The organism is Streptomyces sp. A0592 (assembly GCF_004795115.1).
Lineage (GTDB): Bacteria > Actinomycetota > Actinomycetes > Streptomycetales > Streptomycetaceae > Streptomyces > Streptomyces erythrochromogenes.
The window spans coordinates 1-115,343 of sequence record NZ_SSBM01000006.1 but is presented as its reverse complement, the minus strand read 5'-3'; the positions used below and the strand labels follow the sequence as shown (position 1 = coordinate 115,343).

At 73.1% G+C, this 115,343-nt stretch carries 91 protein-coding genes and 1 riboswitch (1 of these 92 running past the window's edge); of the genes, 43 read left to right on the top strand and 48 right to left on the bottom strand.

Annotation, left to right across the window (positions count from 1 at the left end; translation table 11 throughout):
• The 4 genes from E6U81_RS11505 to E6U81_RS11490 all read right to left on the bottom strand — a co-directional run.
• A protein-coding gene (locus E6U81_RS11505) for a nickel-dependent hydrogenase large subunit (protein WP_136229981.1) crosses the window boundary here: on the bottom strand, positions 1 to 1,267 show its 5' portion. Its footprint begins 518 nt before the window's first position; 1,267 of the gene's 1,785 nt are visible here — the first part of the coding sequence; the start codon lies at positions 1,265 to 1,267; its stop codon lies off the left edge, out of view.
• Between the two features lie 71 nt (positions 1,268 to 1,338).
• Complete coding sequence (locus tag E6U81_RS11500) at positions 1,339 to 2,394, bottom strand: hydrogenase expression protein HypE (protein WP_136229980.1); 1,056 nt, start codon at positions 2,392 to 2,394, stop codon at positions 1,339 to 1,341.
• A gap of 79 nt (positions 2,395 to 2,473) precedes the next feature.
• A complete protein-coding gene (locus E6U81_RS11495; RefSeq protein ID WP_136229979.1) occupies positions 2,474 to 4,225 on the bottom strand; it encodes an enoyl-CoA hydratase-related protein in 1,752 nt (583 codons plus the stop codon).
• A 999-nt stretch (positions 4,226 to 5,224) separates the two neighbouring features.
• On the bottom strand, positions 5,225 to 5,596 hold the full coding sequence (locus E6U81_RS11490; RefSeq protein ID WP_136229978.1) for a low affinity iron permease family protein: 372 nt from the start codon (positions 5,594 to 5,596) through the stop codon (positions 5,225 to 5,227).
• Between the two features lie 119 nt (positions 5,597 to 5,715).
• Between E6U81_RS11490 and E6U81_RS11485 the strand changes: the two genes are divergently transcribed.
• Positions 5,716 to 6,579 (top strand): alpha/beta fold hydrolase, encoded by an 864-nt coding sequence (locus E6U81_RS11485; RefSeq protein WP_136229977.1) that lies wholly within the window; start codon positions 5,716 to 5,718, stop codon positions 6,577 to 6,579.
• An 11-nt stretch (positions 6,580 to 6,590) separates the two neighbouring features.
• Here the strand turns inward: E6U81_RS11485 and E6U81_RS11480 are convergent, their stop codons facing one another.
• The 3 genes from E6U81_RS11480 to E6U81_RS11470 form a co-directional block, all read right to left on the bottom strand.
• Entirely contained in the window at positions 6,591 to 7,607 is a 1,017-nt protein-coding gene (locus tag E6U81_RS11480; protein WP_136229976.1) for a PD40 domain-containing protein, read from the bottom strand.
• An 8-nt stretch (positions 7,608 to 7,615) separates the two neighbouring features.
• A complete protein-coding gene (locus tag E6U81_RS11475; protein ID WP_136229975.1) occupies positions 7,616 to 8,956 on the bottom strand; it encodes an MFS transporter in 1,341 nt (446 codons plus the stop codon).
• A gap of 125 nt (positions 8,957 to 9,081) precedes the next feature.
• Complete coding sequence (locus E6U81_RS11470) at positions 9,082 to 9,942, bottom strand: glycosyltransferase (RefSeq protein ID WP_136229974.1); 861 nt, start codon at positions 9,940 to 9,942, stop codon at positions 9,082 to 9,084.
• A gap of 372 nt (positions 9,943 to 10,314) precedes the next feature.
• Between E6U81_RS11470 and E6U81_RS11465 the strand changes: the two genes are divergently transcribed.
• The 7 genes from E6U81_RS11465 (at position 10,315) to E6U81_RS11435 (ending at position 20,010) form a co-directional block, all read left to right on the top strand.
• Positions 10,315 to 11,439 carry a Gfo/Idh/MocA family oxidoreductase gene (locus tag E6U81_RS11465; protein WP_240803763.1) on the top strand — a complete coding sequence of 375 codons (1,125 nt, stop codon included), beginning with the start codon at positions 10,315 to 10,317 and terminating at the stop codon, positions 11,437 to 11,439.
• Positions 11,440 to 11,526: 87 nt separating this feature from the next.
• Positions 11,527 to 12,522: an NAD-dependent epimerase/dehydratase family protein gene (locus E6U81_RS11460; RefSeq protein WP_136229972.1), complete on the top strand. Its 996-nt coding sequence runs from the start codon at positions 11,527 to 11,529 to the stop codon at positions 12,520 to 12,522.
• Positions 12,519 to 13,670: a DegT/DnrJ/EryC1/StrS family aminotransferase gene (locus tag E6U81_RS11455; RefSeq protein ID WP_206309905.1), complete on the top strand. Its 1,152-nt coding sequence runs from the start codon at positions 12,519 to 12,521 to the stop codon at positions 13,668 to 13,670. The genes E6U81_RS11460 and E6U81_RS11455 overlap by 4 nt, the downstream gene beginning before the upstream one ends.
• The gene (locus tag E6U81_RS11450; protein ID WP_206309904.1) at positions 13,667 to 14,518 is read left to right on the top strand and encodes a NeuD/PglB/VioB family sugar acetyltransferase; all 852 of its coding nucleotides are present in this window, start codon (positions 13,667 to 13,669) and stop codon (positions 14,516 to 14,518) included. The genes E6U81_RS11455 and E6U81_RS11450 overlap by 4 nt, the downstream gene beginning before the upstream one ends.
• Positions 14,515 to 15,630, top strand: coding sequence for a DegT/DnrJ/EryC1/StrS family aminotransferase (locus E6U81_RS11445; protein ID WP_136229971.1), 1,116 nt, complete (start codon positions 14,515 to 14,517; stop codon positions 15,628 to 15,630). The genes E6U81_RS11450 and E6U81_RS11445 overlap by 4 nt, the downstream gene beginning before the upstream one ends.
• A 31-nt stretch (positions 15,631 to 15,661) precedes the next feature.
• Entirely contained in the window at positions 15,662 to 18,964 is a 3,303-nt protein-coding gene (locus tag E6U81_RS11440) for a DUF4082 domain-containing protein (RefSeq protein ID WP_136229970.1), read from the top strand.
• A complete protein-coding gene (locus tag E6U81_RS11435) occupies positions 18,961 to 20,010 on the top strand; it encodes a glycosyltransferase (protein ID WP_136229969.1) in 1,050 nt (349 codons plus the stop codon). Before E6U81_RS11440 ends, E6U81_RS11435 begins: the two co-directional genes overlap by 4 nt.
• Here the strand turns inward: E6U81_RS11435 and E6U81_RS11430 are convergent.
• On the bottom strand, positions 19,929 to 20,687 hold the full coding sequence (locus E6U81_RS11430) for a hypothetical protein (RefSeq protein WP_206309903.1): 759 nt from the start codon (positions 20,685 to 20,687) through the stop codon (positions 19,929 to 19,931). The two genes, E6U81_RS11435 and E6U81_RS11430, sit on opposite strands and share 82 nt — an antisense overlap.
• Positions 20,688 to 20,767: 80 nt before the next feature.
• Here E6U81_RS11430 and E6U81_RS11425 point away from each other — a divergent pair, with 80 nt between their 5' ends.
• The 3 genes from E6U81_RS11425 (at position 20,768) to E6U81_RS11415 (ending at position 24,696) form a co-directional block, all read left to right on the top strand.
• Positions 20,768 to 22,813: an O-antigen ligase family protein gene (locus E6U81_RS11425; protein WP_136229968.1), complete on the top strand. Its 2,046-nt coding sequence runs from the start codon at positions 20,768 to 20,770 to the stop codon at positions 22,811 to 22,813.
• Positions 22,753 to 23,724 (top strand): glycosyltransferase family 2 protein, encoded by a 972-nt coding sequence (locus tag E6U81_RS11420; RefSeq protein ID WP_136229967.1) that lies wholly within the window; start codon positions 22,753 to 22,755, stop codon positions 23,722 to 23,724. Before E6U81_RS11425 ends, E6U81_RS11420 begins: the two co-directional genes overlap by 61 nt.
• Before the next feature lie 66 nt (positions 23,725 to 23,790).
• On the top strand, positions 23,791 to 24,696 hold the full coding sequence (locus E6U81_RS11415) for an RNA polymerase sigma-70 factor (RefSeq protein ID WP_136229966.1): 906 nt from the start codon (positions 23,791 to 23,793) through the stop codon (positions 24,694 to 24,696).
• 22 nt (positions 24,697 to 24,718) lie between these two features.
• On the opposite strand, the gene E6U81_RS11410 is transcribed toward E6U81_RS11415, so the two are convergent.
• From E6U81_RS11410 to E6U81_RS11370, 9 genes are all read right to left on the bottom strand, one after another.
• Positions 24,719 to 25,513, bottom strand: a complete 795-nt coding sequence (locus E6U81_RS11410; RefSeq protein ID WP_136229965.1) for a glycosyltransferase family 2 protein — start codon at positions 25,511 to 25,513, stop codon at positions 24,719 to 24,721.
• A 27-nt stretch (positions 25,514 to 25,540) separates the two neighbouring features.
• On the bottom strand, positions 25,541 to 26,605 hold the full coding sequence (locus E6U81_RS11405) for a hypothetical protein (RefSeq protein WP_206309902.1): 1,065 nt from the start codon (positions 26,603 to 26,605) through the stop codon (positions 25,541 to 25,543).
• A gap of 10 nt (positions 26,606 to 26,615) precedes the next feature.
• Positions 26,616 to 28,100 (bottom strand): oligosaccharide flippase family protein, encoded by a 1,485-nt coding sequence (locus tag E6U81_RS11400; RefSeq protein WP_240803762.1) that lies wholly within the window; start codon positions 28,098 to 28,100, stop codon positions 26,616 to 26,618.
• The gene (locus E6U81_RS11395) at positions 28,097 to 28,837 is read right to left on the bottom strand and encodes a chain length determinant protein (RefSeq protein ID WP_206309901.1); all 741 of its coding nucleotides are present in this window, start codon (positions 28,835 to 28,837) and stop codon (positions 28,097 to 28,099) included. The genes E6U81_RS11400 and E6U81_RS11395 overlap by 4 nt, the downstream gene beginning before the upstream one ends.
• A gap of 29 nt (positions 28,838 to 28,866) precedes the next feature.
• Positions 28,867 to 29,997 (bottom strand): UDP-N-acetylglucosamine 2-epimerase (non-hydrolyzing), encoded by a 1,131-nt coding sequence (gene wecB, locus E6U81_RS11390; protein WP_136229964.1) that lies wholly within the window; start codon positions 29,995 to 29,997, stop codon positions 28,867 to 28,869.
• A 4-nt stretch (positions 29,998 to 30,001) separates the two neighbouring features.
• Positions 30,002 to 31,258: a nucleotide sugar dehydrogenase gene (locus E6U81_RS11385; RefSeq protein ID WP_136229963.1), complete on the bottom strand. Its 1,257-nt coding sequence runs from the start codon at positions 31,256 to 31,258 to the stop codon at positions 30,002 to 30,004.
• Positions 31,258 to 32,028 carry a WecB/TagA/CpsF family glycosyltransferase gene (locus tag E6U81_RS11380; protein ID WP_136229962.1) on the bottom strand — a complete coding sequence of 257 codons (771 nt, stop codon included), beginning with the start codon at positions 32,026 to 32,028 and terminating at the stop codon, positions 31,258 to 31,260. The genes E6U81_RS11385 and E6U81_RS11380 overlap by 1 nt, the downstream gene beginning before the upstream one ends.
• Positions 32,025 to 33,194 (bottom strand): hypothetical protein, encoded by a 1,170-nt coding sequence (locus E6U81_RS11375; protein ID WP_136229961.1) that lies wholly within the window; start codon positions 33,192 to 33,194, stop codon positions 32,025 to 32,027. The genes E6U81_RS11380 and E6U81_RS11375 overlap by 4 nt, the downstream gene beginning before the upstream one ends.
• 430 nt (positions 33,195 to 33,624) lie before the next feature.
• Entirely contained in the window at positions 33,625 to 34,224 is a 600-nt protein-coding gene (locus E6U81_RS11370; RefSeq protein ID WP_136229960.1) for an acyltransferase, read from the bottom strand.
• Positions 34,225 to 34,631: 407 nt separating this feature from the next.
• Here E6U81_RS11370 and E6U81_RS11365 point away from each other — a divergent pair, with 407 nt between their 5' ends.
• A complete protein-coding gene (locus E6U81_RS11365) occupies positions 34,632 to 35,540 on the top strand; it encodes an ion transporter (RefSeq protein WP_136229959.1) in 909 nt (302 codons plus the stop codon).
• A gap of 17 nt (positions 35,541 to 35,557) precedes the next feature.
• Here the strand turns inward: E6U81_RS11365 and E6U81_RS11360 are convergent, their stop codons facing one another.
• From E6U81_RS11360 to E6U81_RS11340, 5 genes are all read right to left on the bottom strand, one after another.
• On the bottom strand, positions 35,558 to 39,178 hold the full coding sequence (locus E6U81_RS11360; protein ID WP_136229958.1) for an SAV_2336 N-terminal domain-related protein: 3,621 nt from the start codon (positions 39,176 to 39,178) through the stop codon (positions 35,558 to 35,560).
• Positions 39,175 to 40,290, bottom strand: coding sequence for a MoxR family ATPase (locus tag E6U81_RS11355; RefSeq protein WP_136229957.1), 1,116 nt, complete (start codon positions 40,288 to 40,290; stop codon positions 39,175 to 39,177). The genes E6U81_RS11360 and E6U81_RS11355 overlap by 4 nt, the downstream gene beginning before the upstream one ends.
• Before the next feature lie 30 nt (positions 40,291 to 40,320).
• Positions 40,321 to 42,396, bottom strand: a complete 2,076-nt coding sequence (locus E6U81_RS11350) for a caspase family protein (RefSeq protein ID WP_136229956.1) — start codon at positions 42,394 to 42,396, stop codon at positions 40,321 to 40,323.
• Positions 42,393 to 43,652: a hypothetical protein gene (locus tag E6U81_RS11345; protein ID WP_136229955.1), complete on the bottom strand. Its 1,260-nt coding sequence runs from the start codon at positions 43,650 to 43,652 to the stop codon at positions 42,393 to 42,395. The genes E6U81_RS11350 and E6U81_RS11345 overlap by 4 nt, the downstream gene beginning before the upstream one ends.
• 91 nt (positions 43,653 to 43,743) lie before the next feature.
• Positions 43,744 to 44,928, bottom strand: coding sequence for a GDSL-type esterase/lipase family protein (locus E6U81_RS11340; protein WP_136229954.1), 1,185 nt, complete (start codon positions 44,926 to 44,928; stop codon positions 43,744 to 43,746).
• A gap of 278 nt (positions 44,929 to 45,206) precedes the next feature.
• Here E6U81_RS11340 and E6U81_RS11335 point away from each other — a divergent pair, with 278 nt between their 5' ends.
• Positions 45,207 to 46,166 carry a serine protease gene (locus E6U81_RS11335; RefSeq protein WP_136229953.1) on the top strand — a complete coding sequence of 320 codons (960 nt, stop codon included), beginning with the start codon at positions 45,207 to 45,209 and terminating at the stop codon, positions 46,164 to 46,166.
• 70 nt (positions 46,167 to 46,236) lie between these two features.
• Positions 46,237 to 46,767, top strand: coding sequence for a proline dehydrogenase (locus E6U81_RS11330; protein WP_136229952.1), 531 nt, complete (start codon positions 46,237 to 46,239; stop codon positions 46,765 to 46,767).
• Between the two features lie 161 nt (positions 46,768 to 46,928).
• Here E6U81_RS11330 and E6U81_RS11325 read toward each other — a convergent pair whose 3' ends face one another.
• Positions 46,929 to 47,894: an oxidoreductase gene (locus E6U81_RS11325; protein ID WP_136229951.1), complete on the bottom strand. Its 966-nt coding sequence runs from the start codon at positions 47,892 to 47,894 to the stop codon at positions 46,929 to 46,931.
• Between the two features lie 146 nt (positions 47,895 to 48,040).
• Here E6U81_RS11325 and cbiE point away from each other — a divergent pair, with 146 nt between their 5' ends.
• The 3 genes from cbiE to E6U81_RS11310 are packed head-to-tail and all read left to right on the top strand — an operon-like array spanning position 48,041 to position 50,836.
• Complete coding sequence (cbiE, locus tag E6U81_RS11320; protein WP_136229950.1) at positions 48,041 to 49,318, top strand: precorrin-6y C5,15-methyltransferase (decarboxylating) subunit CbiE; 1,278 nt, start codon at positions 48,041 to 48,043, stop codon at positions 49,316 to 49,318.
• Positions 49,315 to 50,064, top strand: coding sequence for a precorrin-4 C(11)-methyltransferase (gene cobM, locus E6U81_RS11315; protein WP_136229949.1), 750 nt, complete (start codon positions 49,315 to 49,317; stop codon positions 50,062 to 50,064). Before cbiE ends, cobM begins: the two co-directional genes overlap by 4 nt.
• Positions 50,054 to 50,836 (top strand): cobalt-precorrin-6A reductase, encoded by a 783-nt coding sequence (locus E6U81_RS11310; protein WP_136229948.1) that lies wholly within the window; start codon positions 50,054 to 50,056, stop codon positions 50,834 to 50,836. Before cobM ends, E6U81_RS11310 begins: the two co-directional genes overlap by 11 nt.
• Before the next feature lie 42 nt (positions 50,837 to 50,878).
• Here the strand turns inward: E6U81_RS11310 and E6U81_RS11305 are convergent, their stop codons facing one another.
• Genes E6U81_RS11305 through E6U81_RS11295 form a run of 3 tightly spaced genes read right to left on the bottom strand, consistent with a single transcriptional unit; the run spans position 50,879 to position 54,310 of the window.
• Positions 50,879 to 52,378, bottom strand: coding sequence for a precorrin-2 C(20)-methyltransferase (locus E6U81_RS11305; RefSeq protein ID WP_136229947.1), 1,500 nt, complete (start codon positions 52,376 to 52,378; stop codon positions 50,879 to 50,881).
• Entirely contained in the window at positions 52,375 to 53,022 is a 648-nt protein-coding gene (locus E6U81_RS11300; protein WP_136229946.1) for a precorrin-8X methylmutase, read from the bottom strand. Before E6U81_RS11300 ends, E6U81_RS11305 begins: the two co-directional genes overlap by 4 nt.
• A 4-nt stretch (positions 53,023 to 53,026) precedes the next feature.
• Positions 53,027 to 54,310 carry a cobalamin biosynthesis protein CobG gene (locus E6U81_RS11295; protein WP_240803761.1) on the bottom strand — a complete coding sequence of 428 codons (1,284 nt, stop codon included), beginning with the start codon at positions 54,308 to 54,310 and terminating at the stop codon, positions 53,027 to 53,029.
• A gap of 299 nt (positions 54,311 to 54,609) precedes the next feature.
• Positions 54,610 to 54,689: riboswitch (cobalamin riboswitch) on the top strand.
• Positions 54,690 to 54,742: 53 nt separating this feature from the next.
• Here E6U81_RS11295 and cobN point away from each other — a divergent pair.
• Positions 54,743 to 58,360, top strand: coding sequence for a cobaltochelatase subunit CobN (gene cobN / locus E6U81_RS11290; RefSeq protein WP_136229945.1), 3,618 nt, complete (start codon positions 54,743 to 54,745; stop codon positions 58,358 to 58,360).
• A 118-nt stretch (positions 58,361 to 58,478) separates the two neighbouring features.
• Here cobN and E6U81_RS11285 read toward each other — a convergent pair whose 3' ends face one another.
• The 4 genes from E6U81_RS11285 to E6U81_RS11270 all read right to left on the bottom strand — a co-directional run bounded on the left by E6U81_RS11285 (position 58,479) and on the right by E6U81_RS11270 (position 62,527).
• The gene (locus E6U81_RS11285; protein ID WP_031152000.1) at positions 58,479 to 58,700 is read right to left on the bottom strand and encodes a hypothetical protein; all 222 of its coding nucleotides are present in this window, start codon (positions 58,698 to 58,700) and stop codon (positions 58,479 to 58,481) included.
• A gap of 91 nt (positions 58,701 to 58,791) precedes the next feature.
• Positions 58,792 to 60,300 (bottom strand): immunity 49 family protein, encoded by a 1,509-nt coding sequence (locus E6U81_RS11280; protein WP_136229944.1) that lies wholly within the window; start codon positions 60,298 to 60,300, stop codon positions 58,792 to 58,794.
• Between the two features lie 1,473 nt (positions 60,301 to 61,773).
• Positions 61,774 to 62,112: a hypothetical protein gene (locus E6U81_RS11275; RefSeq protein ID WP_136229943.1), complete on the bottom strand. Its 339-nt coding sequence runs from the start codon at positions 62,110 to 62,112 to the stop codon at positions 61,774 to 61,776.
• The gene (locus E6U81_RS11270; RefSeq protein ID WP_168714606.1) at positions 62,081 to 62,527 is read right to left on the bottom strand and encodes a polymorphic toxin-type HINT domain-containing protein; all 447 of its coding nucleotides are present in this window, start codon (positions 62,525 to 62,527) and stop codon (positions 62,081 to 62,083) included. The genes E6U81_RS11275 and E6U81_RS11270 overlap by 32 nt, the downstream gene beginning before the upstream one ends.
• Before the next feature lie 313 nt (positions 62,528 to 62,840).
• On the opposite strand from E6U81_RS11270, the gene E6U81_RS11265 reads away from it, so the two are divergent.
• The 3 genes from E6U81_RS11265 (at position 62,841) to E6U81_RS11255 (ending at position 68,406) form a co-directional block, all read left to right on the top strand.
• The gene (locus tag E6U81_RS11265) at positions 62,841 to 64,013 is read left to right on the top strand and encodes a ricin-type beta-trefoil lectin domain protein (protein WP_240803760.1); all 1,173 of its coding nucleotides are present in this window, start codon (positions 62,841 to 62,843) and stop codon (positions 64,011 to 64,013) included.
• On the top strand, positions 64,010 to 66,079 hold the full coding sequence (locus E6U81_RS11260; protein WP_136229941.1) for an ABC transporter ATP-binding protein: 2,070 nt from the start codon (positions 64,010 to 64,012) through the stop codon (positions 66,077 to 66,079). Before E6U81_RS11265 ends, E6U81_RS11260 begins: the two co-directional genes overlap by 4 nt.
• Before the next feature lie 110 nt (positions 66,080 to 66,189).
• The gene (locus tag E6U81_RS11255; protein WP_136229940.1) at positions 66,190 to 68,406 is read left to right on the top strand and encodes a germacradienol/geosmin synthase; all 2,217 of its coding nucleotides are present in this window, start codon (positions 66,190 to 66,192) and stop codon (positions 68,404 to 68,406) included.
• A gap of 58 nt (positions 68,407 to 68,464) precedes the next feature.
• Here E6U81_RS11255 and E6U81_RS11250 read toward each other — a convergent pair whose 3' ends face one another.
• The 7 genes from E6U81_RS11250 to E6U81_RS11220 all read right to left on the bottom strand — a co-directional run bounded on the left by E6U81_RS11250 (position 68,465) and on the right by E6U81_RS11220 (position 78,160).
• Positions 68,465 to 69,697 carry a GNAT family N-acetyltransferase gene (locus E6U81_RS11250; RefSeq protein ID WP_136229939.1) on the bottom strand — a complete coding sequence of 411 codons (1,233 nt, stop codon included), beginning with the start codon at positions 69,695 to 69,697 and terminating at the stop codon, positions 68,465 to 68,467.
• A 136-nt stretch (positions 69,698 to 69,833) separates the two neighbouring features.
• Positions 69,834 to 71,078, bottom strand: coding sequence for a YncE family protein (locus E6U81_RS11245; RefSeq protein ID WP_136229938.1), 1,245 nt, complete (start codon positions 71,076 to 71,078; stop codon positions 69,834 to 69,836).
• Positions 71,079 to 71,208: 130 nt separating this feature from the next.
• Positions 71,209 to 72,360 carry an XdhC/CoxI family protein gene (locus E6U81_RS11240; protein ID WP_136229937.1) on the bottom strand — a complete coding sequence of 384 codons (1,152 nt, stop codon included), beginning with the start codon at positions 72,358 to 72,360 and terminating at the stop codon, positions 71,209 to 71,211.
• A 108-nt stretch (positions 72,361 to 72,468) separates the two neighbouring features.
• The gene (locus tag E6U81_RS11235) at positions 72,469 to 73,932 is read right to left on the bottom strand and encodes an NCS2 family permease (RefSeq protein ID WP_136229936.1); all 1,464 of its coding nucleotides are present in this window, start codon (positions 73,930 to 73,932) and stop codon (positions 72,469 to 72,471) included.
• A 327-nt stretch (positions 73,933 to 74,259) separates the two neighbouring features.
• Positions 74,260 to 76,656 (bottom strand): xanthine dehydrogenase subunit D, encoded by a 2,397-nt coding sequence (pucD, locus tag E6U81_RS11230; protein WP_136229935.1) that lies wholly within the window; start codon positions 76,654 to 76,656, stop codon positions 74,260 to 74,262.
• Positions 76,657 to 76,658: 2 nt separating this feature from the next.
• Positions 76,659 to 77,264, bottom strand: coding sequence for a (2Fe-2S)-binding protein (locus tag E6U81_RS11225; RefSeq protein WP_031151977.1), 606 nt, complete (start codon positions 77,262 to 77,264; stop codon positions 76,659 to 76,661).
• 2 nt (positions 77,265 to 77,266) lie between these two features.
• Positions 77,267 to 78,160 (bottom strand): FAD binding domain-containing protein, encoded by an 894-nt coding sequence (locus E6U81_RS11220; RefSeq protein ID WP_030665373.1) that lies wholly within the window; start codon positions 78,158 to 78,160, stop codon positions 77,267 to 77,269.
• 253 nt (positions 78,161 to 78,413) lie between these two features.
• Here E6U81_RS11220 and E6U81_RS11215 point away from each other — a divergent pair, with 253 nt between their 5' ends.
• Together E6U81_RS11215 and E6U81_RS11210 are read left to right on the top strand one after the other, a co-directional pair.
• Entirely contained in the window at positions 78,414 to 80,093 is a 1,680-nt protein-coding gene (locus E6U81_RS11215; RefSeq protein ID WP_136229934.1) for a PucR family transcriptional regulator ligand-binding domain-containing protein, read from the top strand.
• Between the two features lie 165 nt (positions 80,094 to 80,258).
• On the top strand, positions 80,259 to 81,062 hold the full coding sequence (locus tag E6U81_RS11210; protein ID WP_136229933.1) for a hypothetical protein: 804 nt from the start codon (positions 80,259 to 80,261) through the stop codon (positions 81,060 to 81,062).
• A gap of 309 nt (positions 81,063 to 81,371) precedes the next feature.
• Here E6U81_RS11210 and E6U81_RS11205 read toward each other — a convergent pair whose 3' ends face one another.
• Positions 81,372 to 82,031 carry a GntR family transcriptional regulator gene (locus tag E6U81_RS11205; RefSeq protein ID WP_240803759.1) on the bottom strand — a complete coding sequence of 220 codons (660 nt, stop codon included), beginning with the start codon at positions 82,029 to 82,031 and terminating at the stop codon, positions 81,372 to 81,374.
• A 134-nt stretch (positions 82,032 to 82,165) separates the two neighbouring features.
• Between E6U81_RS11205 and E6U81_RS11200 the strand changes: the two genes are divergently transcribed.
• Together E6U81_RS11200 and E6U81_RS11195 are read left to right on the top strand one after the other, a co-directional pair.
• Complete coding sequence (locus tag E6U81_RS11200) at positions 82,166 to 83,026, top strand: (2Fe-2S)-binding protein (protein WP_136229931.1); 861 nt, start codon at positions 82,166 to 82,168, stop codon at positions 83,024 to 83,026.
• Positions 83,027 to 83,274: 248 nt separating this feature from the next.
• Positions 83,275 to 84,333, top strand: a complete 1,059-nt coding sequence (locus tag E6U81_RS11195; RefSeq protein ID WP_136229930.1) for a DUF2637 domain-containing protein — start codon at positions 83,275 to 83,277, stop codon at positions 84,331 to 84,333.
• 39 nt (positions 84,334 to 84,372) lie between these two features.
• Here the strand turns inward: E6U81_RS11195 and E6U81_RS11190 are convergent, their stop codons facing one another.
• From E6U81_RS11190 to E6U81_RS11175, 4 genes are all read right to left on the bottom strand, one after another.
• On the bottom strand, positions 84,373 to 84,783 hold the full coding sequence (locus tag E6U81_RS11190) for an ATP-binding protein (RefSeq protein WP_240803777.1): 411 nt from the start codon (positions 84,781 to 84,783) through the stop codon (positions 84,373 to 84,375).
• 178 nt (positions 84,784 to 84,961) lie between these two features.
• A complete protein-coding gene (locus E6U81_RS11185) occupies positions 84,962 to 86,704 on the bottom strand; it encodes a pyruvate dehydrogenase (protein ID WP_136229929.1) in 1,743 nt (580 codons plus the stop codon).
• Positions 86,705 to 86,732: 28 nt separating this feature from the next.
• Complete coding sequence (locus tag E6U81_RS41910) at positions 86,733 to 87,935, bottom strand: protein phosphatase 2C domain-containing protein (RefSeq protein WP_346766138.1); 1,203 nt, start codon at positions 87,933 to 87,935, stop codon at positions 86,733 to 86,735.
• Positions 87,936 to 88,973: 1,038 nt separating this feature from the next.
• Entirely contained in the window at positions 88,974 to 92,744 is a 3,771-nt protein-coding gene (locus E6U81_RS11175; RefSeq protein ID WP_136229927.1) for a S8 family serine peptidase, read from the bottom strand.
• 198 nt (positions 92,745 to 92,942) lie between these two features.
• Here E6U81_RS11175 and E6U81_RS11170 point away from each other — a divergent pair, with 198 nt between their 5' ends.
• From E6U81_RS11170 to E6U81_RS39760, 5 genes are all read left to right on the top strand, one after another.
• Complete coding sequence (locus E6U81_RS11170; protein ID WP_136229926.1) at positions 92,943 to 93,920, top strand: helix-turn-helix domain-containing protein; 978 nt, start codon at positions 92,943 to 92,945, stop codon at positions 93,918 to 93,920.
• Between the two features lie 24 nt (positions 93,921 to 93,944).
• Entirely contained in the window at positions 93,945 to 94,427 is a 483-nt protein-coding gene (locus E6U81_RS11165) for a DUF456 domain-containing protein (protein ID WP_136229925.1), read from the top strand.
• A 69-nt stretch (positions 94,428 to 94,496) separates the two neighbouring features.
• A complete protein-coding gene (locus tag E6U81_RS11160; protein WP_346766137.1) occupies positions 94,497 to 94,679 on the top strand; it encodes a DUF4345 family protein in 183 nt (60 codons plus the stop codon).
• Positions 94,676 to 95,293, top strand: coding sequence for a GNAT family N-acetyltransferase (locus E6U81_RS11155; protein ID WP_136229923.1), 618 nt, complete (start codon positions 94,676 to 94,678; stop codon positions 95,291 to 95,293). The genes E6U81_RS11160 and E6U81_RS11155 overlap by 4 nt, the downstream gene beginning before the upstream one ends.
• Positions 95,294 to 95,393: 100 nt before the next feature.
• The gene (locus E6U81_RS39760; protein WP_168714604.1) at positions 95,394 to 95,564 is read left to right on the top strand and encodes a hypothetical protein; all 171 of its coding nucleotides are present in this window, start codon (positions 95,394 to 95,396) and stop codon (positions 95,562 to 95,564) included.
• 87 nt (positions 95,565 to 95,651) lie between these two features.
• Here E6U81_RS39760 and E6U81_RS11150 read toward each other — a convergent pair whose 3' ends face one another.
• The 4 genes from E6U81_RS11150 to E6U81_RS11135 form a co-directional block, all read right to left on the bottom strand.
• Positions 95,652 to 97,304, bottom strand: coding sequence for a PKD domain-containing protein (locus tag E6U81_RS11150; RefSeq protein ID WP_136229922.1), 1,653 nt, complete (start codon positions 97,302 to 97,304; stop codon positions 95,652 to 95,654).
• A 175-nt stretch (positions 97,305 to 97,479) separates the two neighbouring features.
• Positions 97,480 to 98,586 carry a ribosome small subunit-dependent GTPase A gene (rsgA, locus tag E6U81_RS11145; protein ID WP_136229921.1) on the bottom strand — a complete coding sequence of 369 codons (1,107 nt, stop codon included), beginning with the start codon at positions 98,584 to 98,586 and terminating at the stop codon, positions 97,480 to 97,482.
• Between the two features lie 282 nt (positions 98,587 to 98,868).
• Positions 98,869 to 99,414, bottom strand: a complete 546-nt coding sequence (locus tag E6U81_RS11140; protein WP_136229920.1) for a GNAT family N-acetyltransferase — start codon at positions 99,412 to 99,414, stop codon at positions 98,869 to 98,871.
• Between the two features lie 36 nt (positions 99,415 to 99,450).
• Complete coding sequence (locus E6U81_RS11135; protein WP_206309899.1) at positions 99,451 to 100,701, bottom strand: cytochrome P450; 1,251 nt, start codon at positions 100,699 to 100,701, stop codon at positions 99,451 to 99,453.
• A 971-nt stretch (positions 100,702 to 101,672) separates the two neighbouring features.
• On the opposite strand from E6U81_RS11135, the gene E6U81_RS11130 reads away from it, so the two are divergent.
• Positions 101,673 to 102,074 carry a VOC family protein gene (locus E6U81_RS11130; protein ID WP_136229918.1) on the top strand — a complete coding sequence of 134 codons (402 nt, stop codon included), beginning with the start codon at positions 101,673 to 101,675 and terminating at the stop codon, positions 102,072 to 102,074.
• Here E6U81_RS11130 and E6U81_RS11125 read toward each other — a convergent pair.
• Together E6U81_RS11125 and E6U81_RS11120 are read right to left on the bottom strand one after the other, a co-directional pair.
• Positions 102,005 to 102,739 (bottom strand): helix-turn-helix domain-containing protein, encoded by a 735-nt coding sequence (locus tag E6U81_RS11125; protein ID WP_136229917.1) that lies wholly within the window; start codon positions 102,737 to 102,739, stop codon positions 102,005 to 102,007. The genes E6U81_RS11130 and E6U81_RS11125 overlap by 70 nt on opposite strands.
• Before the next feature lie 248 nt (positions 102,740 to 102,987).
• Entirely contained in the window at positions 102,988 to 104,103 is a 1,116-nt protein-coding gene (locus tag E6U81_RS11120; protein ID WP_136229916.1) for a YihY/virulence factor BrkB family protein, read from the bottom strand.
• 17 nt (positions 104,104 to 104,120) lie between these two features.
• On the opposite strand from E6U81_RS11120, the gene E6U81_RS11115 reads away from it, so the two are divergent.
• From E6U81_RS11115 to E6U81_RS11065, 12 genes are all read left to right on the top strand, one after another.
• A complete protein-coding gene (locus tag E6U81_RS11115) occupies positions 104,121 to 105,764 on the top strand; it encodes an acyl-CoA dehydrogenase family protein (RefSeq protein WP_136229915.1) in 1,644 nt (547 codons plus the stop codon).
• A gap of 337 nt (positions 105,765 to 106,101) precedes the next feature.
• Positions 106,102 to 107,394 carry a GAF domain-containing protein gene (locus E6U81_RS11110; RefSeq protein ID WP_136230161.1) on the top strand — a complete coding sequence of 431 codons (1,293 nt, stop codon included), beginning with the start codon at positions 106,102 to 106,104 and terminating at the stop codon, positions 107,392 to 107,394.
• 5 nt (positions 107,395 to 107,399) lie between these two features.
• The gene (locus tag E6U81_RS11105) at positions 107,400 to 107,963 is read left to right on the top strand and encodes a GNAT family N-acetyltransferase (RefSeq protein WP_136229914.1); all 564 of its coding nucleotides are present in this window, start codon (positions 107,400 to 107,402) and stop codon (positions 107,961 to 107,963) included.
• A gap of 182 nt (positions 107,964 to 108,145) precedes the next feature.
• On the top strand, positions 108,146 to 108,820 hold the full coding sequence (locus E6U81_RS11100) for a hypothetical protein (RefSeq protein ID WP_136229913.1): 675 nt from the start codon (positions 108,146 to 108,148) through the stop codon (positions 108,818 to 108,820).
• A gap of 142 nt (positions 108,821 to 108,962) precedes the next feature.
• A complete protein-coding gene (locus E6U81_RS41905) occupies positions 108,963 to 109,046 on the top strand; it encodes a putative leader peptide (RefSeq protein WP_310942095.1) in 84 nt (27 codons plus the stop codon).
• A 218-nt stretch (positions 109,047 to 109,264) separates the two neighbouring features.
• Positions 109,265 to 110,971 (top strand): nitrite/sulfite reductase, encoded by a 1,707-nt coding sequence (locus E6U81_RS11095; RefSeq protein WP_136229912.1) that lies wholly within the window; start codon positions 109,265 to 109,267, stop codon positions 110,969 to 110,971.
• Positions 110,968 to 111,156, top strand: coding sequence for a hypothetical protein (locus E6U81_RS11090; RefSeq protein ID WP_136229911.1), 189 nt, complete (start codon positions 110,968 to 110,970; stop codon positions 111,154 to 111,156). Before E6U81_RS11095 ends, E6U81_RS11090 begins: the two co-directional genes overlap by 4 nt.
• Positions 111,153 to 111,881: a phosphoadenylyl-sulfate reductase gene (locus tag E6U81_RS11085; protein ID WP_136229910.1), complete on the top strand. Its 729-nt coding sequence runs from the start codon at positions 111,153 to 111,155 to the stop codon at positions 111,879 to 111,881. The genes E6U81_RS11090 and E6U81_RS11085 overlap by 4 nt, the downstream gene beginning before the upstream one ends.
• A 35-nt stretch (positions 111,882 to 111,916) precedes the next feature.
• Entirely contained in the window at positions 111,917 to 112,462 is a 546-nt protein-coding gene (cysC, locus tag E6U81_RS11080; RefSeq protein ID WP_030826414.1) for an adenylyl-sulfate kinase, read from the top strand.
• Positions 112,459 to 113,397, top strand: a complete 939-nt coding sequence (gene cysD, locus E6U81_RS11075; RefSeq protein WP_136229909.1) for a sulfate adenylyltransferase subunit CysD — start codon at positions 112,459 to 112,461, stop codon at positions 113,395 to 113,397. Before cysC ends, cysD begins: the two co-directional genes overlap by 4 nt.
• Before the next feature lie 2 nt (positions 113,398 to 113,399).
• Positions 113,400 to 114,749, top strand: coding sequence for a GTP-binding protein (locus E6U81_RS11070; RefSeq protein WP_031151923.1), 1,350 nt, complete (start codon positions 113,400 to 113,402; stop codon positions 114,747 to 114,749).
• 196 nt (positions 114,750 to 114,945) lie between these two features.
• The coding region (locus E6U81_RS11065) for an ABC transporter substrate-binding protein (RefSeq protein ID WP_168714603.1) at positions 114,946 to 115,343 on the top strand (398 nt) is incomplete at its 3' end.

The window sequence follows — 115,343 nt, the reverse complement described above, 5'->3', positions numbered from 1 at the left end:
GCTTGGTCATCGTGCGGGGCAGGTTGATGACGACGCTGTGCCCGGTGGCCTTGACGTAGCCGACGTCGACGAGGCCGGACAGGGCCGTGGACCACAGGCGGGCGATGGGGCCGCCGCCGGTGTCGAGGGCGAGGTGGTCCTTGCCGTCGAACCAGCGGGGCGACATCACCCAGCTGTACTTGTCGTCGAAGTTGCGCTTCTGCGGGGCCGGGATGGTGTGCTGGTTCCACGGGTGGCGGGGGTCGACCGGGTTGCCGAGCGGGTCGTGTGTGACGAACTGCTCCTTGCCCTCCCAGTCGTCGTAGTACGAGCTGCCGAGCAGGATGCGGATGCCGAGGTTGATCTCGGTGAGGTCGTTGGTGACGAGTTTGCCGTCCACGACGACGCCCGGGGTGACGAACATCTTCCGTCCCCAGTCGGTCATGTTGGCGTAGGTGAAGTCGCAGTGCTCGGGGTCGTTGAGCGCACCCCAGCAGCCGAGCAGCACCCGGCGGCGGCCGACCTCCTCGTAGCCCGGCAGGGCCTCGTAGAAGAAGTCGAAGAGGTCGTCGTGGAGCGGGACGACGCGCTTCATGAACTCGACGTACCGCATGAGCCGGCTCATGTAGTCCGTGAAGAGCTGGACGGAGGCGACGGTGCCCACGCCGCCCGGGTAGAGCGTGGAGGGGTGCACGTGGCGCCCCTCCATCAGACAGAACATCTCGCGCGTGTAGCGGCTGACCTGGAGGGCCTCGCGGTAGAACTCGCCCTCGATGGGGTTGAGGGAGCGCATGATGTCGGCGATGGTGCGGTAGCCGTGGTCGCCGGCGTGCGGGGCCTCGGTGCGCTCGGCCAGTTCCAGGACCCCGGGGTTGGTCTCGCGGACCATCTTCTCGCAGTAGTCGACCCCGACCAGGTTCTCCTGGAAGATGTTGTGGTCGAACATGTACTCCGCGGACTCGCCCAGGTTGATGATCCACTCGCCGAGGTGCGGCGGCTTCACCCCGTAGGCCATGTTCTGCGCGTACACGGAGCACGTGGCGTGGTTGTCGCCGCAGATCCCGCAGATGCGGCTGGTGATGAAGTGCGCGTCGCGGGGGTCCTTGCCGCGCATGAAGACGCTGTAGCCGCGGAAGACCGACGAGGTGCTGTAGCACTCCGCGACGCGCTTCTGCTTGAAGTCGATCTTCGTGTGGATGCCGAGGCTGCCGACGATCCGGGTGATCGGATCCCAGGCCATCTCCACCAGGCCGCTGCCGTCACCGGCCGCCTTCGTGTTCGGTGCCATCGTTTCTGCCGTGACCCTTCTTCGGTACGTGCGGGGCGTTGTCTGCGGGAGGGGGCGGGAGGAGCGGTCCGTCACCAGGGCGGGCGGTAGCCCGTGGTCAGGCTCCGGCCGGCACGCCGCCACTTCGGCTCCTCGTCCACGGTGTGGGCGGTGACCGAGCGGAGCTTGCGGATCAGCGCCCCGTACGCGCCGCTCGCGGTCGCGGAGACCTTCGCGCCGGGGGGCTCGTCCATGAAGGGCATGAACTTGTCGGGGAAGCCGGGCATGGTGCAGGCGATGCAGATGCCGCCGACGTTGGGGCAGCCGCCGATGCCGTTCATCCAGCCGCGCTTGGGGACGTTGCACTTCACGACGGGACCCCAGCAGCCCAGCTTGACCAGGCACTTCGGGGAGTCGTAGGTGTGGGCGAACTGGCCCTGCTCGTAGTAGCCGGCGCGGTCGCAGCCCTCGTGCACGGTCGCGCCGAACAGCCAGGTGGGGCGCAGCTTGTCGTCGAGGGGGATCATCGGGGCCGAGCCGGCCGCCTGGTAGAGCAGGTACGTCAGGGTCTCCGAGAAGTTGTCCGGCTGGATCGGACAGCCGGGCACGCACACGATGGGGATGCCGGCCTGCGACTTCCAGTCCCAGCCCAGGTAGTCGGGCACGCCCATGGCGCCCGTCGGGTTGCCCTCCATCGCGTGGATGCCGCCGTACGTGGCGCAGGTGCCGATGGCGACGACGGCGAGGGCCTTGGGGGCCAGCCGGTCGATCCACTCACTGGTGGTGATGGGCTGGCCGGTCGCCGGGTCGTCGCCGAACCCGCACCAGTAGCCCTCGGGCTTGATCGACTCGTTGGGGATCGAACCCTCGACGACGAGGACGAACGGGTCGATCTCGCCGCGCTCACCCTTGAAGAACCACTCGATGAAGGTGTCCGCGCCGCCGACCGGGCCGCATTCGAAGTCGATCAGGGGCCAGTGCACGGCGATCTTGGGGAGACCGGGCAGGGTGCCGGTGACGATCTCCTCGATGCTCGGCTGCATCGCCGCCGTCAGGGACACGGAGTCGCCGTCGCAGCTCAGACCCGCGTTGATCCAGAGGATGTGGATCACGGGGTCTTCGACCGGGTCCTTCGTCACTGCGGCCATGCGCTGCCTCCTCGGGGAGGGGATCAGGGTGTGAGAGGGGTGGGAGGGGAGGCGGTCTGCCTCGGCTCCACATTTCTTGCTAACAGCTGCCGGGGCCGGACGCCGCGTCTGGTGCGGCCAGTCCAGTGACACCGCGCCGGTCCGCGGCGGCGCGGGTGAGGTGGGGCGGGGTCGCCGAGGGCCGCTCCTTGCGGACGAAGGCGCGGCGCAGGGCGTGGTAGGGGGCGTGCGGGTCGAAGAAGGTCCGCCGCATCAGCGCCAGCTCGGCCTCCCGGTGGGCGGCCAGCGGGCGCCGCGCCTCGTCGCGCTCGCGTGCGGCCTTCTTCGCGGCGATCCGGGAGGCGGTGCCGGGCAGGTCCGCGAGACGCACCGCGAGGCGCTGCGCCTCGCCGGGGAAGTCGCCGGGAGCGCAGGGCACCGTACGGTCGGTCAGCCCGATCCGCTGCGCGGCGGCGGCCCCCAGCGGCAGGGCCTCGGTGGTGAGGCGGTCCGCGAGGGCGGGGCCGACGCGTCGGGGCAGGGTGTACGTCCAGTACTCGGAGCCGTACAGCCCCATCAGGCGGTAGTGCGGGTTCAGGACGACGCCGGAACGGCACCAGACCTCGTCGGCGGCGAGGGCGAGCATGGCGCCGCCGGCGGCGGCGTTGCCGCCGAGGGCGCTGACCACGAGGCGGTCGGTGGTGGTCAGCACCGCCTCGACCAGGTCGTTCATGGCGTTGATGTTGGCCCAGGACTCCTCGGCGGGGTCCGCGGCGGCCTCGATGATGCCCAGGTGGATGCCGTTGGAGAAGAAGTCGCGGCCGCCGCCCAGGACCAGGACGGTGGTGGGGCGGGTGCAGGCGGTCCGGTACGCGTCCAGCAGGCGGCGGCAGTGCGCGGTGCTCATCGCGCCGCCGGGGAAGGAGAACGTCAGGAAGCCGGTGCGGCCCTCCTCGTGGTAGCCGATGTCGGACCAGGCCGGGCGGTACGGACCGGCGGCCGGCGGGGCGGGCAGTTCGGGCAGCGGGGGCAGGTCGCTCAGCCGGTCGGCGAGCGCGAGCGTGGCCGGGAGCCTGGGGGTGGGCGGGGCGCCCGCTGTGCGGGGGGCGCGCAGCTCGGGGATCCACACGGCCCCGTCGGCCGTGGCCCGGCAGACCGCACCGGCCCGGGTGGCGAGGAGCTCGCCGGGGCGGCCGCGCAGGCCGTCCTCGCGGTGGCCGCCGTGCAGGTACCAGTCGGCGCCGAGCAGGTGGTCGCGTACGCCGGGCTGCGAGTCGGCGGCGCGCAGGACGCGCAGGACGCGCTCGGTGCCGTCCGCCGCCCAGTCGATCCGGCGGTCGTCCTGGCGCACCGGCGGCCGGGCCCGGCCGCCGGTCTGGGGGCGCGGGACGTGACGACCGGAGGCGAAGCGCTCCACGGCGAGCAGAACGGCCTCCAGCGCGGCGTCGGCGATCTCACCGCGGTAGAGGTCGCTCTTGCCGACGGGGGGCACCGGGCAGTCGGCGGTGGCCCAGACGTCGCCGGCGTCCATCTCGGCGTTGGCCTGGAGGACCGTCACCCCCCAACGGGTCTCGCCGTCCTGGACGGCGTGGTCGAGGGAGGACGGGCCGCGGTCGCCGACCGGCCCCGGGTGGACGACGAGGCAGGTGTACGCGGCCCAGACGTCCTCGGGGATGGCGGTGCGCAGCATCGGCGCGAGGACGAGGTCGGGGCGGTGGCGGCGCACGGTGTCGCCCAGGGGGGCGTCGGGCAGAGCCAGTTCGACGGCCACCCGGTGGCCGTGGTCGCGCAGCTCGGCGTGGACCCGCTGGGTGAGGCTGTTGAACGCGCTCGCGACAAGCAGGACGTACACGTGGTCTCCCGGCGGCGGCCCGGAGCCGCCGCGTCGCGGGTGCCGGGCCTGTTCGGCGGCTGGTGACCGGAGCACGACCGGCCGCCTGCGATGCTCGTCCCCTCGGGGCGGGGGGCGGCCGAAGCGGAGCGGCGATGTCACCCGAAAGCGCCGGGGGGCACGGCCGCTCGGCCCACCCTTGACGTTGCCCTGGCCGGGCGATGCGGGATCCGACTCCGGGCCCGCGGCCCCTGCGGGCCCCCTCGCGGGGAGCCGGGCGGGATCCGGTCGCGATGCCGCACCCCTCGCGGGGAGCCGGGCCGGGGTTCGGGCTCGGTGCCGTACCCCTGGCGGGGCGGCGGGGCGGGGTTCGGGCTCGGTGCCGTACCCCTGGCGGGGAGCCGGGCCGGGGTTCGGGCTCGGTGCCGTACCCCTGGCGGGGCGGCGGGTCGGGATCCGGGCGCGGTGGGGGTCGGTCGCGGTGCCGCGCAGGGGTATCTCCTCGGCTCGCGCCAGGCGGGCACCTCTCGGCTGTGGGAGGTGGTTGCGCGCTCGTCCTGCGGGGACACCCCTCCCCGTCCCCGCTCCAGCTGTACGAGCCCGGTTCCGGGGGACACCGAAGCGCTGGCGTGGGGTGGGGACACGGCGGAGTGTCCCCGCAGGACGAGCGCGCACCGCCGGGTACAGCCGCGACATGCCGAACCGCGCGAGCCGAGGAGATACTCCGGCGGGGCACCGCCCCACCCGTTCCATCCCGCCCAGCGGAAACCCGGCCACCCCGGCGAAAGCCGAAGGGCCGAGGAGACACTCCGGCGGGGCACCGCCCCACCCATGGCATCCCGCCCAGCGGAAAACCGGCCACCCCGGCGAAAGCCCAACCGAGCCCTCCTGCCCCTCGGTATCCGGCCACCCCCGGGCGGGAGCCGCACCGTGCCATCCCGCCCCGCCGGTACTCGGTCGCCCCCGGCGGGAGCCGAACGGCCGGACCGGCCCGCGGAAACCTGCTGCCCCGCCGGGAGGCTACTGGCGGTTTTCCATGCCGATCGCCTTCTGGAGGTCCTTGTGGGCCTGGCCCCATTCGCCCTCCTGTTGCTCCAGCAGGGCGGCCGCGATGGCGTTGAGTTTGACCTGGATGGCGTGTTCCGCCCGGCGTTCGGAGTTCTTCAGCAGGGCCAGCAGGAGCAGGGCCACCGCGCCCATCGCGTCGCCGACCAGGTGCTGCCAGCTCGTGTCCAGATGGAGCAGGTGGACCACGATGAAGGCCGCCACGAGCAGGACGCAGAACACGGAGAAGCCGGCGGAGCTGGTGAAGTTGGAGGCAAGTTCCGCGAGCCTCGCGAATCGCCCGGGCTCGTCCGCCTCGCCCTCTTTCGCGGGATGCTCAAAGGTCATGCCCCCACGCCTGCCCGCTCCGGGTACCTCGAACCACCTGGTTCGCCCGCTCGGGCGAACGGCCGAGATCCCGCACACTGAGGTCGGCCCAAGGTTTTCCACCGGACATCGGGAGCCACGTGATTCCGCCCGTCGAGGTGACCACCGAGACCGTGCGCGCCGAGGACGGCGCCACGTCGGGCGTTCTGCTGCACCGCAGACCCGACGATCCGTCGGCGCCGGTCCTGGTGTGCCTGCCCGCCATGGGCACCAGGGCCGCCGCCTACGCCCCGCTCGCGGACGCCCTCGCGGGGGCCGGGTTCCAGGTGGCGGTCGGCGAGCTGCGCGGGCAGGGGACGAGCTCCGTGCGCGTGGGGCGGGGGGTGCGCTACGGCTATCACGAGATGGTGGCGTACGACTGCCCCGCGCTCTTCCGCGCCGTCGCGGCCGCCTTCCCGGCGGCTCCGCGCCACCTCCTGGGGCACAGCCTCGGCGGGCAGCTCGGCACCCTCTACCTCAGCCAGGAACCGCACATGGCTTCGGGCGCGGTCCTGGTGGGAGCCCCCTCGTGCCACTACCGCGGCTGGCCCTTCCCGCAGAGCCTGGGCATGCTCGCCGCCTTCCGGTTCGCGGCCGCGTTCTCCGCGGTGTACGGGTACTTCCCCGGCCGCCGCATCGGCGTGCTCGGCAACGACTCCGCGCAGGTCCTGAAGGACATGGCGACGCAGGTCAGGACGGGCTGCTACCACGTGCCGTCCTCCGAGGTGGACTTCGAGCCCGCGCTGGCGAAGCTGGACCTGCCGGTCCTGGCGGTCGCCATCAAGGGCGACGCCATGGCCCCGCCCGCCGGGGTGCGCGGGCTCGCGGACAAGCTGACGAGCGCGCGCGTGACGTACTGGGAGCTCGCGCTCGGCGAGGGCTCCCGGGGCAGCCGGCACTACGCGTGGATCCGGGACAGCGCCGCGCTCGTCGAGCGGGTACGGACCTTCGTGGACCGGGGCTGATCTGCCGCCCGTCAGCCCAGACGGGCCGGGGAGGAGGCTCCGGAGGTCAGCAGCCGGGGGGTCCCGGAGCCGTCGGCGGGCACGGTCCACAGGTCCGTGCGGTCGGCGGCGCCGTCGCCGGGCAGGCCGTAGGCCAGAGTGGCGTCGTCGAGCCAGGCGGCCTGGTCGTCCACGCTGCGCTTCTCGGCGAGCGGGTGGTCCCGCAACGTCCCCAGATCCATGACGTGTTCGCGCCACAGGGAGGCGCCGGCCCGCACCCGCTTCTTGTACGCGATGCGCGTCCCGTCAGGGGACAGGGACGGGCATTCGACGTTCTTGGTCAGGGTGGTGACGGTGCGTCGGGAGACCGATCCCTTGACCAGGTGCGTCTCGCCGGCCGTGGCGAGGGTGGCGTAGAAGGTGTCGTCGTCCTTGGCGAAGGTGACGCCCCAGAAGTTCACGTCCTGGGCGCGGTAGTCCCGTCCGTCCATGGTGATGGCGAACTCCTCCAGGTTGGGCTCCAGTTTCCAGGTCCTGGTGTCCAGGATCGCGGTGCGTGTGGAGAAGAACGCCGCACCGTAGGACTCGCCGGAGACGAAAACGGTCCAGGCGGCGAAGCGGCCGCTGGGCGAGACGCGGGCCCGGCTGGGCGTGCCCGCCAGGGGGAAGGTGCGCACCTGGCGAAGCTCGGCGTCGACGACGATCGCCTTGTTGTCCTGGGCGAGCGCGCCCGGGCTGGAGCGCAGGCAGACGCCGGTCCCCGCGGCGGCGTGGAAGCGCTGGCAGGTGAGGTCGGACACCGTGCGGGTGCCCTCGGGCGCATCGGCCGGGACGGAGGCCAGGGCCCCGCGGTGCGGGCCCTGTCCGCTGCCGAGGAAGGTCAGGGTGTCCCGTCCGGCCGTCAGCGTGACGGCCCCCGCGGTCGCCGCCGGGCCGCCGGTCTGCGGCCGGTCGGCGCGGGAGGCGGCGCGCAGCACCAGGGCGGCGCCGACGCCACCGAGCAGCAGCACCGCCACCGCGAGGACGAGCAGGCGGCGGGAGCGTGTCATCGGGTTCCTCACGGATGTCGGGGCGGAGCGGGTGCGGCGGGTGCGGCGGGTGTGGTGGGCACGGGCGGCGACGGTCGCAGGACGTAGCCGGCGACGGCCGCGCAGCAGAGCAGACCGGCCGCGGCGGCGGCGAGTGCCGGGCCGGTGCCCCAGAGGGTCCACGCCCCGCCGAAGGCGAGGGAGCAGGCGAACCGGGCCAGCGCCTGGCCGGTGCCGACCAGGGCCAGCCCGGTGGCGCGCAGGGACTCGGGGACGGTGGCGGCGACGGCGGCGGGCAGTACCCCGTCGGTGGCGGCGTAGAACATGCCGTGCAGGGCGAGTACGAGGTAGGGCAGAGCGGGCTGGTCGGGGGCCCACAGCAGCAGGGCGTAGGCGGCGAGGAGGAGGGCGTGCCCGGTCAGGAAGACGGTGCGGCGCCCGATCCGGTCGGCCAGGGCGCCGGCCGGGACGGCCAGCAGCAGGAACACGGCGGCGGTGCCGAGCGGCAGGAGCGGGAACCACTGGTCGTCGATGCCGGTCCGGCGCTGGAGCAGCAGGTAGACGAAGGCGTCGCTGACGGTGGTGAGGCCGAGCAGGACCGCGCAGAGCGCCAGGGCGCGCAGCCGCGGCAGGCGCAGCAGGGCCGCCGCGTCGCGCAGGCGTACGGGGTTCGGTCGGGCCGCGGCCGGAAGGGCGGCGGCCGGGGCCGCGGCCGGCCGGGGCGGGGTGTCGCCCGCGCCGGAGGGGACGAACAGCATGAGCACCACGACGCCGAGTACGGCGACGCAGGCACTGACGCCGAAGACGGCGTCGTAGCCGTCGACGGCCACGCCGAGGATGAGGAAGGCGGCGAGGGGGCCGAGCAGCGCGCCGGTGGTGTCCATGGCCCGGTGGACGCCGAAGGCCCGGCCCTGTAACCGGTCAGGTGTGGAAAGGGAGATGAGTGCGTCGCGCGGGGCGGTGCGCAGGCCCTTGCCGGTGCGTTCCAGCGCGAGGATCACGCTGATCGGGCCCAGGCTGTGGGCGAGCAGCAGCAGGGGCTTGCACAGGGCGGACAGGCCGTAGCCGATGCCGGCGACCAGTTTGTGGTTGCGGACCCGGTCGGCGAGGTGGCCGCCGGTGAGCTGCACCAGGGCGCTGACGCCGTTGTAGACCCCGTCGAGGGCGCCGAATCCGAGCGGGCTCAGGCCCAGCCCCGCGATCAGGTACAGGGGCAGGACGGCGGTGACCATCTCGGAGGAGACGTCGGTGATGAGGCTGACGGTGCCCAGCGCGAGGACGGTCGGGGCGACCGCCGCGGCCCTGCCGGATCCCCGGTCCGGCGGCGCGGTCTTCGCGCCCGAGGGCGCGGAGCGGTCCGCGAGGTACATGCTCTGGAGCTCCCCCGTGCAGACGGTCTGAGGTCGTTCGAACGTGCGGGTCGATCCCGAACCCTAGTACGTGTACGGGCCAACTGTGGCGCGTACGGCGCGATTCGGCCGTACGCACCGGTGTGTCACCGGCGGCTGCTCTCGTCCCGGAGCCAGGTGGAGAAGTCCTGCTCGCGGATGGCCCTGCGGGCGCCCCGGCGGGCGGCGAGCGCGGCCACCGCGAACACCAGGACCGAGGGCAGCAGTTCCGGATCGGCGCGCAGCAGGGCGCGCAGGTCGGACGCTCCGGTGCGCGCCGAGGGCGCGGCTCCCGCACAGGCCTCCCGTGCGGCCTGGAAGCGCTCGAACTCGGCGGAGGAGGTCGCCGCGCGAACCTTGCGCCGGATCAGGTCGGACCAGGTGCGCGGCGGGCGCACGACGACCCGGGCCTCCTCGACCACGCGCCGCTCCCCCGGCCCGAAGGCCAGGGACGCGGCCAGGTCGTCGGCCATCAGCGGGGGCAGTGCGGCGATCCGCTTGTGCCCCTCCTCGGTCACGGCGATGACGCCTCGGCCGAACAGGCCCTCGCGGACGGCCGGCAGCCGCTGCCACACCCGATAGTAGGCCCGGACCGGCCAGGCGCAGCCGGTCGGCGGGATGTCCCGGCCGGGGGCGGCGGCGAGCAGGTCCGGGTCCGCGGCGAGCGCGCCGGTCAGGGCCCGTACGTCGGCGGCCCCGAGGACGACGTCGGCGTCCACGTACAGCCGGGGGAAGCCGCGCGCGTGCTCGTCGCCGACCCGAAGTGCCGTGTGTTTGGAGGGGGTCGGGATCTCCACGACGCGTACGCGGTCGCCGCGCGCGCCCGCCGCCCGGGCGGTGTCGTCCGTACAGCCGTTGCACACCACGACGATGTCGGGCCCGGACGACGGGGAGTCGGCCAGGAGCGCGTCGAGGAGCCGGCCGATGACCCGGCCCTCGTTGTGGGCCGGTATCACGATGCTGGTCACCCGGGCAGTATGCACGCTCGAACACCAGCTCCCGGCGATTCCGCCAACTCTGCCCGGGGGTACGCCCGGTGGACTAGATTGAGCGGCGCCGACCGGATTTCGGCGCGCTGCGGCGCGGCCGGCGCGATCCGGAACCGGCAAGGGTGGTACGGGTTCGGCTGCTTGTGGGGAACAGGCGGTCGGGCCGGGGGGCGGCATATGCGATGCACGCAGAACATCGGTTGTGGGGGGCCATCACCGTTGAGCAGGTCACGCACGGGACGCGCAGGCGTCCGGCGTGCCCTCGACGACGGCGTTCCACCTCCACCCCACGCGTCCCCGGCCATGGGTTGTCGACACGCCAGCCGGCGTGCGCGGAAGGAAGGGAACGCTGTGAAGGACACCTCCAAGGACGGCGCGCAGAGCGCCGACCGGACCGTCGGGCAGGGTGCCGCAATCTCGGGCCGGGGGTCCGCGGCGCCGTTAGGCATCGCGGTGGTCGGGGCGGGCTACTGGGGCCCCAATCTCGTCCGCAACTTCCAGTCCAGCCCGCAGTACCGGCTGCGATACCTCTGCGACCTGGACCTCGACCGGGCGCGTCAGGTGCTCGGCCGGTACTCCACGGTGCAGCCGACCTCGGACTACGCCGCGGTCCTCGCCGACCCGTCCGTCCAGGCGGTCGCCGTGGCCACCCCGGCCGGGACGCACCTGGACGTCGCGCTGGCCGCCCTGCGCGCCGGCAAGCACGTCCTCGTGGAGAAGCCGCTCGCCGCCACGTACGAGGACGGGATGCGGCTGGTCGCGGAGGCCGAGAAGCGCGGTCTCACCCTGATGTGCGACCACACCTACTGCTACACGCCTGCGGTGCGCCGGATCCGCGAGATGGTCCGCTCCGGGGAACTGGGCGAGATCCACTTCGTCGACTCGGTCCGGATCAACCTGGGGCTCGTCCAGAAGGACGTCGACGTCCTGTGGGACCTGGCCCCCCACGACCTCTCGGTCCTCGACTTCATCCTCCCCGACCACGTGCAGCCGGTGGCCGTCGCGGCGACCGGCGCCGACCCGATCGGGGCCGGCCAGTCCTGCGTGGCCTACCTGACCCTCCAGCTGAACACCGGTGCCATCGCGCACGTGCACGTCAACTGGCTCTCCCCGACGAAGGTCCGCACCACCATGGTCGGCGGCTCCAAGCGCACCCTGGTCTGGGACGACCTCAACCCCACCCAGCGCGTCTCGGTGTTCGACCGGGGCGTGGAGCTGAGCGCCCCGCAGGAGATCGGCGCCGACGAGCGCCGCGACATGCTCGTCTCCTACCGGTCGGGCGACATGGTGGCGCCGGCCATCGGCGAGAAGGAAGCCCTGCGCAGCATGGTCGAGGAGTTCGCCGACGCCATCAGGACGGGCCGGGCGCCGCTGACCGACGGCCGGGCGGGCCTGAAGGTGCTGGACATCCTCGAAGCGGCCTCCAGGAGCCTGGAGTTCCGCGGCGCGGTCGTCGGGCTGCGCACCGGGCGCTGACCCCTCGCGGTCCGATCCAGGTCCCCATCGGGGCCTTTCGCATTCCGTCACACGCAGGACCACGACCGATCCAGTGGGAGCAGGGCGTTGAGCAGCAGCGTACGAGGCAAGAAGATTCTGGTCACCGGCGGAGCGGGCACCATCGGCTCGCACGTGGTGGACCAGCTGGTGGACAACGGGGCACGCGAGATCGTGGTGCTCGACAACTTCGTGCGGGGGCGGACCGCCAACCTGGCCCGCGCCCTGCCGAGCGGCGTCGTCGAGGTCGTCGAGGGCGACATCCGCGACGTGGCGGCGGTACGGAAGGTGACGGAGGGCGCCGACCTGGTCTTCCACCTGGCCGCCATCCGGATCACCCAGTGCGCGGAGGAGCCGCGGCTGGCGAACGAGGTGATGGTGGACGGCACGTTCAACGTGCTGGAGGCGGCGGCAGCCGCCGGGGTGGGCAAGGTGATCGCCTCGTCCTCGGCATCCGTCTACGGGCTGGCCGAGCAGTTCCCGACGTCCGAGCGCCACCACCCCTACAACAACGACACCTTCTACGGCGCGGCGAAGGCCTTCAACGAGGGGATGCTGCGCAGCTTCCACTCGATGTACGGGCTCGACTACGTCGCGCTGCGCTACTTCAACGTGTACGGGCCGCGGATGGACATCCACGGGCTCTACACCGAGGTGCTCATCCGCTGGATGGAGCGCATAGCCTCGGGCGAGCCGCCGCTGATCCTCGGTGACGGCCTGCAGACGATGGACTTCGTGGACGTGCGCGACATCGCGCGCGCCAACCTGCTGGCGGCCGAATCGGACCTGACCGACGAGGTGTTCAACGTCGCGAGCGGGACGGAGACCAGCCTGCTGGAGCTGGCGAACGGCCTGCTGGAGGCGATGGGCGCGGACGGCCTGGTGCCGGAGCACGGCCCGGCCCGCGCCGTGAACGGCGTGACCCGCCGCCTCGCGGACACCGCGCAGGCCTCCGAGCGCCTCGGCTTCACGGCCGGGATCGACCTGCGCACCGGTCTGCGGGACCTGGTGGACTGGTGGCGGGCCGAGCGCGCCGCCGACGCGGCGGCGGGGGCGGGCCGATGAGCGCCCCGGACGCGGGCGCCCGGATCCCCGTGATGGTGCCCTGGCTGGGCGAGGAGGAGGCGAAGGCCGCCGCGGACGCGGTGCTCTCGGGCTGGGTCGCCCAGGGGCCCCGGGTCGCCGAGTTCGAGCGGGCCTTCGCGGAGCGGGTGGGCGCCGAGCACGGCATCGCCGTGAGCTCGTGCACCACCGCCCTGCACCTGGCCCTCGTCGCGCTGGACCTCGGGCCGGGCGACGAGGTGATCGTCCCCTCCCTGTCATTCATCGCCACCGCCAACGCCGTGCGCTACGTGGGCGCGCGGCCGGTGTTCGCCGACGTCGAGGAGGCCACCGGGAACCTGACCCCGGCCACCGTGAACGCGGTCCGCACCCCCCGCACGAAGGCGGTGCTCGCCGTCCACCAGGGCGGGGTGCCCGCCGACGTGCACGCGCTGCGCGCGGCGTGCGCCGAGTGGGAGGTCGCCCTCGTGGAGGACGCCGCCTGCGGCATCGGCGCGACGGTCGGCGGGAAGTCCGTCGGCCACGGGGCGCTGCTCGCCGCCTGGTCCTTCCACCCCCGCAAGGTGATCACCACCGGCGAGGGCGGCATGGTGACCACGGACGACGCACAGTGGGCGCAGCGGCTGCGCCGGCTGCGCGAGCACGGTATGAACGTGTCGGCCGCCCAGCGTCACGCGAGCAGCAAGCCGATCGTCGAGAGCTACCTGGAGGTCGGCTACAACTACCGGATGACCGACATCCAGGCCGCGGTCGGCCTGGTGCAGCTCGGCAGGCTGGACGAGATCGTGGCCCGGCGGCGCTCGCTCGCCGCCCGGTACGCGGAGCTGCTGCGCGAGGTCCCGGGCGTGCGCCCGGTCCGCGATCCCGCCCACGGGCAGGGCAACTTCCAGTCGTACTGGGTGCTTCTGGCCGAGGACTTCCCCGTGGGCCGGGACGAGCTGCTCGCGGTGCTCTCCGAGGCCGGCATCTCGGCCCGGCGCGGGATCATGGCCTCGCACCTGGAGCCGGCGTACGAGGGCCACGGCGCTGCGGCGCTGCCGGTGACCGAGCGGATCAGCCGCGACTCCCTGATCCTCCCGCTGTTCCACACCATGACCGCGGCCCAGCAGGACCGGGTGGTGGCGGTGCTCCGGGAGCAGGCCGGCGGATGAGCGCTCCGGTGACCGAGGACCTGCTGATCGTCGGTGCGGGCGGGTTCGCGCGGGAGACCGCGCAGGCCGTGCGGGACGTGGCCGCGGCCGACGTGGCGCGCGGCCGCGCGCCGCGGTGGCGGCTCGCCGGGCACCTCGACGACGATCCGGCGCTGCACGGCCGGGAGGTCGACGGGGTGCCGGTGCCGGGCGGCTGCGAGCTGGTCCACGAGCTGCCGTCCGCCCGGGTGGTGGTCTGCGTGGGCAGTCCGCGGGACTACGCGGTGCGGGCCCGCCTGGTGCGGCGCCTGGGGCTGCCGGCGGACCGGTACGCGACCGTGGTGCATCCGGCGGCGGCGGTGTCGGGCTCCTCGGCCGTGGGCCCCGGCTCGGTGCTGCTCGCGCACTGCGTGCTGACGGCCGGCGTCCGGGTCGGGTCGCACGTGGCGGTGATGCCGCAGGTGGTGCTCACCCACGAGGACGAGGTCGGGGACTTCGCCACCCTCGCCTCGGGCGTCCGCCTGGGCGGCGGGGTGCGGGTGGGGCGCGGTGCGTACGTGGGGGCGGGGGCGCTGGTCCGGGAGTACGCCGCGATCGGCGCCTGGTCGCTGACCGGCATGGGCAGCACCGTCCTCGCGGATGTTCCGGCCGGGGAGGTGTGGGCCGGCAGCCCGGCCCGCCTCCTGCGGCCGGCGGGGCCCACCGCCCTCGCCGAACTGGCCCGCGATGCGAGCGGACCCGGCGGGGCCCTGTGCGGCCGCGCCGGGGACGCGCCGATGCCGGCCGGGGCGCCGGCGCACGGCACGGAGGACGGCACCGGCCCCAGCGGCCGGCGGCCGCAGACACGGATGGAGAGTCCCGTCGTATGAACCAGATACCGCTCGTCGACCTGAAGGCGGCGCACGCCGAGGTCGCCGAGGAGTTAAGGGCCGGATTCGACCGTGTGCTGGCCGGCACGGCCTTCATCGGCGGTGCGGAGGTCCAGGCCTTCGAGCGCGAGTACGCCGAGTTCGCCGGGGTCCGCCACTGCGTGGGGGTCGCCAACGGCACGGACGCCCTCGAACTGGCCCTGCGCGCCTCCGGGGTCGGCGTCGGCGACGAGGTGGTGCTGCCCGCCAACACCTTCATCGCCACCGCGGGCGCCGTCGCCCGGATCGGCGCCAGGCCGGTGCTGGTCGACTGCCTTCCCGACACCCTGCTGATGGACCCGCAGGCCGCGCTGGACGCGGTCGGCAGGGCCACCCGCGCGATGGTGCCCGTCCACCTGTACGGGCAGTGCGCGGCCGCCGCGGAACTGGCGGAGCGGGTCCCGTCGCACGTGAAGGTCGTCGAGGACGCGGCGCAGAGCCAGGGGGCGACCCGTGACGGCCGCTCCCCCGGCAGCGGGACGATCGCGGCCACCAGCTTCTACCCGGGCAAGAACCTGGGGGCCTACGGGGACGCCGGCGCGGTGGTGACCGACGACCAGGAGCGCGCCGACCTCGTGCGGGCGATCGCCAATCACGGCGGCGTAGCCAAGTACCGCCATGACGTGGCCGGTTTCAACAGCCGGCTGGACGGTCTGCAGGCCGTGGTCCTGCGGGCGAAGCTGGCCCGTCTGGCGGAGGGGAACGCGGCCCGGCGGGCCGCCGCCGCCCGCTACGACGAGCTGCTCGGCGATCTCGCCGCGGCGGGTCGCGTCGCACTGCCGGTCACGACGGAGGGCAACGTCCACGTCTGGCACCTGTACGTCGTCCGGATCTCCGGAGCGGACCGCGACACCGTCGTCGGCAAGCTGAACGCGGAGGGGATCGGCGCGGGCGTGCACTACCCGGCTCCGGTCCACCTCACCGGGGCCTTCGGCCACCTCGGTCACGGTCGCGGGGACTTCCCGCACGCGGAGCAGGCAGCGGACAGCATGCTCTCCCTCCCCCTCTTCCCGCAGATCACCGCTGCCCAGCAGCAGCGGGTCGTGGAAGCGTTCTCCGACGCCCTGCGCTGATACGTGCCGGCGCGAAATCAATGAGGTCCACATGAACAGACGGACAAAGCTGCTCCGTTATGGTCTCTTCACCGTGGTGGCGGCCCTGATGGCCACGGTCCTGCCCCCGGCCGCGGTGGCCGGGGCGGCCGATCCCTGCGGTCCCACCACGAATGCGATCGTCTGCGAGAACTCCAAGCCGGGCACCCCGATGGAGGAGTGGTTCGCGCCGAGCGCGTACGGCGACATCAAGGGCTTCCCCGACCGGACGAGCGTCCAGCCCGGCGAAACGGTCCAGTTCAAGGTCCAGTCGCCGACGGCGTACAAGGTCTCGGTCTACCGCCTCGGCCACTACGGGGGCAACGGGGCCCGGCTGATGTCGACCGCGGCCCAGGCCACCCAGACGTACCCGGCGAACTTCGCGCCCGGCGGGAACCCGGCCGCCTGCACCACCAAGGCCTCCACCGGCCTGGTCGACTGCGGCAACTGGCCCGTCACCGTGACGTGGAGCGTGCCGGCCGACGCCGTCTCCGGCCTCTACATCGCCAACTTCGACCAGGCAGACGGCAACGGCGTGATGCCGTACCCGTTCGTCGTCCGCAAGGACTCCAGCCACTCCGACATCGTCGTGCAGACCAGCGACCAGACCTGGCAGGCGTACAACAACTACGGCGGCCAGGACCTCTACGACGGCGGCGGTCCCGCACCCGACGGGCGGGCCTACGAGGTCAGCTACAACCGGCCGATGGACATCGGCGGTGACAACGGGATCTACGGGTCCGAGTTCCAGATGGTCGCGTGGCTGGAGCGCAACGGCTACGACGTGAGCTACATGTCGGGGATCGACATGTCGGTCCGCGGCGCGACCCTGCTGCAGAACCACAAGGTTTTCCTGTCCTCCGGGCACGACGAGTACTGGACCCAGGACCAGTTCACCAACGCCTTGAACGCGCGCCGCGCCGGGCAGCACCAGACGTACTTCGCCGGCAACGAGATCTTCTGGAAGACCCGGCTCACACCGAGCATCGACGGGACGAACACCGCCAACCGGACGCTGGTCTCGTACAAGGAGACCAAGCTGTCCTTCCCGCAGCCGAACGGCGTCCCGGACCCGAGCGGAATCTGGACGGGCACCTTCATGGACCCGGCGAGCGCGACCAACGGGCGGCCCTTCCAGCCGCAGAACCAGCTGACCGGTTCGATGTTCAGCGTCAACGGCTACCGCAGCGACGCGATCACCGTGCCGGGCACCTTCGCCAAGCAGCGGCTGTGGCGCAACACCTCCGTCGCGAACCTCACCCCCACGCAGACCGCCACCTTCCCGCAGGGGACGCTCGGCTACGAGTGGGACAGCGACGTGGAGAACGCCAGCCGCCCGGCCGGACAGATCCAGATGTCATCCACGACGGTCGACATCGAGGACGGCAAGCTGCTGAAGGACTACGGCAACACCTACGGCAACGGCACCGCGACGCACAGCCTGGTGGCCTTCCGCGACCAGACCTCGCACGCGCTGGTGTTCGGCGCGGGCACGGTGCAGTGGTCCTGGGGGCTGACCAACATGCCCACGAGCAACCCGGACGACACCGTGGTCACCGCCGACAAGCGGATGCAGCAGGCCACCGTCAACGTCTTCGCGGACATGGGCGTCCAGCCCAGGTCCCTGCAGAGCGACCTGATCGCCTCGACCGCGTCCACGGACACGGTGGGCCCCGGCATCACCGTGACCAGCCCGGCGGCGAACGCGACCGTCCCGGCCCTGCGGCCCGTGACCGTCACCGGTACGGCGACCGACACCGGCGGCGGCGTGGTGGCCCGGGTCGAGGTCTCCACCGACGGCGGAACCACCTGGAAGGCGACGACGGGGCTGGCCACCTGGAGCTACACGTGGACCCCGACCACTCCGGGCCCCGTGCAGATCAAGGTGCGCGCGGTCGACGACAGCGTCAACATCGGCGCGACCACCACGGTCCCGCTGACCGTCGGGCCCCAGCAGTGCCCATGCACCGTGTGGCCCGCCGCGGCCGTGCCGGGCACCGTCAACGCCGGTGACGGCAGCGCCGTCGAGCTCGGCGTGAAGATCCGCTCCTCCGCGGCCGGCTCCATCACGGGCGTGCGGTTCTACAAGTCCCCCGCCAACACCGGGACCCACACCGGCAGCCTGTGGAGCAGCACCGGCCAGCGCCTGGCCACCGGCACCTTCACCAACGAGACCGCGTCCGGCTGGCAGCAGCTGAACTTCTCCAGCCCGATCCCGATCAAGCCCAACACCACCTACATCGCCTCCTACTTCGCCCCCAACGGCGGGTACTCCTTCGACAACACCTTCGCCGCCGCCGACGCGGGCCTGGCCCCGCTCACCGCGCTGAAGAACGGGACCGACGGCGGCAACGGCGTCTACCGCTACAGCGGCACGGGCGGGTTCCCGAACAAGGCGTCGTCCGGCAGCAACTACTGGGTGGACGCGGTCCTGGACACCTCGGGCGCCAGCACGACCCCGCCCACCGTCACCGGGACCTCGCCGCAGTCCGCCGCGACCGGCACCCAGATCACGGCGGCGGTGACGGCCACCTTCAGCACGGCCGTCGACGCGGAGACGCTCACCTTCACCGTGAAGGACTCCGGCGGCGCCACCGTGCCGGGCACCAAGGTCCTCGGCGCCTCCAACAGCGCCACCTTCACCCCGTCCTCCGAACTGGCCCTGAACACCACGTACACGGCGTCCGTGCAGGCGTCCGACCTGTGGGGCAACGCCATGAACGCGCCGGTCACGTGGAACTTCACGACCAGCGCGAGCCCGCCGACCGTGAACTGCCCCTGCACCCTGTGGAGCGGCACCGCGACGCCTAGCACCGCCAACGTGGGCTCCGACATCAACTCGGTCGAGCTGGGGACCCGCTTCCAGTCGGCGGTGAACGGCTACATCACCGGTGTCACCTTCTACAAGGGCCCCGGCAACACCGGCACCCACACGGGCAGCCTGTGGTCCGCCTCCGGCACCCTGCTGGCCACCGGCACCTTCGGCAGCGAGACCCTGACCGGCTGGCAGCAGCTGCAGTTCACCACCCCCGTGCCCATCACGGCGGGCACCACGTACGTGGCCTCCTACCACGCACCGAACGGCAACTACTCCGTGGACGGCGGCTACTTCGCCGGCGCCCACCGCTCCTACCCGCTGGTGGCCCCGGCCGACGCGCCGGGCAGCGGCAACGGGCTCTACAAGTACGGCTCCGCCACGGCGTTCCCGTCGAACACCTTCGGATCCGTGAACTACTGGGTCGGCCCGATCTTCACGACCACCCTGCCGAACGCCCTCCTGTCGACGGACGGGTCCACGGAGGTGTCCGGCCAGTGAGCACGGTCAGCGTGGTGATCCCCTGCTACAAGTACGGCCACTTCCTGGCCGACTGCGTCCGAAGCGCCCTGGACGAGCAGGAGGGCGTGGACGTCCGGGTGCTGATCATCGACGACGCCTCGCCCGACGACTCCGCGGACGTGGCGCGGGCGCTGGCGGCGGCCGACCCGCGGATCGAGGTGCGGGTCCACGAGCACAACCAGGGGCACATCGCCACCTACAACGAGGGGCTGCTGGAGTGGGCCGACGGGGACTACGTCGCCCTGCTCTCGGCCGACGACCGGCTCGTCCCCGGGGCCCTGGTGCGCGCCGCCGCCCTGCTCGACGCCCATCCGGAGGCCGGTTTCGCCTACGGCAGGCCGCTGCGCTTCCTGCACGGCGGCCCGCTGCCGGCGGCCCGTACCCGCTCCACCGGGTCGGTGGTATACCCGGGCCGGTGGTGGCTGGACCGACGGTTCCGGGAGGGCACCGGCTGCATCACCTCGCCCGAGGTGGTCGTCCGTACCAGCCTCCAGCGCAAGGTCGGCGGTTACGACCCGGAGCTGCCGCACGCCGGTGACATCGAGATGTGGATGCGGCTCGCGGCGCACGCCGACGTGGGCTACGTCCAGGGGGCCGACCAGGCCTTCTACCGCGTCCACGGCGACAACATGTCGACGACGGACTTCGGCGGGCAGCTCGACGACCTGCGCCAGCGCCTCGTCGCCTTCGACTCGGTGCTGGTCAAGTGCGGCGACCTGCTCCCGGGGTCCGACCGGCTGGCGTCGGCGGCGCGCACCCGGCTCGCCCGGTACGCGCTGCGGCGCGCCTACCGGGCGTACGACCGGGGCCGCACCGCGGTGGTCCCGGTCGACGAGCTCGTGGCGTTCGCGGCCGAGTGCCTGCCCGACGGCTACACGTCGCTGGGCGAGTACCGGGCGCTGCGGCTGCGCCGGCGGATCGGTCCGGGCGTGATGCCCTACCTTCAGCCGCTGGTGCTGTCGGCGGTCGCCGACCGGGGGCGCGAGTGGCTGTGGTGGCGTTCCTGGAAGCGCCGAGGGATCTGATGCCCCGTCTCCACCGGTTCCGCCGGGGGGCCTTCGGGACCGGCGTCGGCGCTCTCGCGCCGGCGCCGGTTCCGGCGTGTCAGGAGCCGGTCGGTCCACAGGGTCGCGGCCACACCGCCGACCACGGCCAGCAGGGCCGCTCCGGCCAGGGACCTCATCCGGTCGCCGGTCCGCGCGACCGCGTGCGGCTGCACCAGCAGGTCCACGCTCATCCGTGCCGCGTCCGGGATGCCCTGCTCGGTCTGGAGCTCGGTCAGGTGCCGGGTGTAGACCTCGATGATCTTCCGTACGGAGGCGTCTGCCACGTCGGGGTCGGAGTGCTCCACCTGGATCTGGAGCGAGGGGATGAGGTGGCGCGGGGTGACGCTGGTGCCGCTGTTGCGCGGTGTCATCCGGTAGGTGCCGCCGACCCCCGCGGCCTTGAGCTCGGCCGCTCCCGCGGGCGAGTCCAGCTGCTGCACGACGGCGTACGAGACGGCGGCGAGGGGCGGCTGCAGGTTCGCGAGCTGGTTCGGCTGCCTGCTGGTCACCGGCGGCTTGAGCACCACGATCGCGGAGCTGAGATGGACCGGTTCCGGCCGCAGGACCGCCGTCGCTCCGGCGGCAGCGAGCAGCGCCGCCACGACCAGGACGTACCAGCGCCGACGCAGCGCACGGACCAACTCACCAGGCGACACGGGGATCCTTTCCTTCATGTCCGATCTTTGCAGGACCCGGGTAGGCCCGCCATCAAATCCGTTACCCGGCAGGGGTGTTCGTGAGCATTCGTGAATTGGTCGCGGTGCTGCGGCGGCGCTGGTACGTGATCGTGCCGGCGATCGTGCTCAGCCTGCTGGCGGCGCTGCACCTGTACCGGTCGGTGCCGGTGGCGTACCAGTCGCAGAGTTCGGTGGCGCTGCTGGACTCCTCGGCGGCCTCCAAGCTGCCGCCCTCCTTCGGCAATCCCATCTCCAACGCCGGCGGCGCCCTGGTGGTGACCGCGGACGTGCTGATCAGGACGCTGTCGGGGGCGGACTCCGCCCGTGAGCTGCACAGTCTGGGCGTGAGCGACCCCTACACCGTCGGGTTCGCCGCGAACACCTCGGGCCCGCTGCTGACGCTGACGGTCACGGGCACCGACCGGGAGAAGGTCCTTGAGGAGACCAACATCCTGACCGGCTTCGCCGGGGAGCAGCTCAACGCGCTCCAGGCCGCGGCCAAGGTGCAGCCCGCGTACATGGTGCAGACCGCTCCGGTGGTGCTGCCGCAGACCCCGGTGCCGCAGCTCAAGAGCCGCTACCAGCAGGTGCTGGGGGTCCTCATCGTCGGCGTCGGCAGCGGCTTCACCCTCTCCTTCGTCGCGGACGCGCTGCTGAACGCCCGGCGGCGCCGGCGGGAGAGCTCCGCCGGGGACTCGGGCGGGGACTCGGCCGGGCCGGGCCGGGCGGCCGGCCGGCGCAGGTCCCGGGGCCGCCGTGTGGACGCCACCGCGCTGCTCACCGGGTATCTGGCGCTGGCCTTCTTCATCCCGTCGAACCTGACGCTGCCGGGGCTGGGCGGGGTGGGGACCCCGGCCAACGTGTTCGCCCTGCTGGCCCTGTTCTGGTATCTGGCGACCTGGCTCGCGGGCCGGATCCGGCCGGCGCCCGGGACCCGGCTGCCCCGGGTGGCGATGTGGCTGCTGACCGTCTCGGTGCTGGCCTCCTACATCGCGAACGCCGGCCGCGGGAGCGTGCGCAAGGAGCTGCTCGGGGCCGACCGCGGCCTGATCGCCCTGCTGGTGTGGGTGTCGCTGGTGGTGCTGGTCTCCGCCGGGATCCAGGACCGGGCGCGCCTGGACGTGCTGCTGCGCCGGGCCGTGGTGATGGGGACGGTCGTGGCGGCCATAGGGTTCTACGACTTCTTCACCGCGACCAACATCGCCGACAGCATCAGCATCCCGGGGCTGTCGTCGAGCGTCCCGCAGATCACGACCCTCGACCGCGGGGCGTTCACCCGGCCCCGGTCCACGACGGCGCAGCCGCTGGAGTTCGGCGGGATGCTGGCGCTGCTGCTGCCCTTCGCCGTGCAGCAGGCCTTCGATCCGGTACGGCGCCACCTGAAGGCCTGGCGCCGGTGGGCGCCGGTGGCGCTGATGGGCGGGGCGCTTCCGCTGACGGTGTCGCGCACCTCGATCATCGGGGCGCTGATCGTGATCCTGGTGATGGTGCCGCGCTGGAAGCCGCAGCGGCGGTGGACCGCGATCGGGGTGCTGGTGGGGGCGGTCGCCTGCTTCAAGGTGATCATCCCCGGGCTGATCGGCACCATCACAGCCCTGTTCGCGTCCTTCCTGTCGAACTCCGACAGCAGTACCCAGGCCCGTACGGTCAAGTACAGCGCGATCGTCCCCTACCTGGACGAACGGCCCCTGTTCGGGCGCGGCCTGGGCACCTTCATTCCCGAGCTCTACTTCTTCACCGACAACCAGTACATGCTGACCCTCGCCGAGATGGGGCTGTTGGGGCTGCTCGCGCTCCTGTTCCTCTTCCTCACCGGCATCCACCAGGGCGGGGCGATCCGCCGGCTGGCCGCCGGCGAGTCCGACCGGGAGCTGGGGCAGGCGTTCTTCGCGTCCGCCCTCGTCGCCCTGGTCGTCAGCGCCACCTTCGACGCACTCAGCTTCCCGATGTTCGCCGGGATGTTCTTCCTGACGATCGCCGCCGGAGGCAGTTACCTCGGCTTCATCCGGCGCGCGGCGCCGAAGCCCCGATCCGTGGAGTTCCCATGTCTTCCCGCCGATCAGCATCCCCCGGCCCCCTCGCGGGCACCGGCTCCGGTCCGGTAGCGGTCCTCGTCGTCACCTGGAACAGTGCGGAGGTCCTGCCGGAGTTCCTCGCCTCGCTGCCGGAGGGCATGGCCGGGCTCGACTGGCGCCTCGTCGTCGCCGACAACGACTCCGCCGACGGCACGGTGGAGGTGATCCGCTCCCTGGCCCCGGACACGACGGTCGTCCAGACCGGCCGCAACGCCGGATACGCGGCCGGGGTGAACGCCGCGCTGGCGGCGGCCGCCGGGTGGGAGGGCGGTTTCCGGGCCGCCCTGGTGTGCAATCCGGACATCCGGATGCGGCAGGGCTGCGCCAAGCTGCTCGTCGACGCGCTGGGCGAGGCGCACCCCGGCGGCGGCCGGGTCGGGATCAGCGTCCCGCTGCTGTACGAGGAGGACGGCCGGACGCTGCTGCACTCGCTGCGCCGCGCGTCCAGCGTGACCCGGGCGCTGGGCGAGGCGGTGATCGGCAACCGCCGGGCGGGCCGCTTCCCGGCCTGGAGCGAGCTGGTCACGGACCCTGCGGCGTACGAGCGGGAGACGGTGGCGGACTGGGCGACGGGCGCGCTGATGGCCCTGTCCGGTGAGTGCCTGGCCGCATGCGGGCCGTGGGACGAGTCGTTCTTCCTGTACTCGGAGGAGACCGAATACTGTCTGCGGGCTGGGGACATGGGCTTCGTGACCCGGCTGGAGCCCTCGGCCTCGGCCACCCACCTCGGCGGGGACTCCCAGGTGTCGCCGCGGCTGTGGACCCTGCTGACCGTCAACCGGGTCCGCCTCTACCGGCGCCGTCACGGTCTGGCGGCCACCACCGCCTTCCGGGCGGCCGTGCTGCTGCGGGAGTCCTCCCGGGCCGCCCTGGGCCGCCCGGCGAGCCTGGCGGCGGCCCGGGCCCTGGCCGGCCGCCCGGCGCCGCACGGCGGCGCGTAGCGTGGTGTCACAAATGCGGATCGGCCGGTGTCCTGTGGTCGTACCCCTGGAACCGGAGGAGACACCATGAGCGAGGACGGCGCCGCCACGGCGACCGAGACCTTCGTCGCGCACCGCAATCTGCTGTTCACCGTGGCCTACGAGATGCTCGGATCGGCGGCCGACGCGGAGGACGTCCTCCAGGAGACCTGGCTGCGCTGGGTCGAGGTCGATCTGGAGCAGGTGCGCGAGAGGCGTGCGTACCTGGTCCGGATCACGACCCGGCAGGCGCTGAACCGGCTGCGCGCGATGAGCCGCCGCAAGGAGGCGTACGTCGGTTCCTGGCTGCCCGAACCGCTGCTCACCACGCCGGACGTGGCCGAGGACGCCGAGCTCGCGGAGAGCGTGTCGATGGCGCTGATGCTCGTCCTGGAGACGCTGTCGCCGACCGAGCGGGCCGTCTTCGTGCTGCGGGAGGTCTTCGACGTCGGCCACGAGGAGATCGCGGCCGCGGTGGGCAAGAGCCCGGCGGCCGTCCGCCAGATCGCCCACCGGGCCCGCAAGCACGTGGACGCGCGGCGCCCCCGGCAGGCGGTCTCGGCCGCGCAGACGCGGGCGGCCCTGGAGTCCTTCCGGGGTGCGCTGGAGTCCGGCGACCCGCGGGACCTCCTCGCCGTGCTCGCCCCCGACGTCGTCCTCGTGGCGGACGGCGGCGGCATCAAGCAGGCGGCGCTGCGGCCGATCGCCGGTGCCGAGAAGGTGGCCCGCTTCATGGTGGGCGGCATCGGCAAGAACGACAGGAACAACCTCCCGATGACCCTCGCGCCGACGGTGGTCAACGGCAGCCCGGCCCTGGCCGTCCATCTGGGCGGGGAGCTCGACGGGATCATGACGGTCCGGGTCGAGGACTCCCGCATCACGGGCCTCTACTACGTCCGCAACCCGGAGAAGCTGGCCCGCCTGGCGTCGGAGATCCCGCTGGCCCTGCGGTGAGCCCCGCCGTTCCCGCCCCTCCTCACGCGCCGTCCCACGCGGTGTAGAAGCTGCCGGGGTTGACCAGGTAGCGGACGGTGGGGCGGGGCAGGTGGCGCACCTCGTGGCGGCGGGCGTAGCGGCGGATGAGCTCCCAGTCCTCGCGGGGCAGCACCTCGGGAGTGCGCCGCAGCCGGCTGAAGTGCAGGGCCCGGCTGCGGCGGGCCACGAAGGCGTTGGTGTCCAGAAAGGCTTCATGGGCGGCGCGGCGGCGGTCGAAGGGCACCGACAGGACGTCGCGTTCGGTGCCGTCGGGCAGGACCCTGCGCAGTGCGGTGTAGACGGCGTCGGGTCCGCCGGGCGCGTCCAGGGCCGCCAGGGCCTGCTCCAGGTGGTCCGGCTCCCACAGGTTGTCGTCGTCGAGGAAGGCCACGTACCGGGAGCGGGTGAGCCGGATGCCGACGTTGCGCACGACTCCGGCGGTCGCCGTGTTGCGGGCCAGGGAGACGGCGAACAGGCGTGGATCCGCGGGCAGTTCGGGCAGCCCGGCGCCGTCGTCGACGACGATGACCACCTGGTCGGCGACGGTCTGGGCCAGGGCGGAGCGGACCGCCGCGCGCAGTGCGTCGGGGCGGCGGTGGGTGGCGATCACGGTGGCGACCCGGGCGTACGGCGGTCGGCCCAGGAGGGCGGCGAGGCGCGTGGTCTCGGCGTCCTCGAAGCGCCTCAGCCGTACGGCGGAGGGCAGCAGCAGGAGTTTGTTGCGGGCCTCGAAGAGCACCAGCCAGCCGAAGGCCCGCTTGAGCAGTTCCCAGGGGGCCCGGGCGATACGGCGCATGTCGCACTCTCTGTCGTGTGAGGGGGGTCAGGTGGCGGGTTCCACCGGGCGGCCGTCGGACATGCGGTTGTCCTTCCACACGTTCCCGGCGCCGCCGGCGTTCCAGGCGGTGACCGGCCCGTAGGCGCCACTGGCCGGGTGGTACTGGGTGGAGAAGACGTTGCCGGTGACCTGGATGCCGGTGGCGCCCGGACCGCCGCCGTAGAGCGCGTACGCGCCGCCGGCCAGCCAGTTGTCCTCGACGACGACGGAGGAGACGACCCCGGTGTCGGCGAAGAGGCCGACGGCGGCGGTGGCGCCCTTGTCCACAGGGGTGGAGTTCAGCAGGGTGTTGTGCCGGATCGTCAGCCGGCCCTTGTTGCCGCCGCCGCTGATGACGGCGTCGATGTGCTGCCATTCGCCGCCCTGGTTGCGGAAGGCGACGAGGTCGTGCACGTAGTTGTCGTGCAGGTCGCCCTGGCCCATGGACAGGGCGTTGCCGAACACCGAGATGTCGCACCAGCCGACCTCGATGGAGCTGCCGCCCATGTTCGAGACGGCGTAGTTGACCCCGCCGTTGTCAGGGCCCTTGCCCGGGACGGCGGTGATGGTGGTGTGCAGGACCTTGAGCCCGCTGAAGCCGGGGCGCAGGTTCACCCCCCACCAGTTGGTGGAGGTGATCCTGCTGTCGATGATCGTGACGTCGTTGGCGTAGACGTCGAGCGAGCCGCGGATGTCCCAGCCCTTGATGACCGTGCCGTCCTTCTTGATCGACATGTTGCCGGTGTCGTGCCGTTCGAGGGCGATCCGCGGTCCGGTGCTGTTCGCGTCGGGGTATCCGCAGGTACCGGGTGAGGTGCAGGCGGTGGCGGAGGCGGAGGGTGACGGACCGCCCGCTCCCGGCGGGGCCGTCGGGGAGGGTGTGGCCGACGGGCTCGGCGTGGCGGTGGGGGCGGGCGTCGCTGTCCCGGGCAGGGCGGCCGACGGCGCCGCGGAAGGCGCGGCCTTCGGGTCGCTCACCCCGGTGCGGTCGGCGTCGTAGAGCGTGAGGACGACGGCCAGGACCACCCCGGCGAGCAGCCACGCCACGAGGCGCCTTCGGTTCCGTAACATGGCCGGTCGCCTATCCTCGGAGCGTTTTTCGGGCGGGCAGGAGGCACACGGCGTACGCCAGGGTGCCGGCGGTCGCGGTCGCGAGGAGCGCGGGCACGGAGTCGCCGAGGTACCGCTCCAGTACGAGGAGCGCCGCGGCCATCACGGCTCCGCCGAGCAGCGGCCAGGCGCAGGCCCGGGCGACCGTGCCCAGGCGGATGCCGCCGCGGTGCAGGGCGAGCAGGAAGACCGGGACCACGACGGCGCCGGCGACCACGACGTGGCCCTGGGCCACGCCGACGATGCCGCCGCCGCGGGCGCCGATCACGAGGGCCGGGATCAGGAGGACGAGCCACAGTCCCTGGACCGCGATGAGCGAGCGGCGGCGGCCGATGGCCACCAGGCAGTCGTAGGCGAGTTCGCAGCCGATGCGGACCAGGCCCAGGGCCATCAGCCAGGGCAGGGCGCCGGCCGCGGGCAGCCAGCGTTCTCCGTAGACGAGCCCGATGACAGGTGCGGCGAGGGCGGCCAGCAGGACGCACAGCGGGACGGTGGCCGCGGTCACCACGCCGAGGGCGCGGGCGAATCCGGCGGCCAGTGCCTGTGGTGTGTCGGCCAGGCGGGAGAAGCCTGCGAAGGAGACGCGGCGGGCGGCCTCGGAGATGATGCGGACCGGCCAGCCGGAGATGTTGAAGGCGAGGACGTAGAAGCCGAGGGCGAGGGGGTCCAGGGTGGAGCCCACGACCATGGTGTCCACGTTGACGACGCCGAGGGCGAGCATGCTGGCCCCGGCGAGCGGGAGGCCGAACTTCAGCAGGGCGCGGGCCTGTTCCCGGTCCCAGCCGAACTTCAGGGTGCCCGGTGCGGCGAGGCAGCAGCCGATGAGGGCGGCCACGTTGCCGACGACGGATCCCCAGGCGAAGCTCATCGCGCCCCAGCCCTGGACGGCCAGCAGCAGGGTCACGGCGGTGCTGAGGGCGAAGTTGAGCCCGTCGACGGCCATCCGCCGGCCCTGCGCGAACTCCCGGGTGAGGAAGCCGGCCGGCACCTGGGACAGTCCGTCGAGGACCACGCACAGGCACATGACCCGCAGGACCCCGGAGGCTTCGGGTGAGCCGAGCACGTCGGCGACGGCCGGGGCGGTCGCGAAGAGCACGGCGTACAGCAGGCAGCTGGAGGCCGCGCTCAGGGTCAGGACGGTGGGGGCGAAGCGGCGCGGGTCGCCCTCCCAGCGGACGATGGCGAGGGAGACGCCGAGTTCGTTCGCGGAGAGCAGGACGAGCAGGACGGTCTGGGCGATGCCGTACACGCCCCAGGCCTCGGGCCCGAGGAAGTAGCGGGCGAGGACGATGCCGGTCGCGAAATTGCCGAGGCGCATCACGACCGTGTTGATCAGGCTCCACTTGGCGGCGGAGCCGACCTTGCGCCCCAGGGAGGGCGCCCCGGGCGCGGTCTGCGTGCTCGTGCTAGTGCCGGTGTCGTTGTCGGTGTCGGTGTCGGTGTCGGTGTCGGTCACGTCGCCCCCGTCCCGCCCGGACCGACGGTGCGCAGGGCCATGGTCTCGTCGGTCGCGGCGGGCGCCGCGCCGACGGGTACGGGGACGGGGGCCGCTGCGGCGGGCGTCCCGGCGGGGGCCGGGCGGTTCTTCTGGCGCGGGGTGCGCCGCCGGGCCTCCACGAAGAAGACGGCGACCAGGCTGAGGACGAAGCCCAGCGCGCCCGCCATCACGATGTACTGGAGCCGGGTCTTGGTCTGTGCCTCCGGCTTCTGCGGGGGCACGATCGTCGCCATCCGGATCATGGCCTCGGGGGCCACGGACTGCTGGGTCTGGAACTCCTTGAGCCGCTTGTCGGCGTAGGAGGCGAGGAGTTCGTCGGACTTCAGGACGGCCGCCGGGTCGGTGCCGGTGGCGGTCAGCCACATGAAGGGGCCCTGGGCGTTGTCGGCGATCTTCACTTCGTGCGTGCCGGTGACGCCGAGGGCCTTCAGGTCGGCCTTGGCGCCGTCGGAGTTGAGGTTGCGGGCGAGGCCGTCGGCCATGCCGGTGAGCGAGGCCTGGGTGCTGAGGAAGGGGTTGCCGTCGAAGGCCTCGGTGGCCTTCGACGAGTTGAGCAGCGTCACGGTGCTCTGCGACTGGTACTCCACCGGGATCAGCAGGTGCACGGCGGTGGTGAGTGCCGCCGTCAGCAGCAGTCCGGGCAGCAGCACGTACCAGCGCCTGCGCATGACCCGCCATATCTCGGCGAGATCCATGGTCTTCCCCCTTGTTGCGGATGTTCCGGTTACTGCGGTCCGTGCCCGGCGGCCGGCACGAGGTCGGTGGGTCTGGGCCGGGTGCGGGCGGTGCCGCCGTCGAGGAGGACGGCGGCGATGCGCTCGCTGGCGCGGCCGTCCCACAGGGCGGGGCAGCGCGGCGCGGGCGGATCGTCGAGGACCTTGTCGACGGTGGCGACGATCCGGTCCGGATCGGTGCCGGCGAGGACGTTGGTGCCCTCGTCGACGGTGACGGGGCGCTCGGTGTTCTCCCGCAGGGTCACGCAGGGGACGCCCAGCGCGGTGGTCTCCTCCTGGACGCCGCCGGAGTCGGTGAGGACCAGGCGGGCGGAGTCCTGCAGGGCGATGAAGTCGAGGTACCCGGCGGCCGGTACGAGCCGGATGCCGTCGGGGACGCCCAGGTCGGCCAGCCGCTCGGCGGCCCGCGGGTGCACGGGCAGCAGGAGCGGGCAGCGGCCGGCGATCTCGCCGAGGGCCTTGAGCAGGCCGCGCAGCGCGCCGGGGTCGTCCACGTTGGCCGGCCGGTGCAGGGTGACCAGGCCGTATCCGCCGCGGGTCAGCCCGTAGCGGTCCAGGACGTCGGACTGCCTGGCCCGGTCCAGGTTGGCCAGGAGGGTGTCGATCATGACGTTGCCGACGACGTGGATCTGGTCCTCGCGGTAGCCCTCGGCGCGCAGGTTCACGGCGGCGTCGGGCGAAGGGGCCAGCAGGTAGTCGCTGACCCGGTCGGTGGCGACCCGGTTGACTTCTTCGGGCATGCTCCAGTCGCGGCTGCGCAGGCCGGCCTCCACGTGGGCCAGCAGCGGGCCGGCCTTCGCGGTCACCAGGGCGCAGGCGAGGGTGGAGTTGATGTCCCCGACGACCACGACGGCGTCCGGGGCCAGTTCCTCGACGAGCGGCTCGAAGGCGGCCATCACCCGGCCGGTCTGCTGGGCGTGGCTGCCCGAGCCGGCGCCCAGGTACCGGTCGGGCGGCCGGATGCCGAGGTCGCGGAAGAACACGTCGTTCATGGACTCGTCGTAGTGCTGTCCGGTGTGGACGAGGACCACCTCGGCGCCGCGGCGCTCCAGTGCGTCCATCACCGGTTTGATCTTCATGTAGTTGGGGCGCGCCCCGGCGACGCAGACGATCCTGGTCATGGGTTCAGAGCACCTCCACCTTCGGGCCGGTCATGCGGTTGCGGGTGTCGAGCACGAAGGAGGCGTGCTCGGTGATCGTCTGGTAGTCGAAGCAGTCGTGGTCGGTGAGCAGGACGACGACGTCGGCGGCGGCCAGCTCCTTGCGGGTCGCCTCGACCCGGGCGAGGCGGGCATCGACCTTCACGCTCTCGACGACGTGCGGGTCGACGGCGCGGACCTTGGCCCCCATGTCGAGGAGCAGCTCGGCGATGCGTACGGCGGGCGACTCCCGGGCGTCGCCGGTGTTCTTCTTGTACGCGAGGCCGAGCAGCAGGATCCGGGAGCCGTTGACGGAGCGGCGCTTGGCGTTGAGGGCGTCCATCACGCGGCGCGTCACGTATTCGGGCATGTGGTTGTTGATGTCGTTGGCGAGTTCGACGAAGCGGAAGTTCTGGCCGAGTTCCCGCTGGACGCGCCAGTTCAGGTACGAGGGGTCGATGGGGAGGCAGTGGCCGCCGACGCCCGGGCCGGGGGTGAACTTCATGAAGCCGAACGGCTTGCTGGAGGCGGCCTCGATGGACTGCCAGACGTCGATGTCGAGGTGGCGGGCGAACATGGCGATCTCGTTGACGAGGGCGATGTTCACGTGCCGGAAGGTGTTCTCCAGCAGCTTCGCCAGCTCGGCCTCCTTGGGCGAGCGCACGGGCACGGTGGTGTCGACGAGCTGCCCGTAGAAGGCCTCGACGGCCTTCAGGGAGGCGGCGTCGACGCCGGAGACGACCTTGGGCGTCTGCTGGAAGCCCCAGACGGTGTTGCCCGGGTCGATGCGCTCGGGGCTGTATCCCAGGTGGAAGTCGGCGCCGGCGGTGAGTCCGGAGCCGTCCTCCAGGATCGGGGCGAACAGCTCCTCGGTGGTGCCCGGGTAGGTGGTGGACTCCAGGATCACGGTCGCGCCCGGGCGCAGGAAGCGGGCCAGGGTGTGGGCCGACTCCTCTATGTAGCGCAGGTCGGGCGCCCCGTCCTGTAAGGGGGTGGGGACGGTGACGACGGCGACGTCGAAACCGCCGCAGTCCCGGGCGAGTTCGCTCGGGCGGTAGGTGCCGCGCTCCAGGGCGCGGGCGAGGCGTTCGGAGGTGACGTCCTCCACGTACGACTCTCCGGCGGCGAGGCTCTTGACCCGCCGCTCGTCGACGTCGTAACCGATCACCTGGTGGCCGACCTCGGCGGCCCGGACGGCCAGCGGAAGTCCGACGTATCCCTGTCCCACGACGACGACGCGCATCAGCAGTGACTCCTGTTCGCGGAACCGGCAGACGGTGTGCGGTGGATGAGCTCGCGGACCGTCATGGCGAGGAAGGCGGCATTGGTGGTGAGGTAGCGCTTGCCGAGGCGGCGCGGTTCCTGGAGGGTCCGGTAGAACCATTCGAGGCCCATGCGCTGCCAGACGAGCGGGGCCCGCTTGGTGATGCCGGCGAGGATGTCGAAGGAGCCGCCGACGCCGTGTACGACGTGGGCGCCGGTGCGCTTGCCGTGGCCCGCGGTGAAGATCTCCTTCTTGGGCGAGGTCATGCCGAGGAACAGCAGGCGGGCGCCGCTGTCGGCGACGGAGTCGGCGATCTCCTCCTGTTCGGAGTCGCCGAAGTAGCCGTTGCGGCTGCCGGCGACCCGCAGCTCCGGGAAGCGTTCGGAGATCTGCCGGAGCATCATCTCCAGCACCTCCTGCCGGGCACCGAGCAGGTAGACGGGGATGTCCGCGACCTCGGCGGCGGCGAGCAGGCGCATGAACAGGTCGATGCCCGCGACCCGTTCGGGCAGGCGGACGCCGAGGACGCGGCCGGCCCAGACCACGGCCTGGCCGTCGGCGAGGACGAGGTCGCAGCCGGCGACCGCTTCGGCGAGGGCCGGGTCGCGCCGCATGTTGACGAGCTTGGCGGCGTTGACCATGCCGATCTCGATCTGTTCGCCGCGGCGTACGGCGTCGAGGCAGCGCTGGACGGTCTCGTCCATGGTCAGGGGGTCGAGCGCGACCCCGAAGAGGGTGTGACGGGTCATCTCTGCGGCCCCCCGAACCAGGCGAACAGCATCCAGCCGAACTCGTACGGGCGGCACTCCCGGTCCACCGCGCGGGGGCGGAAGAGCAGGTCCAGGGGTGCGAGCCGGGCGTGCGGGGCGACCCGGGTGGTGAGCCCGCGGGCGGCCCGGACGGCCTTCTTCGGGTCGCCTCGGTAGACCTTGCGCCAGGTGATGCCGAGGTCCTCGCGGATCATCGGCTCGCGCGGGGTCCCGGTGGGGCCGGCGAGTTCGGGGACCTCCGTCATCCAGCGCAGTCCGCGGCGGATCGCCGGGCCGAAGTCGGTGCCGCCCGCCTCGGCGAGGTCGAACAGGGCGGTCGGGGCCATCGCGTGCTGGTGCACGCTGTAGACGGGGTAGCCCTCGATCACGCCGCCCTCGCGGGCGTCGTAGTGCCACCACCACTGTCCGCCGTCGCCCTGGAGGTCGACGATGCGGGCGGCGCAGGCGTCGGCGGCCGCGAGGGCCTCCGGGTCGGCGCCGCTCGCGTGCAGGCGGGCCAGCGCCTGCAGCGGATAGGTCTGGTCGGCGAAGCAGGCCACGTGCGCGCGGTAGCCGGGCACAAGTCCCGGGCCGGTGGCGTGCGGGAACAGCGGACTGGTGCCGGTCCGAGCCGCCAGCAGGCGGTCGCGGGCGGCCGCGAGGCGGTCCTCCACGTCCGCCACGGTGCGCGCGGCCGCGAGGGCGGAGAGCACCCAGGCCGCCTCCACCGTGTACTGCGGCCGCCCGGGCGGGTCCAGGGCGGCGACCCGGTCGAGGGCGTCGGACAGTTTCGGGTGGCCGGTCTCGGCGGCGGCCCAGGCGATGAGCGCCGCGTCGCCGAGGTTCACCACCCCGGGCAGCCGTTCCACGAGCAGTCCGGTGAACTCCCCGGCGGAGCGTCCGCCGAACAGGGCGCGCTGCCGCTCCTTCGGCAGGAACCGGGCGCCCAGCGCGGTGATGGCCGCGTACCGGGTGCTGGTTCCCCGCAGTTCCAGGCGGCGGGTGCCCTCGGGCGAGACCGCTCCGGCCCTGGTGAAGGCGAAGGTCTCGGCCTCCGGCAGATACATGGCGGGCAGACCCGCCTCGGCCAGCCCGAGCAGCCGCTGCGCCAACGCGTGCAGCTTCGGGTCCTCTTCGGCCAGTGCTCCTAATCGTGTGGTGGTCATCGGGTCCCCACCCCGACTCCCCGGGTGCCGCTCGCACCCCGCATGTCCGAGCTCTTCGGCTCCAACACACCTACCCCCTCTGATCGCTCCTCGGACGGACCTGGCGGTCGTCATTCCGCGGAGGGGGACTGCGCGTGACGGCGCCCGTGCCCTCGGCGTCCGACGCCGAGGGCACGAGCCGTCCCAGGCTGCCGTCTGGATCCCCCCAGCGATGCCTCGGACCGGGACACGCGCGCACGGCAGTGACGGCGGGCACGGTGGAACCGTGCTCCGCCGGGCGCTGCCCGCGGTGCCCTCGTCGTACACAACCCCCCACTGAACAAGGCCTGTTGCCTGCTCAGATCCCGTGTGCAGGGACACGTTATGCCCACGGATGTTCATTGATTGTGGTTTTGAGGAAATGCTTGTGGCCTAAATTGCCGACATTCCGTCAGTTTCGTTCGGTGAGGGTTCCGTCCTTCTCGTCGTGCAGCGCCCCGGTGCGCGGGCACTCCCACGTGCCCGGCTCGTCCTCGCGCTCCACCAGCCGGACCCCCGCCCGACCCACCCAGCCGATCCGGCGGGCCGGCACCCCGGCCACGAGCGCGAAGTCGGGCACGTCCTTGGAGACCACCGCCCCGGCCGCGACGAGGGCCCAGCGCCCGACGCGCACCCCGGCCACGCACACCGAACGGGCCCCGAGCGAGGCACCCTCGGCCACCACGACCCCGGCGGCCTCCCAGTCGCCGTCGCGCTTGAGCGTGCCGTCCGGGTCGACCGCGCGCGGGTAGAAGTCGTTGGTGAGGACGGCCGCCGGGCCGATGAACACCCCGTCGCCGAGCTCCGCCGGCTCGTACACGAGCGCGTAGTTCTGGAGCTTCACGTGGTCGCCGATCCGCACACCGGGCCCGACGTACGCGCCGCGCCCCACGATGCACCCGCGCCCGAGCCGGGCCTCCTCGCGTATCTGCGCCAGATCCCAGATCGTGGTCCCCTCGCCGAGCTCGGCGCTCTCGTCGACCTGCGAGGAGGGTTGAATGCGGACACTCACGGCGCGGTCCCCTAACGGTTCGTGAGACGTACGGTGCACGGGCGTGCGGGTGCACAGTTGTGCGGGCGCACGGACGTGCCGGTGCTCAGGTGTACGGAAGTACGCGCCGAGCATATGCGTCGGCGGGCCGCTCCATACGGGGATCAACCGACTGTTCATCCAACGCACTTGGGAACCGCCGGAGGAGCCGATCGGGAAGGGGGCGGGCGGGCTCTGCGGACCCGGCCCAGGGCCTGGTGGGGCGGCACCTGGCGTGCGGCCGTCCGTCCCCACCGCCGTTCGGACGGTGGGGGCGCACGCCTCGGCGCGTTGCGGCGCACGCAGGGGTGAAACCCGATCGGCTGTGGGGCGTTAGGGAAGGTGGGCCGCCGTTCGCCCGTGATGCACGCGAGAGCACGAGGAGCACGATGACAGACCCCAGGCCGGCCGGACGCCGTCGGATGAAGCTGGCAGCGCGGTGCCGGTTGGCCACCGAGGCCCCCGCCTTCGGGTTGGTCGTCTTCTGCGTGATCCTGCTCAACGCCGCGCTGATGGGTGTCGAGACGTACAGCGGGCTGGCCGCGGAGTACCAGCGGCTGCTGCGGACCGCCGAGCACTGCTGCCTGGCCCTGTTCACCCTGGAGATGGTGCTGCGCATCGGCGCCTTCGCGGACCGGCCGAAAGCATTCTTCCGCGACCCGTGGAACCTCTTCGACCTCGCGGTCGTCGCCTCCGCCTTCGTCCCGTTCGTGCGGGAGAACACCACCCTGCTGCGGCTGCTGCGGCTGGCCCGGGTCCTGCGCACGGCCCGCTTCCTCCCGCACCTGCGCATCCTGCTGATCGCGGTCGGCCGCAGCCTGCCCGGCACCGCCAGCTTCCTGTTCGTCGGCGGACTGGTCCTGTACGTGTACGCCATGGTCGGCTGGGTCTGCTTCGCCGAGTCGGACCCCGGGCACTACGGCTCGGTGGGCCGCGCGATGCTCACGCTGTTCCTGCTGACCACCCTGGACGGCCTGACCGACGCCGTCCGCGCGGGCCTGCAGATCTCCCGCCTCAGCATCGTCTACTACGCCTCCTACGCGCTGCTGGCCTCCTTCGTCCTGGTCAACGTCCTCATCGGGGTGGTCCTCAACTCCCTCGACGAGGCCCGCGAGATCGAGGACGCGGCCGCCCGTGATCGCAAGCAGCCGGGCCCGCCGCCGGCCGCGGGTCCCGACGGGGACGTCCGGGACCGCATCGCGACGGCCCGGCGCGCCCTGGACGAGATCGAGGCGAGCCTCCCCGCCCAGGACGGCCGCCCCCCACGCCGCCTGGAGGCCTCCCACAGCGGCTCCTGACCGACCGGGCGCTGCGGTCACGGCTCCGTGGTGCCCAGCCGATGGATGTCCCAGGTGCCGTCCGGGCGCTGGTGGACGGCCCAGTGACCGGGCCTGCCCTCGAAGGCAGGCCCGGGTGCCCCCCGGAGCCGCAACTGCTCCAGACGGACCCTGCCCCGGAACGTGGCTCCGCCGAAGTGCACCGGTCCGTCGAACACGGCACCGGTGGAGACCAGTCCCAGCTCCCACGTCGTGGAGGCGAAGGAGACCGGGCCGGCGAAGGAGGCCCCGCTCAGCCCGGTCAGTCCGCAGAACACCGCGCGCGAGAAGTCCGCCGCTGCGGCCACCTGCATGCCGTTCAGGTCGGCCGAGGCTTCCAGCACCGCCCGGGCGAAGGCCACCTCGTCCAGGAAGACGCTGTCCGAGAAGCCGGCCAGGCCGCGGAACTGCGCACGACGGAAATCGGCTCCCCGGTGGAACCGGCTGCGGTCGAAGTCGCCGACGCCCAGGAAGACCACGCCGTCGAATGAGGCTTCGCCGGCGAAGGTGGAGTCCCCGAGCCTGGCCCGCCCGGCGAAAACGGCCCGGGAGAAGCAGGCCCGGGACGAGAAATCGATGCCGCCCTCGTTCCAGTCGTCGACGAAGGTGGCGTGGTCGAAGGCCGCCTCGCCCAGCGTGACGGGATGCGAGCGCGACTCCCGCAGGGAGTCCAGGAGCCGCTGGAGCAGTCCCCCCTTGAAGGTGGTGCCCCGTAGGTCCACCGGGGATCCGGGCCCCAGGGTGCCCAGGTACGCATACTCCTCGTCGGGGTCGAGATGGGCCAGGCACCGGTCGTAGCCGGGCAGCCGGATCCCCGTGCACCGGGCGTGGTGGTCCTCCGCCTCCACCGTACGTCGGCCGCACACCGGCCATGCGACGCCTCCCGCGTCCTGCAGACCGTCCGCCTCCGTCAGGGCCTCGCCGAGATCTTCCGGACCCCCGGTGCACAACCAGCCCTCCGTCTCACCGCCGAGGGGGACGAGCGCGCGCGTCGCCGTGGGACCGACCAGCTCGCCGAGCGTCTCGTACACGCGGTCCGACAGGGCGACGGCGAGGGACCCCCTCTGGAGCCGTTGCCGGTCCGCCATCCCGGGATGGCGGACGATCCGGGCGGCCTCCGACGTGGGCAGCCCGGTGAGGTCGCCGTCCGTCAGGGCGGGTCCCATGGGCCCCGCGGACACGGCCACGTCCAGCGAGAGGGGACCGGCGTCCGCTCCGCGGGTCGCGAACCGGGCCATTGAGGTGGGGAGTCGACTCAGCAGCCGGCCGGCCCTGCCGAGGGCTCCCGGTCCCTGCAGCAGCAGGAAGAGGGGCTCTCCCGGCCGACTGCCGGCCAGCCGCTCGGTGAGGCCCGCGTCGGCGACGAGCCCCTTCAGCAGTTCCACCGCCTCCGCGTGGGGCGAGCTCCCGATCGGGTACACGCCGTCGTCACCCGGCAGCACCGCCAGGCACACGAAGGTGGTCGCCACCGGGCGGATCCGCCCGTGCTCCGCCATCGCCGCCCGGAAGCCGGGCTGTTCCAGCAGGGCGCGGCCCGACAGGAACACCAGGCGGTCCGGCCAGACGCCGTGGACGACGCCGAGCAGGGCGCCTTCGTGGGAGACCGGGCCGCCGCGGTAGTGGGTCCAGGCCTCCGGTTCCGGGGAGAGCCGGACGAGCTCGCCGTTGCGGTCGCCGCCGTGGGGAACCGCTTCGCCGGTCAGCGCGACGGGGCGGCCCTGGTCCGTGGCGCCGTCGACCCGGACCCGGACCACCTGGGGCTCCGCCCGCGCCCAGGGCGTCGCCCCCGTCCAGGGCGCGGGGTCCACCAGATCCTCGTCGGACAGCAGGAGGAACACCCGGGGCAGGGCGTCGTCCGCCCACACCGCGCGGCAGGCGACCTCGCGGTCGCCGGCCCGCACCCATGCCGCCGTCCCCGGGGGCAGCGGCGCGTCCCCGACCGTGAGGACGAGGCGCGGTGTCAGCAGGGTGCCCACCTCCTGCGGCTCGGGCATCGGGTCGTAGCGGACCCGTACGACCCGGTCCGCGAGCCCGGGGTCCTGCGGCGGCCGCGCCGCGAAGGGCAGGGTGCCCTCGGCGACGCCGCGGCGGCCCTCCCGCCCGTCGGTGACGCGGGTCGCGGAGAAGTCCGGCCCGGTGCCGCGGCTGCGGGACATGTACTCCCACACGCGGCGGCGCACCAGCTCCCGTACGGCGGCCACGTCCCCGCGCAGCTGTGAGCCGAGCAGCGCCTCCCGGACACCCGGCAGGAATGCGAACTCCATCTCCTCGGCGTCCCGTTCGTGGTCCCAGGGCGCGAACAGCCCGCCGAGGGCGACCTCCGCGAGGTGGCCGTGCTCCGAGTCGCGCAGCAGGGAGCGCCGGACCAGGTTCATGACGGGCAGGGTCAGCGGTACGGCGGCCAGGTGCGCGGCGAGCTGCTGGGCGGTCGGCGAGGCACTCGCGCGGAAGCGTTCCACCACCTCCAGCGCGCTGTGCGGACCGGCCGGGAGGGCCTCGCGCACCCGCGCCGTCCCCATCCCCGTATCCGTCCCCGGATCCGGCTCCGCGTCCAGCCGCAGACAGGCCAGGCGCCGCCAGCGGCCGTCCCCGGAGACCACCCGCACCAGCCGGGCCAGGCTGCCCGGGGCGACGCCGACCACGGGGACGACGTCGGGTGCGCGCCGGCGGCCGGCGCGGGAGCGGCGGGCCGTCGCCGCCCGCTGCCAGGAGCGGGTGGCGGCCGCGGGCCGGTCCGCCCGGACGGCGAAGGGGACGGGCCGGACGGCCCCGCGCGTCCAGAGCCGTTCGGGCAGGACGTTCAGCACGGCCACGGCGTTGTGCGTGCACCAGTGCCGGAGCACGCCCTGTACGGAGGCCTCGCGCCAGCCGCCCGCAACGGTGTCGGAGAGTACGAGGATCAGCCTGCGGCCGGCGGGGTCGGCCAGCTCCAGCGGGTTGCGCGGGGCGCCGGACCGGCCGCGGGTGAGCATCGGGGTGGCGCCGGAGCCGGTGCCCGTCAGCCGCCAGGTGCGTACGTCGCGGAAGACCCCGCTGCGGGTCAGCACGCGGCGCAGTTCGTCCACGAGGTCCGCCCAGAGCAGCATCGAGTGGTGCGTGTCGACGACCAGGGCCAGGTCCAGCCAGCGGCTCTCGGCCGGCCGCAGGACGGGGGTCGGCACCATCCGCTCGATGCTGCGCTCGACGGTGAGCTGCTCGTCCAGTTCCTCCCCGGGGCCGCCGATGGAGCGACGGCCGACGGGGCGCAGGGCGCGCATCAGGGCGAGCGGGTCGTCGAGGGAGGCGGCGCGGGGCAGCCGTACGGGGGAGCCCCGGCGGCCCGCGCCGTCGTCGGACGGTTTCCCGGCCGGGGCGGGCACGGAGGCGGGGAAGATCCTGACGGCCGGCTGCCCGTCGGCCGGGCCGCCGGGGGTCGTGGCGGCCTCGGGGGCCGGCGGGTCGGCGGCCGGCGGCGGAAGGCCCGCGAAGTCGCCGGGGGTCACCGCGGGTGGGCGGGGCCCGGCGGGATCCACGCGGGCGGCCAGCCACAGGATGTCGGCGATCTCCTCCGCCCCGATGCCGGGACGCGGGCCCGCGTCCTCGGCGCCGTCGGCCAGGGCGGCGAGCAGCTCCTCGATCACGCCGTGGGCCCGGTCAGGTGCTGCATGACGGTCTTGAGGAAGCGGTCGCGGTCGCCGGGGGCGGACCAGGCTCCGGCGAGGCGCAGCTGGATGGCGTTGAGGAGCTGGTCGGTGGCGAGGTCTCCGTCCCCGGCGCGGTCGATGAAGTCCCGGACGAGTTCCTGGTACTCCCCGTCGGCCTCGACGTCGATGCCGAGCCGGCGGCGCACGATGAGGGCGAGCTTCTCCTCGCCGGGCGGCTCCAGGTGCAGGCGGACGCAGCGGCGCAGGAAGGCGGGCGGGAAGTCGCGTTCGCCGTTGCTGGTGAGCACGACGACGGGGAAGTACCGGCACTGCACGCGGCCCTGTGTGATGTGTACGGCGGCGTCCGGGTCGTCGTCGGTGCCGATGGCGACGGTGGGGTCCTCCTGGGCGAGGCGGGCCAGTTCGGGGATGACGAAGCCGCCGTCCTCGAAGACGGTCAGGAGGTCGCCGGGGAGGTCGATGTCGCTCTTGTCGATCTCGTCGACGAGCAGGACGCGGGGGCGGTCCTGCGGCAGCAGGGCGGTGCCGAGCGGCCCGAGGCGCAGGTAGCGGGAGATCGACGGCGCGGGGGCGGGCTCGGGTTCGGGCGCAGGGGTGGTCGCCCCGGCGGTCACGGCCGCCGCCGGGCCCACCGGGCCTGCGGGTCCTGCGGGCCTGCGCAGTTGCTCCAGGCCGGCCTCCTGGAGGCGGCCGATGGCGTCGTAGAGGTAGAGGCCGTCGCGGAGCACCGTCCGGCTGGTGATGGGCCAGTGCAGTACGGGGCCCAGGTCGAGGTCGGAGGCGATGCTGTGGGCGAGGGTGGACTTCCCGACGCCGGGCTTCCCGGTGATGAGCAGCGGCCTGCGCAGGTGCAGGGCCGTGTTGACGACGTCCTTCTCCTGCTCGTCGGGGACGTAGCCCTCGCCGCGCCGCCGGGTGCGCTCCCAGGCCGGGCCCTCGCACCCGGGGGGCGCGTACCCGGGGTCGGGGATGCCGGTGAAGTCCCGCCAGGGCGGCGGGGATCCGGATTCCAGGCGGGCGCGCCGGTCCGCGCCCTCACCGGTCCCGTGGTACAGCCACCAGTCCTTCACCACTGCCTCTGCCTCCATCGTCGTGTCGCCGTCTGTCAGTGGTCGGGGTCAGGCCAGGGACCGGAAGCCCGGTATGTCGTCGGGATCGTCCCACAGGAGCACCAACTGGTCTTCCCCTGCGGGCTGTTGGCTGCCCTCCGCGGCGGCGCGCGCGGCTCCCGCGGCGGCTCCGGCGGCCGCCCGGCGCACTTCCCGCACGCGCGCGGGCAGGGCCAGTACGTCGAGTGCGCCGGGGTCCGGGCGCCCGTCGGGCCCGGCAGGTGCCAGCAGGTCGAGGAGCGGGGGCGCCGGCGCTCCGCCGCCGCGCCGCCACACCGCGACCGGGACACCGCCTTCGAGCACGGCCTCCAGCAGTCCGGCGTGCGGGGCGGCGGTGGTGTGGGCCAGGACGCACGCGGGCGCCGGGCGCTCGGCCAGCTGCATCCCCAGCACGTCCGTGACCTCGGCCTCCTGCACCACCCGGACGGCCTCGGGGTGCCGGCCGCCCCGGGTGCACAGCCAGCGCCAGCTGGTCCGCCACTCGGCGCGGGTGTCGAGGCGCTCCTGCGGGCAGCGCACCACGACCTGGTGGAGCAGGCCGAGAGCGCGGTGCCGTCCGGCCGGGCCGCGGGGCACCGGCCACTGGTCGAAGTCGGTGTCGAGCAGTTCGTACGGCACGTGGAACTCGATGCGGTCGACGCCGCCCCGGGTGCGCGGCCCGGCCTCGCCGCCGTCGGCCGGTGCCGCGCCGACGAGCGCGAGTTGCCGCAGGAGTTCCTCCCGTACGGCGTCGAGCCGGACGGGGGCGCCGTCCGACTCCCATATCTGCTCGGTGCGTTCGCCGCTCAGCCACATCCTGGCCCGGAAGCCGGGGCCGCCGTCCGGCGGCGGCTCCAGCCCGACGTGCACGACCGTCGTGCGCGCCGGTGGCGGGGGCGGGGGCAGCACCGGCAGGGCGAGCCGCTCGCGGGTGGTGTGCACCCAGTCCTTCAGCCGGCCCGCCCACGCCGTGTCGCCCGCCGTGCCGGCCCGGTCCGCGAGGAACCGTACGAAGGGCACGGCCAGCGGCATCCCGCCGCGCCCGCCCTGGCGTTCGTCCAGGTCCTGGACCACCTCCAGGAGGCCGTCGCCCGGCAGGCCGCCGCCGACCGGGGTGGTGCAGCCGGCCGCCTTGAACGCCCATGCGTAGGCCTCGTAGGCGCAGCGCGGCAGTTCGCGGCCTTCGCAGAGCTCGCCGAGTCCGTCCCAGGCCTGCTGGTCGAGCCGGGCCGCTCCGGGCGGCGCGGGGGCGGTCAGGTCGTCGTCGAGGAAGGAGCAGGCGTCCCAGTCCCGGTCCACGAGGAACTGCGGGAGCTGCCAGCCCTCGCCGCGTGCGCGCAGGTCCTGGAAGGTGCGGTGGATGCTGCGGGCGGCGGCCGGCAGTCCGCTGACGCTCTCCCGTACGGAGCGCGGGCCGAGTTCCGCCAGGAGGGCCTCGGTGAAGCGGCCCGCGCCGCGCTCGGCGTCGTTCTGCGCGGCCTCGCCCTCGCGGGAGGCGTAGAGCCGGAACTGCCGGCGTCCCGGCACCGAACTCCCGCCGCCGTAGTCGGTGCTGCCGAAGTTCATCGGAAGATCGCGGGGCACGTCGACCCGGCAGGAGTCGACGAGTGCGGCCTGGAGCGGGAAGCTGCGGTGTTTGACGAGGTCGGTGCGCCACCAGCGCAGGGCCGAATCGAGGTTGAGGTGGCGGATCTGGCTGGGACGGGCGTCGGCGCAGGGCAGCATCAGCTCCTGGCGCGGCCCGAGGTAGCCGTGGCCCGCCCAGAAGATCCACAGCAGATCGCCGTCGCACTGCGGGAGTTCGTCGAGCAGCGCCGCCTTGACGTTCTCCTCGGTCGCCGGGCGGTACGCGGCCCGCAGGGCGGCCATCGCCGGGGAGTCCGGCCAGTCGAGGGCGCCGGGGTCGTCGAGCGGGGACAGCAGGAGCCGGAGGTTGCCGGGCGGCACCTGGGCGGGGCCGGTCAGCCACTGGGCGAAGCGCAGGGCGTCGCGGGCCGGGCCGCGCAGGTTCCAGCGGTGGCTGATGTCGTAGCGCTCGACGCCGGCGACGAGCGCGAAGGTGCGCTGCGGGCCGAGGGCCGGGGGCAGGAAGCCGGCGGGGATCACCCGATCTCCGCTTCGGCCACCGCCTGTTCGATCCGTTCGTAGAGGGAGTCCTGTTTCCAGTAGGCGCTGTGGCAGGCGGGGAAGGGCTGGCGGCTGCCGATCTCGTGGTCGGTGATGCGGGGGTCGCCGGGGAAGACGGGCCCGGCGAGGTAGGACAGCACGTCCTGGCGGTCGTAGACGTTGAGCCAGCGCGGGAAGCCGTACGGGAGTTTCGCGCCCGGTTCGAGCGCGGTCAGGGCGCCGAGCTCGTGGAGGAAGGGTGCCTGGGAGCCGACGGTGACGAGCAGTTCCGTGCCGGGGACGGCTTCGCCGCGGGCGGCGGCGAGGGCGAGGAGGTCGACGAGGGCGATCCCGCCGAGGCTGTGGCCGATGAGCACGGTCGGTCCCGCGGCCGCGGTGATCCGGGCGTGCAGGAACTCCCGCAGGTCGTGGCCCCGGGCCTGGTAGCGCAGGATGTCGCCGAGCGCGGGCGTGGCTCCGACGGTGAGGGAGCCACGCCAGGCGTTGAGCAGGGGCTGGGTGGTGACCCGCTGGGCGAGCCGGCCGAGGAAGGCGGCGGCGCGGGCGCCGGGGACACGGGCGTCGCCGCCGAGGCGGGTGGTGAGCAGTTCGACGAGGCGGTCGCGTTCGGTGCCGGTGCAGTCGGCGTCGGCTCCGGCGGCGGCGAGGGCGCCGGCGGCCACGGCCCGGGCGAGGGCGGTGGCCAGCTCGCGCGCCTGCGGGTCGCCGGTGGCGCGTTCCGCGGCGCGGACCGCCTCGGCGGAGCGGGCGGCGGCGTCCAGGGCGGCGGGGAAGTCCGCGGCGAGGCCGGTGCCGTGCAGCAGGGAGCCGAGCTCGTCCCCGGGGTGGGGCGGCGCCGGGGGTAAGGCGGCCAGAGCTGCGAGCACCCGGATCCCGGCGGCCTGTACGCCGGGCATCGCGAAGGGGTCGTCGTCCGCGGCGTCGCCCCCGGCGCCGGCGGGCCAGCCGGCCTCGGCGAGGACCCGGAGCTCGCACAGCGGGTCGGCGAGCAGCAGGGCCCACTCGGCCGTCTCGGCGTCGATCCCGTCGATCCCTTCGATCCCGTCGGGCGCGGGCTTCAGCCCGGGCACGGACCGGCCGCCGGCGCCGAGGGTCGCCCCGAAGCGGTCGCCCCAGTAGCAGGAGTCGACGGCGGCGTCGGGGAATCTGGCCGTCAGGCGCTCGCGAACCAGGGCGAAGAGCCGGTCGTGCCGCTCGCGCCGTACCCCCGTGCCGTGGACAAAGAGAAAACGCATCGCCGCCCCGCCCCCCTCGTGCAGTCGCCCCTCCGCCCCGGCACGATAGCGCCGGGCGCTCGGCAGGGGGTAGGGAACGCCGGGTTCGGCGTCACCGGGCCCAGGCGGAGCCGAATGCTCGTGCAACGAAGTTCTCACCGATGCGGCGGTGGCCGTCGGCGTCCGGGTGGAGGTCGTCCGGCAGCGGGAACTCGGCGAAGTCGGCCTCCCCGTACAGGGTGCGCCCGTCGAGGTGGTGCAGGTGGGGGTCGTGGGCGGCGCGCGCCGCGGTGATGCGGGCGAGCTCGTCGCGGACGACGCGCAGGGTCAGCCGTCCCCGGGCGGCCTCCGCCGGGTCGCCGAGGGCGCGGAAGCGCAGCCTGCCGTCGCCGAGGTCGGGGGCGGCAGGGCCCGGGGTGTCCTCGTGGATCGGGCAGTGGAGCGGGGAGACGACCAGGACCGGCGTGGTGGGGTGCCCGTCCCGGAGGGTGTCGAGGAAGCCGTGGACCGCGGCGGTGAAGGCGCGCAGGCGCATCACGTCGTGGTTCACGAGGTTGATGCCGATCTTGAGGCTGATGAGGTCGGCGGGGGTGTCCCGCATGGTCCGTGCGGTGAACGGGTCGAGCAGTGCGTTGCCGCTGAAGCCGAGGTTGACGAGCTCCACGCCGGCCCGGGCGGCGGCCAGCGCGGGCCAGGTGCCGGTCGGGCCGTCGGCGTTCGAGCCGTGGCTGATCGAGCTGCCGTGGTGCAGCCAGACGCGCCGGCCGGGGTCCGGCGCCGGCTCGACGGGGGCGTCGGTGCGCAGGGCGATGAGTTCGTGGATCCCCCGGTACGGCAGCCAGATCTCGATGTCCTTCGCCGTGGGGGCCAGTCCGGTGAACCGGACGGTGCCGGGCGGCCCCGGGGTGAGGACCTCGGCCCAGGTGGCGACGTCGACCGTACGGACGTTGCCGCCGTCGGCGACGGCCCGGCCGGCCGGGCGGCCGTCCACCAGCAGCTCGTACACGGCGTCCGGGGGCTGCGGGGCGCCGCGGTAGACCGTCGTCGTGGCGAGGACGTCCAGCTCGACGGCGGTGGCCCTGGTGCGGAAGGCCAGCCGCACGCCGGCGGGCTGGGCCACGACCTCGGTGAGCTCGGCGGGGGCCTGGCGGCGGGCCCATGCGGGCAGCCGGTACGGCAGGACGCCGTGGTCGGTGCGTTCCACTTCCAGCGCGCCGCGCAGGAGTTCCGGCCCGACCGGTGTGGTGAACCGGCCGGGGATGCCGTCGGGGGATGCGTTCTGTGCCGTGTCGTCCATCCCGTCACCCTTTCAACCGCGGGCGCGTCCCGCATCCGGTTTCGGGGCGGGCCGGGTCAGCGCCGCGCGGAGCGACGGCGGCCGGGCCCGTCGCTTCGCCGGCTGCTCAAGTCGCCCGGAGCGCAGGGCGGTCGGGTGACGTCCGGAAGGCCCGTGCACGGCGTGCACGCCACGGTGGGATCGGTTGTGAGAACGGACACGTCCCTCCCTCGGAACCCGGGCCGCGCTCCCCCCATCGAACCGAGAGTCGGACGCGTACGCGGGATGGGAGGGGCCACATGTCCAGCAGGGGCGAGGGGCGGGAGCGGGGCCGGGCCGCGGCGCGGGGCGGCGTGGCCGTCGGCCTCGTGTGCACCCTGGTCCTCGCGGGGGCCGGGTACGTCGCCTGGGAGCTGCACGGCATCGCCGCCAACCGCGCCGACGGCGATCCGGCGCAGGGCATCTACCAGCAGGACCCCGAGCGTGCCGACCGGACGGCATCGGCCGTGCTCGACGGGATCGTCCGCGAGGAGCTGGAACCCCCCACGGACGGCAAGGCCTTCGCCGGGAGCGGTGCGGTGAACTGGCGCTCCGGCGGCTGGGAGCCCTCCGATCCGCTGGAGGCCCGCCCCGCCCCGGCCGAACCCGCGATCGGCGCGCTCTTCTCCCCCGGCAACGACGGCGACCCCGACCACCACTGCTCGGGCGTCGTGGTCCACTCCCCCGGCGGCGACCTCGTCGCCACCGCCGCCCACTGCGTCCACGGCGGCGGCTTCCGCACCAACCTCGCCTTCGCCCCCGGCTACCGGGACGGGGTCGCACCGTACGGCGTCTGGGTCCCCACCCGGATCGACGTGGACCCGCGCTGGACCGCGGACCAGGACCCCGACTACGACATCGCGTTCCTCCGGCTGCGCAGGCCCGGATACCCCGGCCAGCGGCTGGAGGACGTCACCGGCGGCAAGACGATCGCCTTCGGGACCGAACTGCCCGTGCCCGCAAGGCTCGTGGGCTACCCGAACTTCTCCGAACAGCCCCTGGACTGCCGGACCACGGCCCGCCCGGCGGGTCCGACGCAGCTGCGGCTGGACTGCGCGGACGTGCCCAACGGGACCAGCGGCGGCCCGGTGCTGACCGACGGCCACACCCTCATCGGGGTCATCGGCGGACGGGACGGGGGCGGCGACGACGAGACCTCGTACAGCGTCTGGTTCGGCGACGGCATCCGCGCCCTCTACGAACGCTCCGTCCGGCCCTGACCGCATCCGGCGCCCCCTCCTGTCCGACCCGGCCCCACCCGCTCCCGACGGGCCCCGGCAGACTTGCCCCATGGACGCAGGACTCACCGCACTGATCGGCGCCGCCGTGGGCTCGATCGCCACCCTGGGCTCCACGATGCTGACGGGCCGCAACACGGCCCGCGCGCAGGTCGCCCAGTGGCGCAGGCAGCAACGCCGGGACGCGTACGCCGGCTACCTCGGGGCGCTGCACGACCGCGACCTCGCGATGGACGCCGTACGGGAGGCGCTGCGCCCGGACCGTCCGGACCCGTCGGAGGTGGACGCGCGGGTCGAGCGTTTCGTGGCGCTGGCGCGTACCGTCCACCGGGCCGCCGAGGTCGTCCACCTGGAGGGGCCGGCGGCCGCGGTGGCGGCCGCCGACGACGTCGCCCGCGCGTCGGAGGAACTCTCCGCGCTCGTGCGGCGCATGGTGGAGCGGGCCCGCGCCGGGGACACCTCGGGCAAGGCGGCGGACACCGCTCTCGCCGCGGAGTGCGAGCACGCGCTCTACCAAGCCGTGAAGGCGTTCCGCGGCACTGCCGCGGCCGCCCTCGGCCACCCCGGCGCGGACACCCCCTGAGGGGTGTCGGCGGCGACGGGGCGTGGGTGGTTGTCCGTAGCGTCGTCGTCCATGGCGACGAGTCTGCGTCGGCGGGCGGGTGCGCGGTAGGCACGTGGTGGGGCGCCCGGGTGCGCCCCGGGGGCGGACGGGCTCACGTCGGATGCCGGGCGGGCTCCGGATCAGCGCGGCAGGGCCGCGTAACTGACGCCCGTCAGCTTCTCGGAGGCGGCCCAGAGCCGTTCGCCGGCCGTGTCGTCGAGGGTCCACCCCGCCCGCCAGGACGGCGCCGGCGCTCCGCGCCAGCCGAACCGCGGGCCGATGAAGGCGTCCTGCCCGACCCCGGGCGCGGTGGCCGCGTAGAGGGTGGGCAGCGCGCCCGAGGCGGTCGACTGCGCGAGGACCGCATTGCCGAGGGACGCCATGCGTGAGGGGAAGGTGGGGCCCTCCAGCTTCGACGCGCCGGAGTGCAGGTTGCTGGAGGCGTAGCCCGGGTGGGCCGCGGCCGCGGTGATCGTGGAGCCGGCGGCGGCGAAGCGGCGGGCCAGCTCGTGGGTGAAGAGCAGGTTGGCGGTCTTGGAGCGGCCGTAGGCGACCCAGCGGCGGTAGCCGTGCTCGCTGCCCGGACCGCCGAAGCCGCCCGTCCCGTCGGGGCCGTCCTCCCCGAAGGTGATCTTCCCCAGGACGTGGAAGCCGCTGGAGACGTTGACGATCCGCGCCCCGGCCGCGGCGGCCCGCAGCCTCGGCAGGAGCAGCCCGGTGAGGGCGAAGTGACCGAGGTGGTTGACGCCGAACTGCGTCTCGAACCCGTCGGCGGTCCGCCCGTAGGGGAGCGCCATCACGCCGGCGTTGTTCACGAGCAGGTCCAGCGAGGGGTGCCGCTGCCCGTACGCCGCGGCGAACTCCCGTACGGAGGACAGGTCGGCCAGGTCGAGCGGTATGAACTCCGCCTCGGCGCCCGGGACCTCCGCCCGCAGCCGGACCAGCGCGGCCCGGCCGCGGGCCGCGCTGCGGCAGGCCAGGACGACCGAGGCGCCGGACCGCGCGAGCTCGCGGGCCGTGACATGGCCGATACCGCTGTTGGCCCCGGTCACGACGGCGGTCCGGCCGCTCTGGGCTGGGATGTTCCTGGCGTTCCAGGCGGGCATGGCGGCTCCCTCGATCGCAGTGGGTCACCGAGCGTAGACCCGGACGCCGCACGGGGACTCGCGAGGGTGGGCGCGGGCGGCGGAGCCGCAGGCCAGTAGGCTGCGGGTCCGTCCTCTTTCCCCTTCCCGCCCCGAGGTACAGCGCAGTGAGCTCCGCACCGCCCCCCATACCCGTGACGGTCGTCGGCCTCGGCGCCGACGGGTGGGCCGGGCTCACCGCCGCCGCGCGGTCGTCACTGTCCTCGGCCGAGGTCCTGATCGGCGGGCCGCGCCAGCTGGACCTGCTGCCCGCCGCCGAGTGCCCCGGGCAGCGGGTGGCCTGGCCGAGCCCGCTGCGGCCGGCCGTGCCGAAGCTCATGGCCGAGCACGCCGGGCGCCGCATCACGGTGCTGGCCAGCGGCGATCCCATGTTCTACGGAATCGGCCGCGCCCTCGCCGAGGAGCTCGGTCCGCACGCCCTGCTGGTCCACCCGCACCCCTCGTCCGTCTCCTACGCCTGCGCCCGCCTGGGGTGGCCGGTGGAGGACACCGAGGTGGTCACCGTGGTCGGCCGCCCCGTGGCCCGGCTCGCGGCCGCGCTGTACGACGGCCGCCGGGTGCTCGTGCTCAGCGCCGGATCCGCCTCCCCGTCCGAGATCGCCGCGACTCTGCGCGAGCACGGCTTCGGCCCGAGCCGGATGCGGGTGCTGGAACAGCTCGGCTCCGAGCGCGAGGACGCGTACGAGGGCACCGCCGACGGCTGGGACCGCGCGCCCGGCGACCCCCTGAACGTGGTGGCCGTCGACTGCCGCCGGGACCCGGCCCACGCCGGGCCGCGCCTCGGCGCGACGCCCGGCCTGCCGGACGCCGCCTACGAGCACGACGGCCAGCTCACCAAGCGCCACGTGCGCGCCGCGACCCTGTGCGCGCTCGCCCCGGCCCCCGGCGAGCTGCTGTGGGACATCGGCGGCGGCTCCGGCTCCATCGGCATCGAGTGGATGCGTACGCACGCCTCGTGCCGGGCGGTGGCCGTGGAGCGCGTCCCGGAACGGGCCGCGCGGATCACCCGCAACGCGGCGGCGCTCGGTGTGCCCGGCCTGCGCGTGGTCGTCGGAGCCGCGCCGGCGGCGCTCACCGGGCTGCCGGCCCCCGACGCGGTGTTCATCGGCGGCGGGCTGACCGCTCCGGGCCTGCTCGACGCGGTGTGGGCGGCGCTGGCCCCCGGCGGCCGGCTGGTGGTCAACACGGTCACGCTGGAGTCGGAGGCGGTCCTCGCTGACCGCTACCGGCGCCACGGCGGCGACCTGGTGAAGCTGGCCGTCGCGCACGCCGTGCCGGTGGGCGGCTTCACGGGCTGGCGGCAGGCCATGGCGGTCACCCAGTGGTCGGTGACGAAGCCGGCAACGGCACCCCTGACGGCAACGAAGGAGAAGGATCAGACATGACCGTGTACTTCATCGGTGCGGGCCCCGGCGCCGCCGACCTGATCACGGTGCGCGGTGCCCGGACCCTCGCCGCCGCCCCGGTCTGCCTGTACGCGGGCAGCCTCGTGCCGCGCGAGCTGCTCGCCGAGTGCCCGGCTGACGCCCGCCTCGTCGACACCTCGCAGCTGAACCTGGACGAGATCGTCGCCGAGTGCGTACGGGCCCACGAGGCGGGCCAGGACGTGGCGCGGCTGCACTCCGGCGACCCGTCGATCTTCAGCGCGGTCGCCGAGCAGATGCGCCGGCTGGACGCGGTCGGCATTCCCTACGAGGTCGTCCCGGGCGTGCCGGCCTTCGCCGCCGCGGCGGCCGCCCTCAAGCGGGAGCTGACGGTGCCCACCGTCGGCCAGACCGTGATCCTCACCCGGATCGCCCAGCAGGCGACCCCGATGCCGCCCGGCGAGGACCTGGCCACGCTCGGCCGCAGCGGCGCGCTGCTCGTCCTGCACCTGGCCACCCGCTACGTGGACCGGGTGGTAGACGAGCTGCTGCCGCACTACGGGGCCGAGTGCCCGGTCGCGGTGGTGGCGATGGCCAGCCGCCCCGACGAGCTGATCCTGCGCGGCACCCTGGCCGACATCGCCGCACAGGTGAAGGCGCACGGCCTGGTGCGCACCGCGGTCATCGTGGTGGGCCGCACGCTCGGCGCGGAGCAGTTCCGCGACAGCCACCTGTACTCCCCCGAGCGCGACCGGCATGTCTGCTGAACCGGCGCCCCGGCCGGCCCACCACGTCCTGATCCTGGGCGGCACCACGGAGGCCCGCCGTCTCGCGGAGGCGCTGGCCGGCGCCCCCTCCTGGCACGTGACCACGTCGCTCGCGGGCCGGGTCGCCTCGCCCGTGCTCCCGCCGGGCGACACCCGGATCGGCGGCTTCGGCGGTATCGCGGGCCTCGCGGGCTGGATCGTCGCGCACGACGTCACCCGTGTCGTCGACGCCACCCACCCGTTCGCGGAGCGGATGAGTTTCCACGCCGCCGAGGCGCAAGCGCTCACCGGGGTCCCGCTGCTGGCGCTGCGGCGCCCCGGCTGGACGCCTCAGCCGGGCGACGACTGGACCTTCGTGGACTCCCTCGACGAGGCGGCCGACCGGCTGCCCGGGCTGGGCTCCCGCGCGTTCCTGACCACCGGGCGGATGGGCCTGCACGCCTTCGCCCACCTCACCGACACCTGGTTCCTGGTGCGTTCGGTGGACCCTCCGCAGGGTGCGGTGCCGCCTCACCTGGACGTCCTGCTCGCCCGGGGCCCGTTCACCCTGGGCGACGAGCGGGAGCTGATCGCCCGGCACCGCATCGACGTCCTGGTGACCAAGGACAGCGGCGGTTCGGCCACCGCCCCCAAGCTCGCGGCGGCCCGCGAGGCCGGCGTCCCGGTCCTCGTGGTGCGCCGCCCGGCGGTCCCGGAGGGCGTACCGGAGACGGACTCGGTCGAGGTCGTCCTGGACTGGCTGGGCGCGGACCCGGCCGGGTCCGCGCCGTAGCTCCGGACGGGCGCAGGCCCGTACCGTTCCCCTCTCAGCCGGTCACGGGTAGCGGCGCGGCGTCCACGTGATCCGCGACCCGTCGGGCCGCTCGGTGACCTGCGTCTGCGAGGAGCCGATCAGCAGGATCGTGCGCATGTCGACCTCGGACGGCTCCAGTTCGGCGAGCGTGACGATCCGCACCGACTGCTCGGGGCCGCCCACGTCGCGGGCGACGACCACCGGGGTCTGCGGCGGGCGCAGTTCCAGCAGCAGCTCGCGGGCCCGGGCCACCTGCCAGGTGCGGCTGCGCGAGCCGGGGTTGTAGAGGGCGAGGACCAGGTCGGCCGCGGCGGCCGCGCGCAGCCGCTCCGCGATGACCTCCCAGGGCTTGAGCCGGTCGGACAGCGAGATCGTCGCGTAGTCGTGGCCGAGCGGGGCTCCGGCCGCGGCGGCCGCCGCGTTGGCCGCGGTCACGCCCGGCAGGACCCGTACGGGCACGTCCTTGTACTCGGCCTGCCCGGCGACCTCCAGGACCGCCGTGGCCATGGCGAAGACGCCCGGGTCCCCGCCGGAGACCACGGCCACCCGCTTGCCGCGGCGGGCGAGGTCGAGCGCGAACTCGGCGCGCTCCGACTCCACCTTGTTGTCGGAGCCGTGCCGGACCTGGCCCGGCCTGACGGGCACCCGGTCCAGGTACGTCGTGTACCCGACCAGCACCTCGGCGTCCGCGAGGGCGCGCCGGGTCTGCGGGGTGAGCCACAGCGGGCCGGCCGGGCCGGTGCCGACGACGGCGACCTCGCCGGGGCCGGACGGCACGCTGCCGGGGTTGCCGATCCGGCTGGGCACCACGGCGACGGCGAAGTACGGCACGCTGTCGGCGTCGGTGTCGGCGAGGACGCCGGTGCGCTCGCCCTCCATGGTGGCGCGTTCGACGTAGCGGGCCTCGGCGAGCCGGCCGCTGTTCTCCATCGCGCCGCGCACGGCGGGGAAGGTCCGGCCGAGCTTCATCACGACCGCCGAGTCGGTGGCGGCGAGGCGCGCGGTCAGCTCCTCCTCGGGCAGCGTGCCGGGGAGGATGGTCAGCACCTCCTCGCCCTCCACGAGCGGGGTGCCGAGCCGGGCGGCGGCGGCGCTGACGGAGGTGACGCCGGGGATGACCTCGGTGTCGTACCGGTCGGCGAGCCGCTTGTGCATGTGCATGTACGAGCTGTAGAAGAGCGGGTCGCCCTCCGCGAGCACGGCGACGGTGCGGCCGGCGTCCAGGTGGGCGGCCAGCCGGGCGGCGGCGGCCTCGTAGAACTCCTCCATCGCGCCCTGGTAGCCGCCGGGGTGGTCGGTGGTCTCGGTGGTGACCGGGTAGACCAGCGGCTCCTCGATGTGGCGGTCGCGCAGGTGCTTCGCGGCGATCGAGCGGGCGATGGACCTGCCGTGGCGGGCGCTGTGGTAGGCGACGACGTCCGCCTCGCCGATCACCTCGACGGCCCGCAGGGTCATCAGGTTCGGGTCGCCGGGGCCGAGCCCGACCCCGTAGAGGCGGCCCTTGGGCTGCGCGTCGCTCATTCGGCCACGCTCGCGATGGCGTTGAGGGCGGCCGCGGCGATGGCGCTGCCGCCCCGGCGGCCGCGCACGACGAGGTGGTCGAGGCCGGACGGGTGGGCGGCGAGGGCGTCCTTGGACTCGGCGGCTCCGATGAAGCCGACGGGCACGCCGATGACGGCGGCCGGGCGCGGGGCGCCCTCCTCGATCATCTCCAGCAGCCGGAACAGCGCGGTCGGCGCGTTGCCGACGGCGACCACCGAGCCCGCCAGCAGGCCGCGGTCGCGCCACACTTCGAGGGCGGCGGCGCTGCGCGTGGTACCCATCTTCGCGGCGAGGTCCACCACCGCCGGGTCGGAGAGGGTGCAGATCACCTCGTTGTCGGCGGGCAGCCGCTTGCGGGTGACCCCGCTGGCGACCATCTGCACGTCGCACAGGATCGGCGCGCCCGCCTCCAGTGCGGCGCGGGCGCGCAGCACCACCTCGGGGGTGTACCCCAGGTCCTGCGGGAGGTCGGTCATCCCGCAGGCGTGAATCATGCGCACCGCGACCTGGGCGACCGAGGCGGGCAGCCCGGAGAGATCCGCCTCGGCGCGGATCGTGGCAAAGGACTGGCGGTAGATCGCGGCGCCGTCCTTCTCGTACTCAAACACGGTGTACTCGCTCATTTCTTCACTGCGTCTTCGGACTCTGGGGTGATGCGGTGGTCTCGCGGGCGGCCGTGAGGGCGGCCGCCAGGTCCGGCCGGTGCGGCAGGGTGTGCCCGCCCACGGAGAGCCGGTATCCGTCCTGCGTGGCGAGCACGTCCACCCACTGCGTTCCCCGCGGGTGGCCGCACCGGCGCTCGCAGCCGGACCAGTGCACGGGCAGCGGCCCCCGCGCCCGGTCCACGAGGGCGCGCGCGTCGGCGCGTACGTCCGCGAGGGACTTCGCACAACCGGGGCGCCCGGTACAGGAGGTGACGGACTGCCAGGGACTGTCGGGGGCCACGACCAGGCCCGCCTCCTCCAGCAGGGCGGGGCCGTCGACGGGGCCGCGGAGGGGGGCGTCGGGGAGGACGACGGTGCGCCAGGGGGTGATCCGCAGCCCGTCGCCGTGGCCGGCGACCCCGGCCAGGACCCGCCACTGGCCGGTGGTCATCCGGCCCAGCGGGGGCAGGACGCACAGGTCACCGCGCGGGCCCGGCCCCCGGCCCCACGGCCGGGGCGGGGCGGTGTACGGCCAGTCCACCTCGGGGGCGCGGGCCGCGCCGATGCCGGCGGCAGCCAGGCGGGCGGTGAACTCGGCGTCGTCCAGGGCGTGTCCGGCGGGCAGTTCGGCCACGCGCCAGGCGCGGGTACCGGCCGCGTCCGCGGCGTCGAGGAAGTACTCGGCGGCGAGCAGCGCGGCACGCGGGGCGTCCTGCGCGGCGACGGCCACGGCGCCGGCGGCCGCGCCGAGGCGTACCAGCGCCCGGCCGCCGGGCCGCCCGAGGACGGTGACGTCGGGGTCCAGTGCGGCCACGTCCCCGCGCCCGTCGTCGAGGGCGAACAGGAAGCGGCCGGACAGGGCGGTGACGCGGGCGTTCGCGCACAGCAGCCGGTCCAGTTCGCGGACCCAGGGCAGTACGTCCTGGCAGGTCGGGGTGGCCACGATGTTGCGTACGCGTTCATGGCCGGGTGCGGGCAGCAGCCCGGCCGCGTCCAGCAGCGCGGCAAGGCCGGCACCGCAGCCGTCGGCGAGGCCGCGCAGCTGCACGTTGCCGCGGGAGGTGAGTTCCAGGTGCCCGTCGCCGAACCGGTCGGCGGCCGACGCGAGCAGCAGGGCCTGGTGTGCGGTCAGCGCCCCGCCGGGGATCCGGACGCGTGCGAGGTGCCCGTCGTCCGCCGCGTGGAGCCGGAGCGCGCCGGGGCAGGCGTCACCGCGGTCCCGTATGACGGGTTCGTCCCGCGATACGGCGGAGGGGGGCTGGGGCATGGCGGCGAGCATACCCACGATTGCCCTCACCGGAACTGTGTCCACCGCCACCCTCCGTCACCCGGCGCGCGCCCGGCACCGCCGGAAATCCCGGCCCCGCCCGGGTTTGAGGCGCGGGGGTCCGGGGGCAGAGCCCCCGCAGCGGAGCCGCACCGACCACAGCCCCGCCCCGCCGGCGGAGCCACCGCAGGGGCACCGGGCCCGACCACGGCCCCGCCCGCCCCGGCACGATCCACCCGCCCCTAAGATGACCTTCCGGCGGCCCACACGGTCCGCCGTCGCCGAGGACGGCGACATGGGAGGAAGCCCGGTGCGAATCCGGCGCGGTCCCGCCACTGTGAACCCGGCCGAGCCACTCGGCCGGGTGAGTCAGGAACTCCCGCTGTCCTCACTGCCCGGGGCGCGGAAACCCCGAGGAAGGCCTGCCGCCGCATGATCCTGCTGCTGTCGACGTCCGACACCGATCTGCTCAGCGCTCGCGCAGCGAACACGGCGGACGCCCCCGTCCCGTACCGGTTCGCGAACCCCTCCCGCCTTCCCCTCGACGACCTCCCCGGCCTCCTCGACGGGGCCGACCTGGTCGTCGTACGCCTCCTCGGCGGCCTGCGGGCCTGGCAGGACGGCCTGGACCTGCTGCTGGCCGCCGGCCAGACCCGCCCGGTGGTGGTCCTGACCGGCGAACAGGCTCCGGACGCCCAGCTGATGGAGGCCTCCACGGTTCCGATCGGCATCGCGGCCGAGGCGCACGCCTACCTGGCGCACGGCGGCCCGGCCAACCTGGAGCAGCTGGCCCGGTTCCTCTCCGACACCGTCCTGCTCACCGGCCACGGCTTCGAGCCGCCCGCCGCCGCCCCCACCTGGGGCCCCCTGGAGCGCACCGCGCAGCGCACGGACGGCCCCGAGGTCGCCGTGCTCTACTACCGCGCCCACCAGATGAGCGGCAACACCGGCTTCGTGCACACGCTCTGCGAGGCCATCGAGGCCCACGGCGCCCGGCCGGTACCCCTCTACGTCTCCTCGCTGCGCAGCCCGGAGCCGGAGCTCGTCGCGGCCCTGGGTTCCGCGGACGCCGTCGTCACCACCGTCCTCGCGGCGGGCGGTACCAAGCCCGCCACCGCCTCGGCCGGCGGCGACGACGAGTCCTGGGACGCGGGTGCGCTCGCCGGCCTCGGCGTGCCGATCCTGCAGGCCCTGTGCCTGACCGGCTCCCGCGCCGCCTGGGAGGAGAACGACGAGGGCCTCTCCCCGCTGGACGCCGCGACCCAGGTCGCCGTACCCGAGTTCGACGGCCGTCTGATCACCGTCCCGTTCTCCTTCAAGGAGCTCGACGAGGACGGCCTGCCCGCCTACGTGGCCGACCCCGAGCGGGCCGCCCGGGTCGCCGGCATCGCCGTACGGCACGCCCGGCTGCGCCACATCGAGCGCCGCGACAAGAAGATCGCCCTCGTCCTCTCCGCGTACCCGACCAAGCACTCCCGCATCGGCAACGCGGTCGGCCTGGACACCCCGGCCAGCGCGGTGGAGCTGCTGCGCACCCTCATCGCCGAGGGCTACGACTTCGGCCCGGTCCCCGAGATCCCCGGCCTGGTCTCGGGCGACGGCGACGAGCTGATCCGCGCCCTGATCGAGGCCGGCGGCCACGACCAGGACTGGCTGACCGAGGAGCAGCTCGCCCGCAACCCGGTCCGCATCCCCGCCGCCGACTACCGGCGCTGGTTCGCCGAGCTGCCCGCCGAGCTGCGGGACAGCGTGGAGGAGCACTGGGGCGAGGCCCCGGGCACCATGTTCGTGGACCGTTCCGCGAACCCGGAGGGCGACATCGTCCTCGCGGCCCTGCGCCGCGGGAACCTCCTGATCCTCATCCAGCCGCCGCGCGGCTTCGGCGAGAACCCGATCGCGATCTACCACGACCCCGATCTGCCGCCCTCGCACCACTACCTGGCCGCGTACCGCTGGATCCAGGCGCGTACGGAGGACGGCGGCTTCGGCGCCGACGCGATGATCCACCTGGGCAAGCACGGCAACCTGGAGTGGCTGCCGGGCAAGAACGCCGGCCTGTCCGCTGCGTGCGCGCCCGACGCCGCCCTCGGCGACCTCCCCCTCGTCTACCCCTTCCTGGTCAACGACCCGGGCGAGGGCACCCAGGCCAAGCGCCGCGTGCACGCCACCCTGGTCGACCACCTGGTGCCGCCGATGGCGCGCGCGGAGTCGTACGGCGACATCGCGCGCCTGGAGCAGCACCTGGACGAGTACGCCCAGATCTCCGCGATGGACCCGGCGAAGCTGCCGGCCATCCGCGCGCAGATCTGGACGCTGATCCAGGCGGCGAAGCTCGACCACGACCTGGGCCTGGCCGAGCGCCCGGACGACGACGGCTTCGACGACTTCCTGCTGCACGTCGACGGCTGGCTGTGCGAGGTCAAGGACGCCCAGATCCGCGACGGCCTGCACGTGCTGGGCGGAGCCCCGACGGGCGAGGCCCGGGTCAACCTGGTCCTGGCGATCCTGCGCGCCCGCCAGATCTGGGGCGGCACCACGGCCCTCCCGGGCCTGCGCGAGGCGCTGGGCCTGGACGAGTCCAAGGCCACGCGTACCTCCGCGGACGACGTCGAGGAGCAGGCCCGCGCCCTGGTCCAGGCGATGGAGGACGCCGACTGGTCCCCGGCCGCCGTGGCCTCGGTCGCGGCGGACCACCCGGCGGACGTCGCGGAGGTGCTGTCCTTCGCGGCCCGCGAGGTGGTCCCGCGCCTGGCCGGCACGACGGACGAGATCGCGCACGTGGTCGCGGCCCTGGACGGCCGCTTCGTCCCGGCGGGCCCCTCGGGCTCGCCGCTGCGCGGCCTGGTCAACGTCCTGCCGACGGGCCGCAACTTCTACTCGGTCGACCCGAAGGCCGTCCCGTCCCGCCTCGCGTGGGAGACGGGCCAGGCCCTGGCGGACTCCCTGCTCACCCGCTACCGCACCGACAACGGCGAGTGGCCGGCCTCGGTCGGCCTGTCCCTGTGGGGCACGAGCGCGATGCGCACGGCGGGCGACGACGTCGCCGAGGTCCTCGCGCTGCTCGGCGTCCGCCCGGTCTGGGACGAGGCCTCGCGCCGCGTGACCGGGCTGGAGGCCATCCCGCTCGTGGAGCTGGGCCGGCCCCGCATCGACGTGACGCTGCGCATCTCGGGCTTCTTCCGCGACGCGTTCCCGCACGTGATCGGCCTGCTGGACGACGCGGTGCGGCTCGCCGCCTCGCTGGAGGAGCCGGAGTCCGAGAACTACGTCCGCGCGCACGCCCAGGCGGACCTGGCCCTGCACGGTGACGAGCGCCGCGCGACGACCCGTATCTTCGGCTCGCGCCCGGGCACGTACGGGGCGGGCATCCTCCAGCTGATCGACTCCCGCGACTGGCGTACGGACGCCGACCTGGCGGAGGTCTACACGGTGTGGGGCGGCTACGCCTACGGCCGCGGCCTCGAAGGGCGCCCCGCCCGGGACGAGATGGAGACGGCCTACAAGCGGATCACGGTCGCGGCGAAGAACACCGACACCCGTGAGCACGACATCGCGGACTCGGACGACTACTTCCAGTACCACGGCGGCATGGTGGCGACGGTCCGCGCCCTGCGCGGCACGGCCCCGGAGGCGTACATCGGCGACTCCACCCGCCCGGAGACGGTCAAGACCCGCACCCTGGTCGAGGAGACCAGCCGCGTCTTCCGCGCCCGCGTCGTGAACCCGAAGTGGATCGAGGCGATGCGCCGCCACGGCTACAAGGGCGCCTTCGAGCTCGCGGCCACGGTGGACTACCTCTTCGGCTACGACGCCACGACGGGCGTGGTCGCGGACTGGATGTACGACAAGCTGACCGAGACGTACGTCCTGGACCCGGTCAACCGCGCCTTCCTGGAGGAGGCGAACCCGTGGGCCCTGCACGGCATCGCGGAACGCCTCCTCGAAGCGGAGTCCCGCGGCATGTGGGAGAAGCCGGACGCGCAGATCCTCGAAGCGCTGCGTCAGGTGTACCTGGACACCGAGGGCAATCTGGAGGGTGAGGCGGACTAGTCCGCCGGCCGTAGCCGTCCGACGACGAAGGCCGTCCTTCGCACCCGCTGAGCGGGTGGGAAGGACGGCCTTCGCGCGGTCGGATCCGCGTACCCCGAGTACGCGGACCGCCGGCCGGCTACGCCTTGACGGTCTGGTTCAGCGCGACGAGCGCCTGCGCCCAGCGCACGTACTTCAGCTGCCCGAAGTCGGCGACGGTCTTGACGCCGAACGCCTCGTGCAGCAGTTCGCCGTCCTTCTCGCTGACGCCCTTCAGCGCGGCGACGGGAGCGGCGAGCACGTCGGCCAGCGGCTTGTCGGCCCACGCCTTGTCGAGCACCTTGTCCAGATCGATCGCCATGAGTGTCCCTCCGGGAACATCGGCACCACATACGCGGGCAAACCTAACCCAATCAGACAATCAGTCCGCGCTGCGGCACGCCGCCGGTGTGTCAGGAGATGTCCTCGACCCTCTTGCCGTCGACGAGGTACCGGGGCAGGTGCGGCAGCCGCTCCGGGTCGATCGGGAAGCCCTGGTCGTGGGCGAGGCAGGCCAGCGCGAGCGGACCGAGGGCCACCCGGGCGCGCGGCGCCCCGGAATCCCCCCAGTAGCCGCCATGTTCGGTGAGGGCCTCGGCCAGCACCTCGCCGAAGGCCTCGTGGTCCCGGGTGAAGAGGCGGTGGAAGAGCGCGACCGGCTGGTAGTCGACGCGGTTCACGAACTCGTCCGGGGAGTGCGTCAGCGTCTCGGGGAGGGAGGCCTGCATGGTGGCGAGCAGCTTCTCCACGACCGCGTCGCCGGTACCGCCGGAGAGGTAGGTCTGCAGGGTCTCGACCCAGTGCAGGACGTAGGCGTCGACGGTCTCGTCCTGCCGCAGCGTCTCCAGCGGCACCCGGCACAGCCGGGACACCTGGTCGTGCGCGCGGCAGGCGAGCGCGAGGTAGACGGCGTCGAGCCAGGCACGGGCGTCGGCGGGCGGGGCGGCGGGTGCGGCGGGCAACCGGAGGGTGTTCTCCTCGCCCAGGAACCACTGCTCCGGCTCGGATCCGGTGAACAGCGCGGAGCCGAGCCGCACGGCCGTCGCCCACGCGTCCCACGTGTCGAGCTCGGACACGACGGGATCGGCGGTGCAGCGGACATGCGCCAGCGCCAGGGCCGAGGCGAAGGCGTCGCCCAGCCCCGACGGATCCTGCGCGAGCCGCGCCACCGACTCGATGGTCGTACGGGTCAGTGCGACCGGATCCGGAGCGGGACCCTCAACGGCGATCCGGCCCGCGCGGTCGAGACCGACCAGGCCCTTCATCAGGGCGATCAGCTCCTGCGGCGGCTTCAGCGACAGCGTGCGCGTGTCCTCGTCGACGACCGTGAGCGAGGTCAGACTGCCCCGGTGCCACCAGTACACCCGCGGCGACAGGCGCCCGGGCCCGTCCTCGTAGGCACCCAGGGCGTACATGGCCAGGTCGTTGAGGGCCCTGACCACCGAGCCGTCGACTATCGGGTGGAAGGCCAGCAGGTGCCGGGTGGGGACGACGACGAGGGCTCCGGCGGACGGCAGCGACCGGCCGGTGACCTGCCGCGCCAGTTCCCCGAGGTAGAGCGCCTTGGAGGCCACGAAGTGCGAGTCGCCGTAGACGGACTGCAGCGTGGCATGCCCCTCCAGGGAGATCTCCTCGTGCGAGACGGGCACCCGCATCAGGTTGGCGTACGCCGCCTGCCCCAACTCCTCGATCCCGACGCGCTCCACGTCCGCGTCGGTGAGGGAGCGGACGCTGGTGGGCCCGTCGAAGGCGTAGGCGAAGACCAGTTCGTCGGCGACGACCCGGGCGTACCGCATACCGCCGGCGACCTCGGGCGTGACCAACCCGACGGGCAGCAGCCGCGCGTGCGCCCCGCGCAGCAGCTCCTCGGCGCTCTCGCCGCCATGACCGGTGTTGTATTCAGCTGAGTTGTCTCGATTCACCCCCGAACCCTACGAGACGCCGCGGTCCCCAATTCACTCACCCCGAACCTGACGCACACCGATCCACTCCCCCACTCGACCGCGACGAGCACCGGATCGACCGTCTCGAACAACACCTCCGCGCCGTTCGACGAGGCATCCGAGACGACGGCGTAGACCCCATCGGATCCCACACACACCGCGGGCCACCGATCCGCCGGATCTGACCGCCAGACGTCCGGACCGTGGTGCACCACGAGACAGTTGAGCGCGAGACTCGGACACACCGGAGCACGGGCAGTTCGGCCTCGGCCCGCAGCAAGGGCCAGAACAGGAACTGGAACCAGTCGCCGTCCGGGTGCGGCGGAGCATACGCGGCAAGCAGTCTTGCCCACTCGCCCCCCGCCCCAGCATCCGTTTCCCCACCTGCAGCCTCCCTGCATCCACACCACCGGTCACGAGCAGCGACGCAACGGCCCCGGCGGCAAGCACTCTCGGCGGACCGCCACGAACGAACCCCGGGGCACTCCTCCTGTCGCACCACACGCCCCTACAGAAGTCTCGGTCTACATGCATAACGGCTCGGGTTCCGGTCGCCCACGTCTTTCGCCTGCTGAAATACATCCGCTTCAGCATGGGTCTTCGCCTGAGCATTAACACGGGTATTTATCGCCCGCCATGTGCGTTTCGCCCGAAGAATACTTGCCCACCCACCTGGATACGCGCAGCCGTGAACGTATCATCGTCGGGATTCCCGCTCGAACTGCCACGGGCAGGCATTCCTTCACGGGCACGATAATCCGCACGCTCGCTCCAACCGAAGTTATGAACCAGGACCAGAGCAGCGCCCGCCAGCACATATTAATAAGCCCAGTCGACAGCCTTCGGTACCAGACGGCCGCAAGCTTCCGGGCTCCCCGGACCAGAGCCTTGCGGCCGTACCCGAGGGGCGAAACTGCCGCAGCCGGCCGGCGGCATACATCCGACTGGGAGTGCGAGAATGCACCCGGCGGGTGATCCCATCGAAACCATGTGGGACCACCCGCCGGGTACAATCCAGATTTAGATGATGCTATCCGGAAGCGCTCGCAGTCGGTCGACGGCAGCTTGCAGGCGCGAAATCAACGTGGCTTTGCCCCGACGGATAGATTCTCTAACTTCTTCCGGATGCCCATCCCCTTCAATGGCCATTCGAAACTCCTCCCAACCCTCGTAGACGATGCGGGTCGACCTCCTGAGCGCGTCCCCAAACCGACCCTGTCGATCGAAGTTCATGGGCGCCTCTACCGGCCGCAGATAGCAGAGAGACGCCTCTGTAATAAATTCCCACACTAGCGCCTTGACTTCGTGATCGAGGAGTTCACAGGAAAGCATCCGAATGGCGAGATTCGTCGGCACCTGACGAACAGGGCCCTGCAGCGAATCCGGAACGACCCATTTTCCCCCGTCCGGGGATCCACCTGCAGCCACCATTACCCTTGCCTCTCCTCGAAATCATCCATATCTCCCCATCAGCCAGCTCTGCGCCTCATCATTATCCAACGGAACTCCATCCAGGCCACCAGCTCGCAAAACTTGGGCACAGCAGGTCACGCAACCTTGGTCCGGCAGCGAGTACGGCGGCCATCGCCCTTCGCCAGTTTTGAAGAGGGCGTTCTCGACGAACATCCCGACCCGCAAGGGGAAGGCTGTGTTCAACCTCAACCTGATGGCTGGAAGGTCACTGGGATTAAAAGCCTCAACACCGTTATCGCTTCGACTTACATCGCCAAACTGATGAGTGCTGATCTCACCTTCTGCATCACGAATGGTGATGAGCGTGCTGTCTGCCATCCGCATAGTTCGCGAGGTGGACAGCGGCTTCGTCGGTGCCGCAATTGTGAACCAGGACTGGTGTGGCGCCTGCCAGCACATAATACGTGTGGAAGTCGTCGACCGTGAGGTTGTAAGTGGTGACGGCGTACGGGTAGTTGCGGGTGGTCTGGACCGTGAGGGTCGTGCCGTCGGGCTTGCGGAGCTGCTCGCCCGGGGCGAATTCGCCGGCGTCGAGCCACTGGCGGCGGGTTTCGCTCCAGTGCGGGTGGTGGGCGGTGGAGGTGAGGGTGGCCGGCGGGCCGCGGGGGTTGGCGTCGTCGGTGAGGGTGAGGTCGGTGAATTCCTTGTCGTCGGGGGTGATGATGGTCGCCGTGACCGTCTTGGACGCGGTTTCGCCTGTCTGGGGGTCCGTGGCGAGGACCCTGTCGCCCACCTCGACGTCTCGATGGCCTTGCTCGTTCCGTCGGCCATCTGCACGCGACTGCCCGTGGGGAAGCTGTTCTGCTTGGTGCACGACGGCGCCGCCGACTCGCCGGAGCGCGCCTCGGCCCCTCCGCCGCTCGCCTCGCCGTCGGTGTCGCCTCTGTCTGCCTTGGACGACCGGGGTCACCTGGCCCAGCGCCGCCATCGACGGCCGCAGCACCACCTACGCCGCCTTCGACGGCCCGTCCTCCTCCGTCACCACGTCCGGCATTTCCGGTCCGGTGATCGACACCCGCAAGAGCTTCACCATCAGCACGTCGGCCATGGCCACCAAGGCCGGAGGCATCGTCCTCGGCCAGGGACCGAAGGGGAGCACCTCCCTGCTGCTCTTCCCCAACCACCTCACCGACACCTGGGAATTCGCCCTGGGCAACCCGGGCGCCGCCCGCTGGCCCTACGACACCACTGCGCAGACCAACAGCGCCACCCGTATCGCGTTCGGTACCTGGACCCGCCTCACCGCCGTCTACGACCACACCACCGGGCAGATGCGCCTGTACGTCAACGGCACTCTCGCGGGAACCGGCCACCACAGCGCCTCCGCCGGTCCGGCCCCCGCGGGCCCCCTCACCCTGGGCCGGTACGACGAGGGCGACGCCACCTCCGGCCTCACCGGCGGTATCAGCAATCCGGCGGTCTACCCCTACGCCGCCTCCGTCACCGCCCCCGAGGCCGCCGGCCCCGTCAACCTGACCGCGGCCGCCGGCAACTGCGCAGACAACGACGGGAACAGCGCCGACGACGGCAACAGAATCCAGATCGCCGGCTGCAACGGCACCGACGCCCAGAAGGTCCAGATCCGCGACGACGGCACGATCCGGACCCACGGAGCATGCCTCAACGCCACGGCCGCCGGTACCGCCAACACCACGCCCATCGAACTCCGCGCCTGTGACGGCAACGCGCCGAGCCAGAAGTTCCTGCCCCGTGCCGACGGAACCATCCACAACCCCGTCTCCGGCCGCTGCCTCGACCTCGGCAACTACGACACGACCCCCGGTCGGCAGCTGTGGCTCTACGACTGGAACGCTTCCGCCGCGCAGCGTTGGAGCGTTCCGATTCTCGGCACGGCGCCGCTCCCCGTGCCCGTCCCGCAGCACCCGCACCACCGCACGGAGGCCGCTCCCCCGCACCGGGTGGGCGGCCTCCGCCGGGTTCGGCAGACGCCCGGTCCGCGAGGAGGCGCGCAATCCCTCGAAGGGGGGCATCGACACCTCCGAGTGGTTCGAACGCCCGGTCTCCGCGCGGCCCTTGGGGTCCGGGCCCGCGTCGCAACTGTGTGCGGGCGTTCGTTCCCCGCGGGCCGTGACGCCGCTCTGAACAGCCACGTTCTTCCGGCGTCAGTTCGCAGCCGCAGCGCCTCGGGAGGAATCTTGCGATCCGTGCACGTTCATGTGGTGTTCGACCCGGCACCGGGCGGAGGTGGCCGCGCATGAGGCTCCTCAAGCGGCCCACGGCCCTCCAGCCCGCCGTCTCCGCAAGCGAACGGCGACTGTTCGGCGGGCCCCTGCGCTACGACGCCGGCTGGTCCAACCACGACTACGCCCGCCTGGAAGGCCGGCTCCTGTCCACCCTGCGCTCCATGCCCCGCATGGTCGCCGGGACCCTCCGGCTGGCCTGGGACACCGACCGGCCCGCGCTGCTCACCGTCGCCGCCGCCGAGGCCGGGCAGGGGGTCACCTCCGCCGTCGGGCTGCTCGTCCTCAGCGAGGTGCTCCGTACGCTGCTCGGCGCGGGCACGCCCGCCGAGCGGCTGCACGCCGCCATGCCCGCCCTGGCCGCGGGTGCGCTGGTCGCCGTACTGGGCGCCGTACTGGCCTCCCGGTCCACGGCGGCCGCCGGGCGGCTGGAGCCGAAGATCGAACGGGCCGCGCACGAGCAGTACTTGAAGGCCGCCGTCGAGGTGGAGCTCGAAGCCATCGAGGACGGGGAGTTCCGGCGGCTGCTGGACAGCGCCCAGTGGGGACCGCCCTCGGCCCGCCGTACCGTCGGCGCCTGCGTGGCCACCCTCGGCGGGATCATCTCCCTCGTCGCCACCGCCGGGGTGCTGACCGTGCTGCACCCGCTGCTCCTGCCCATGCTGCTGCTGATCGCCGCCCCGCGCGGCTGGGGCGCGATGCGCGTGGCGCAGCGCCGCTACCTGTCCGTCATCACCTGGGTCGAGCACGTACGGGCCGCCCGGCTCATCGGCCAGCTGCTGATCTCCCGTACGTCGGCCCCCGAGGTACGGGTCCACGGCGTCGGCCGCTACCTGCTGGGCCACTACCGCAACATGGCCGAGGTCGCCGAGACCGAGGCCACCCGCCTGGCCAAGGACAAGGCCGCCACCGAGCTGCTCGCCGCCGCGCTGTCCGGAGCCGCGGCGCTGGTCACGTACGGGGCGATGGTCGCGCTCATCGTCACCGGCCGGATGGACCTCGCCGTCGCCGGCACCGCCGTGATCGCGGTGCGCACCGGGTCGGCGAGCCTCGGCGCGCTGGTGGCCACCACGAACACCCTGCACGAGGAGTCCCTGTACGTACGGGACCTGGAACGCTTCGTCGCCGAGGCCGGGCGGCGGGCCATCCCGGACGGCGGGCTGCCGCTGCCCGAACGGCTGGGCGCGGTACGGCTGGAGGACGTCCGCTTCAGCTATCCCGACCGGGACGAGCCCGCGCTCGACGGGATCTCCCTCACCATCGAGGCGGGCACCGTGGTGGCGCTGGTCGGTGAGAACGGGTCCGGCAAGAGCACGCTGGTCAAACTGCTCGCCGGCCTGCACCTGCCCGATTCCGGCTCGCTGACCTGGGACGGGGTCGAGGTGCGGGATGCCGACCGGGAGCAGGTCTTCGACCGGGTCGCCCTCCTCACCCAGGACTTCGAGCGGTGGCCGGTGACCGCCCGTACCAACATCGCCATCGGCCGGCCCGGCGCGGAGGGGTCCGAGGAGGCGGTCGAGCGGGCGGCGGAGGTGGTCGCCGCGGCCCGGTACGCGGGGGCCGACCGGGTCGTGGAGAAGCTCCCGAACGGCTACGAGACCCTGCTGGCCCGGGTGTTCAGGGGCGCCTCGGAGCTCTCCGGGGGCCAGTGGCAGAAGTTCGGGCTGGCCAGGACGCGCTTCCGGGACGCGCGCGTGATCGTCGTGGACGAGCCGACCTCGGCGCTGGACCCGGAGGCGGAGATCGCCGCCTTCGACAGCATCCGGGGGCTCACCGGGCCGCAGCGCGCCGTCGTCCTCGTCACGCACCGGATGTCCGGCGTGCGGTACGCCGACGTGATCTACGTCCTCCACGAGGGGCGGCTCGTCGAACAGGGCGGCCACGAGGAGCTGCTGGAGCTCGGCGGCCGGTACGCGTCGATGTTCCGGATGCAGGCGGAGCAGTTCGCCCAACAGCCCGCGTCACCACCGTCGTCCCCGTCATCGCCATCGCCATCGCCATCGCCATCGTCCCGGCTGCGGCCCGGGTCCTCCCCTATCCCCCGGCAGACCGGCGCGTCGCCCAATGACACCTCCGTCACCTGATGCGGTGAACTCCGCCTTGGTCCGCGCCCGCCACGGGTAGGGCACTGCTGATCTCTTGCGGGGGCCGGGCCACCGGCCCCCGCACCTTTGGACGAAGGGCCTACCACGCCGTGACGCAGCCGTTCCGACTGCCGGATTTCTACGTGCCGTACCCGGCGCGACTCAACCCCCACCTGGAGGAGGCGCGGGTCCACACCAAGCAGTGGGCGCGCGCCTTCGCGATGCTGGAGGGTTCCGGCGTCTGGGAGGAGAGCGACCTCGACTCGCACGACTACGCCCTGCTCTGCTCCTACACCCACCCCGACTGCGACGCCGAGGCGCTGTCGCTGGTCACCGACTGGTACGTGTGGGTCTTCTTCTTCGACGACCACTTCCTGGAGACCTTCAAGCGCTCGCAGGACCGCGCCGGCGCCAAGGCGTACCTCGACCGGCTGGCCGCCTTCATGCCGATGGACCTGGCCGACGGCTTCCCCGAGCCCACCAACCCCGTGGAGGCGGGTCTCGCCGACCTGTGGCGGCGAACCGTTCCCTCGATGTCGACGGACTGGCGGGAACGGTTCTCGCTGTCCACGAAGAACCTCCTCGACGAGTCGATGTGGGAGCTCGCCAACATCGACATCGGCCGCGTGGCCAACCCCCTCGAATACATCGAGATGCGCCGCAAGGTGGGCGGGGCCCCCTGGTCGGCCGGCCTGATCGAGTACGTCGCCGCCGAGGTCCCGGCGCGCGTCGCGCACTCGCGCCCGCTCGGCGTGCTGCGGGACGCCTTCTCGGACGCGGTCCACATCAGGAACGACCTCTTCTCCTACGAGCGCGAGGTCGCCGACGAGGGCGAACTCTCCAACGCAGTCCTGGTCCTGGAGACGTTCCTCGGCTGCACCACCCAGGAGGCCGCCGAGGTCTCCAACGACCTGCTCACCTCCCGCCTGCAGCAGTTCGAGCAGACCGCCCTGTACGAACTCCCCCAGCTGTTCGCCGACTTCGCGCTCGACCCATCGGAGATCGCGGCCGTCCTCGCCTACACCAAGGGCCTGCAGGACTGGCAGTCCGGCGGCCACGAGTGGCACATGGTCTCCAGCCGCTACATGAACAAGGAGGCCCGGGCGACCGCCCCGGTCACCCTTCCCTTCATGCCGTCCGGGCTCGGCACCAGCGCCCTCGACCTGCGGTCCGTCTTCAACCGGCGCTCGATGGAGCTGCGTCGCCGCTCCTTCACCCACGTGCCCTTCGAACGCACCGGACCCTCCGTGATCCCGGAGATCTACATGCCCCACCGGCTCACGCTCAGCCCTCATCTGGCGCACGCGCGCGAGGAGTCGGTGGCCTGGTCCCGGCGGACGGGCCTGCTGGATCCGCAGCCGGGCGATCCCGGTTCGGTGATCTGGACCGAGGAGAAGCTGCGCGGCTACGACTTCGCGGTCTGCTCCGCCGGAATCGACCCGGACGCCACCCCCGGCGCACTCGCGCTCAACGCCTGCTGGCTGACCTGGGGCACCTACGGGGACGACTACTACCCGGTGGTCTTCGCACAGGCCAAGAACCTGGCGGCGGCCAAGGCGGTCACGGCGCGGCTGATCGCCATGATCCCCGTCGACCACGCCGAGCAGCCGCAGCCGTCGACGGCGCTGGAGCGCGGGCTCGCGGACCTGTGGGTGCGCACCAGCGCCGACATGTCGGTGCGGCAGCGCACCGAGTTCCGGGCGACGCTGGTGGACATGCTGGAGAGCTGGCTCTGGGAGGTGGACAACGCGGTCCAGAACCGCATCCCGGACCCGGTGGACTACGCGGAGATGCGGCGGCGCACCTTCGGCAGCCGGCTCACGATGTACCTGTGCCGGCTCGGACACGAGGGCCGGGGCATTCCCGAGGAGATCTACGCCTCGGGGACGATCCGCTCGCTGGAGAACGCCGTCGCCGACGCGGCCTGCCTGATCAACGACATCTACTCCTACCAGAAGGAGGTGGAGTTCGAGGGCGAGGTCCACAACCACATCCTGGTCACGCGGAACTTCTTCGACATCGGCTACCCGGAGGCCCTGCACATCTGCCATGCGCTGATGACCCAGCGCACCGAGGAGTTCGAGCACATCGTGGCCACCCAGCTGCCGGTGCTCTATGACGACTTCAAGCTCGGCGCCGGGGCCCGGGCCGCCCTGGACGCGTACGTGCGCGAGCTCCAGGACTGGCACGCGGGCGTCCTCAACTGGCACGCGACGGTGCGCCGTTACCGGCCGGAGGACCTGAGCCGCTCCGACGGCGGCCTGGCCGGAGCGGTCCTCGGTTCCGGCTTCGGCATGGCCGCCGCCAGGGTGTCCCTGCCCGCGTGAGTCCGGTCCGGCGGCGGGGGCGGCCGACGCCCCCGCCCCCGCCGGCCGGCCGGCCGGCTCAGAACTCGTCGCCCGTGTGCGGCAGTACGGGTGTGCGCAGGGCGTCGTCCAGGGCCGCCGCCGCCCCGGGCGTGTGCTCCTGGACCAGCCCGGCCGCGACGAGTTCGGTGACCCTGGTCCCGCCGAGGTAGCAGGCTGCCAGCTCGCGCACGTCGAGGGCCAGGTCGGCGGGGCCGTCCGCGTGCCGGTACGTCGCTCCCTGCGGCCCGGCCTTGAGCCGGAAGCGCCCGGCGTTGCCGGGGAGCCTGGCGTCGTGCACCTCCAGCACCAGTTCCACGGGCGCGGCCCAGGACCGCGCGGTCAGCGCGGCGGGTACGTCGAGCAGGCGCAGCCAGAGCGCCGGGAACTGGGCGGTGACCCGTACCTGGTCCCGGTCGGCGGCGAAGTGCAGCAGCGGATCGTCGGCCGGGCGGCCCCATGCGGAGACCTTGCCGGTGAGGTCCAGGGCGGCCACGCACTCCCAGAGGGCGGCGGCCACCGCCGGGGTGTCCGCCTCCAGCTCGTCGACCCGGACCAGGCCCGGAGTGCGGGCGGCTCCTGCGTCGCCCTCGGGCTTGGTCCGGAAGATCACGTATCCGGCGATGGGCTCGCCCGGGTCGCCGAGGACGATGATCCGGGGCGGGCTCAGCTCCTCGTCCTCCTCGTCCTGTTCGGTGAGCCACTCGTCGCGCCAGCGTTCGGGGCTGCGGCCGGGGCGGCCGGGCCGGCCGGCGCGGGCGGCCTCGTGGAAGGGGCCGACCACGTCGACGGCGTCCTCCGGGTCGACGAGCCGCAGCGGGCGCCGGTCCGGGTCGATGCGCAGGGCGAGCGGCCGGGTGGAGTCGATCTCGACGGTGGCGCCGGTGGTGGCGCCGCCGTAGCCGAAGCGGCCGTAGATCGCGGCCTCGGAGGCCCAGAGGGCCGCGATCGGACGGCCGGAGTCGGCGGAGCGGCGCATCATCCGCGTCATCAGTCCGGTGAGCACGCCGCGGCGCCGGTGGGTGGGTGCGACGCAGACGAAGGTGAGCCCGGGGCAGGGCAGGTCCGCCCCGGGCACCGAGAGCCGGAAGTCGTGCGCGGCCATGAAGCCGACCAGGGCGTCCCCGTCGTAGGCGCCGATCCGGTCGCAGCGCGCGAGCAGGGCGTGGTGCCGCTCGCGGGCCTCCTTCTCGGGCCGATCGTGGAAGACCAGGTAGGCGAGCTCCAGGGCGCGGTCGATATCGGCCTCGGGTACCTCGCGGATGTCCACCATGATCGCGAGACTAATCGGTCATCGAGGACCAGTCATCCCATATTGGCTTGATCTGCGGGTTCGGCCGATTCCAGCCCCTTCTTCCGCCGGTCCGGACGGCCGGCTCGGCGGACAGCCGGCTCGGCGGACGGTCTGTTCAGCGGCCCGCCGGACCGGTCCAGGCGGCCGGGACGTGGCCGAGGCGGATGCGCTGGGGGTGGTCGCCGACGGGGACGGACACCCGCTTGGCGCCGGTGGCGAAGTCGATGGCGGTCACCTGGTCGGTGCCGCTCTCGGAGATCACGCAGGCCGTCCCGTCGCCGGAGACGGTGGCCCAGTACGGCTTGGCGGCGGGTACGAGCGGCCCCTCGGCGAGGGTGGCGCGGTCCACTACGGTCGCGTAGTCGTCCATCGTGCCCGCGATGCACAGCTTCGCCCCGTCGGGGCTCATCGACATGCCGTGGTGGCGGGAGTCGTTGACCCAGGTGGTGCGGTCGGTGCTGGTGGCCGGGTTGGCGGGGAGGACCTTGAGGCGGGTGATCCGGTCGGTGGCCACGTCGTACTCCAGGAAGCCGCCGAAGAAGGAGACCTGGAAGTAGAGCTTCGACTCGTCGGGGCTGAAGGACACGGGGCGGACGGAGTCGGAGAGGTCCTTGCGGCCGAAGGCGTCCAGCCGCTCCCGCATGTCGATCACCCGGACCGTGCGGAAGGTCTGCGTGTCCACCACGGTGATCTTCCGGTCGCCCTTCGTCCAGTCCAGCCAGGGCGCGTCGAGGGCCGTGTTCACCTCGCCGATGGAGCTGTTCCACAGGTAGCGGCCGTCACGGGTGAAGGTGTTCTCGTGCGGCTTGTCGCCGGTGCGGAAGGAGCCGGTCTGGCGCCCGGTGCCGATGTCCAGGACGTGCACGGTGTTGGAGGTGGAGGCGGAGACGGCGATGCGGGTCCCGTCCGGGGAGACCGCCATGTGGTCGGAGCGGAAACCGGAGACCGGGAAGCGCCAGTTGATCCGCCCCGAGGCCAGGTCGATGGAGACGACGTCGGCGAAGCTGGGGCGGGAGGCGACGACCGCGGTGCCGTCCGGGGTGGTGAACATGTCGTCGACGAACTGGTCGTGGCCCTCGCCGGCGCTCTCCCGGATTCCGAGGAAGAAGGCGAGCTTCACGGGGTTGAGGTAGATCTCGCGGAGCCGCTCCGCCTTGTCGGGGATCATGTTGATCCGGCCCACCTTGGCGAGATCGCCGGTGGAGGCTAGGACGTCGGCCGTCCCCTCCCAGTTGTTCCCCACGAAGAGCACCTCGCGCAGGCCGCCGCCCGGGGCTGCCGGGGCTGCCGGCGCGGACGTGAGGGCGGTCAGCAGGGTGGCCGCGGCCAGCACGCCGAGGGTTCGCACGGTACGCAACATCCGCTCAACTCCGTTGTGAGGAAGGGATGGAGAGGGCTCCTCCGATTACCGGCGGGTAAGATAGGAGGAACGCCTGAAGGGCGCAACCCCCACGGGGTGCGCCCTTTTCTCACCTTCCGCCGTCACCCCTTCAAGCGACGGAGCCGATCCTGTCGATCACCGTGTTCGCGACGTCCGGGTGGATCGGGATGTGCGCGCCGGTCAGGGCCACGCCGCTGCCGCCGCGGCGGTTCGCGACGATCTCGGCGGCGATGGACAGCGCGGTCTCCTCCGGGGAGCGGGCGCCGAGGTCCAGGCCGATCGGGGAACGCAGCCGGGCCAGCTCCAGCTCGGTGACGCCGACGTCGCGCAGCCGCTTGTTGCGGTCCTCGTGGGTGCGGCGGGAACCCATGGCGCCGACGTAGGCGACGGGCAGTTTGAGGGCCAGCTCCAGGAGCGGGACGTCGAACTTGGCGTCGTGGGTGAGCACGCACAGGACGGTCCGGCCGTCCACCTCGGTGCTCTCCAGGTAGCGGTGCGGCCAGTCCACGACGATCTCGTCGGCCTCGGGGAAGCGGTTCCTCGTCGCGAAGACGGGCCGCGCGTCGCAGACGGTCACCCGGTAGCCGAGGAACTTGCCGATCCGCACGAGCGCGGAGGCGAAGTCGATGGCACCGAAGACGATCATCCGCGGCGGCGGGACGCTGGACTCGACGAGCACCTTCAGCGGCTCTCCGCAGAGCCTGCCGTCGGCGCCGATCTCCAGCACGCCGGTCCGGCCGGCGTCCAGCATGGCGCGGGCCTCCTCGGCGATGGTGCGGTCCAGCTCCGGGTGTCCGCCGAGGCCGCCCTCGAAGGGCCCCTCCGCACGGACGAGCACGGCGCGGCCCATCAGCTCGGCCGGGCCCTCGGCGATCCGGGCCAGGGCGGCGGCCTCACCGCGGGCAGCGGCGGCCAGCGCGGCCTCGAACACCGCACGTGCGGGCGAGCCCACGGGAACCGGGGTGACGAGGATGTCGATGATCCCGCCGCAGGTCAGACCCACCGCGAAAGCATCGTCGTCGCTGTAGCCGAAGCGCTCCCGGACGCTCTCGCCGTCCTCCAGCGCCTGCTGGCACAGCTCGTAGACCGCACCCTCCACGCATCCGCCGGAGACCGAGCCGATGGCCGTGCCCTCACTGTCGACGGCGAGGGCCGCACCGGGCTGCCGGGGTGCGCTGCCGCCCACCGCCACGACCGTGGCGACGGCGAAGTCACGTCCCTGCTGTACCCACCGGTTCAGCTCTTCGGCGATGTCCAGCATGTGCGGCCTCCTCGGAGGATTCGGTTCCAGTATCGGGTACGCGGAGCTGGGGTTCCGCTGCGGACCGGCCGGTCCGGGTCGGGCGACCCGGACCGGCCGCGCTCCGGGTCAGCCGACCCCGAGCCAGCCCTCGATCGGGTGCAGGGCGAAGAAGACCACGAAGATCCCGGTCAGCGCCCACATGAAGCCGCCGATCTCCCGGGCCTTGCCCTGAGCGATCTTGATGGCGACGTAGGACAGCACACCGGCGGCGACGCCGGCCGTGATCGAGTACGTGAACGGCATGATCACGACGGTCAGGAAGACCGGGATCGCCGTCGCGCTGTCGGCCCAGTCCACGTGGCGGGCGTTCTGCATCATCATCGCGCCGATGACCACCAGGGCCGCGGAGGCGACCTCACCCGGGACGATCTGCGTGATCGGGGTGAAGAAGAGGCAGGCCGCGAAGAACAGGCCGGTCACGACGGAGGCGAGACCCGTGCGGGCACCCTCGCCGACGCCGGTCGCGGACTCCACGAACACGGTCTGGCCGGAGCCGCCCGAGACGCCGCCGATGGCGCCGCCGGCGCCGTCGATGAAGAGCGCCTTCGACAGGCCCGGCATGCGGCCCTTGTCGTCGGCCAGCTTGGCCTCGGTACCGACACCGATGATGGTGGCCATCGCGTCGAAGAAGCCGGCCAGCACCAGGGTGAAGACGATCATGCCGACCGTCATGTAGCCGACGTCGCCCCAGCCGCCGAACGAGACGTCGCCGAAGAGCGAGAAGTCGGGCATCGAGACCGCGGAGCCGGAGAGCTCCGGCGGGCCGCTGCGCCAGGCCTTGGGGTCGATGTTCGCGACGGCGTTCACGATGGCCGCGACGACGGTGCCGCCGACGATGCCGATCAGGATCGCGCCCGGGATCTTGCGGGCCTGCAGCATGAAGATCGCGAGCAGGGTGAGGCAGAAGATCAGGACCGGCCAGCCGGCGAGCTCACCGACCGAGCCGAGCTGGAGCGGGGGCCCCTGCTCGGGGCCGCGGCCGACGAAGCCGGCCTTCACGAGGCCGATCAGGGCGACGAACATGCCGATGCCCATGGTGATCGCGTGCTTGAGCGCGAGGGGGATCGCGTTCATGATCATCTCTCGGAGGCCGGTGACGACCAGGAGACAGATCACGACACCGTAGACCACGCACATGCCCATGGCCTGCGGCCAGGTCATCTGCGGGGCCACCTGCGAGGCGAGCACACCGGAGACGGAGAGTCCGGCGGCCAGGGCCAGCGGGACCTTGCCGACGAAGCCCATCAGGAGCGTCGTGACGGCTGCCGCGAACGCCGTGGCGGTGATGATGGCCGAGGCCTCCATCGACGTGCCGGCGGCGTCCTTGCCCGACAGGAGCAGCGGGTTGAGCAGGAGGATGTACGCCATGGCCATGAAGGTCGTGATACCGCCACGGACCTCGTTGCCGACGTTGGACCCTCTATGGGTTATATGAAAGTAGCGGTCGAGCCAAGAGCTGCCCGCCGGAGTGGGGGAGCCGTCTCCGGCCTCCTCCGCGGTGGTCTTGGACTCCACTGACGACTGGGTCATGGTGCCTAACTCCCAAGGTTCAAAGGGGCACCCGCTTGGGGATTGGAGATTGCGGGATTTGGGATGGTGCGTTTGGCTGCACGACCCGGGGTGACGGCCCGAGGCGACGCGAATGTTCACTGCGTGTACTGCGGGTAGTGCGGGGTGACCGCTGGTACTACATGGGGGTTTTCGCAGGGGTACTGCCGGCTGAAGGGGACCGCGAGCGGTGCGGTGCTTCGTAGGTACTCCGGGCGGTGCGGCGGTGAAGTGTGACGTTCCCGAGTCACACCGCCCGGAGAGTCCGAGGGGGTCCGGGGGCCTCGCGGCCCCCGGACCGGGTCCGTCCTAGAGGGTCCCGGTGAGGGCTTCCGGACGGATCGGGGTCTTGTTGAGCTCCAGCCCGGTCGCCTGCCGGATCGCCGCGAGGACGGCCGGGGTGGACGACAGGGTCGGGGCCTCGCCCAGACCGCGAAGGCCGTACGGCGCGTTCGGGTCGGCGAGCTCCAGGACGTCGACCGGGATGGTCGGGGTGTCGAGGATGGTCGGGATCAGGTAGTCCGTGAAGGAGGGGTTGCGCACCTTCGCGGTCTTCGGGTCCACGATGATCTCCTCCATGACCGCCACGCCGAGGCCCTGGGTGGTACCACCCTGGATCTGGCCGACCACGGAGAGCATGTTGAGGGCCTTGCCCACGTCCTGGGCGGTCGCCAGCTCGACCACCTTGACCAGGCCGAGCTCGGTGTCCACCTCGACGACCGCGCGGTGCGCGGCGAAGGTGTACTGGACGTGGCCGTCGCCCTGGCCGGTCTTCAGGTCGAAGGCGACCGTCGGACGGTGGCGGAACTCCAGCTCGAGGTCGATCGCCTCGTTCTCGAGGATGTCGGCGATGTCCGCGAGGACCTCGCCGCCGTCGGTGACGACCTTGCCGCCCTCCAGGAGGAGCTCGGCGTGCGCCCAGGCCGGGTGGTAGGAGCCGTTCTTGCGGCGGCCCATCTCCAGCAGCGCCTCGCGGACGTGCTCACAGGTGTTCTTCACGGCGCCACCGGTCATGTACGTCTGCCGCGAGGCGGACGTGGAACCGGCGGAGCCGACCTGCGTGTCGGCCGGGTGGATGGTCACCTGCGTGACGCCCAGCTCGGTACGGGCGATCTGCGCGTGGACGGTGACGCCGCCCTGGCCGACCTCCGCCATGGCCGTGTGGACCATCGCGACGGCCTCGCCGTTGATGACCTCCAGGCGCACGCGGGCGGTGGAGTAGTCGTCGAAGCCCTCGGAGAAGCCGACGTTCTTGATGCCGACCGCGTAGCCGACGCCGCGGACGACGCCCTCGCCGTGGGTGGTGTTCGACAGACCGCCCGGCAGCGCGCGGACGTCCGCGCCCTCGCCGGCCGTCTCCCACTGGCGCTCCGGCGGCAGCGGGCGGGCCTTGACCCGGCGCAGCAGCTCGGCGACCGGGGCCGGGGAGTCCACGACCTGGCCGGTGGGCATGATCGTGCCCATCTCCATGGCGTTCAGCTGGCGGAACTCGACCGGGTCCATGCCCAGCTTCGCCGCGAGCTTGTCCATCTGGGCCTCGTACGCGAAGCAGGCCTGGACGGCGCCGAAGCCGCGCATCGCGCCGCAGGGCGGGTTGTTCGTGTAGAGCGCGATCGCCTCGATGTCGACGTCGTCGATGACGTACGGGCCGACGGAGAGGGAGGACGCGTTGCCGACGACGGCCGGGGAGGCCGAGGCGTAGGCACCGCCGTCGAGCACGATCTTGCACTTCATGTGCGTGATCTTGCCGTCCTTGGTGGCGCCGTGCTCGTACCAGAGCTTCGCCGGGTGGCGGTGCACGTGGCCGAAGAAGGACTCGAAGCGGTTGTAGACGATCTTGACCGGCTTGTTGGTCGCGAGGGCCAGCAGGCAGGCGTGGATCTGCATCGAGATGTCCTCGCGGCCGCCGAAGGCACCGCCGACGCCGGAGAGCGTCATGCGCACCTTCTCCGGCGGCAGGCCCAGGACCGGGGCGATCTGCTGGAGGTCCGAGTGCAGCCACTGGGTGGCGACGTAGAGGTCGACACCGCCGTCCTCGGAGGGCACGGCGAGACCGGACTCCGGGCCGAGGAAGGCCTGGTCCTGCATGCCGAAGGTGTACTCGCCCTCGACGATGACGTCGGCGCGCTTGCGGGCCTCCTCCACGTTGCCGCGGATGATCGGCTGGCGGTGCACGATGTTCGGGTGCGGGACGTGACCGGAGTGGTGGTCGTCGCGGCCCTCGTGGATCAGCGGCGCGTCGGCGGCGAGCGCCGAGGCCTCGTCCGTGACGAGCGGCAGCTCCCGGTAGTCGATCTTGATCTTGGCGGCCGCGCGGCGGGCGGTCTCCGGGTGGTCGGCGGCCACGAGGGCGACCGGCTCACCGTGGTGGCGTACCCGGCCGTTGGCGAGAACGGGGGTGTCCTGGATCTCCAGGCCGTAGTTCTTCATCTCGGCCGGCAGGTCGTCGTACGTCAGGACCGAGTAGACGCCCGGCATGGCCAGCGCCTCGGAGATGTCGATGGAGACGATCTCGGCGTGGGCGACGGTGCTGCGCAGGGTCTGGCCCCACAGCATGTCCTCGTGCCACATGTCCGAGGAGTACGCGAACTCACCGGTGACCTTGAGGGTGCCGTCCGGGCGGAGCGTGGACTCGCCGATGCCGCCCTTGTTGTGCTTCTGGGTGACGTTCGTCGGCGTACCGACGGTGCGGGTGTTCTGGGCCATGGTCAGACCGCCTCTCCCTGACGGGCGGCCGCGAGGCGGACCGCGTCGAGGATCTTCTCGTAGCCCGTGCAACGGCACAGGTTGCCGGAGAGGGCCTCACGGATGTCCTGGTCGGACGGGTCCGCGTTGCGCTCCAGGAGCTCGTCGGCCTGGACCAGCAGACCCGGGGTGCAGAAACCGCACTGGACGGCGCCGGCGTCGATGAACGCCTGCTGGATGTTGGAGAGCTCGATGCCCTCACCGGTCTGCGAGTCGCCGGGCTTGGCGGCCCACTTCTTCGCCTCGTCGGTGGACACGCCCTTGCTGCCGCAGCCGCCGCCGGTGCCGCAGGCACCGCCGTGGCCGTGCTGCTCACGCTGCTTGGCGAAGTCGGCCAGGCCCTCGACGGTCACGACGTCGCGGCCCTCGACCTGACCGGCGGCGACCAGGCAGGAACAGACCGGCACGCCGTCGAGGCGGACGGTGCAGGAACCGCACTCGCCCTGCTCGCACGCGTTCTTGGAGCCGGGCAGACCCAGGCGCTCACGCAGCACGTAGAGAAGGGACTCGCCCTCCCAGACGTCGTCGGCTTCCTGCTGACGACCGTTGACGGTGAAATTGACGCGCATGATTACGCAGCCCCTTCAAGCGAGCGGCCGTTCGTGCCGCGGTACTGCTCCCAGGTCCAGACGAGCTGGCGGCGAGCGAGGATGCCAACCGCGTGACGGCGGTACTTCGCCGTGCCACGGACGTCGTCGATCGGGTTGCACGCGCCGGAGGCGAGCTCACCGAACTGCTTGGCGATCGACGGGGTGATGACCTTGCCGTTGTCCCAGAAGCCGCCCTCTTCGAGCGCGGCGTTCAGGAACTCCTCGGCGGCCTTGGCCCGGATCGGGGTCGGGGCGGCCGAGGCGATGCCCGTACGCACGGTGCGGGTGTCGGGGTGCAGGGCGAGGCCGAAGCCGCACACCGCGATGACCATCGCGTTGCGGGTGCCGACCTTCGAGTACTGCTGGGGGCCCGTGGCGTTCTTGAGGTGGACCGACTTGATGAGCTCGTCGGCGGCCAGCGCGTTGCGCTTCACGCCGGTGTAGAACTCGTCGATCGGGATCATGCGCGAGCCGCGTACGGACTCGACCTCGACCTCGCAGCCCGCGGCCAGCAGGGCGGGGTGGGAGTCACCGGCGGGCGAGGCGCAACCGAGGTTGCCGCCGACACCGCCGCGGTTGCGGATCTGCGGGGACGCGACCGTGTGCGAGGCGAGTGCGAGACCCGGCAGGGTGGTCCGCAGGTTCTCCATGATCTGGGTGTACGGGACGGAGGCGCCGAGCTTGGTGACCTCCTCGCCTACCTCCCACTCCCGCAGCAGCTCGATGCGGTTGAGGTCGAGGAGGTACTCCGGACGGCGGTGGTCGAAGTTGATCTCGACCATGATGTCGGTGCCACCCGCAATCGGCACAGCTGTGGGGTACTCGGCCTTAGCGGCGAGCGCCTCCTCCCAGCTGGCGGGGCGAAGGAAGTCCATGTCGGCTCTCTTCTTCTTAATCGGGTCGTTCACTTCAAGCCAGGAGGCCTAAGGGCCCTCGACTGGTCGTTCACGTGCTGTTAACGCGGTGTGGACTCAGTACACAAGCCGCGCGTCCCCCGGGTGCAGTCACCGAAACCATGAAGGAGTTGGCTGACGGCCTCCCTCGTCTTGTAGATTCGTATGAAAGGCAGGATGCGACGACCTGCCCGATTTCCAACGGCAACATTCGAGACAGATCGGCGGCGACATCATGCGGCTGCGCGCACTGCTGGAGACCGAGGCGCTGGGGCTGCGGCTGCTCGGCGGCGAGGACGAACTCGACCGTACGGTCCGCGGGGTCATGACGACCGACCTGCGCGATCCCAGCCGGTACCTGTCCGGGGGCGAACTCGTCCTCACCGGCCTGGCATGGAGACGAAATTCAGCCGACTCCGAGCCATTCGTACGAATCCTCGCGAGCGCCGGCGTCGCGGGGCTGGCGGCGGGCGAGGCGGAGCTGGGCGACATCCCGGACGACCTCGTATCGGCCTGTGTGCGCAACCGGCTGCCGCTGTTCGCCGTGAACGAGGACGTTGCATTCGCCACGATCACCGAGTACGTCGTACGGCAGGTCTCGGGCGAGCGCGCCGGGGACCTGGCGGCCGTCGTGGACCGGCACCGCCGCCTGATGACCTCGGGTCCGGCGGGGGGCGGCCCCGACGTGGTGCTGGATCTCCTCACCACCGACCTCGACCTCCGGGCCTGGGTACTGTCCCCCACCGGCCGGCAGATCGCCGGGGCGGGAGAGCCGCTCGCGTCGGGCATCTGCGCAGCGCTGGCGGGCGAGCACCTCGCGGCGGTCCGGACGGGCCGCAGGGGGCCGCACCGGATCTCCATCCAGGGTATTACCTACTCGCTCTTCCCGATCAGGGGACACAGCCGCGGCGCGGCGGGCCCTGCCGCCCGCGACGTGCGCGAGACCGTGCTCTCCGACTGGCTGCTGGCCGTCGAGGCGGACGCCGGCGACTGGCCGGCCGAGCGCCTGGACCTGCTCCAGGGCGTCACCCAGCTGATCGCCGTGGAGCGCGACCGGCGCGACGCCGCCCGCACCGTGCGCCGCCGCCTCGCGCAGGAGGTCCTGGAGCTGGTCCAGACGGGCGCGGCGCCCGCCGAGATCGCCGCCCGCCTGCGGGTCGCGGCCCCGGTGCTGCTGCCCGGACTGGGCGCGGCCCCGCACTGGCAGGTCGTGGTGGCCCGGGTGGACTGGGACAGCGGGGACATCCCCGGCGGCCCGGTGGCCCAGTCGCTGCTGGAGGAGATCCTCGTCGACCCGTCGGTCTCGGGCCCGGAGCCGTCCGACCGGATCGCCGTGGCCCATGCGGGCGACGAGGCCATCGCGCTCGTACCGCTGCCCTCGCTGTCCGGTGACGCCGGGGAGGACAAGGGCCCGGACTCGGCCCTGCACGCCGACGAGCTGCTGGCGACCGTACGGGACCCCCTGGCGGCCGGTCTGGCCGACGACGGCCGGCTCACGCTCGGTGTCAGCGCGGCCGTGCACTCCGCCGAGGGGCTGCGCGGGGCGCTGGAGGAGGCCCGGCACGCCCGCCGGGTCGCGGCGGCCCGGCCGGGCCGGGTCTGCGCGGCGGGCCACCACGAGTTGGCCTCGCACGTGCTGCTGCTGCCGTTCGTCCCGGACGACGTGCGCCGCGCCTTCACCGCCCGGCTGCTGGACCCGCTGCGGGACTACGACCGGCGCCACCGGGCGGAGCTCATCCCTACGCTGGAGGCCTTCCTGGACTGCGACGGGTCCTGGACCCGCTGCGCGACCCGCTTGCACCTGCACGTCAACACGCTGCGCTACCGGGTCGGGCGAATCGAGCAGTTGACGGCGCGGGACCTGTCCCGGCTGGAGGACAAGCTCGACTTCTTCCTGGCACTGCGCATGAGCTGAGGAGATCCTCTCCGCCGGCGGCCACGGGGTGGCCGGCGGCGCTGATGATCCGTCCGGACTTTGTGAAAGAGTTCACCCGACCCCTTGGCCGGAGCCTGCGATCCGTGCTCTCATTTCGCCCCAGGGCTCAACCATGTGCTGCTTGATTGCTTCGGGGAGGGCAATGTGGCGGATACCGCCATGTCGGGTGCCGGTTCCACCGGGGGAGACGACCCCCTCCAGCGGGCGATATGGCGGCTGCGCTCGCGCGGCTGTTGGACCGATGCGGCGGCTCTGCTGACGCCCCACGTCGGCAGGGACGGCCGGGCGGCGGCCGCGGTGCAGCGCACCGCGCTGCTGGTCGAGCGGTGTCTCTTCACGGGCCAGGGCTGGTCCGAGGCCGAGGACGCGCTGCGGGTCGCCGAGGCGGTCGCCCAGGACGACGACGACCGGGGCGCGGCAGCGTGCGAGCGGGGCCAGCTGGCCTACGCCGCGACCGTGCTGGGCGTACGCGACCGGGCCGACGAGGCACGCTCGGCGCTGGGCCGGGCCGCGGCCCTGCTGTCACCGGGCTCCCGGACCCGTCCGTTGCTGGACTTCCGCCGCGGCCTGGTCGCCGAGCACCTCGCGGACGCCCCGCAGTCCGCCCGGCCCGCCTACCGCCGCGCCCACGCCGGGGCGGAGGCGCACGGGGACACCCTGCTGCTGTCGTTCACGTTCCGGCACCTGGCCGCGCTGGCCCTGCGGGACGGCGAGGTGGCCGAGGCCCGCAAGGGGTTCGCGGAGTCGCTGCGGATCCGGGAGGACCTGGGCTTCCTGATCGGCACCGCCCCGGCGCTGGCGGCGCTGGCCGAGGCCGAGCCGGAGCCGGAGGCCACCCGGCTGCGCGCGGAGGCCCGACGGCTGTTCCACCTCCTGGGCGGCATCCCCACCTGGCTGGCGGACCAGCTCCATCCGGCGCCGTCACCCGCCCCCTCTCCCGCGGCGTAGCCGGGCCGGCTCCGCTCGTGCGCCTCGACGGCCGGCCGGCACTCCATGTGCGGACCCTCGCACAGCGGCCCTGCCGGTTTTCGAGGCGCGGTTACGGGGCGGAGCCGCGGGGGCGGCCCGCCCGGCGTCCGAGGCCCGGTGCCGGGCGGGCCCGGACGGACCCGGGCGGACCCGGGCCCCCGAGCCGCTGAGCCCGTCGGCGCCCGCGGCGGAGGCCGGGGCGGAGCCCCGGGGCTTGAGGCCGCCCGGGCGGTCGGGACCGGGTCCGGGCGGGCCCGGGTCCTGGAGCCGCCGGGGGCACCGCAGGGGTCAGGATCCGGCGAAGTGCTCCCGTACCAGGGATTCCACCACCGGGAGGTCGCGGGCGATCAGGGCCTCCAGCAGGGCCGAGTGCTCGGCCGCGTCGGCGACGAGATCGGCCCGCCGCACCCGGGGAGCGCCCGGCAGGGGCCACTGGGCACGGCGGTGGAGCTCCTCCGCCACCTGGACCAGCTGGTCGTTGCCGGCCAGCCGCAGCACCGCCCGGTGGAAGGCCCGGTCCGCCTCCGCGTAGCCCGGCAGGTCGCCCGAGGCGGCCGCCTCGGCCGTGGCGGCGGCGGCCGGGCGCAGGGTCTGCCACGTGCCTTCGGGCACGGTGCGGGCCAGTCGCAGCATGACGGGGACTTCGAGCAGCGCCCGGACCTCGGCCAGCTCGGCACGCTCCCGCGGGGTGCGGGACAGGACGCGGAAACCCCGGTTCGGGAGGCATTCCACCGCTCCCTCGACGGCCAGCTGCTGCATCGCCTCGCGCACGGGGGTCGCGGAGACCCCGAAGCGCTCCCCCAGCGCCGGGCCGGAGTAGATCTCCCCGGGCACGAGCTCGCCGTCGACCAGGGCCGCGCGCAGGGCGTCGAGGACCTGCCCGCGCACGGAATGGCGCATGACCTTCCGCTTTTGTGCCGGTACCCGGGCGTGGGCCGTTTCGTGCACTCGGTCCTCCTCGTCCGGGTCTCGACCTGTCCCGAGAGAATAGGTGACGCCCCGCGCGACGGGTGGGTGCGGATCCTTCCGAATCAGGTAAGGTAAGGCTTACCTGTTAACGATCGTGTGATCGGTGGTCCGTCATGACCGTCTCGACCCTCCCGGCGCTCGCCCCCGCCCCGCCCGGCTCTGCGGTGGCGGAAGCGTTCGCCCGGCTGGCCGACGTGTACGGCGGACTGCGGGTCGTCGAGCGAGCCGCGCACGAGCCCTCCCCTCGCGGTGCGGGGTGGGTCGGCGCGGACGAGCTGGCGGCCGGCGGGGCCGCCCTGGACGCCTTCCTCGCCTGGGACAACGCCCAGGTCCTGAGGGACTACGGGACCCAGGCGCGGCCCGATGTGATCGCGAGCTTCGGGCTGCACCGGTACGCGTGGCCCGCCTGCCTCCTGATCACGCTCCCGTGGTTCCTCGACCGGCGGGTCCCCCGGCTCCCGGTCGCCGAGGTCGCCTTCCACCGGACCCTCGGCCGGATGACCGTGCATGTCGAGAGCTTCGCCTGCCTGCCGGACGACCCGGCGGCCGCCCTCCCCGGGGCCCGGGTCGTGCCCGACGAGGAGGCGCTGCGCGAAGAGGTGCGGGCTGCGGTGGCCCAGCACCTCGAACCCGTGCTGAATGGTTTCGGCCCGCGCATGCGGCGCGGCCGCCGCGCCCTGTGGGGCATGGTGACGGACGAGGTCGTCGAGAGCCTCTGGTACGCGGGCCAGCTGCTCGGCGAGGAACAGCGGGCCATGGCCGAACTGGAGGCACTCCTGCCGGGCTCGACGGCCCCGTACACCGGGGGCGCCGGATTCCGCACGCTCCCGGGCCCCGACGGCCGCGAACTCCCCACCCGGGACCGGGCCAGCTGCTGCTTCTTCTACACGATCCGCCCGGAAGACACCTGCGTCACCTGCCCCCGCACCTGCGACGCGGAGCGCATCACCCGCCTCACGGCCGAAGCCGCCTGAGCCCACGGCTGCGCCCCGGGCCGCCGCCGGATCCGGGGGACGAGCGCCAACCCACCCGTAGAGGTGGCCCCAATCGAACGCAACTCCGGTCGCACGACAGCCAGTTCGAGATACAACACCCTATCCGGCGGGCCACGCCCCCCGATGGCGTCCACTTGCCCCGAAACCCGCGTGCACGGCGCACCGCCTGCGCCACTATGGCGCCCGGAAAACCGCACAGCCGCATACGCGAGGCAAGGGACATCCGCATGAGACTGACCGACATATCGCTGGACTGGCTGCTGCCCGGCAGTCTGCTGATCCTGGGCGTACTTGCGGCGGTTGCGGTACTGGCACGGGGCAAGCGCGAGAGCGAGAAGGCCGCGGCCGACGACAGCTGGGAGCGCAGCGAGGAGCGGCGGCGGCGCAAGGAGGCCGTCTACGGCACGGCCTCCTACGTCCTGCTCTTCTGCTGCGCGGCGGTGGCCGCCGCGCTCTCCTTCCACGGGCTGGTCGGCTTCGGCCGGCAGAACCTCAACCTCTCCGGAGGCTGGGAGTACCTGGTGCCCTTCGGCCTCGACGGCGCCGCCATGTTCTGTTCGGTCCTCGCGGTCCGCGAGGCCAGCCACGGTGACGCGGCCCTCGGTTCGCGCATGCTGGTCTGGCTGTTCGCGGGGGCGGCCGCCTGGTTCAACTGGGTGCACGCCCCGCGCGGTCTGGGTCACGACGGTGCTCCGCAGTTCTTCGCGGGGATGTCGCTCTCGGCGGCCGTCCTCTTCGACCGCGCCCTCAAGCAGACCCGCCGGGCGGCGCTGCGCGAACAGGGCCTGATCCCGAGGCCGTTGCCGCAGATCCGGATGGTCCGCTGGCTGCGGGCCCCCCGGGAGACCTTCGGCGCGTGGTCCCTCATGCTGCTGGAGGGGGTGCGCACCCTCGACGAGGCCGTGGACGAGGTGCGCGAGGACAAGAAGGAGCGGGAGCAGGACCGGCACCGCAGGCGCGACCAGAACCGGCTCGACCGGGCGCGCATCAAGGCGCTGGGCCGGCAGAACCGGGCGTTCGGGCGGTCCCGCGGCCGCCAGGTCGAGCTCCCGGAACTCACGCAGGGAGCGGGCTCCGCGCCGGTCGGCGCGGAGCCGGCCATACCGGAATCGGGACAGCTGCCGCTACGCCCCCGGCCCTCCCTGCAGGCCGTGGGCCGCACCGAATCCCCTGACGTGACCGGCACCCGGACGGTGGACCTCACCGCCGAGGACGACACCCAGACCATTCCCCGGCTGGACTCACTGGAGCGCAAACTGAAAGACCTGGAGCAGCAGTTCGGCTGACAGGTCCGGACAAGGAGACACCCCTCAGGGCCCGCCCGTTCAGGCGGGCCCTGAGGCGTACGGGGCCTCGCGGCGCCCGTCCAGCTCGAACCACACCACCTTGCCCCCGCCCAGGGCGAGCGCGTCCACGCCCCACTCGTCGGCCAGCGCCTCCACCAGCACCAGTCCCCGGCCGTGCGTACCGTCGTCGGCGGTCGGTACGTACGGCCGGGGTCGGCGTGCCGCGTGGTCGCGGACCTCCACCCGTAACCGTGCGGCCATGAGGCTCGCGGACACCTCCGCGCCCCGGTCGGTGTGGACGAGTGCATTCGTGACGAGCTCCGTGATCAGCAACTCGGCCACGTCCGTGGCCTCGGTCCTGCACCGGTGGCGCATCAGCTCCCTGAGGGCCCGGCGGACCTCGCCCACCGCCTTCAGGTCCGCGCGGCGCACGCTCCGGGTGATGCGCAGCGTGTCCACCGCTCCCCCGTCCTCGGCGGTGGACGGTTCGCGCGGTACCGGCGCCCCTCTCCTCCACAGCTTCCCCGTCTTCGCCCCCACCCGCACGACGGTGTCCCTCCCGTGTCCATTGCTCTCGAACAGGCCTACGGGATGCATGCCCCCCGGGGGGATCCGCACTCCTGCGGGCTTACGGGCGTGGCACGTTGCGGAGGTTGGATCGAGCCATCTGGATCATCCGGCCCACCCCTCCGTCGAGCACGATCTTGCTGGCGGACAGTGCGAATCCGGTCACCATCTCGGCGCTGATCCTCGGTGGAATCGACAGGGCGTTGGGGTCGGTCACCACGTCCACCAGAGCGGGTCCGCGATGCCGGAAGGCGTCCTTCAAAGCACCGGTGAGCTGCTTGGGCTTCTCCACGCGGACCCCGTAGGCGCCCGCCGCGCGGGCGATCGCGGCGAAGTCCGGGTTCTTGTTCTGCGTCCCGTAGGAGGGAAGGCCGGAAACCAACATCTCCAACTCGACCATTCCGAGGGATGAGTTGTTGAAGAGCACCACTTTGACGGGCAGGTCGTACTGCACCAGGGTGAGGAAATCTCCCATCAGCATGGAGAAACCGCCGTCGCCGGACATCGACACCACTTGACGGCCGGGATCGGTGAACTGTGCGCCGATGGCCTGCGGGAGGGCGTTCGCCATCGAGCCGTGGCTGAAGGAGCCGATGATGCGGCGCTTGCCGTTCGGGGAAAGATAGCGCGCCGCCCACACATTGCACATGCCCGTGTCGACCGTGAACACCGCGTCCTCGTCGGCCAGTTCGTCGAGGACCGAGGCCACGTACTCGGGATGGATCGGGGTGTGCTTCTCGACCTTGCGGGTGTAGGCCTTCACCACCCCTTCCAGGGCGTCGGCGTGCTTCTTCAGCATCCGGTCCAGGAAGCGGCGGTCCGTCTTGGCCTTCACCCGGGCGTTGAGGGCGCGCAGGGTCTCCCGCACGTCTCCCCACACCGCGAGGTCCAGCTGGGAGCGCCTCCCGAGGTGTTCGGGGCGGATGTCCACCTGGACGATCTTCACGTCGTCGGGCAGGAAGGCGTTGTACGGGAAGTCCGTGCCGAGCAGGATCAGCAGGTCGCACTCATGGGTGGCCTCGTAGGCCGCGCCGTAGCCGAGCAGCCCGCTCATGCCGACGTCGTAGGGGTTGTCGTACTGGATCCACTCCTTGCCGCGCAGGGCGTGCCCGACGGGGGCCTTGACCCGGCCGGCGAACTCCATCACCTCGGCGTGCGCCCCGGCGGTGCCGCTGCCGCAGAAGAGCGTGACCCGGTCCGCCTCGTCGACGAGCCGGACCAGCTTCTCGATCTCGCCGTCGCCGGGCCGCACGGTGGGCCGGGCGGTGACGAGTGCGTGCTCCACCGCCTTCTCCGGGGCCGGCTGGGCGGCGATGTCCCCGGGCAGCGCGACCACGCTGACGCCGCTGCGGCCGATGGCGTGCTGTACGGCGCTCTGGAGCAGCCGGGGCATCTGCTGCGGGTTGGAGATCAGCTCGCTGTAGTGGCTGCACTCGCGGAACAGCTGGTCGGGGTGGGTCTCCTGGAAGTAGCCCAGGCCGATCTCGCCGGAGGGGATGTGCGAGGCCAGCGCGAGGACCGGGGCCATCGAGCGCTGGGCGTCGTACAGCCCGTTGATCAGGTGGAGGTTCCCGGGGCCGCAGGAGCCGGCGCAGGCGGCGAGGCGGCCGGTGATCTGGGCCTCGGCTCCCGCCGCGAAGGCCGCGGTCTCCTCGTGGCGGACCTGGATCCACTCGATGCCGTCCGTCCGGCGGATCGCGTCCACCACGGGATTGAGGCTGTCGCCGACCACTCCGTACATCCGCCGCACACCGGCGCGCACGAGGATGTCGACGAACTGCTCCGCCACGTTCTGCTTGGCCATGCCTCCCATCCAGCCACGACCGCGCCGGTTACGCCTCCCAGACTGCGGCGGCCGTGCGGTCGTCGGCGTACCCCTTGAGGCGGAGCTGGGTGTCCGCGAGGAACGCGGCGAGACCGGGCGGCTCCGGCTCGGCCCAGCGCGCGGCGAGCTCCGCCCGGAGGGCTGCCTCCTCCCGCATGGGCTCCGCCAGGCCGCCCGAGCACAGGAGCAGGATGTCCCCCGGTCTGGCCACGGCGGCCCGGAACCGGAAGACGCTGCCGGGCTCGCCGACCGCGTCGGCCGGCTCGGCGGCATCGGCCGAGGGGGCCGGCTCGGGTGCGGCCGGGCCGGTGGGCTCCAGGTCCTGCCATTGCCCCGAACGGAGCCGGAACAGTCCGCCCGCGCCGGATCCGAAGCACACCCGGGTGCGGCATTCCGGGTCCACCGGGAGCAGCAGCCCGCGCAGTCCCGCCGTGTACTCCTCCTCCGCGAGCCCCAGCTCGGCGGCGCGGGCCCGCAGGCGTCCGTAGCCGCGGTCGGTGAGGCGCTGGAGGCCGGAGCGCAGGGCGTCGCGGCGCCCGGCCCGGATGTCCTCGGCCAGCCTGCCCTGGCTGCGGCCGACGGCCGCGGCGACCGTGCGGCACAGTTCGGCGGCGGCCTCGGCGGCGCCGGGCGCGGCCCGGTCCCCGCCGGCGAGGGCCACCAGGACCAGGGCGTCGTCGCCGCTGCCGAACCGGGCGGTGAGCAGGAAGTCCCGGCGGCTCTCGCCGCGGTAGCGGGCGGAGTCGCCGCGCAGGGAGGCGGCCCGGAGGGTGTGGGCGCCGTAGCGGGCGCCCTCCAGGACGGTGTCCGGGACCAGCGCGTCGAGGGCGGCCGGGTCCGCGGGCGGGAGCGGGCCCGGTTCGGCGGCGTAGGTGGGGGCGCGGTCGCCCAGGTGCCGTACTTCGGGCCGCTCCTGCGGCACGGCGGCCTCCTGGGCGGGCGCGCCGGCGGGGGCGCGTGGCGGTTCGGGCGGGGGCGCGGGCTGCGGCACCTCCTCGGTGCGGTCCGCCGGGCGCGGCGCCTGGGCACGCCGGGTGGGCAGCTCCGGGCCGGGCGCGGGCGGCACCTCGACGCCCCCGAGGGCGTAGCCGGTGGCGCCGCCGGTGCGCGGATCGCGCGGCTGGGCGCCGTGCCAGGGCGGGGCCGGGGGCGGCGGCGGGACGTAGCGCTCGCCGGGCGGCGCGGCCGGGGATGCCGGCTGGGGCGGCACGGCAGGCGCCACGCCCGGTGGCGGCGGCGCGTGCGGTGGCGCGGCGGCGGCGCCGGAAGCGACCTCCTGAGCGGGCGGCGGGGCGAGCGGCCCGAACCCCGGGCCGGACGTGGCCCCTTCCGCGACGGGCGGTACGGCCGGAGCCGCCGACGGCGCCCGCGGTGGCCCTGCCGGTACGTCGGGAGCCGCACGCCGAGCCGGATCCGCCCCGGCCGTTTCACCCGGGAGAGGGGCTTGTACGGGCGGTGGCCCGGCCTGGCCGCCGGGAGTCGCGGCCGGAGCCGGCGGCGGGCCGTACGGCCCGCCGGGCAGCGGCACCTGCACCGCCGGCTGGTCGAGGGCGAGGCCCGGGGGCTGCGCCGGGGCGTACCGCCCGCCGGGCGGGGCCCCTTCCGCCGCGGGCGGCACGGACGGTGGCGCCGGTGGCCCGGCCGGTGCGTCACCTGCCGGGGGCGGAGCGGGCGCCGGTGCCGGCGGGACGTGCGTTCCGCCGGGCGACTTCACCTGCCCGGCTCCCGGCCGGCCGGGAGCCGGGCGTGACGTCGTACCGTGCGGCGGACGATGGGGACCGACCGGCGGCGCGGGCGGTTCCGCGGGCCGGGCGTCGGGGGCCGGGCGCGGTGCGGGGACCGGCCCCGCCACCGTGGGCCGGGCGGGCTCCCGTCGGACCGCGTCCGGCAGCGGAGGCCGTGCGGGCAGGCCGGTGTCCGGCTCCGGGCGGGGCGCCGGCAGCGGGCCGCGTCCCGGCCCGGGTCCGGGCCCGGCCTCCCGTACCGGCTCCGGCGGTGCGGGAGGCGGCGCCCCGGCCGGGTCCCCCGTCACTCCGGCCGCCGACCGGAACCGGTTGTCGAGGGTGTCCCCCGGGTCGGGTGCCGGTCCCGCTTCGGGGTCCTCGTAGAGCTTCTGCCACCAGTCGTCCGCGCCCTGCTGACTCATGCCCTCATTCTCGGCCCCCGGTGGGGGCCGAAAACGCCGAATGCGCGAAAAGGGTCCACCGGGCCGCCGCCCGGTGAACCCCCTCCGTCCTGCCCGTACGGATCAGCGGACGTCGTACGCCCGCGCGACCGTCTGGGTGACTGTCGCGCCCTTCGCGTCGGTCAGTTCGACCCTCAGCGAGACCGGCTTGCCGGAGGCCCCGGCGTGGTCGACGACCGCCGTCCAGGTGCCCTCGTGCCGGCCGACCTTCGCCTGCGTCCAGTTCTCGCCGTCGTAGGAGTACGCCAGCGCGGCCGACGTCAGCGCTCCGGGCACGTAGCCCGCGTGGCCCGTGACGCCCAGCCCGATCGTCTGGCCGTTCGCCGCAGCGACGGTCTTCATCCCGTCCATCGGGGCCGCGTACCGCGGGAAGAGGACCGGCAGGCCCTGCGAGTACGCCGACGCGTCGAGCCTGGAGGTGAAGCCCCAGGTCGTGCTGACCGAGGTGGACCGCTGCCAGGTGCGCGAGGGCGGGCCGATCTTCTCGATGGACTGGGTCAGTTCGTAGCGGCCCTCTTCGGCCGGGACCTCGAAGACCCCGAACGGGTACCAGCTGTCTCCGATGACCTCGCCGTCGCGCCGGAGCCGGAGGTTGCCGATGTCCCCGAAGGAGCCCGGCTGCGCGGCGTGCGTACTGTCGCCCCACATCGCGGGCGCGAAGCCGATCAGGTTGCCCTGCCGCTCGGCGGCGAGGGTCTCCCTGCCCGCGAGGTCGCGGGGCGCGACCGGGCCGGTCACCCCGTCGTACCAGGCGGCCTTGCTCCTGGCGCCCTTGGCGTAGGTGCGCTGCTCGCCCGTCATGAACTCGCCCCAGGGGAAGCTGCTGGAGAGCAGCTGGTCCCAGGCGGTGTCCCCGGCGGAGTAGAACTCGGTCCGCTTGCCGGGCGTCGCGACGGTCTCGATCCCGCCGAAGTACACGGCGCTGCCGATGGGCCGGTAGGCGCCCGCCATGTCGATGAAGTCGGCGGCCACGCCCATGGAGTGGTAGGTGGACTCGACCTGGCCGAGGTCGCGGTCGCGGACCCGGTGGGTGCGGCCGCTCTTGATCTCTCCCGTCTCGGGGAAGGCCAGCGAGTAGACGTACGGGCTCTTCGCCGTGGCCTTCCAGGACAGTGCGACCCGGCCGGCGGCGAGCCTGGCCAGGAGCGCCTTGGCCTCGGCGGCCTCGATGGTCATCGTGGGCAGCGCACCGCCCGCGTAGCCGGTGAAGGCGGCCCATCGGCCCGGGGCCTCGCGGTGGGCGAGGACGGCCTTGGCACCCGCGGCCTGAGCGTTCTGCGCGACCTCGTGGAGGGCGCCGTCCACGGCCTTCACCAGGACGACGGCGTCCTTGGCGCCGGCCGCGGCGAGTTCCGCGGGGGTGCCGGAGCCGGCGTCGACGAGCGGCGCGCCGCCGGTGCCGTCGAGGTTGTCGCTGCCGGTGGACGCGGTGAGCGGGTGCAGGACCGGTCCGCCGGCGACCCTCAGCTCGGAGACCAGCGGGGCGGCAGCCCGCCAGTAGCCGGTGAACTCGAAGTCGCCGTCCTTCGCGCGGCCTTCGACGGAGGAGTAGAAGCCGCGGATGGTGCGGCCGCCCATGGCGGTTCCGGCGTGCAGCCAGGTGTCGTCCCAGCTGCGGGCGAAGCCGAGGGTGGTGTTGCGGGCCTCGACCGGCCTGTCGGCCTCGATGGACAGGCGCCCGGCCCTGCGGGCGTCGAGCACGATGGTCGTGTCCTTCTTCACCTCGGTCTGGGGGCGGCCGAGGTAGGTGAGGGAGTCGATCATCTCCGCGCCCTCGCCGGGGTCGGCGGTGGCGACGAAGGCGGACAGGAAGTAGGCGCCGGGGCGGACCCGGTAGACCTGGTCGGCGGCGCCGTCGTTGAAGCGGCGCTCGCCGGAGGCGTCGTCGGTGCCGATCACGTCCAGCGAGGAGGGTCCGGCGGCGGGCTTGCCGGCCCGGTCGAGGAGCTTGACCCGCAGGGTCACCGTCTCCGGCTCGACGTAGAGCGAGAAGGGGGTGGAGACGCGTACGCCGTCGGCCGTGGCGACGACGCGGCCGGTGACGTCCCCGTACTGCGCTCGCTCCAGCTTCGCGGCCGGGTCGAGGGCGAGGGGCACCGTGACGGTGGCGCCGGCCGGGACGGTCACGGTGCGCCGGTCGAGCCGGGCGACCTGGCTGCGGACGGGGGATCCGTCGTTGCCGGCGACCTTCTCGACGGCGAGGTGCAGTGTCACGGGGTTCTTGCCGGTGTTGGTGTACGGGACCTCGACGCTGCGGCGGTCGCTGCGGTCCTGCGGCCAGTTGTACGTGCCGCCCTGGACGGCGGGGGCGCCGGTGACGGTGGTGTCGAGAGCGGCCTTGACGTCGAGGCGGCCGGCGCCCGTCTCCCGTACGTCCCCGGGGACGTTGGTGTTCGCGGAGCCCACGAGGGCGGCCTTGATCTGCTGTCCGGTCCAGTCGGGGTGGCGCTGCTTGACGATCGCGGCGGCGCCCGCGACGTGCGGGGTGGCCATGGAGGTGCCGGACATGGACTGGTAGGCGTACACCCCGCGGCCGCCCGCGGCGGCGGCGGAGATGCCGACGCCGGGTGCGGAGATCTCGGGCTTGAGGGTGTGCTGCAGACCGGCGGGGCCGCGGCTGGAGAAGGGGGCCGTGGTGTCGTCCCGGTCGACGGCGCCGACCGTCAGCACGCTGGGGGCGCAACCGGGCGAGGAGACCGTGTTGTTGCCGGGGCCGGAGTTGCCCGCGGCGATCACGAAGAGCGGGCCCTGCCGGGAGAGCCGTTCGGCGGCCGCGGCGAGCGGGTCGTCGCAGGCGGTCTGCGAGGGGTCGCCGAGGCTCATGGAGACCACGTCGGCCTTGGACTCGACGGCCCATTCCATGCCGGCGATGATCCACGAGTCGAGGCCGTAGCCCCCGTCGTTGAGGACCTTGCCGCTGAGCAGTTCCGCGCCGGGGGCGACGCCCTTCTTGGCTCCGCCGCTCTCGGCTCCGGAGCCGCCGACGGTGGAGATGGTGTGCGTACCGTGGCCCTGCCGGTCGGCGTCGGTGTCGGAGTCGGTGAAGTTCTTCGAGGCGGAGACCCGGCCCTTGAGGTCGGGGTGCTCCAGATCCGTGCCGGTGTCCAGGACGGCGACCTTGGTGCCCTTGCCGTCGTATCCGGCGGCCCAGGCGGCGGTCGCGGCGACCTGGCGCGTCGAACGCTCCAGGTTCGCCCGGACCCGGCCGTCCAGCCACAGCTTCTTCAGGCCGCCCGTGGCCGTGCGCGCGGTGGCGTCCCTACCGGTGATGTCGGCCCAGAAGGCAGCGGCCTGCTCCTTGTCCGCGGAGAGGGCCACGGCGCCGATGGAGCCGAGGACCAGGGAGCGGTCGGCGCCGCGGGGCGCGGGCGGCGCGCTGCGCGCCACGTTCACGGATCCGTCGTAGACCGCGATGAGCGGCAGCTTCTTGGTGTGGGCGTCGTCGTAGCCCTGCCGGACGAGGCCGGTGACGTTGAAGAGTTCGTGGTCGGCACGGCCCGCGGCGAGGGCCGCGACCGCGGCCTCGGGGTACACGTACAGGTCCTGGCCCGACTGCCGGGTCTGCACGAGCGGCTGGGAGCCGTCCTCGCGCGGCATCGCGGTCGCGGCGGTGCGGCCGGCCGCGTCGGTGGACACCAGGATCCGGTCACCGGTGACGAGGGTCACGGTGACGGGGGCGGTGGGCTGCTTTCCGGCCGCCTGGCTCCCGACGAGTGGTCTCTTCCCCGCTCCGGGCGCTCCGTCGGCCGGCTGCGCCGTCGACGGGCCGACGGCGGTGGCGGCGAGGACGGCCGCTGTGGCCGCCCCGATCGCCGTGCGCGATATCGGGCGCATCGCTCTCCCCAGGTGAATTCCGGCCAACCGCTGCATTGCACGGCAAAGCTGCCGCGCAAATGGCTTCTGGCCGGCGGATGTTGGTGCTGCGGTGGCGCAACCTTGGCAGAGGGGCGGGGGGTGCGGCGATGATGTCGGCGGCGGGTTTGCGCCGTGGCCGCTTCCCGCCAGGAGCCGTGTCGAAAGGTGGTGGACGGGTTGCTGGGTGCCATAGGCCTGGACGAGGGCCAGGAGTCCGCGTACCGCGTACTGGTGGCGCTGGGCGCGGCCGAGGTCCCCGACCTCGCACACCGGCTGACGCTGCCGGTGCCGCAGACCGAACGGGCCCTGCGCCACCTGGAGCGGCACGGGCTGGCGGCGCAGTCCTCGGCCCGGCCGGGGCGCTGGGTGGCGGCACCGCCGGGGGTCGCGCTCGGGGCCCTGCTGACCCAGCAGCGGCACGAACTGGAGCAGGCGGAGCTGGCGGCGGCGCTGCTGGCGGAGGAGTACCGGGCGGAGGCGGCCGAACCGGCGGTGCACGACCTCGTGGAGGTGGTGCAGGGGGCGAGCGCGGTGGCACACCGCTTCCACCAGCTCCAGCTGGGCGCGGAGAAGGAGGTGTGCGCGCTGGTCAGCGGCCGCCCCCAGGTGGTGACGGGGACGGACAACGAGGCGGAGGACCGGGCCTCGGTGCGCGGGGTCGACTACCGGGTGGTGATCGAGCGGGAGGTACTGACCCTGCCGAGCGGGATCCGGGAGGCGTCGACGGCGCTCGCCCGGGGCGAGCAGGTCCGGGTGACGGCGGAGGTCCCGACGAAGCTGGTGATCGCGGACCGGACCCTCGCCATGGTCCCGCTGACCGCGCGCGGTGCGGAGCCGGCGGCGCTGGTGGTGCACGCGTCCGGGCTGCTGGAGTCCCTGACGGGCCTGTTCGAGGCGGTGTGGCGGGAGTCGCTGCCGCTGCGGCTGGGCGCGTCCGGCGCGGCGGAGGAGTCCGAGGGCATCCCGGACGCCACGGACCTGGAGATCCTCTCGCTGCTGCTGGCGGGCATGACCGACGCGAGCGTGGCCAAGCACCTGGAGCTCGGTCTGCGGACGGTGCAGCGGCGGGTCAAGGGACTGATGGAGGCGGCGGGGGTGACGACCCGGCTGCAGCTGGGCTGGCACGCGTACGAGCGCGGCTGGGTGGCCCGCTAGCCGAGCGTCGGGCACGCTGGGCGGGTGGACGTGCCGCAGCTGCTCCTGGTGGGTCTGGTGCTGCTGTTCGGGCTGGTCGGGGTGCTGGTCCCCGGTGTGCCGGGCACCTGGCTGGTGTGGGCGGGGCTGCTCTGGTGGGCGCTGCACGAGCGGTCGGCGCTGTCGTGGTCGCTGCTGGTCGCGGTCACGGCCCTGCTGCTTCTGGTCCAGGTGGTGAAGTGGCAGCTGCCGCCCCGGCGGGCGCACGGGCTGCCGGCCACCGCCCGTACGGCGGTCTTCGCGGGCGCGGGCGCGCTGCTGGGCTTCGTACTGGTCCCCGTGGTGGGGGCGGTCCCGGGCTTCGTGGGCGGCATCTACCTCTGCGAGCGGCTGCGTCTGGGCGGGCACGGCGAGGCCTGGGCCTCGACGCGCGCGGTGATGCGGGCGGTGGGCACGAGCGTGCTGGTGGAACTGTTCGCGTGCCTGCTGGTGGTGGGGGCGTGGGTGGGCGCGGTGGCCGCGGAATAGCCCCGGCCGGGCGCAAGGGCACTGGTCAGAGGGTCTCGTCGCGCACGAACGGGCGCAGGGCGCCGAGGAGTGCGCCCACGCAGGTGTCGCGCAGCTCGGCGGCTGCTGTCGCCGGCGGTCCACGGATGGCCGCACGGGTTCCGGGTGGGCCTCCTGGCCGTCGAACTGGTCATGCCGCCGCTGTACTTCCTGCTGGCCGACGCCGACGAGAGGGCCCACGCGCAAGCCAAGATCATCAAGGGTGCAGAATGACCTGTATGCCCATAACGAACGCTCCGAAGACGGCAACGATCGACGATGCCCGCATGGTCGGCCGCACCCTGGCCGCCGCCTTCGACGACGACCCGATGATGCGCTGGTTCTTCCCCGACGACGCCTCCCGCGAGGCCGGGCTGAACCGCTACTTCACGACGCTGTTCACCCGGCAGTACGTCCACCACGGCGTGTGCGAGCGCACCGACGCCGCGGCCTCCTTCTGGGTGGCGCCCGAGGGGCAGGCGAAGGCCGTGCCCGACGCGGAGACCGTCCAGGAGCTCCAGGAAATCCTCGGCGACCGGGCCGCCCTGTTCCGGGAGGCCGTCGAGGAGGCCGCGAAGCACGCCCCGACCGAGCCGCACTGGTACCTGGCGGTGGTCGGCGCCGACCCCGCCGCCCGGGGCCGGGGCCACGGGGCGGCCCTGCTGCGCTCGGGGCTGGCCCAGGCCGACGCGGCGGGCCTGCCGGTCTACCTGGAGTCCTCCAAGCCCGACAACCTGCCCTTCTACGAGCACTTCGGCTTCACCGTGCTCGGGGAGGCCCGGCTGCCCGGCGGCGGCCCGGCCCTGTGGGCGATGCGCCGCGCCCCGCGCACCCCGGCCGGCGCCTGACGCCCGACGCCGGGGCCGAGGCCGAGCCGTGGCGCCTTCCCGGTGACGTGCCTGCCGTCGGCGGCTACGCTCTCAGCCCCTGGGACACCGAGGAGCCGCGATGGACAAGCCCGCTCCGGACCCGCCCGCCGGACCGGCTGACGCCGGCGAGCCGGCCTGCCTGCTGCACCTCGTCTGCGACGCGTGCGGATACCTCGACACCGCCCGCGACACCCCCGCCTGCACCCGGTGCGGCACCCCGTTCCCGACCGGGCCCGGGCCGGCTTCCTAGTCCGCCCCGGGAAAACGGGCGGCGCCCCGGGGCGGACCGGTGAGGTCCGCCTCCCGGGGCGCCGAGGCGCACGGGTCTGCCGGTGGGTCAGTTCGTCTGGTAGACGCCGAAGATGTCGACCACGAGGTCGATGTCGTCCCAGCCGCGGTTCCAGAAGTCGACGATGCCGTTGCTCCCCATGCCGGCCTGGACCAGGTTCGGGACGGTCTCGTTGCGCTTCCAGTTCAGGTTGGACGAGTTGGGCGGGGTGGGCCAGCTGGCCCACTTGCCCTGGTAGGCGCTCAGCGAGTTCGGGTCCGGGGAGACCGTGAGGTACCCCTCGCCGCGGGTGTTGGTGACCGTGGTGTTCAGCACGTAGGCGGTGTTGGCCGGGTACTGCGTGGACAGCGGCATGTAGATGTAGCCCTGGCCCTCCAGCGGGCCCCACGCCCAGTCCGAACTGTCACGGGTGTCGAGCAGACGCTCCGGGAGGAAGGGCAGATAGGCGCCCCAACTCTGGGCGTCGTAGTAGCCGACGACGTCGACGATGACGTCGGTGCCGTTCCACGCACCGTTGCGGAAGTTGACGGTGCCGTCGGGGCCGACGGGCACGATCACCGAGTTCGCCACCGTCTGGCCGGCGCGGAAGTTCACGTTGGACGTGGTCGGGGCGGCGCTCCCGCCGGGGAACACGGTCAGGTGGCCGTCCTCGCGCGGGTTCGTGACGGTCACGTTCAGCGCGACCGCGGTGGCGCCGTCCGGGACGCCGTCCCGGCCGGTGAACTTGACGCCGAAGGTGCTCTGTCCGCGGACCTGGCCCTTGGCGGTGCCGGTGCCGTTACGGGTGTCGACGAAGCGCGTCGGGTTCAGCGCGGTGTAGCCGCTGGACGAGGTCCGGGTGAAGTAGCCGGTGACGTCGGCGATCAGGTCGACCGACTCCCAGCCGCCGTTGTAGAGGTTGACGAAGCCGTTCCTGTCGACCGGAACGATCACCAGGTTCGGGACGGTCTGCCCCTTGGCGAAGTTGACGTTCGACGTGGTCGGACGCTCGCTGCCGGCGGGCCAGACCGTCACGTGGCCGCCGCTGGTGGTGTTGGTGGCGGTGACGTTGAGCACGACGGCAGTGACGCCGGCGGGGATGTTGCCGTTGCCGGAGATCTGCACCCGGGTGGTGCCGTACGCCGGGACCTTGGCCTTCGGCCCGCCCGTGCCGTTGCGGGTGTCCAGGAGGCGGGTGGGCGCGTACGGCGTGAAGTCGGAGCCCGGTGTGACGACGGCGAGCGTGTTGGTGCCCCGTTCGCCCGTGGCGTCCTTCAGGGTGACCTTGACCGTGTAGGCGCCGATCTCCGCGTAGGAGTGGGCCAGGGTGTGGCTGGCCGGGCCGTAGAGGTCGAGCAGGTCGGTGGAACCGTCGCCCCACTCGATGTAGGCCGCGATCGGGGTGTCCGGGTCGACGCTGACGTCGACTGCCAGGCTGATCCCGCGGGCGCTGGTGCCCTTGGCGCTCAGGCCGACCGTAGGCTCCACGGCGGCGGTCCCCTGCGCCTGGGCCTTGCCCTTGCCGGCGGGCCGGACCGTGCGCTCGGCGGCGCTCGTGAACGTGTCGAAGTTCGACGCCGCGGCCTTGCCCAGGTCCGCGGCCGGAACGCTCACCCCGTGTGCGTCGGGCTTCGCCGACTCGTCGGCCTGGGCCATTCCGGGGACGAGACCTGCACCGGCCGCGATGACGGCGGCGGAAACTATGAGTCGGCGATTGCGCACCGGCCCCCCATTTTCTGTTGATGCTTGAACAGGTTCGAAAGCTCGCCCAGAGTACACAGCCATCGGGCCGTTGATCACCCCCAATATCGGCGCGGGGGCGCTGACCGCCCCGCCCCGTTCCCGGGCCGGTCGGCCCGGGAACGGGGCGGGGCGGGGCGAGGCGGGGCCGTCCGGGTCAGACCCGGCCGCCGCGCTTTGCGGAGTAGTTGGCCCGGCCCTCGGCCGACTTCAGCCGCCAGTCGCGGCGGATCTCCGACCGCAGCCGGGCGTCCGTCTTGGCCACGATCCGCTGGTTCTCCCTCAGGAGCTTGCGGTAGCTCTCCAGGCGCCGCTCCGGCAGGTCCCCCGATTCCAGGGCGGCGAGCACCGCACACCCCGGCTCCGCCTCGTGGGCGCAGTCGTGGAAGCGGCATTCGGCGGCGTAGTCCTCGATCTCGGAGAAGACCTGTCCGACCCCCGCCTCCGCGTCGAAGAGCCCGACGCCGCGCAGGCCCGGGGTGTCGATGAGGACCCCTCCGCCCGGCAGGACGAGGAGGTTGCGGGTGGTCGTGGTGTGGCGGCCCTTGCCGTCGACGTCGCGGGTGGCCTGGACCTCCATGGCGTCCGTGCCGAGAAGCGCGTTCGCCAGGGTGGACTTGCCCGCGCCCGAGACGCCCAGCAGGACGCTCGTGCCGGAGCCGACGATCGCGCCGAGGACGTCGGTGCCCTCCCCCGTGTGGGAGGAGACCGTGAGGACCTGGACGCCGGGGGCGGTGGTCTCCACGTCCTGGACCAGGTGCCCGAGGGTGGCCGGGTCCGGAACCAGGTCCGCCTTTGTGAGCACGACCAGCGGCTGCGCCCCCGACTCCCAGGCCAGGGCCAGGAAGCGCTCGATGCGCCCCAGGTCGAGTTCGACGGCGAGGGAGACGGCGATGATCGCGTGGTCGACGTTCGCGGCGAGGATCTGCCCCTCGGACCGCTGCGACGAGGTGGAGCGGACGAAGGCGGTCCGGCGCGGCAGGTACGCCTTCACGTACCGCGGGTTGCCCGCCGTCTCGACGGCGGCCCAGTCCCCGGTGCAGATGACGCGCAGCGGGTCGTGGGGAGTGACGAAGGCGGTGTCGGCGCGGACGATGCCGTCGGCGGTCAGCACGTCGCACTGACCGCGGTCGACGCGTACGACACGGCCGGGCACCAGGCCCTGCGCGGCATACGGGGTGAACTCGGCAGCCCACGCGTCGTCCCAGCCGAGGGAGGTGAGGGTGTGCGCGAGCGAGGCCTGCGGGAAAGCGTTGAAAGACAAGGGGAACCCTTCACAGGGTGGCCCCGGCCGCACGTGCCCGCCCTGCGGCGGCGCGTGAAGAGAAGTGTGAGGTCAGCCGGAGACCACGGGGGTGACATCGATGGTCTTCTGAGTGCGGGCAGCGCCCTGCGCAACGACAGTCATCAATGAACTCACCTCCGGGTCAGCACGTGGCCGTGGTTCCTCACCGCTCGGCGGGAACGGACCGACTTTAACAAGCCCGCTCGCGTCGGGGCCACTTCTTTTCCCGCACCGCGTTCCGGTGCCGCTTTCTCCGTGCCGTCAGCCGAGGGGCGTCGGGCCGACCCGCCGGGCCAGTACCTGTCCCGGCCAGTCCCCGGACCGGAAGCGCTCGGTGGGGGCGAAGCCGTTGCGCTCGTAGAACGCGACCAGTTCGCCGCCCCCGCCCGCCCAGCAGTCGACCCGCAGGAGGGCGACGCCGGCCCGCCGGGTCTCCTCGGCGGCGTGCGCGAGCAGCGCCGCGCCGATGCCCCGGCCCGCGTGCAGCCGGTCGGAGACCAGCAGCCGCACGTACCGCTCGGGCTCCCCGGCCGGCGCGATCGGCAGCTGCGGGCTGGGCCCGTGGTCCAGCACCAGGGCCCCGACGGGCATCCCGGCCAGCTCCGCGACGTACGGGGTGTTCTCGGTCGTGTACCGCTCGACGCGCTCCGGCCCGCCGGGGCGCCGCGAGTACGGTGTCGTGCCCCACTGCTCGGTGTTGCCGCGGGCGTTCATCCAGGCCACGGCGGAGTCGAGCATGTCCAGCAGGGCCGGCGCGTCCGCCGGGCCGCCCGGCCGGATCCGTATCGCGTGTGCGGTGTCGTTCACGGCGGAAGCCTGGGCGAGGCCGGCTGCGTGCCCGCCTCATCCGAAGCGGACCGGCAGGTACTTGATGCCGTTGATGAAGTCCGAGCGCAGCCGGCGGACTGCGCCCGCGAGCTCGAAGTCGGGGTGGCGGCGGAGGAGTTCGCGGATCAGCGCCTTGATCTGGGTACGGGCCAGCCCTGCGCCCAGGCAGAAATGGGGGCCGCCGCCCCCGAAGGCGAGGTGCTCGTTGGGGGTGCGGCGGATGTCGAAGGTGAAGGGATCACCGAAGACCTCCTCGTCACGGTTGGCGGAGGTGTAGTAGGTCACCACCTTCTGCCCGGCGGCTATGTACCGCCCGCGCAGGACGGTGTCGCGGGTGGCGGTGCGCCGGAAGTTGTGGATCGAGCCGCCCCAGCGCAGGAACTCCTCGGTGGCCGAGTTCCACAGCAGTTCGTCGTGCGGGGCGGCGGCCAGCTCGGCCCGGGCCACGGGATGCTCGGCCAGGGCCAGCAGCGTGTGGGACAGGAGGTTGCGTGTGGTCTCGTTGCCCGCGACGCACAGCAGCACGAAGAACATGTTGATCTCGTGCTGGCTGAGCCGGTCCCCGTCCACCTCGGCGTGGACGAGCGTCGAGAGGATGTCCTCGCGGGGCCGGGCCCGCCGCTCGCCGGCCAGGGCGTCGCAGTAGGCGTAGATCTCGGCGGCCGCGAGGTCGCTGTCCTGCTTGCCGGCCGAGAGCTCCGGGTCCTGGCCGCCGGCCATCCGGTTGCTCCAGTCGAAGACGAGCCGCTCGTCCCCGGGCGGTACGCCGACCATCTCGCAGATCGTCTGGATCGGGAGCCGGGCGGCCACCCCGTCAACGAAGTCCATGTCCCGGCCGGGGGCGACGGCCGCCTCGACCAGGGCGGCGGCCCGCTCGCCGATCCGGGCCGCGAGGCGGCGCACCACCCGCGGGGTGAAGCCCGCGCTGACCAGTGCGCGGTAGCGGGAGTGACGCGGGGCGTCCATGCCGAGCAGGACCAGCCGGAGGGACTCCAGGGACTCCGGGCTCTGGTCCCGGATCATGAAGGAGCCGAGCTCCGTGGACCAGAGCTCGGGGTCGCGGCTGACGGCCTTGACGTCGGCATGGCGGGTGACGGCGTAGAAGCCGTCGTGGCCGCCCGGGACCTCGTGCCAGTGCACCGGGTCCTCCTTGCGCAGCCGGGTGAGCTGCGCGTGCGGGACCTCGCGGGCCCAGGTGTCTTCCAACAGGTCGATCTCACCGGTGGGGATCACGGTCCACCACTTCCCTTCGACATCGGTTCCCACCCGGTCCCCTCGCGGGGGGCCGGACGGCTTCGGGCGCAGTGCCGTACCCCTCGCGGGGGGCTGGGCCGGGATTTTCGGTCGCGGTCCCGTACCCCTGGCCGGGCGGCGGGGCGGGATTTTCGGTCGCGGTGCCGTACCCCTCGCGGGGCGGCGGGGCGGGATCCGGGTGCGGTGCCGTACCCCTCGCGGGGAGCCGGGCCGGGGTTCGGGCTCGGTGCCGTACCCCTGGCGGGGCGGGATCCGGGCGCGGTGCGGGGGGTCGCGGTGCCGCCGAGGGGTATCTCCTCGGCTCGCGCCAGGCGGGCACCTCTCGGCTGTGGGCGGTGGTTGCGCGCTCGTCCTGCGGGGACACCCCTCCCCGTCCCCACTCCAGCCGTACGAGCCCGGCTCCGGGGAACACCGAAGCGCTGGCGTGGGGTGGGGACACGGCGGAGTGTCCCCGCAGGACGAGCGCGCACCGCCGGGTACAGCCGCGACATGCCGAACCGCGCGAGCCGAGGAGATACTCCGGCGGGGCACCGCTCCACCCGTTCCATCCCGCCCAGCGGAAAACCGGCCACCCCGGCGAAAGCCGAAGGGCCGAGGAGACACTCCGGCGGGGCACCGCCCCACCCATGGCATCCCGCCCAGCGGAAAACCGGCCACCCCGGCGAAAGCCCAACCGAGCCATCCTGCCCCGCGGTATCCGGCCACCCCCGGGCGGGATCCGCACCGTGCCATCCCGCCCCGCCGGTACTCGGTCGCCCCCGGCGGGAGCCGAACGGCCGGACCGGTCCGCGGAAACCTGCTGCCCCGCCGGGAGGCTATCGGCGGCATGGGCGGCTCCCGGGATCGTGTCGGCTTCCCGATACAAACTGCGGCCTGATCTGACGCACCGTCAATCCTTGTGCACGGACCGCCCCGTCACACCGCACCCCGGCATGTCCGTTTCGTTCAAGACCGGTGGGGCACGGCGTGCCTAGCCTGCCGGTATGACTCCACGACTCGACGTGATCGGCATGGTCGTCTCCGACATGGCCGCCTCGCTCGCCTTCTACCGCCGCCTCGGCCTGGACGTCCCGGCCGACGCCGACGGCCTCCCCCACGTCGAGGCCACGCTGCCGGGCGGGCTGCGGATCGCCTGGGACACCGAGGAGACCGTCCGCTCCTTCGACCCGGCCTGGACCCCGCCCGGCGGCGACGGCCGCCGCGACCTGGCCTTCCTGTGCGACTCCCCCGCCGAGGTGGACGCCCTGTACGAGGACCTGACCCGGGCCGGCCACCGCGGCCATCTGAAGCCCTGGGACGCCTTCTGGGGCCAGCGCTACGCCGTGGTCCTCGACCCGGACGGCTGCGGCGTCTCCCTCTTCGCCCCGGCGGCGCCCCCCGCGTAGGCGGTCAGCGTGGTCCCGGCCAGTGCGCGGACCTCGCGGGCGAGGTGCGCCTGGTCGGCGTAGCCCGCCGCGTACGCCACATCGGCGTACGGCAGGCCCCGGTCCGCCAGGGCCAGCGCCCGGCGCAGCCGCAGGATGCGGCCGAGCGTGCGCGGCCCGTACCCGAAGGCGTCCAGGGAGCGCCGGTGCAGCTGCCGTTCCCCCAGGCCGGCCGTGGCCGCGATCGCCGCCACCGCCCGTCCGGCCCGGAGCCCGGCGACGACCTCGGCGGCGAGGGGATCGGGCGGCCCCGCGTCCGCCGCGCGCGTCCGGGCCAGCGCTTCGAGCCCCGCGCGCGGGTCTGCGTACCCCGCCACCAGCCCGGTGAGGCGGCGTACCTCGCGGGCGGGCCACAGGTCGGCGAGCCCGACGCGCAGGTCGCGCAGGGCGTGCGCCGGTACGCCGAGCAGCGCGGGCGCGGTGCCGGGCGCGAGCCGGATCCCGGCGACGGCCCCGGCCTGCACCTCTCCGGCGGGATGCGGCCCGGTGTCGGGCCCGGCCACCAGGAGCCGCCCGTCGGCCCAGAGCAGGTCCATGCACCCGTCCGGCAGCACCACCCCGCCGCCGCCCGCGGTGCGCCACAGCACGGCTCCGGGGATCCCGGCCGACGGCGTCTCCTCGTACACGCCTCCAGGCTACGCCCCGCATCCTGCCCCTGATCATGGGACGGACTGCCCGCCACCCCGCCGGCGGGTTCGCCGCTGTCGATTGGTTCCAGGGGGAGTTGGGCCGTGACGGACACCGTCGGTGGGCGCACTGGTCGACCTCGGCACGGGGACGTCGGCCTCGTGCGTGCCGGAGTCGGCCGAGGACACCCCGTCGGCGGACCGGGGCGCGACCGCCGTGCCGGAGTACCGGCCCCGCGCCCCGGCGGTCAGTGCTTGCGCAGGCGCGAGGAGTAGTCCTCGGGCGGCAGGAACTTCGACCAGCGCTCCGGGAACTCCGACGGCATGCCCTCGTCCTCGTCGTCCTCCGACTCGCCCTCCGCCATCGCCCGCCAGGCGGCGGCCCGCGCGACCAGCTGCGCGGCCTCCGCCTCGCGGGCCCGCTCGTTCGCCTCGCGCGCCGCCGCCGTGGCCACCGAGGGCCAGACGCGGTCGATGGCGGCGTTGACGGCGGCGCCGACCAGCACTGCGAAGGCCGAGATGCCGATCCAGAGCAGGACGGCGACGGGCGCGGCCAGGGAGCCGTAGATGGTCGGCCCCTCCACGGTGTTGGTGAGGTAGATCCGCAGCAGGAAGGAGCCCAGCACCCACATCGCCAGGGCCACCAGCGCGCCCGGCACGTCCTCGATCCACGGCGAGCGCACGGGCACGGACACGTGGTAGAGCGTGGTCAGGAAGGCGATGGACAGCAGGGTCACGGTCGGCCAGTACAGGACGGCGATCACCTCGGTGCCCCACGGCACCAGCCGGACGACGGCGTCCGGCCCCACCACCATGAGCGGCAGCACGATCGCGCCGATGAGCAGGGCGATGATGTAGAGCAGGAAGGCCAGCAGCCGGGTCTTGACGATGCCGCGGTGGCCGTCGAGCCCGTACATCACGGTGATGGTGTCGATGAAGACGTTGACGGCACGGGATCCCGACCACAGGGCGAAGGCGAAACCGAGCGAGATCAGGTCGGGCCGGCCGCTGCGGGTGACGTCGTCCAGGAGGGGTCTGGCGATGTCGTTGACGCCGCGGTCGGACAGGACCGTGCCGACCGCGCGCAGGATGTTCTCCTCGATGCTCTCGACGGTGCGGGTGTCCGTCCACCCGTCGACGTAGCCGAGCAGGCCCAGCAGGCCCAGGAACAGCGGGGGCAGGGAGAGCAGTGTGAAGAAGGCCGCCTCGGCCGCGAGCCCGAGGATCCGGTACTCGATGCACGAGTTGACGGTGTCCTTCAACAGCAGCCAGCCCATTTTCCGCTTCGAGACGTTGCGGTAGAGGGCGCGGGCCCGGTGGAGCCGTCCTGGGATCCGCTCGGGTGTTTCTTTTGCTGGCTGCACGTCCTTACGGTATCCGCATGGCAGCCACCACCCACACAGTCAGCAACCAGGCCCCGCCCCTGGTGGGGCACGACGTCTACGGCGGCGATCGGGCCCTGACCGAGGGCGTCGAGCGTCACCTGGCGTCCGCGGATCCCGAACTCCTCGGCGAGGTACGGGAGGAGCTCACCGGCCTCGGGCGCGCGGCCGGTTCCGCGCAGGCCCAGGAATGGGGCGTGCAGGCGAACGAGAACCCTCCGAAACTGCGCACGCACGATCGGTACGGGAACCGCATCGACGAGGTGGAGTTCCACCCTGCGTGGCACCGGCTGCTCGGGCACGCCGTGGGCTCCGGGCTCACGGACGCCTGGGGGCGTCCGGCCGGGCACCTGCGCCGGGCGGCCGGGTTCTTCCTGTGGTCGCAGGCCGAGGCGGGCCACGGCTGCCCGGTCTCGATGACGCACGCGGCCGTGCCGGCCCTGCGGGCCGATCCGTCGATCGCGGCGGAATGGGAGCCGCGGCTGACCTCGCACGTCTACGAGGAGGGGCTGCGGCCGGCGTCGCAGAAGGCCGGCGTGCTCTTCGGCATGGGGATGACCGAGAAGCAGGGCGGCAGCGACGTACGGGCCAACACGACGACCGCCGTGCCGCTGGACGCGTCCGGCGAGTACCTGCTGACCGGGCACAAGTGGTTCTGTTCGGCGCCGATGTGCGACGGCTTCCTGGTGCTGGCGCAGGCCCCGGGCGGGCTGACCTGCTTCCTGGTGCCGCGGGTGCTGGAGGACGGCACGCGCAACGTCTTCGCGATCCAGCGGCTGAAGGACAAGCTGGGCAACAAGTCGAACGCGTCGAGCGAGGTCGAGTTCGACGGGACCTGGGCGCGGCGGGTCGGTGAGGAGGGTCGCGGGGTGCGGACCATCATCGAGATGGTCGCGGCGACCCGGCTGGACTGCGTCATCGGCTCGGCGGCGCTGATGCGGCAGGCGCTGACGCAGGCGGTGCACCACGCTGAGCACCGCTCTGCTTTCGGAGCACTGCTCATCGACCAGCCGCTGATGCGCAACGTGCTCGCGGACCTCGCCCTGGAGTCGGAGGCCGCCACCACCCTGACGCTGCGCCTGGCCGCCGCCTACGACGCCGGGACCGAGCAGGAGAAGGCCTTCCTGCGCCTCGCCGTGCCCGCCGCCAAGTACTGGGTGACCAAGCGCTGTACGCCGATGGTGGCCGAGGCCCTGGAGTGTCTGGGTGGCAACGGCTACGTCGAGGAGTCCGGGCTGCCGAGACTGCTGCGCGAATCCCCGCTGAACTCCATCTGGGAGGGTTCGGGCAACGTCCAGGCCCTGGACGTGCTGCGCGCCCTCCAGCGGGAGCCGCAGGCGCTGAACGCCTTCCTCCAGGAGGTGGGCCTGGCCCGCGGCGCCGACCACCGGCTGGATTCGGCCATCAAGGACCTGCTGACGGATCTCGCCGATCTGGAGGGCATCGAGGCGCGGGCCCGCCGGGTCGTGGAGCGCATGGCCCTGGTGCTGCAGGGATCGCTGCTGGTCCGGTGGGCTCCGCCGGAGGTCGCGGACGCGTTCTGCGCCTCGCGGCTGGGCGGCGACTGGGGTACGGCCTTCGGCACGCTGCCCCACAGCCTGGACCTGCGGGCGGTAGTGGAACGGGCGCGGATCGCAGGCTAGGGAGGAGCCCCCGTCGGGCTCCCCTGCGGTCCCCAAACCGCTCCCAGCCGGGATCCGGGCCCGTCGACCGGCACAGAGGTGGCGCCGCGCCGACTCGGCACCACCCCTGAACCGAAGCCCCGAGGAGGAGCTGTCACGCCGCTCGGGCGACGTCCGGACATTTTCGGTCGGACGACCGGGACTTGGCGAGAGTTGCATAGCGTTGCAACCTTTGAGTCGGCAGCCGCCCGCCGGGGGCGCCGGGGGAAGCGGCCCCGAGGCACCTGCGGACCCGCCGGGCGGCCGGCGTCGTACGTCCTGTTCGCACGGGGAGGTTCCGGTGGCCGACACCACAGGCATGACGGTCGATGTGGCACGCATCTCGGCCATGCACCCTCGGGAGGCCACGCGTCTGCTCAAGGGGGTGCGGGCGGCCGCGCTGGCGGGCGACCGCCCGCCGGCCGCGCCCCGGCCGGAGATCGCGGAGTCCTGGCGCCGGATGCTGGCGGGCGGCGTGCACCCGGACCGGGACGCGCGCTCGCGGATGCTGTCGGCCGCCGAGACGGAGGAGCGGCGCCACGTCTCCCCGCTGCGGGAGGTGCTCCCCGTACTGCGCGAGGGACTGCTGCCCGCGCTCGACGGGGCGCTGCACATCATGGTCGTCGCGGACGCGGACGGGCGGCTGCTGTGGCGGGAGGGCCACAGCTCCATCCTGCGCAAGGCGGACCGGCTGGGCTTCGCGGTGGGCGCGGACTGGGACGAGGCCGTGGTCGGCACGAACGGCGTGGGAACCGCCCTGGTGGCCCGGCGGCCGGTGCAGGTGTTCTCCGCGGAGCACTTCGTCTCCAGCCACCACGACTGGACCTGTGCGGGGGCGCCGGTGCGGGACCCGCGGGACGGGCGGCTGCTGGGCGTGGTCGACGTCAGCGGGCCGCTGGCCACCATGCACCCGGCGACGCTGGCCTGGGTGAGCTCGGTGGCCCGGCTCGCGGAACGGGAGCTGCGGGTCAGGCACCTGGAGTCGCTGGAGCGACTGCGGGCGGTGGCGGCCCCGCTGATGGCCCGGCTGCCGGGGCGGGCGCTGGCCGTGGACCCTCACGGCTGGACGGCCGCGGTGACGGGGCTGGCCCCGGCGGACCGGATTCCGCTGCCGAAGGACCTGGTGCCGGGCCGGGTGTGGGTGCCGCAGCTCGGCGACTGCGTGGCGGAGCCGCTGCCCGGCGGCTGGCTGCTGCGGATCGCGCAGGACCGGGCGGGGACGGCGACGACCCGGGTCGTCCTGGACCTCAGCCGGGCGGGTTCGTGGTCGGCGACGGTGTACGGGGCGTCCGGGAGCTGGTCGCAGGAGCTGAGCCCGCGCCACGCGGAGCTGTTGTTCCTGCTGGCGGAGAGCCCGCGGGGACGCTCGGCGGCGGAGCTGTCCGCGGAGCTGTTCGGGGACCCGACCCGCACCGTGACGGTCCGGGCGGAGCTGTCCCGCGTACGCCGCCACCTCGCGGGCGTCCTGACCCACCGCCCGTACCGCTTCGCGGAGGACGTGGAGGTGGAGCTGATCCGCCCGGAGGACCCGGCGGCGCTGCTCCGGCACTCCACGGCCCCGGCGGTGGTGCGGGCCCGCCTGGGCCGGACGGGACCCGGCATGATTCCCTGAGCTGCATGAGCACCATCACACTCACCACCTGGTCGCTGGAGATGACCTCTCCGGCGGACCTCGTCCCGGCGGCTCCGGCGGGCCCGGAGATATCCGTCGTGCGGTCGGAGGTCACCTCCCCCGAGTTCAGCCGCTTCCTCTACGCCTCGGTGGGCGGCGACATCCACTGGACGGACCGGCTGTCCCTCACGCGTGCGCAGTGGGTGGAGCAGCTCGACCGGCCGGGTGTGGAGACGTGGGTGGCGTACGACCGCGGCACGCCGGCGGGGTACGTGGAGCTCGACCCGCAGGACGACGGCGTGGTGGAGATCATGTACTTCGGCCTGCTTCCCGACTTCCGCGGCCGCCGCATCGGCGGGCACCTGCTGTCCGTCGGCGTCGAGCGGGCCTGGGACCTCGCCTCGCGCTGGCCGCAGCGCGAGGCGACCCGCCGGGTGTGGGTCCACACGTGCAGCCAGGACGGCCCGACGGCGATGAGCAACTACCAGCGCCGCGGCTTCAAGGTCTTCAAGACGGAGACCGAACAGAAGGAGGAAACCCCGACCCCGGGCCCCTGGCCCGGCGCGTAGCCGCTGCGCGGGCCCCGCGGATCCGTTTCGCCGGCCCGGGCTGCCCGCGCAGGTGACGCCCCGCCGCACGGCGCCGAGTAACGGGATCGGCCCGCCCGTACGAGGGGCAGGCGCGGCGTGGCGGCGGGGTGAGGGGACGGCGTCCGCGCATGCTGGAGGTCCGTCGAACCCAGGCGAGGACCATGAGTGCCGCAGGCCCACCGGATCCGGCCGACGAGCCCGACAGCCCGCACACCGGGCGGCGCAGGCAGCGCTGGCTCGCCGGGTCCCACCGCTGGCAGAGCCTGATCGCGGCCGCGGTCACCGCTGTCGTCGCGGCCGTCACCGCGATCGTCGTGGCGGTCATCTCCCGGCCGTCGACACCGTCGCCCACGCCGAGTCCGCAGCAGACGGCCGCAGACGGCATCACCGACACCGTGGTCACCACCCGGCTCGCCCGGCAGTACGCGGATCCCGCGGCGACCCCGGCCGGGGTCGCGGTCTACTTCGAGGGGACTGTGAGCGGGCTCGATCCCGGCTGGACCGTCATCGCCCTGGTCCGCCGGGGCAACGAGCGGTCCGGCTGGCCCGTCGCGCTCGCCGACGTCGACCGCTCCCGCGGGACCTGGAAGGCCACCGTCCACGTGGCCCGGCCGCGTTTTCCGCTGGAGATGGCGACGGGGGTGGTTCTGATGAGCGCGTACGGTGGGGAGTCCGCCACAGCGACGCCGGGGACGGCGAAGCCTCAGGCGTCGCCGAGGCCCACCGGCGTGGCGACCCCGCAGGGCCTGCTGGATGCACTGCGGCGGGACGGCCCGGAGGCCGAGGGGGTCGAGATCTCGTCCCCCTTCCGCCCCGTCCCCACAGCGACGCCGTGACCGGGCGCCAGGCATCGCCCCGGCGGCCCGACGCTTGCGCCCGCGGGTGACGGCCGTCACGTTGTCCCACCATGCGGGACGAGTTCGTCCGCATTCTGGACAGTAGTGGACTCCTCCAATCGGCCCATGACACGCTTCCGCCATGAATGGAGCTGGAATTGCCTTGGTGAGTCGGCGGCACGTCGACCTCGGCCGCATGTCCAGCGCCATCTGTCCGGCGTGCTGACGGAACCAGCAACCGCCGCACATCGCCGCAATCCCGGCATCGCCGCCGTGGAAGTGTCGATCATCGCAGTCCCCTGAAGGCCGAATTCCGCCCTGTCCGCCGGTCACCCCCGGCAAGGCGCGGGCCAATCAGCCGCACCCGCTCAGCGTCCAGGGGTCACGCCACCCCGCCCGCTTCACCCGCCCCTGCCCTGAGCCGCCCAAGAAGGACGTACCGCCATGGCCGCCACCCCCGAAACGCCCGCGCCCGCCGCCGCAGCCGCCGCGCGCCGCAAGACCGGCCGTCACCGCGGCGAGGGACAGTGGGCCGTCGGACACCACACGCCCCTCAACGGCAACGAGCAGTTCAAGAAGGACGACGACGGTCTCAATGTGCGGACACGCATTGAGACGATCTACGCCCACCGGGGCTTCGACTCCATCGACCCCAACGACCTGCGCGGCCGTATGCGCTGGTGGGGCCTCTACACCCAGCGCAAGCCCGGGATCGACGGCGGCAAGACCGCGATCCTGGAGCCGGAGGAGCTGGACGACAAGTACTTCATGCTGCGCGTGCGCATCGACGGCGGCCGGCTGACCACCGAGCAGCTGCGCGTCATCGGCGAGATCTCCGAGGAGTTCGCGCGCGGCACCGCGGACCTCACCGACCGCCAGAACGTGCAGTACCACTGGATCCGGATCGAGGACGTGCCGGAGATCTGGCGCCGCCTGGAGGCCGTCGGCCTGTCCACCACCGAGGCCTGCGGTGACACGCCCCGCGTCATCCTCGGCTCGCCGGTCGCCGGCATCGCCCAGGACGAGATCATCGACGGCACTCCCGCCATCGACGAGATCTACCGCCGCATCGTGGGCAACAAGGACTTCTCCAACCTGCCCCGCAAGTTCAAGTCCGCGATCTCCGGCTCGCCGCTCCTCGACGTGGCGCACGAGATCAACGACATCGCGTTCGTGGGCGTGAACCACCCCGAGCACGGTCCCGGCTTCGACGTCTGGGTCGGCGGCGGCCTGTCCACCAACCCCAAGCTCGGTGTGCGCCTGGGCACCTGGGTCTCGCTCGACGAGGTCCCGGACGTCTACGAGGGCGTCATCTCGATCTTCCGCGACTACGGCTACCGCCGGCTTCGCACCCGCGCCCGCCTGAAGTTCCTCGTCGCCGACTGGGGCCCGGCCAAGTTCCGCCAGGTCCTGGAGGACGAGTACCTGAAGCGGAAGCTGACCGACGGCCCCGCGCCCGAGCAGCCCTCCGGCCAGTGGCGCGACCACGTCGGCGTCCACCAGCAGCAGGACGGCAAGTTCTACGTCGGCTTCGCGCCCCGCGTGGGCCGCGTGGACGGTGCCACCCTGACCAAGATCGCGGACATCGCGGAGCAGCACGGCTCCGGCCGCCTGCGCACCACCGCCGAGCAGAAGATGATCGTGCTCGACGTCGAGTCCGACCGGGTCGACTCGGTCGTCGAGGCGCTGGAGGCGCTGGACCTGCGGGTCAAGCCGTCTCCGTTCCGCCGCGGCACGATGGCCTGCACCGGCATCGAATTCTGCAAGCTGGCCATCGTCGAGACCAAGGCGCGCGGCGCCTCGCTCATCGACGAACTGGAGCGCCGCCTGCCGGACTTCGCCGAGCCGCTCACCATCAACATCAACGGCTGCCCGAACGCCTGCGCCCGCATCCAGGTGGCGGACATCGGTCTCAAGGGTCAGCTGGTCCTGGACGACGACGGCAACCAGGTGGAGGGCTACCAGGTCCACCTGGGCGGCGCCCTCGGCCTGGAGGCCGGCTTCGGCCGCAAGGTCCGCGGCCTCAAGGTCACCTCGGCCGGTCTGCCCGACTACGTCGAGCGGGTCGTCAAGAGCTACGAGGAGCAGCGCGAGGACGGCGAGCGCTTCGCGGCCTGGGTCGCCCGCGCGGACGAGAAGAGCCTCTCGTGAGCGAGCGAGCCGCGCCCTTCTACTGCCCCTACTGCGGCGACGAGGACCTGTTCCCGCACGAGACGGGCCACGGTGCGTGGGAGTGCAGGGCCTGCAACCGGGCCTTCCAGCTGAAGTACCTCGGGCTGCTGTCCCGGGGAGTTCGGTCCGATTCGGCGGGATCAGCGGGAGGGGACGAGATATGACCACCACGCAAGACGCCAGTCTCAAGAACGCCGACCTGAAGGCGGCGACGCTCAAGGAGCTGGCCGAGCAGGCGGGCCGCGACCTGGAGGACGCCTCCGCGCCGGACATCCTGCGCTGGGCGGCCGACACCTTCGGCGGGAAGTTCGCCGTGACCTCCTCGATGGAGGACGCGGTCGTCGCCCACCTCGCCTCGCGGGTCTTCCCCGGTGTGGACGTGGTCTTCCTCGACACGGGCTACCACTTCGAGGAGACCATCGGCACCCGGGACGCGGTCGACGCGGTGATGGACGTCAACGTCATCACGCTGACCCCGCGTCAGAGCGTGGCCGAGCAGGACGCCGAGTACGGCCCGAGGCTGCACGACCGGGACCCCGACCTGTGCTGCGCACTGCGCAAGGTCAAGCCGCTGGAAGAGGGCCTGACGGCGTACGACGCGTGGGCGACGGGCCTGCGCCGCGACGAGTCCCCGACCCGGGCGAACACCCCGGTGGTCGGCTGGGACGAGAAGCGGCGGAAGGTCAAGGTCTCGCCGATCGCCCGCTGGACCCAGGACGACGTGGACGCGTACGTCGCCGAGCACGGCGTGCTCACCAACCCGCTGCTGATGGACGGCTACGCCTCCGTCGGCTGCGCCCCCTGCACCCGCCGCGTGGCGGAGGGCGAGGACGCGCGGTCCGGCCGCTGGGCCGGGCGGGGCAAGACCGAGTGCGGACTGCACGGCTGATGACGACCAGCGAAGAACCTACGGAGACAGAGCAGATGAGCGTGAGCGACCAGGGCGCCACCGTGTGGCTGACCGGGCTGCCGAGCGCGGGCAAGACCACCATCGCCTACGCGCTGGCCGAGCGGCTGCGCGCCGAGGGCCACCGCGTGGAGGTGCTCGACGGGGACGAGATCCGCGAGTTCCTCTCCGCCGGCCTGGGCTTCACCCGCGAGGACCGCCACACCAACGTGCAGCGGATCGGCTTCGTCGCCGAACTCCTCGCGAGCAACGGCGTCAAGGCGCTGGTGCCGGTGATCGCGCCGTTCGCGGACAGCCGCGAGGCTGTGCGCAAGCGCCACGCCGCCGCCGCGACGGATTACCTCGAAGTGCACGTGGCCACCCCGGTCGAGGTGTGCTCCGAGCGTGACGTGAAGGGCCTGTACGCCAAGCAGGCGGCGGGCGAGATCTCCGGTCTGACCGGGGTCGACGACCCGTACGAGGCACCGGAGTCCCCGGACCTCCGTATCGAGTCGCACACGCAGACCGTGCAGGAGTCGGCCTCGGCCCTGCACGCGCTGCTCACCGAGAGGGGTCTGGCATGACGACGACCGTCGCACACGTCCACGACGAGACGGACGCGCCCTACGCGCTGTCGCACCTCGACGCCCTCGAGTCCGAGGCCGTGCACATCTTCCGCGAGGTGGCGGGCGAGTTCGAGAAGCCGGTGATCCTCTTCTCCGGCGGCAAGGACTCCATCGTCATGCTGCACCTGGCGCTGAAGGCGTTCGCGCCGGCGCCGGTCCCCTTCGCACTGCTGCACGTCGACACGGGCCACAACTTCCCCGAGGTGCTGGAGTACCGCGACCGCACCGTCGCCGAGCACGGGCTGCGCCTGCACGTGGCGTCCGTCCAGGACTACATCGACGCGGGCAAGCTGCGCGAGCGCCCCGACGGCACCCGCAACCCCCTGCAGACCGTCCCGCTGACGGAGGCGATCCAGGAACTGAAGTTCGACGCCGTGTTCGGCGGCGGCCGCCGCGACGAGGAGAAGGCCCGCGCGAAGGAGCGGGTGTTCAGCCTCCGCGACGAGTTCTCGCAGTGGGACCCGCGCCGCCAGCGCCCCGAGCTGTGGCAGCTCTACAACGGCCGTCACGCCCCCGGCGAGCACGTGCGCGTCTTCCCGCTCTCCAACTGGACCGAGCTGGACGTGTGGCAGTACATCGCCCGCGAGGGCATCGAGCTGCCGGAGATCTACTTCGCCCACGAGCGCGAGGTCTTCAAGCGCAACGGCATGTGGCTGACGGCCGGCGAGTGGGGCGGCCCGAAGGAGGGCGAGACGCCCGAGACGCGGCTCGTCCGCTACCGCACCGTCGGTGACATGTCCTGCACCGGCGCCGTCGACTCCGACGCCGTCACGCTCGACGCCGTGATCGCCGAGATCGCCGTCTCCCGCCTCACCGAGCGGGGCGCGACCCGCGCCGACGACAAGATGTCCGAGGCCGCGATGGAAGACCGCAAGCGCGAAGGGTACTTCTAGAAATGACCAGCACCACCGATCAGGTCGCCGGGCTCGACGACCTCGCGGCGACCACCCTGCTGCGCTTCGCGACCGCCGGCTCCGTCGACGACGGCAAGTCCACCCTGGTGGGCCGGCTCCTGCACGACTCCAAGTCGGTCCTGACCGACCAGATGGAGGCCGTCGAGGCCGTCTCCGCCCAGCGCGGCCAGGAGGCCCCCGACCTCGCGCTGCTCACCGACGGCCTGCGGGCCGAGCGGGAGCAGGGCATCACCATCGACGTCGCGTACCGCTACTTCGCCACCGCGCGCCGCCGCTTCATCCTCGCCGACACCCCCGGGCACGTGCAGTACACCCGGAACATGGTGACCGGCGCCTCCACCGCCGACCTGGCCGTGGTCCTCGTCGACGCCCGCAACGGCGTGATCGAGCAGACCCGCCGGCACGCGGCCGTCGCGGCCCTGCTGCGGGTCCCGCACGTGGTCCTCGCCGTGAACAAGATGGACCTCGTCGGCTACCAGGAGTCGGTCTTCGCGGCGATCGCTGAGGAGTTCACCGCCTACGCCTCCGACCTGGGGGTCCCGGAGATCACCGCGATCCCGATCTCGGCCCTGGCCGGCGACAACGTCGTGGAGCCGTCCGCGAACATGGACTGGTACGGCGGGCCGACGGTGCTGGAGCACCTGGAGACCGTCCCGGTCAGCCACGACCTGACGGCCTGCCCGGCGCGTTTCCCGGTGCAGTACGTGATCCGCCCGCAGTCCGCGGAGCACCCCGACTACCGGGGCTACGCGGGCCAGATCGCCTCCGGCGTGCTGCGCGTCGGCGAGGCCGTCACGGTCCTGCCGTCGGGTCGCACCTCGGTGATCGAGGGCATCGACGCGCTGGGCGAGTCGGTGGACATCGCCTGGGCGCCGCAGTCGGTGACGGTGCGCCTGAAGGACGACATCGACATCTCGCGCGGTGACCTCATCGCCCCGTCCGCGAACGCCCCGGCCACCACGCAGGACGTCGTCGCGACCGTCTGCCACGTGGCGGACCAGCCCCTCTCCGTGGGCGCCCGGGTGCTGATCAAGCACACGACCCGCACGGTCAAGGCGATCGTCAAGGAGATCCCCTCGCGGCTGACCCTGGACGACCTGTCCCAGCACCCGGAGCCCGGGCAGCTCGTGGCCAACGACATCGGCCTCGTGGTCGTCCGTACCGCCGAGCCCCTCGCGCTCGACGCGTACGCCGACTCCCGCCGCACCGGATCGTTCCTGCTCATCGACCCGGCCGACGGCACCACGCTGGCGGCGGGCATGGCGGGCGAGTCCTTCGCCTCGAAGGCCGAGACGACCGTCCAGCCGGACGACGAGGGCTGGGACTTCTAGGCCATGTTCACCGATCTCTACTCGACCTTCGCGAAGGAGGGCGGCCGCGTGGGCAGCGGCGCCCTCGGCAGCGGCCAGGGAGGGGTGGCGCGATGTGCGCGATGACCGCCCCCGTCCCCGACGAGCCGTACCTGCCCCCGTCCCACAGACGAAGACCCGCGCCGTAGACCACGGCGCGCCGAGAGGAAGTCCTCCCGTGCCTGCCAGCCGTACCACTCGCAAGACCCTGCGCCGCGGTGTCGCCGCCGCCGCTGCCCTGCCGCTCCTGATCGGCGCGCTCGCCTCCTGCGGCTACGGCTCCCAGGCGGACGGCAAGGGCGACAGGAAGGCCGACGTCGCAGCCACCGGCGGCAAGAAGCTGTCGGCGTCCGAGGTCCGTATCGGGTACTTCCCGAACCTGACGCACGCCACCGCCCTGGTCGGCATCCAGGAAGGCCTGATCCAGAAGGAACTCGGCGGCACGGCCGTCAAGCCGCAGACCTTCAACGCCGGTCCGTCGGAGATCGAGGCGCTCAACGGCGGCTCGCTGGACATCGGTTTCATCGGTCCCTCGCCGTCGATCAACGGCTATGTGAAGTCCAAGGGCTCCAACCT

Coding starts and splice junctions, on each gene's coding strand:
- E6U81_RS11500 (WP_136229980.1), bottom strand. CDS start 2,394: ATGGCCGCAGTGACGAAGGACCCGGTCGAAGACCCCGTGATCCACATC.
- E6U81_RS11490 (WP_136229978.1), bottom strand. CDS start 5,596: ATGACCTTTGAGCATCCCGCGAAAGAGGGCGAGGCGGACGAGCCCGGG.
- E6U81_RS11480 (WP_136229976.1), bottom strand. CDS start 7,607: ATGACACGCTCCCGCCGCCTGCTCGTCCTCGCGGTGGCGGTGCTGCTG.
- E6U81_RS11475 (WP_136229975.1), bottom strand. CDS start 8,956: ATGTACCTCGCGGACCGCTCCGCGCCCTCGGGCGCGAAGACCGCGCCG.
- E6U81_RS11455 (WP_206309905.1), top strand. CDS start 12,519: ATGAGCGCCCCGGACGCGGGCGCCCGGATCCCCGTGATGGTGCCCTGG.
- E6U81_RS11450 (WP_206309904.1), top strand. CDS start 13,667: ATGAGCGCTCCGGTGACCGAGGACCTGCTGATCGTCGGTGCGGGCGGG.
- E6U81_RS11445 (WP_136229971.1), top strand. CDS start 14,515: ATGAACCAGATACCGCTCGTCGACCTGAAGGCGGCGCACGCCGAGGTC.
- E6U81_RS11440 (WP_136229970.1), top strand. CDS start 15,662: ATGAACAGACGGACAAAGCTGCTCCGTTATGGTCTCTTCACCGTGGTG.
- E6U81_RS11420 (WP_136229967.1), top strand. CDS start 22,753: ATGTCTTCCCGCCGATCAGCATCCCCCGGCCCCCTCGCGGGCACCGGC.
- E6U81_RS11415 (WP_136229966.1), top strand. CDS start 23,791: ATGAGCGAGGACGGCGCCGCCACGGCGACCGAGACCTTCGTCGCGCAC.
- E6U81_RS11410 (WP_136229965.1), bottom strand. CDS start 25,513: ATGCGCCGTATCGCCCGGGCCCCCTGGGAACTGCTCAAGCGGGCCTTC.
- E6U81_RS11405 (WP_206309902.1), bottom strand. CDS start 26,605: ATGTTACGGAACCGAAGGCGCCTCGTGGCGTGGCTGCTCGCCGGGGTG.
- E6U81_RS11395 (WP_206309901.1), bottom strand. CDS start 28,837: ATGGATCTCGCCGAGATATGGCGGGTCATGCGCAGGCGCTGGTACGTG.
- wecB (WP_136229964.1), bottom strand. CDS start 29,997: ATGACCAGGATCGTCTGCGTCGCCGGGGCGCGCCCCAACTACATGAAG.
- E6U81_RS11385 (WP_136229963.1), bottom strand. CDS start 31,258: ATGCGCGTCGTCGTCGTGGGACAGGGATACGTCGGACTTCCGCTGGCC.
- E6U81_RS11380 (WP_136229962.1), bottom strand. CDS start 32,028: ATGACCCGTCACACCCTCTTCGGGGTCGCGCTCGACCCCCTGACCATG.
- E6U81_RS11375 (WP_136229961.1), bottom strand. CDS start 33,194: ATGACCACCACACGATTAGGAGCACTGGCCGAAGAGGACCCGAAGCTG.
- E6U81_RS11365 (WP_136229959.1), top strand. CDS start 34,632: ATGACAGACCCCAGGCCGGCCGGACGCCGTCGGATGAAGCTGGCAGCG.
- E6U81_RS11355 (WP_136229957.1), bottom strand. CDS start 40,290: ATGGAGGCAGAGGCAGTGGTGAAGGACTGGTGGCTGTACCACGGGACC.
- E6U81_RS11345 (WP_136229955.1), bottom strand. CDS start 43,652: ATGCGTTTTCTCTTTGTCCACGGCACGGGGGTACGGCGCGAGCGGCAC.
- E6U81_RS11340 (WP_136229954.1), bottom strand. CDS start 44,928: ATGGACGACACGGCACAGAACGCATCCCCCGACGGCATCCCCGGCCGG.
- E6U81_RS11335 (WP_136229953.1), top strand. CDS start 45,207: ATGTCCAGCAGGGGCGAGGGGCGGGAGCGGGGCCGGGCCGCGGCGCGG.
- E6U81_RS11330 (WP_136229952.1), top strand. CDS start 46,237: ATGGACGCAGGACTCACCGCACTGATCGGCGCCGCCGTGGGCTCGATC.
- E6U81_RS11325 (WP_136229951.1), bottom strand. CDS start 47,894: ATGCCCGCCTGGAACGCCAGGAACATCCCAGCCCAGAGCGGCCGGACC.
- cobM (WP_136229949.1), top strand. CDS start 49,315: ATGACCGTGTACTTCATCGGTGCGGGCCCCGGCGCCGCCGACCTGATC.
- E6U81_RS11310 (WP_136229948.1), top strand. CDS start 50,054: ATGTCTGCTGAACCGGCGCCCCGGCCGGCCCACCACGTCCTGATCCTG.
- E6U81_RS11305 (WP_136229947.1), bottom strand. CDS start 52,378: ATGAGCGACGCGCAGCCCAAGGGCCGCCTCTACGGGGTCGGGCTCGGC.
- E6U81_RS11300 (WP_136229946.1), bottom strand. CDS start 53,022: ATGAGCGAGTACACCGTGTTTGAGTACGAGAAGGACGGCGCCGCGATC.
- E6U81_RS11295 (WP_240803761.1), bottom strand. CDS start 54,310: ATGCCCCAGCCCCCCTCCGCCGTATCGCGGGACGAACCCGTCATACGG.
- cobN (WP_136229945.1), top strand. CDS start 54,743: ATGATCCTGCTGCTGTCGACGTCCGACACCGATCTGCTCAGCGCTCGC.
- E6U81_RS11285 (WP_031152000.1), bottom strand. CDS start 58,700: ATGGCGATCGATCTGGACAAGGTGCTCGACAAGGCGTGGGCCGACAAG.
- E6U81_RS11275 (WP_136229943.1), bottom strand. CDS start 62,112: ATGGCAGACAGCACGCTCATCACCATTCGTGATGCAGAAGGTGAGATC.
- E6U81_RS11265 (WP_240803760.1), top strand. CDS start 62,841: ATGGCCACCAAGGCCGGAGGCATCGTCCTCGGCCAGGGACCGAAGGGG.
- E6U81_RS11260 (WP_136229941.1), top strand. CDS start 64,010: ATGAGGCTCCTCAAGCGGCCCACGGCCCTCCAGCCCGCCGTCTCCGCA.
- E6U81_RS11250 (WP_136229939.1), bottom strand. CDS start 69,697: ATGGTGGACATCCGCGAGGTACCCGAGGCCGATATCGACCGCGCCCTG.
- E6U81_RS11245 (WP_136229938.1), bottom strand. CDS start 71,078: ATGTTGCGTACCGTGCGAACCCTCGGCGTGCTGGCCGCGGCCACCCTG.
- E6U81_RS11240 (WP_136229937.1), bottom strand. CDS start 72,360: ATGCTGGACATCGCCGAAGAGCTGAACCGGTGGGTACAGCAGGGACGT.
- E6U81_RS11235 (WP_136229936.1), bottom strand. CDS start 73,932: ATGACCCAGTCGTCAGTGGAGTCCAAGACCACCGCGGAGGAGGCCGGA.
- pucD (WP_136229935.1), bottom strand. CDS start 76,656: ATGGCCCAGAACACCCGCACCGTCGGTACGCCGACGAACGTCACCCAG.
- E6U81_RS11225 (WP_031151977.1), bottom strand. CDS start 77,264: ATGCGCGTCAATTTCACCGTCAACGGTCGTCAGCAGGAAGCCGACGAC.
- E6U81_RS11220 (WP_030665373.1), bottom strand. CDS start 78,160: ATGGACTTCCTTCGCCCCGCCAGCTGGGAGGAGGCGCTCGCCGCTAAG.
- E6U81_RS11215 (WP_136229934.1), top strand. CDS start 78,414: ATGCGGCTGCGCGCACTGCTGGAGACCGAGGCGCTGGGGCTGCGGCTG.
- E6U81_RS11200 (WP_136229931.1), top strand. CDS start 82,166: ATGACCGTCTCGACCCTCCCGGCGCTCGCCCCCGCCCCGCCCGGCTCT.
- E6U81_RS11195 (WP_136229930.1), top strand. CDS start 83,275: ATGAGACTGACCGACATATCGCTGGACTGGCTGCTGCCCGGCAGTCTG.
- E6U81_RS11185 (WP_136229929.1), bottom strand. CDS start 86,704: ATGGCCAAGCAGAACGTGGCGGAGCAGTTCGTCGACATCCTCGTGCGC.
- E6U81_RS11175 (WP_136229927.1), bottom strand. CDS start 92,744: ATGCGCCCGATATCGCGCACGGCGATCGGGGCGGCCACAGCGGCCGTC.
- E6U81_RS11155 (WP_136229923.1), top strand. CDS start 94,676: ATGACCTGTATGCCCATAACGAACGCTCCGAAGACGGCAACGATCGAC.
- E6U81_RS39760 (WP_168714604.1), top strand. CDS start 95,394: ATGGACAAGCCCGCTCCGGACCCGCCCGCCGGACCGGCTGACGCCGGC.
- E6U81_RS11130 (WP_136229918.1), top strand. CDS start 101,673: ATGACTCCACGACTCGACGTGATCGGCATGGTCGTCTCCGACATGGCC.
- E6U81_RS11115 (WP_136229915.1), top strand. CDS start 104,121: ATGGCAGCCACCACCCACACAGTCAGCAACCAGGCCCCGCCCCTGGTG.
- E6U81_RS11110 (WP_136230161.1), top strand. CDS start 106,102: ATGACGGTCGATGTGGCACGCATCTCGGCCATGCACCCTCGGGAGGCC.
- E6U81_RS11105 (WP_136229914.1), top strand. CDS start 107,400: ATGAGCACCATCACACTCACCACCTGGTCGCTGGAGATGACCTCTCCG.
- E6U81_RS11100 (WP_136229913.1), top strand. CDS start 108,146: ATGAGTGCCGCAGGCCCACCGGATCCGGCCGACGAGCCCGACAGCCCG.
- E6U81_RS41905 (WP_310942095.1), top strand. CDS start 108,963: ATGAATGGAGCTGGAATTGCCTTGGTGAGTCGGCGGCACGTCGACCTC.
- E6U81_RS11095 (WP_136229912.1), top strand. CDS start 109,265: ATGGCCGCCACCCCCGAAACGCCCGCGCCCGCCGCCGCAGCCGCCGCG.
- E6U81_RS11085 (WP_136229910.1), top strand. CDS start 111,153: ATGACCACCACGCAAGACGCCAGTCTCAAGAACGCCGACCTGAAGGCG.
- cysC (WP_030826414.1), top strand. CDS start 111,917: ATGAGCGTGAGCGACCAGGGCGCCACCGTGTGGCTGACCGGGCTGCCG.
- cysD (WP_136229909.1), top strand. CDS start 112,459: ATGACGACGACCGTCGCACACGTCCACGACGAGACGGACGCGCCCTAC.
- E6U81_RS11070 (WP_031151923.1), top strand. CDS start 113,400: ATGACCAGCACCACCGATCAGGTCGCCGGGCTCGACGACCTCGCGGCG.